Here is a 115343-nt window from a genome sequence, read left to right on the forward strand (position 1 = left end):
CGATTTGCGGGGGGTTTCGGGCGCGGTCGGCAGGCATCGGCGCGGGCCGCAGCGGCATGCGGGCGGTAACCGCCGTACCGGGGATGACGGTTGCGACGGACCTCGCGGCTGCTCGTGGATGCCGCACGACCCAGCTCACGAGCGATAACCCGGATTTCGGCCTTGTCACGTAACCGATCGGCGATGTAGATGCGCTCGTCTTCGGTCAGGTAGCGGCAAGCTGGTCAGAAGGTGCCGGTGCCTCCCGCCTGACGGGAGGCACCGGCTTTCTGTTGTTGGGTGGCGAGTGCCAGCCATTGCGCCATCGCTTGCCGGTCCGGTAGTTGATCCCGACGATCCGGCACGCTTCCCGGCTGCTGTATCCCTGCCGCACGAGCTCGAAGTATGCGGCTCGATCGCGGCTTAACTTCTTGGGCCCCTGCGGTATTCGGACCTTCTGAACCTCGAACTCCATCGCATCCCCTGGACGGGGTGTTGCGACGACTTCTAGAACCGAAGTCGAATCGACAAGGGGCGCGTCGATATTCCGGCTCAGCGCGCCCCGATGCGGGTTGGTACGGTCATCGAAGCCGCCGCAAGCAGCTGGTCCAGCGCCCGTTCGACGTCTTCCTTCCAGCCGTGATCGGAGTCCAGCTCCAACCGCAACCGGGGGAACCGATGGTGCGGCGCTACGACCTCGAAACCGACGTCCTCTAGAAAGTCGGCTTCGATCATGCAGGTCTCCGGCGAGCATTCGGTGGCCGCACCGGCCGCGCTCGCACCATTGATCGGTGTGATGATCCGTTCCATCAGCGTCATCGAGCCGAAGCGCTCCGACAGTGCCTGCGTGGACGGATCGGTGCGAATGCCGAACGCCTCCAGCGCGCGCACGCCGCGGCGCACCAGATCCGCCACCACCGCCTGGATCAATTGATGGGCAATGTCGGCGTCCTGATAGGGAAATTCGGCCCGCAGCGTGGTCAGCAGGACCGCGTCCGGGCTTACCGGAGAAGTGGGGAAGAGGCTGGCCCGCGGCACCGCACTCGGCGGGGCGTACAGGGCGCAGCCGGCGACGTTGCCGTCGACGTTCGCTACCTGTCCGCACGAACCCCACTCGAGCATGACCGTGGACAGCCACGCTTCCTTCTCGAAGACCGGATCGCTGAAATTGCGAGAGTCCTCGGCCACTGCGGGATCGATCTCCCAGAAAACGCAGCGCCGCGCATGCGCGGGAAGCTTTTCCAGTCCGCCGAGGGTAAGTGCTGTGACGCTGGTCGACACCGCTCTGCTCAGCCTCCAGCTGTCCGATTCATCCACGCTCACGCCTCCGCCTCGCTAGCGCTCGCCTCCGGCGTGCGCGTTGCGCGCTGTGACATGGCTCGCTCGCTGCACTCGCTCACGCCTGCGCCTCGCTGACGCTCGGCTCCGGCATGAGCGAGTGCTCGGCTGTATCCATTGCTCGCTCGCTGCGCTCGCTCATGCCGCATCAATATTTGCTCGCCAGCAAGAATAAGCGATCAAAGGGAACCCGCCTCATTCCATGTCGCTGTGCTGTTGGTCAGAAGAACTTGTGCTGCTCTGCCCCTGGAGCAACACACGCTCCGAGGCCGCGCGGAGCCATGCCGTCACAGTGACGTTTCGGCCCGAGACCCGCACCTATGGAAATCACAAGTTAAATTTCGTCACTTCTGTCACTGAGAAGAGATCGCCTTGTCATCAGGTGTGTTCTGCTCCATCAGGGCGACGATCCGCTCGAGGTCTTCGACCGACCCGAACTCGACGACGATCTTGCCTTTGCGCTTGCCCAAACTCACGGTGACCCGGGTGTCGAACGAGCCGGACAGCCGATCGGCCACGTCCTGCAGACCCGGCATGTGGATCGGCTTCCGCCGGGCAACAGGGGAGGGCGCCGCGGCGCCCGGATCTCGGTTCGCCAGCGTGACGGCTTCCTCGGTAGCCCGGACCGAGAGTCCCTCGGCGACGATACGGGCGGCGAGCACCTCTTGGGCGTCCGCACCCGCTTCGAGACCGAGCAGTGCTCGCGCGTGCCCGGCGGACAGTACGCCCGCCGCGACCCGGCGCTGCACCGGGATCGGCAACTTCAGTAGACGGATCATATTCGTCACGACGGGGCGGGAGCGACCGATTCGGGCGGCCAATTCCTCATGGGTGACGTCGAATTCCTCCAGCAGCTGCTGATAGGCCGCCGCCTCTTCGAGCGGATTCAGCTGTACCCGGTGGATGTTCTCCAGGAGGGCGTCACGCAGCATCGCCTCGTCCGCGGTCTCGCGGACGATTGCGGGGATCGCGGGCAGTCCGGCCTCCTGGCATGCCCGCCAGCGCCGCTCGCCCATGACGAGCTGATAGCGGTCGACGCCTGGTTCCAGCCGGCGCACCACGATCGGTTGCATCAGTCCGAACTCGCGGATCGAATGCACCAGCTCGGCCAGCGCCTCTTCTTCGAAGGCGGTGCGGGGCTGCTTCGGGTTGGGCTCGATCTGATCCGGCGGGATCTCACGGTAGATCGCGCCACCGACCTCGAGCTCGGCATTGTCGTCGGCGGGGTCGGGCACCCGGTGCAGGTAGGTCGCGGTGGGCTGCGGCCCGATCGGATCGAGACCGATGACGCTCGCAGCGGAGCCGCTATGCCCCGGCGTCGCCGCCGGTGCCGTCGGGATCAGCGCGGCAAGGCCGCGCCCGAGTCCACCCTTCTTCGCCTGACTCATCGGTCTACTGATCCCTTCCTCGTTCCGCTACCAACCGGACTTCGCCGAGCATCGACTCGGCCGGCCGAGTCACTCAGCCGACTTCGTCGCGGCAGCGCGCGGCACCATCGCGCGGGCTGCCATCTCGCGTCCGGCATCCAGGTAGCTCATCGCACCCCGGGAGCCTGGATCATAATCGAGCACCGTCATGCCATAGCCCGGTGCCTCCGACACCTTCACGCTGCGCGGAATCACCGAGCGCAGTACGACATCGCCGAAGTGTCCACGGACTTCCTCCGCGACCTGGTCGGCCAGCTTCGTGCGGCCGTCGTACATCGTGAGGATCACGGTCGAGACATGGAGTTCCGGATTCAGATGCGCCTGCACCAACCCGATATTGCGGAGCAGCTGCCCGACACCTTCCAGCGCGTAGTACTCGCACTGGATGGGGATCAGCACCTCCTTCGCAGCGACCATCGCGTTGACCGTCAGGAGCCCCAGCGAGGGCGGGCAGTCGATCATCACGTAATCGATGTCGTATCCGGCGATATTCGCCTCCTGGATGGCGGCTTTCAGTCGACCTTCCCTGGCCACCATCGAGACGAGTTCGATCTCAGCACCGGCCAGGTCTATGGTCGCCGGGATGCAGAGCAGACGCTCACTGTGCGGGCTCGTTTGGATAGCATCCTTGACCGACACCTCACCGATGAGCAACTCGTAGCTGGACGGGACGCCCGAATGATGCTCGATCCCCAGGGCGGTACTGGCATTGCCCTGCGGATCCAGATCGATCACGAGAACGGTCATCCCCTGATGCGCCAGGGCGGCCGCCAAATTCACTGCGGTAGTCGTCTTCCCGACGCCACCTTTCTGATTGGCGATCGTGATGATGCGTTGCTCATGCGGTTTCGGCACAGTCGCCTTTCCTGGATGGAGGACCTGACTTGCGCGTTGGGCTTCGGCGGCTATCGGGGTCTCGCTCGGCGAGATGTGCCCGAACGGTGTGCTTCCGAATGCCTCCGCGTCGAAATTGCTGGAGTCCAGCATCCCCGGCACGCGCGACGTCGTTTCCCGTGAAACATTCGCCGGACCGCTCGACATAGACAGCTCCTAACCCGAGAAACTTCAGAACACGTGCGCGCGACGGGGACAGGTCGACGTCGTGTTGCAACAGCCTTTTGTCGGATCGAACACGATGCACAACCGGTTCGCGGCGCCCGATCGACCGAGCGGAGCTCTTGCCGCTGTGACAACCAGATCCTCCGTGGCACCTACGCTCACGCCCGACGCACACTAGCTTGCCAGCACTCAGCGCGATAAGAAAGCTGAATCGCGGCGAGGCGCAAAGCGACACGCAAATCCGCACGGTTTCCCGCCGCCACGCCCGCTGTTTCACATGAAACATCGCCCTGCGAATCGTGTTCGGGGTAGCTAGCGAGTGCTGCGATCGTCAAGAGCCCGCGTTAGTTCAGCGCGCGTGACCAATGCCAGCCCAGATCGGCCGGTCCGGGGGTGGTGGGTTCCGCTCCGAAGTCATGTTTCACGTGAACCATGCGGAGCCTGCGCCAAACGAATACGTGGTCGCGGGAGTTGGCGCGGCAACTGTGTCCGCTCGATTCAACTGCGCCACGTTAGGCGGGCGGATTCGAGCTCATCGACGAAGCGCCGATCCGATCGAACTGAACTCACGGTCAGACGGTGACACGTGGTCGCGGTGAATGCGCCCAACCAGCACGCCAACTCCTACCCGCACCAATCGCCAAGGCAGCAGCCAAATCCCCGGACATGGGATCCAAGAAGCGGGATCGCCCTTGCGGACTGGATCAGCTCCGTCGAGCTCCCCTGCGGCCAATGGCAAATGGGCCAGCCCTCGACCGCCCCGGGCTGCGTGTCGCCGCATGGTGATGGGTGATCGGCACCCGGTCGGACCCAACTCGACTTCGCCAGCTGTCTGAACTCTGGATATCGCCCCCTGTCTCGAGATTGGTCGTCGCCATCACCGCCGCGAATCCGCTTCGATTCACGTGAAACATCGCCAGGGCACTCTTGGCACATGCCGGGACGACTCTTGAACTTCATGAACCGCCGCCACAGTGTGGAGAACGAGATCACGAAATGCGGGCTCGAGTGAGACTGATCAACTGGGCGGCGGACTCTGGTACGAGCTCCGCCCACTCACCGAGAACAGCGGCTGATCGACATCAATCAGCTCAGTTCCGTCAGAGTGACGAAACAACCCCGCCCCCAAGGATTCAAATGCTCAAACCCGCGATCGAGCGCGCTGGATCGCGGGGCTTTTGGTCCCTTACTCGGCTTTCCGCGCCGCACGCTTGGTTCGGCCGCGCTCCATCGCCCCGCTGCTAGCCTCCTTAGCACCCGCCCGTTCGGTCCGACGCCGGGACGTCCGCTCGGCACGGGGGAGTCGTTCAGCACTGATCACCATCGTCGGCGTGGACACCAATCCGACACCGCACGCCAGCACGACAGCATTACCGGCGCCGGCCCGCACCAAGGCGTCGCCGTCGCGTTCGAGTTCCTCCGCCGCGCTAGCTCCCTTCAGCGCGAGCATGTGCCCGTGGTCACGGAGGAGGGGAAGCGACCACTGGGCCAACTTGCCGAGCGGAGCCACCGCGCGGGACGTGACGACGTCCGCGCCGCCGGCTTCCTTCATCACGCCCGACTGTTCCGCACGGCCGCGGACCACGGTCACGTCCAATCCCACCGATTCGATGAACTCGCTCAGGAAGATGGTGCGCCGCAGCAGCGGTTCGACCAACGTGATCCGGAGGTCCGGCCGCGCGATCGCAAGCGGAATCCCGGGCAGTCCGGCACCGCTGCCGATATCGACCACGGACGCGCCCTCCGCGATCAACTCGCCGAGAACGGCACAGTTCAGGATGTGGCGATCCCAGAGCCGGGGCACCTCGCGCGGACCGATCAGCCCGCGTTCCACGCCCGCGGTCGCGAGCGCCGCGCAGTATCGCTGCGCGAAATCCAGTCGGTCGCCGAAGACGGTCGCCGCCGACGCAGGTGGTTCCAGCTCCTCCGCGGGCACCGCGGTGGTTCCACCGAGATCTCGTTCCACGTGAAACATCCTTCCGAACTCGAGTCGATCAACGAGCGAGCAGCCGGGCGCCGGACACAAATAAGGCCCCCGGTCCGAAGACCAGAGGCCCTATCCAACCACTACCCATCCAGCCGCGGAACACGCGGCCGTCTCGCCTTCTGCGCCTTATGCGGCTGCCGCAGCCTTGGCTCGGCACTCAGGCGGGAACGACCACCACATGGCGGTTCGGTTCGACACCTTCGCTTTCGCTGCTGACACCCTCGACCGCGGCCACGGCGTCATGCACGATCTTGCGCTCGAACGGGGTCATGGGTGCCAGCGATTCCGGCGCACCCGACTCCAGCACCCGCTGCGCGGCAGCCGTACCGAGTTCGCTCAGCTCCGACCTCCGCTTGGCCCGCCACCCTGCCACGTCCAGCATCAGCCGGCTCCGCACACCGGTTGCCTGCTGAACAGCCAGGCGAGTCAATTCCTGCAAGGCGTCGAGCACTTCACCGTTGCGTCCAACGAGCTTCGTCAGGTCGCGGCCGCCATCGATGCTCACGACGGCGCGGTCGCCTTCCACGTCGAGATCGATGTCACCGTCGAAGTCGAGGACGTCGAGCAACTGCTCGAGATAGTCGCCGGCGATCTCGCCTTCCTCGATGAGAGCTTCCTCGGCATCGTTCTCGACGTCGCCGGCATCGGACCCGGCGTTCACCATCGTCGTCGCCACTGTGGCGTCCCCTCCGTCGGTCTCAACAGTCATTTGATTTCCTTCATCTGCTCATCGCGCGCGCCGGGCAATCGCCGCCGGGCGGTATTCGCGATCAAGGGGTTGCTCAGCGATAGAGATGGGCCAATCGGCCCATCGATTGCGGGGTCAGCGCCTACGCTTCTGGTTCGCCCTGCCCCGGTTCGTCGACCGCTTCTGGCCGCCCGCCCGGCGTTGGCTCGCAGCCTGCTTCGCCGGTTTGGCGGTGCCGTTCGTCGACGGGGCCGCACCGGCCTCGTCCGTCCCGGCGTCGGCCTCAGCGGATGGCACCGGCTTCTTCTTCACGTTGACCGGTTTGGCGCCCGGCTTCGGCGCGTTCTGCGCGCGCTGTTCCAGCTTGGCCTGCTTCTTGGCTTCCTCTTCCTTCGCCATCCGGCCGAAGACGAGGTGCTGCTGCCCGTAGGTCCAAATGTTGTTGGAAACCCAGTACAGCAGGATGGCGATCGGCAGGAACGGACCACCGACGAGCACGCCGAGCGGGAACACCCACAGCGCGAGCTTGTTCATCATCGCCGCTTGGGGGTTGGCCGCGGCTTCCGGCGTCTGTCGCGCGACCGAGGCGCGCGCGTTGAAGTGAGTCGCGAGACCGGCGATGACCATCAAGGGGATCGCGACGAGCGCGATGCTCAAGCGGCTCGGCACGCCGCCGTAGTCGGCGAACGCCTGCAACTCACTGACGGGCGTGGTGATGAACGCCGAGATCGGCGCACCAAAGATGCGAGCGCTCAGGAACGACTGGACGTCGGCGGCGCTGAAGACGTAGTTCGCGGTGTTCGCGTTCTGCTCGGGCGTCAGGCCGAGCTGGCCGAAGCCGTGCCCGGTCCGGTTGAACGACCGCAGCACGTGGAACAACCCGAGGAAGACCGGCACCTGAGCGAGGACCGGCAGGCAGCCCATCAGCGGGTTGAAGCCGTTGTCCTTCTGCAGCTTCTGCATCTCGAGCGCCATCTTCTGGCGGTCGTTCTTGTACTTCTTCTGCAGCTCCTTGATCTGGGGCTGCAGCTCCTGCATCTGCTTGGTGGTGCGCACCTGCTTGACGAACGGCTTGTAGAGCACCAGGCGCAAGGTGAACACCAGGAACACCACGGCCAGTGCCCAGGTGAGACCGTTGTCCGCGCCGAACGCGAACCCAAAGACCCGATGCCAGAACCAGAGGATCCAGGACACCGGGTAATAGATGAAGTCGAGCACGGTTCTATGCACTCCCGTCGTTCGTGTCGCCGATCACCGCGTGCGGTGATCCTTTACAAGCGTTCGGCTGCGACCGCGGCTCGGCAGGCAGGCTCGGTTCCTGCGACGCCGCGTCGGCAGCTGCCTCGTCCACGGTCTCGGCGCGAAGGGTGCTCCGCTTCCGCTCCGGGACGGGGTCCCACCCACCAGGGTGCCAGGGTGCGCATTTGGCCAAGCGCACGACCGTCAGTACGAGCCCGATGAACAGGCCACGGGTGCGCAGCGCGGTAACCGCGTACTCGCTACATGTCGGGGTGAATCGGCACACCGGCATGCGGGTGGGGGAGACATAGGTCCGATACAGCTCGATCAGAAAGATCAGCGCTTTCGCGGGCAGTTTGGTGATCGTCGCGGGCATGCTCATGTCGAACCGCCCTTCCGCGCTCCTGCCGCGGCGTCGGCGCCCAGCTTGCGCAGGGCACCGCGCAGCTGGCGGAGCAGGTCTTCCGAGGACGCTGTGGCGGCACCCGGAAGTGCCCGGATCACAACGTCGGTTCCCGGTGGCACCTCGACGAGCACCCGGGCGCACATATGACGCAGGCGGCGAGCCACGCGATGTCGAATCACCGCGTTGCCCACCGCCTTGCTGACAATCAACCCGAAGCGCGGTCCACCCACGCGAACCAGCTTGTCGTCCGGGATCTGATCGTGTCGTTCATTCACGCCCACGACTCCGTCATACTCGCCTAGGAGCGCGTGCACGACCAGATCACGCCTCCCGATTCGCTGGCCGCGGCGCACCGTCCGGGAGAAGTCGGCACGATGATGCAACCGATACGGCTCAGGCAACACCCGAGCGTCCGAGAGCGAGGGTCAGGCAGTAAGGGAAGCGCGGCCCTTGCGGCGACGCGCCGAGACGATGGCGCGACCCGCACGGGTGCGCATCCGGAGACGGAAGCCGTGCACCCGCGCCCGACGACGGTTGTTCGGCTGGAACGTCCGCTTGCCCTTGGCCACGGTCAACACTCCTCGAGTAGGCGGGCGCCAGGTAGCGCCCGAAGCTTGTCGGTGATACGTGTAGTGCGCGAATGAATCGCAGGTCTGGTCATCATCGGCGCGCGTCGGTCCTGGCGCACAGTCGGTCGATCACGACCTAAACGCGGTCAGCACAAGACCGCCACCGCACCAAGGGGTGACTGTACGAGGGTACTGATCGGTCCCGGACGGGTCAAACTCGCCCCACCCCTGTGGGCCGGAGCCCGCGACCAGGCAGAACCGGTCGCGACTAGTCAGACGCCCTGGCAATGACCGTGACCTCGTCCACACCCCTAGCCACCGCGCACCTCGGCCACTAGGGTACGTAGCCAGGCGATTGCTGTAGAACCGCAGGTCGCGGCGCCGCCATTTCCGCGCGTGCGCGCGTTCCTCAGTTCCCCAGGGTTCTCCACATCTGTGGATAATTGTGTGGAAAGACCCCTGGAGTGGCATATTCGTAGGGCCGACGGTGCCACGCCGCTGCCCGGATGGGGGACCCGGACAGCGTCCGAACCGGTTACGGACGTACGCAGGATCACGGGACCGACCCCAGCACGGTCGCACCTCAGCCCTCCCCGCGTGCCCCGGCCGTCTGCTCCTATCGACCTACTTCCGGGGAGGAAACTGCATGGACGACGAGCAGAACGTGTTGGCCACGGTGTGGCCCGAGGTTGTTACCGAGCTCACCACTGGCTCACCGGACGGCGCCATCCCTCCGGTAACCCGAGCGCAGCAGGCCTGGCTGAAGCTGGTCAAGCCACTGACGGTTGCACAGGGGTTCGCCCTGCTCTCGGTGCCCTCGTCGCTGGCCCAGGAGGCCATCGAACGCGATCTGCGCGAACCGATCCTCCGCTCGCTCGCCCGTCGACTCGGTCCCCAAGTGGAAGGACTCGGCGTCCGCATCGCCGCACCGACCAGCCCGACGGTCGACCGGCAGAGCAACCAACCCCGGCATGCCAGGATGACGAGCAGGCCCGAACGAACCCGGGACGTCGGGCGTGGTCCAGCGACATATCCGGGTTCCGACTTCCCGGGCCGCGACGCATACCCGGCGCCCCGCTACGCACAACCCGCCGACTACACGCCTGCGTCGCCTTACGACGATGGCTCCGACTTCTCCCGACCCGAATACGGCCAGGACTTCGTGCCCGGGGAGGAGTACCGCCAGCCGGAGTACGTTCACCCGGACTACCCTGCGCGCGGCGAGTACTCGACCATGGCCGAACTGCCCGGGGTCTCCGCGCCGGACCCCGCGACGCGACGCGAAACCGGACTTCCACCGCGCCGCGACTCGGCCATCCCGCCGGGCCAGGAGTCGCTGTTCAACCCCGAACCGGGACCGGGCCCGCTACGCGGCCCGATCCGTGCCCCGGTGCGCGAAGCCGCCGAGACCGATACGGGACTGGCACACGATCCGGTGCGCGAGCCGGTCGGTGACAGCCCGCGCGGTGACCATGACGACGAGCCCGTGGTGAATGTCCGCAACTCCTGGCCGACCTACTTCACCAAGTCGCAGGAGTCGTCCGCGCCGTCGACCTCCTCGGCCAGCCTGAACGCGAAGTACACGTTCGAAACCTTCGTCATCGGCGCGTCCAACCGTTTCGCGCACGCTGCGGCCGTGGCCATCGCCGAAGCCCCCGCGCGCGCGTACAACCCGCTATTCGTCTGGGGCGCTTCGGGATTGGGCAAGACGCACCTGCTGCACGCGGCGGGCCACTACGCGCAGCGTCTCTTTCCCGGCATGCGGGTCAAGTACGTCTCGACCGAGGAATTCACCAACGACTTCATCAACAGCCTGCGCGACGACCGGAAGGTCGCGTTCAAGCGTCGCTACCGCGAGACCGACATCCTGCTGGTCGACGACATCCAGTTCATCGAGGGCAAGGAAGGTATCCAGGAGGAGTTCTTCCACACCTTCAACACCCTGCACAACGCGAACAAGCAGATCGTCGTCTCCTCGGATCGTCCACCGAAGCAACTGGCCACCCTGGAGGAGCGGCTGCGGACACGGTTCGAGTGGGGATTGATTACCGACGTGCAACCGCCGGAACTGGAGACGCGGATCGCGATCCTGCGCAAGAAGGCGCGGATGGACCGGCTCGATGTGCCGCACGACGTGCTGGAGCTGATCGCCAGCCGGGTCGAGCGCAACATCCGTGAGCTGGAAGGGGCGCTCATCCGGGTGACCGCGTTCGCCTCGTTGAACGGTCAGCCGCTGGATTTGCCACTGGCCGAGGTGGTGCTGCGCGATCTCATGCCGGATACCGCGGCGCTGGAGATCAACGCGGCGACCATCATGGCCGTCACCGCGGAGTACTTCAACACCACCCTGGAAGAACTCACCGGCCCTGGCAAGGCTCGGCCGCTGGCCCAGGCCAGGCAGATCGCCATGTACCTGTGCCGCGAGCTGACCGATCTGTCGCTGCCGAAGATCGGTCAGGCGTTCGGTCGCGACCACACCACGGTGATGTATGCGGAGAAGAAGGTGCGCAAGGAGATGACCGAGCGGCGCCGCGTCTACGACCAGGTCCAAGAACTCACAGCCCGGATCAAACAGCGCTCGCGCTGAGATCTATACACAGCTGAGCACCGCCCCTGACCTGGGGCGGTGCTTTTTTGTGGGTTGTGGATTCCTCGAGGAATCCTTGTGGAGTCCTCGAGGAATCCCCTGGTTTGTCCACCGATTCACACACAGGTGAGGGGGAGCGTCCCCAGTTGTCCGCTCACAGGCCGAATTCAACAGTTTCCCCAGGGGTGCTTGCACACAGCCCCTGACCAGCACGGTGTCCGGATCAAGCCTTGTGGAATCCTCGAGGAGTCCGTGTGGAGTCCTCGAGGATTCCTCGAGCTGTCCACGATTTCGTGCACAGGTGTGAACAACCGGGTAAATCCGGTGGAACAACTCGAGGAGCGCTCGAGGATGAATGGGGACAACTGGTGAACCTCCACAGACGCCTGGTGTTCATCCTCGAGACACCCCGCGGTCATCCCCACGGCACCACGCCCGCTGACCAGTGGATTCGGCCGCAGTCCACAGAATCCACAGCCCCTACTACTACTTCGGTTCTTCTCATTAGAGATCTCTCTTCAAAACAGGGTGTGTGGAAAGTCGGTCGAGCGGCGAGGTTTCGGTGCCACACCGTTTCCCGCACGGAGAACAGAGCCGGCCGAGGTCCATGCGCACGGTCGGCACCGCGTCACGATCCCGGCGAATGAACGACCGACGAACCCGGCCGCACGCGCGACGCGCGCGCCTGCTCGACCCACTCGGCAGCCCACACGGCACCCACTGCGCGTACCGCCGGAGGGTCGGGCTAGGTGCTCGTCTTCCACGCGGGTACGGTTTGATGTCGGTCGCCTGTGCCAGACTGCGAAGACGGCCGATTCGGCAGGACCCTTTCGAGCACCGACACTGACGAGCCGACAACAGATCACGGAACCGGGAGAGGACAGATCGGGCGATGGAGCTTGCAAGCATGAAGTTTCGGGTCGCCCGCGAGGATTTCGCCGACTCCGTCGCCTGGGTGGCGCGCAGTCTTCCGTCCCGGCCCCCCGTTCCGGTGCTCGGTGGTGTGCTGCTGGTCGCCGACGAGGACGGGCTGACCGTCTCCGGCTTCGACTACGAAGTGTCCGCGCAGGTGCGCGTCGCGGCGGAGGTCGCGGGTCCGGGCCAGGTGCTCGTCTCCGGCCGGCTGCTGGCCGACATCACCAAGGCGTTGTCCAACAAGCCGGTCGATGTCTCGGTGGACGGCACCCGGGTGCTGATCACCTGTGGCAGCGCGAAGTTCTCCCTGCCCACCATGCCCGTGGAGGACTATCCCCAGCTGCCCGAAGTACCGCAACAGAGCGGTGAATTGAGTGTCGAGGTCTTCGCCGAGGCCGTCGGACAGGTCGCCGTCGCCGCCGGGCGCGACGACACCCTGCCCATGCTCACCGGAATCCGGGTGGAGATCGAAGGCTCGCAGGTCGTCCTCGCGGCGACCGACCGGTTCCGCCTGGCCGTCCGGCACATCGAATGGCAGCCCGCGCGCCCCGACATCGAGACGTCGGTGCTCATCCCGGCCAGGACGCTCTCGGAGGCCGCCAAGACGCTCGGGCCGTCCGACGCCCCGGTCCAGTTGTCGCTGGGCTCCGGTGCGGGATCGGACGGCCTGCTCGGCATCGTCAACGCCGGCCGCCGCACCACCACACGCCTGCTCGACGCGGAATTCCCCAAGTTCCGCCAATTGCTCCCCAAGGAACACACCTCGATCGCCACTTTGGCGGTCGCCGCGCTGACCGATGCCATCAAGCGCGTCGCACTGGTCGCCGAGCGTGGTGCCCAGGTGCGGTTGGAGTTCACCTCTGACGGTCTGCTGCTGTCGGCGGGCGGCGACGACGCCGGACGCGCCGAGGAATGGTTGGAGGCGGACTTCCGCGGCGAGGCGCTTACCATCGCGTTCAACCCCGGCTACCTCATCGACGGCTTGTCCGCGCTGCATGCCGACCGGGTCACCTTCGGCTTCACCACGCCGAGCAGGCCCGCCGTGCTGCTGCCCGCTTCCGAGGAAGAGCCCGAGGTGCTCGACTCCGGAACGTTCGCGGCGCTGTCCAGCCCGTACATCTACTTGCTCATGCCGGTCCGGCTCCCGGGCTGATGGCCGGTGCATGATCGGGTACCGTGCGGATCCGCGCCGCGTGATCCGGTGCAGCTGAGCGGCCATATCGCTGGACAACCACCAGCGACGTCGGATAACTCGGTCGCGCCGCGGGCGTCCGCGCACTCTATCCACAGGTGTTCCACAGGGCTGTGGCCTGGGACATGGGGATCGGCGGCTGTGTCCATGCCGGACCGACCGGCAGGAATGACTGCTTCTGCCCAGGCAGGAGCGCGATAGCGGATGTTCATCCGGGCCCTGTCACTGCGTGACTTCCGCTCCTGGGAACACGTGGATCTCGAATTATCCCCAGGCCGGACGGTTTTCTTGGGATCGAACGGCAACGGCAAAACCAACCTGCTCGAGGCAATCGGCTACCTGGCAACGCTCGGATCGCACCGCGTCGCCACGGAGGCGCCATTGATCCGGACCGGCACCGAGCGTGCCCGGATCGGTGCCACCGTAGTCAACGCGGGCCGCGAATTGCGCATCGATGTCGAGCTGAACCAGGGCAGCGCCAACCGTGCGCAGATCAACCGTTCACCGGTCCGACGGACCCGGGAAATCCTCGGCATCCTGCAGACGGTGCTGTTCGCGCCGGAGGATCTCACACTGGTGCGTGGCGATCCCGGCGAGCGTCGCCGCTTCATGGACGAGTTGTGCACAGCGCGCCTGCCCAGACTGGCCGCGGTGCGCAGCGATTACGACCGGGTACTGCGCCAGCGGTCGGCGTTACTGAAAACCGCTGGGCGCCAGGCCAGGTCGAAGGCGGACTTGAGCACCCTGGACGTATGGGACGGGCACTTGGCCGCGCACGCCTCGGTACTGCTCGCCCAACGGCTGTGCCTGGTGCACGACTTGGCTCCGTACGTCGCGCAGTCCTACTCCTCGATCGCTCCAGAGTCGCGGCCTGCCTCGATCGCCTATCGCAGCGCGGCGCTGCCGCCGGAATTCCTGGATCCGGCGAGATCACCGAGCCCGGAGGACACCGAGGCGCTCGAGGCGATCGTGCTGCGTGAGCTCGCCGCGGCGCGTCCGAAGGAACTCGAGCGCGGTGTGTGCTTGGTCGGCCCGCATCGCGACGAGCTGGAGCTGATGCTCGGGGTCTCGCCCGCGAAGGGGTTCGCCAGCCATGGCGAGTCGTGGTCGTTCGCGCTGGCCTTGCGGTTGGGGGCATTCGATCTATTGCGGGCCACCGGCGCCGAACCGATGTTGCTGCTCGATGACGTCTTCGCCGAACTCGACCGCCGCCGCCGCGCCGCGCTCGCCGCCGTCGCCGCGGGGGCGGAGCAGGTGCTGATCACGGCAGCCGTACCGGAGGACGTACCCGCCGAACTCGCCGCTGTGCCGCTGCGTGTCGAGACCACGGGGAGCCCCGATGGGCGCATCTCGCGCCTCGTCGCCGAAGAGACGGCCTGCGGCGGCAGCCTGGGTTCCGGCGGCGAGCGGTGAACGACGTGGAGCCGGATGCCGTGCCGGGCGTGCAGACGCGATCCGCGCCTGCACGTCTATGGGTGCGATCCACTACAGTGACCAGTCGTCGGGCGTGCCGCGCGTTTTCGTCAACAGCTGCGGCCGACTCCCCACCACCTGTGGAAAACTCGGCCGGTCGACGTCGCCCAACCTGGCGAAACTCGATTCAGCAACAGTTTGGCAATCAAGTGACCTCGTTCGGAAATCCTCTGAAATGGGCGACGAACAGGTCAATTGACCGGCCATCTGCTTGTCGCCTCGCGAGTTTGCGCGTAGCTGGCAACATCCGGCAAAGCCTGGGGACAACGTGATCGAAACTGGGGACAACCGAATGCGCGCGATGGGAGAGGGCCGATGAGCGATCAGCCCACAGGGCCCGGATCTGCCGAATCCGCAGGCCGCGAACCCGAGCTACGCGGAATCGACCTGGCCCGGCGCGCGCTGGAGGAGGCCCGCGCCGCGGCGCGGGCGAGCGGTAAGTCTGTCGGCCAGGGGCGTTCCTCGCCGCAGCGCAGGCTGCGGACCGGCGCCCGCAGCCGCACCGGATGGTCCGGCGCCCGCCCGGACGATCGCGATCCCCAACTGCTGTTCAAGCTGGCCGGCTCGATCGCCAAGAACCGTGGTTGGTCGAGCAAAGTGGCCGAGGGCATGGTGTTCGGCCGGTGGGCAAGCGTCGTCGGCGAGGACATCGCCGCGCACGCCACCCCGGTCACGCTGAAGGACGGCGTGCTGAGTATCGCGGCAGAGTCGACCGCGTGGGCCACGCAATTGCGGATGCTGCAGAGCCAGATTCTGGCGAAGATCAACGCCGCTGTCGGCCAGGGCGTGGTGACGTCTGTGAAGATCTCCGGTCCTGCCGCACCGAGTTGGCGTAAGGGTGAACGTCATATCAGGGGTCGAGGACCCCGCGATACGTACGGATAGTTGGGCAGTATCTGATACCCGGTGTTACGGTTACATCGACAGGCGTTTCACGTGGAACGCCTCGGCCCGATGTCGTGCCCGGAACCTGTCGCGTCGGATCGAACTCGCCCGGGCGGAAGGTCTTACGATGACGATCACCACCTCCGTTGGTCCGTTTCCCGCGGCCGCAACCCGCACCGTCCGCCGCGGCGACGTCGAACTCGCGGTGTATGAATGCGGTAATCCCGCAGGGATACCGGTCCTGCTGATCCACGGCTGGCCCGACACCCACCTGCTGTGGAGCCGGGTGGCCGCGTTGCTCGCGGGCCGTCATCGGGTGATCGCCTTCGACAACCGCGGTGCGGGCACTAGCTCGGTGCCCACGGATGTAGCGTCCTACCGGATCGAAGAACTCGCGGCCGATGTCCGTGCGGTGATCGACGCGGTTGCGCCCGGGGAACGGGTCCACGTCCTCGGCCACGATTGGGGGTCGGTGGTCGGGTGGGAGTTGGTCGCCGCTCCGGACGCCGCGTCGGTGATCGCGTCGTTCACTTCGGTGTCCGGCCCGAACCTGGATTTCCTCGGCGTCTATCTGCGCGGCTCCGTTACCCCGGCACGGCTACGCGGCTCGCTCGCCCAAGCCATCGCCTCGGCCTACACCGTCGCCTTCCAGATCCCCGGACTGCCGAATCCGGTGCTACGGGTGTTGTCCAAGCATTGGCCGCGCTTCCTCGGCGTCTTCGATGGCCTGGATCCTGCGCTAGTGGAGACGGCGCCGACGCTGCGAACCGATATGATCAACAACCTGAAGCTCTACCGCGCGAACATCCGCACGCACTTGCGCCACCCGCGGCCCCGCCCGATCGAGGTGCCGGTGCAGCTGATCGTCGCAACCGGCGACCGGGCGGTGCGGCCGGTGGTCAATGCTGAGGCCGGTCGGTGGGTATCGAACCTGACCCGCGCCGAGATACCGGCTCGGCATTGGTCGCCGATCTCACATCCGGCGGAGCTGGCACGCCACACGGCCGCCTTCGTGGATCGGATCGACACCGCTCGCTGATCGTGGCGCGGCCAGAAGTCCGCAGCGGCCAACGCATCTCTCAGCCCACGCCTGCTGGATGAAAACCGGCGGAAGGCGGACCCGACTCGGCGGAATCCGTTTTCTCGCATTCACGGAGCCGTCAGGGGTGTCGGAGGTGCGTTGTAAGTTGGGTGTACCAGTAGGATGGTGACGTAACTAGCGGCGACACCTTCGGCGCGTTTCGCACAGTCCGCGCGTGGACCCTAATTTTCGAGCAGACACCACCAGGGCCCCACGTGTGCTGTCGATCGCTGTATGCCGGGATCAGCAAGTAAGGAGAGCTACCGACCAGTGGCTGCCAAAGACTCCACCGCATCGGGTTCGACCAAGGCAACCGGGAAGCAGGACTATGGTGCCTCCTCCATCACGGTTCTCGAGGGGCTCGAGGCGGTTCGCAAGCGTCCGGGCATGTACATCGGCTCCACCGGTGAACGCGGTCTGCACCACCTGATCTGGGAGGTCGTCGACAACTCCGTCGACGAGGCGATGGCCGGGTACGCGACGAAGGTCGAGGTCACCCTGCTGGCCGACGGCGGCGTCGAAGTGGTCGACGACGGCCGCGGCATCCCGGTCGCGATGCACGCCCAAGGCGTGCCCACCATCGAGGTCGTCATGACCCAGCTGCACGCGGGCGGCAAGTTCGACTCGGATTCCTACGCGGTGTCCGGTGGTCTGCACGGCGTCGGTATCTCCGTGGTCAATGCGCTGTCGACCCGTCTGGAGGCGGAGATCGACCGCGACGGCTACCACTGGAGCCAGACCTACAAGGACGCCACCCCTGGCAAGCTGGTGCAGGGCGAGCCGACCAAGAAGACCGGCACCGTCATCCGTTTCTGGGCGGACCCGGAGGTCTTCGAGACCACCACCTACAACTTCGAAACGGTGGCTCGCCGGCTGCAGGAGATGGCGTTCCTGAACAAGGGGCTGACCATCAAGCTCACCGACGAGCGCGTCAGCGACTCCGAGGTCATCGACGAGGTGGTCAGCGAGACCGCCGATGCGCCCAAGCACGCCGACGAGAACGGCGCCGCGGCCGAGCACAAGGTCAAGACCAGGACCTACCACTACCCCGGCGGGTTGGAGGATTTCGTCCGCCACATCAACCGGACCAAGCAGCCGATCCACAATTCGGTCGTCGGGTTCACCGGCAAGGGCACCGGCCATGAGCTCGAGGTCGCGATGCAGTGGAACTCGGGTTATTCGGAGTCGGTGCACACCTTCGCCAACACCATCAACACCCATGAGGGCGGCACGCATGAGGAGGGCTTCCGCGCGGCGTTGACCACAGTGGTCAACAAGTACGCGAAGGACAAGAAGCTCCTCAAGGAGAAGGACGGCAACCTCACCGGTGACGACATCCGGGAAGGCCTGGCCGCCATCGTGAGCGTCAAGGTCGGCGAGCCGCAGTTCGAGGGCCAGACCAAGACCAAGCTCGGCAACACCGAGGTGAAGTCGTTCGTGCAGCGCACCTGCAACGAGCACCTCACCCACTGGTTCGAAGCCAACCCGGCCGACGCGAAGACCATTGTGAACAAGGCGGTCTCCTCGGCGCAGGCCCGCGTCGCCGCACGCAAGGCGCGTGAGCTGGTGCGCCGCAAGTCGGCCACCGACCTGGGTGGGCTGCCCGGCAAGCTGGCCGACTGCCGGTCCAAGGACCCGCACAAGTCCGAGATCTACATCGTCGAGGGTGACTCCGCCGGCGGCTCGGCGAAGTCCGGTCGCGACTCGATGTACCAGGCGATCCTGCCGATCCGAGGCAAGATCATCAACGTCGAGAAGGCGCGCATCGACAAGGTCCTCAAGAACAACGAGGTCCAGTCGATCATTACCGCGTTCGGCACCGGCATCCACGACGAGTTCGACATCAGCAAGCTGCGGTATCACAAGATCGTGCTGATGGCCGACGCCGACGTCGACGGCCAGCACATCTCGACGCTGCTGCTCACGCTGCTGTTCCGGTTCATGCGTCCGCTGGTCGAGCACGGCCATGTGTATCTGGCGCAGCCGCCGCTGTACAAGCTCAAGTGGCAGCGCACCGAGCCGGAGTTCGCCTACTCCGACCGCGAGCGCGACGGTCTGCTGGAGGCCGGCCTCGCCGCGGGCAAGAAGATCAACAAGGACGACGGCGTGCAGCGCTACAAGGGTCTCGGCGAGATGAACCCCAAGGAGCTGTGGGAGACCACCATGGATCCGTCGGTGCGGCTGTTGCGTCAAGTGACGTTGGACGACGCGGCCGCGGCGGACGAGCTGTTCAGCGTGCTGATGGGCGAAGACGTCGAGGCGCGGCGCAGCTTCATCACGCGCAACGCCAAGGACGTCCGCTTCCTCGATCTGTGAGTCAGCACGCGCGTCGTGACGCGCGCCCCCACGATTCCGCACGAGACCATCGCGCAGCGCTCATGACGCCGACGGGGTGCGGGAGCATCCGCAAGACACAGGAGACCTCATGACCGACACCACCCTGCCCCCGACCGGCGGCGAACGCATCGAGCCGGTCGACATCCAGCAGGAGATGCAGAACAGCTACATCGATTACGCGATGAGCGTGATCGTCGGCCGCGCGCTGCCCGACGTGCGCGACGGCCTGAAGCCGGTGCACCGCCGCATCCTCTACGCGATGTACGACAACGGGTATCGGCCCGACCGCGGTTATGTGAAGTCCGCGCGTCCGGTCGCCGAGACCATGGGTAACTACCACCCGCACGGCGACGTCCCGATCTACGACACCCTGGTACGGATGGCGCAGCCGTGGTCGCTGCGCTATCCGCTGGTCGATCCGCAGGGCAACTTCGGTTCGCGCGGCAACGACGGCCCGGCTGCCATGCGGTACACCGAGTGCCGGCTCACGCCCATCGCGATGGAGATGCTGCGCGAGATCGACCACGAGACGGTCGATTTCGTGCCGAACTACGACGGCCGCTCGCAGGAGCCGGTGGTTCTGCCCTCCCGGGTGCCGAACCTGCTGATCAACGGCTCGGGCGGCATCGCGGTCGGTATGGCGACCAACATCCCGCCGCACAACCTCAGGGAAGTCGCCGAGGCGATCTACTGGGCGTTGGAGAATCACGACGCCGACGAGGAAACCACCCTCGCCGCGTGCATGGAGCGGGTCAAGGGCCCGGATTTCCCGACCGACGGCCTGATCGTTGGCAGCCAGGGCATCCACGACGCCTACTCCACCGGGCGCGGCTCGATCCGCATGCGCGGTGTGGTCGAGATCGAGGAAGACAACAAGGGCCGCACCACGATCGTCATCACAGAGCTGCCCTACCAGGTCAACCCGGACAACCTGATCTCCTCGATCGCCGAACAGGTGCGCGATGGCAAGATCGCGGGCATCTCCGACATCCACGACGAGTCCTCCGACCGCGCTGGCCTGCGCATCGTGGTCACCGTCAAGCGCGATGCCGTGGCCAAGGTGGTGCTGAACAACCTCTATAAGCACACCCAGCTGCAGACCAGCTTCGGTGCGAACATGCTGTCCATCGTCGACGGGGTGCCGCGCACCCTGCGGCTGGACCAGATGATCCGCCACTACGTTAACCACCAGCTCGACGTGATCGTGCGGCGCACCCGCTACCTGCTGCGTAAGGCCGAGGAACGCGCCCACATCCTGCGCGGTCTGGTCAAGGCGCTGGACGCGCTGGACGAAGTCATCGCGCTGATCCGGCGCTCGGCCGACACCGAGACCGCGCGCACCGGCCTCATGCGGCTGCTGGACATCGACGAGATCCAGGCGACCGCGATCCTCGACATGCAGCTGCGGCGCCTCTCGGCGTTGGAGCGGCAGAAGATTGTCGACGAGCTGGCCAAGATCGAGCTCGAGATCGCTGATCTCAAGGACATCCTGGAGAAGCCGCAGCGCCAGCGCGCGATCGTCCGCGACGAGCTGCAGGAGATCGTCGACAAGTACGGCGACGATCGGCGCACCAAGATCATCGCCGCCGACGGCGACGTGGCCGACGAGGATCTCATCGCCCGCGAGGACGTGGTCGTCACGATCACCGAGACCGGCTACGCCAAGCGCACCAAGACCGATCTCTATCGCAGCCAGAAGCGCGGCGGCAAGGGTGTGCAGGGCGCCGGCCTCAAGCAGGACGACATCGTCAAGCACTTCTTCATCACCTCGACGCACGACTGGTTGCTGTTCTTCACGAACAAGGGCCGCGTCTACCGCGCCAAGGCATACGAGCTGCCCGAGGCCAACCGCACCGCACGTGGGCAGCACGTGGCGAACCTGCTGGCTTTCCAGCCGGACGAGAAGATCGCCCAGATCATCCAGATCAAGTCCTACAACGATGCCCCGTACCTGGTGCTGGCCACCAAGAACGGCCTGGTGAAGAAGTCGAAGCTGACGGACTTCGACTCCAACCGCAGCGGCGGCATCGTCGCGGTCAATCTGCGCGACGAGGACGAACTGGTCGGCGCCGTGCTCTGCTCGGCCGACGACGACTTGCTCCTGGTATCCGCGCTCGGCCAGTCCATTCGCTTCTCGGCCACCGACGAGGCGCTGCGTCCGATGGGCCGCGCCACCTCGGGCGTGCAGGGCATGCGGTTCAACGACAGTGACGAACTGTTGTCCCTCAATGTGGTTCGCGATGGCACATATCTGCTGGTCGCGACGTCCGGCGGCTACGCCAAGCGGACCGCGATCGAGGAGTACACCCCGCAGGGCCGCGGCGGTAAAGGCGTATTGACCATCCAGTTCGACGCGAAACGTGGCACCCTGGTCGGGGCGCTCATCGTCGACGACGAGGATGAGTTGTACGCGATCACCTCCGGGGGCGGCGTCATCCGGACGGCGGCGAAGCAGGTTCGTAAGGCTGGACGGCAGACCAAGGGCGTGCGATTGATGAACCTCGCAGAGGGCGATACTTTGCTTGCGATCGCGCGCAATGCCGACGAGCCTGATCCCGATCAGGTCGCCGGTGGTGGCGACGCAGGTTCTTCTGAGAAGTAATCCAATAGCGGCGGCAACGAACGGATCTAAGGATTCCCATTGACCACTCCGAATCAGCCGAATGACGAGCGGCACCAGACGAACGGTGTGACCGAGCGGATCGCACCGTCACCGATCCCGCCGCGGCCGATCCCACGGCCGGTCGCCTCGGCCGAGAACGGTCAGCCCGGTGGCGGCCAGCAAGGAGGCGGCCAGCCGGGCGGCCATCCCGGTGGTGGACAACCGGGTGGTCACCAGAGCCAGCCGGGGCCTCAGCCCGGTGGGCAGCCGGTCGGCCAGCCCGGCGTCAACCAGCCGAAAGCGCAGCCGCAAGAGGTCCGCGACAAGCAGGGTGATTTCCCGGCACCGCAGGGGTCGCCGGACAAGGCGCCCAGCGGCGACGGCCAGGACCACTTCGATCAGAAGACGGCGCGGATCAACACCAAGGCCGAGCAGTCCGCGCCCGAGGGCGGGGAAAAGCAGGCCGGGGGTGCCCCCGGCAACGGCGGACCGCAGTCGCCGTATCAGGACGGGTGGTCGCAGCTTCCGCAGCGGGAGCCGCAGTCCAACCTGTACCGCCCTGGTCAGGCGCCGGTCACCGGCCGCCCGAACTCCGGCGGGCCGGGCGGGCTCGGCAACAGCATGTCCAACGCGCGCACCACCGCCGACCTGGCGGCCAAGGCGGCACGCAAGGAGGCGGCGATGGTGAAGTCCGTCGGCATCGACGGACCCACCCGCAGCATCGCGCGGCCGGAGCTGATCAAGGACATGCCCGACCTGTCCGAGATCCGCCACCCGCTGCCGCCGACCGAAGCCACTGGTCCGCAGTCCTCGCCGGTCTCGCCCGCGGTTCCGGTCGCGGTCGCCGCGGTCGCTTCCGGTCAGCCACTGCGGGCCACGGTGCAGATCCGTCGCATCGATCCCTGGTCGACGCTGAAGATCTCGCTGGTGATCAGCGTGGCGATGTTCTTCGTCTGGATGCTGGCGGTCGGCCTGCTGTACATCGTGCTCGAGGGCATGGGCGTGTGGGAACGACTGAACAACACGTTTACCGACATGGTGTCCCAGGACAGCGGCTCGGTGGGGTTGATCGACGCGGGCACCGTCTTCGGGTACGCGGGCGTGATCGGCTTGATCAACGTCGTCCTGTTCACCGCACTCGGCACCGTCGGCACGTTCATCTACAACCAGTGCTGCGACCTCGTGGGCGGTATCCAGGTAACCCTGGCCGACCCCGACTAGTCCGGTTCTTCCGAACGGCCGGTACCCGCCCTTGCACGGCTGGTACCGGCCGTTTGCGTTTCGGCAGCGCTCCAGGGCAGGGGTTCGCTGGCCGGGCCTGCAATCCCGGTGCTGGAAAGATAGGCGATCGGGTGCCGACCACCGGGAGTTCTCGGCAACCGCGCCCGTACCAAGCCTCGAAGTCCCCAGAAGGTTGACCGGGGAGCGCCCGTCGATCGCACGCCAGGTCAGGGCCTACTCCACCACAAGCTGTCTACCAGCCGTTTTGGTCCATAGAGGTCGTGTCGGGTAATCTTTGCTCTCGGCTCGGCGATCCGAGTCGAACAACACGGGCCTATAGCTCAGGCGGTTAGAGCGCTTCGCTGATAACGAAGAGGTCGGAGGTTCAAGTCCTCCTAGGCCCACCCACGATCCCGCGGGTCAAAATCTCGTCCACGGCTCTATCGCCGGGCACGCCAGTTCCAGTACTGCGACGAGGGTGCCCGGCAGTCCTCGAAACACCCTTGATGACTACGAATCCGCCGAGCTGGGCTGTGCTGATCGACCCGATCTCTGACGGTGGCGGCCGAGAGCCAGGTTTCGCGATGCCGCCGATGCGGGGCTACTGCCCGCGAGGGTGCGCGCACACAGAGGCCGAGCGGCCTGGTCGACCGCTCGGCCGTGTTGACTACCTCGATTCGGTGCCTCCGGAGATCTATCAGATCGGGAAGAAGAAGAAGCCGATCGTGGCACCGATGGCAGCGCCGATCGCGCAACCGATCACGGCGCCCACCAGGAAGAACCAGATTCCGATGAGAACGCCGATCGCGCAGCCGATCGCTGCGCCCACGAAGAGCCCGATAAACAGGGCGTCCTGCAGCAAGCTCTCCACCTCGGGTGGCGTTTGGACGGCAGCGGGTGACGGGGCGCCACTCGCCGGTGTCATCGTCAGCGTCCTACCCGTGCTGTCGAGCGACGGCGTGAGGGCGAAGGCTTGGCCGGTCTCCATGCGCAGTGTCGTCGGGATCGAGCCGACGAGTGCACCGTTATCCGCGATCACATTGATCGCTTCGGGAACCGGGACGAACGTCCCGGACGCCAGGTTGATCGTGGCGCTCGAGTGATCAGCCGCCAGCGTCGCTGTGTAGGCGATGGGGCCGTCCGCCAAATTGAATGTGAGATCCTGCCCCGCTACTCGAGCCTGACCTTGGGCCGTAACGGTCGCGATCCCCGTGGATGCGATGGCTATGAGTGCGGCCACCACCAACTTTCTGAGTATCATTGGACTTCCAATCATCCTGCCGATTTATGGTTGTCCGTTCCCCGACAAACGGCATCATGGATATCATCGCTCTCAGGATCTTCTAAGTCTATGGGTGTTTCGCGTTCCCATTTTCGATTCAAACGGTCGGTTTTCACTCGGGCGCTTGGATTACCGATATTCATAGATATTCCATACGAACTCACCTGGCGATCGGATTTCGAGCGCGCGTCCGTCAAGTTATTCCTGCCATGCCGCATTCGCGGCGGCGGAGTCGGCGGATGCGGGACCGTTGGTCCCTGGAAGGGGCGTTCGCCAGGGCTCGGCTGGTGGTTCCTCCGCAGGACGGGGACCGCTGAGGCGATCGGGTCCATGCACTCCATGTGAGGGCATCGATATAACAATCGTCGTGAAAGACTCTGTGGGGCAGACTGTTTTCGGGCGCCGGGTGTGTAAAGGCCGCCGTATACGCGAGAGCGTCAACCTGTCGAGGGATTACCGATAGGGCTCTCGCCGCGTGAATCGGCTATTCGATCCTCTCCACCACCGGATACGAGCGCAGCGTGATCCGCTCACCGCCGCTGACAGTCGGAGTTCCGCGGGAGACGACCATTCATGCCGGCCACATTTCATATGTTCGGAGCCAACGGGATCATTTCCTCCACTGCGTCGCCTCGCAGTCGGCGCGGAATGGCCCAGTGCGCCCCCCAAGCCGGATGGCCCGCCTACCGTGAGTGGTCGGCGACCGGCTGCTCGCCCCCGCGCAGCCGATGGCGGGTGACGCGGGTTCGAACACCATCCCTCGGGAGTTCAGCACCTGCCTGGATCCGTGCGTCGCGTTGACGGTTGCCGCGACCGCGACGAGAACCGGGCGGCTGGGCACCAACGTGTTCGTCGCCCCGTGGTATCCGCCCGTCCAGCTGGCCAGGCAGCTGACCAGCATCCACGTGATCAGCGGTGACAGGCTCATGCCCGGGTTCGGCGTCGGCTGGTCCCATCGGGAGGTCCGTTGCCGTGCCCCGGGCCTGCTGCCGGGGTTGGCGAGCCAGGAAGGGGGTCTGGGGGCGCAGCCCGCCGGGCGGGGTGTGGGGATTGCACCTCCACAAGAAACGCGGAACCAAAGAGGCGAGTGCTCTCCACGAGCACTCGCCTCCCATTGGTGGAGCCTAGGGGAATCGAACCCCTAACCCCTGCCTTGCAAAGGCAGTGCTCTGCCAATTGAGCTAAGGCCCCGGCACCGTTCGTCACGGTCGGCGCGCACAGACGCCTGGAAAACGGTACCTTCTCGCCATTGACATGGTCAAAACGGCAGGGTGCCGGGTGCGCGTAGCGCGGTTGACGCGCCTGTTCGTCGTGCGGTGCGCCGCAGGTTTCGGTGTCCGAGGTGTCGAGCAGGCTGTGGGTCCGCGACGGTGGCACGACCGCCCCGATGCCGACGAGATCTGGCAGGTGATCCGCGCCGACGGCCGATCGCATCCGCGAGCAAGGTCAGCAGGCAGTCCCCCGCGGTGGTGACGAGGTGATCATCGGCGGGTCGCGCATCCTGCTCGGGGACAGGATTCGAGCGTTGTGGCCGTACCGCCTGGCGAGGGCATTTATCGTGGTCGCAGCGGTCGTGCTTCGGGTTCGTTGATGTGTCGTTGGTTGCTCGACGAGAGGACCCGCATGTCTCGGTATCTGTTCGCTCTTGGTCGACTGGTTGCCCTTCGGCGCTGGTGGGTTCTGGCGGTGTGGCTGGTCCTGCTCGCGTGTGCGATCGGATTCGCCGCGGTGACCGGCGGCAAGACCACCGACGACTTCACCATTCCGAAAACCGAGTCGCAGGACGCCGTTTCCCTGTTGAAACAGCGGATGCCCGCGTACAGCGGCGCTCAGATGCAAGTTGTGTTCGCCACCCCCGGCTTGGCGAAGGTCACCGACCCGCAGCCGAGCGCTCAGATCGAGCAGGTCATTGCCGGTCTGCGAGGGCTGCCGCAGGTGGCCACGGTGGTCGACCCGCTCGAGGCCAAGGCGCTCGCACCCGATCAGCAGGTCGCATTGGGCAGCGTGCAGTTCTCGGTGCCGGCGGGGGAGGTCACCGAGGAGACGCTGGACGAGGTCGACCACATCGCCGCCCCGGCGCGGGATGCGGGCTTGGACGTGGAGTTCGCCGGAGCGGTGTACCCGGGCTTCACCGCTGAAGTGCCCGAAACTCCGGAGACCTTCGGCATCGTCGCGGCCTTCGTCTTACTGTTGATCACATTCGGGGCGGTTGTCGCCGCCGGACTGCCCATCGTCACGGCGTTGGTGGGCGTGGCCATCGGTCTGACCGGAATCCTCGGTGTGGCCGCCTTTGTCGACGTGCCCGCGGCGGCGACGTCGCTGGCCTTGATGCTGGGGTTGTCGTGCGGGATCGACTACGCGCTGTTCATCTTGTCCCGGCATCGGCACAACATCGTGATCGGACTGCCCGCGGAGGAGTCGATACCGCTGGCGGTCGGCACGGCGGGAAGCTCGGTCGTCTTCGCGGCGGTGACCGTGATCATCGCATTGTGCGGGCTCTCGGTCGCCGGCATTCCGTTCCTGACGGTCATGGGATTGACCGCGGCCGGCGCCGTGCTGGTGGCGATGCTGGTTGCCCTGACCCTGCTACCCGCACTGCTCGGGTTCGCCGGTGCGACTGTCGCTCGCTTCATTTCGCCTCCGCTGCATCCGGGACGACCGGAGGAGGTGGCGCGGATCGCGGCCTACGAACCGGAGCGCACGGTGGGACACGCGTGGGGCCGATTCGTCACGCGCTTCCGGGTGCCGCTGCTGGTGCTCGGAATCGCGGCGCTGGTCGTCCTGGCGGTTCCGGTCACGCGGATGGATCTGGGGCTGCCCAGTGGCGAGTCGCAACCGGAGTCGAACACTGCACACAAGGCGTACGACCTGGTCAGCCGCTCATTCGGTCCCGGCTTCAACGGTCCGTTGCTGCTGGTAACCGATCTGTCTCGCGCCACGAGCCCGGATACGGCGCAGACGCTGATGACACAGCTGCAGCGGGAACCCGACGTCGCAGCGGTCCAGCCCGTCGGCAGCGGCGACGGCCTGCTGCTCATCCAAGTCGTGCCGAAGACCGGCCCGGATGACGAGGCAACGTCGGATCTGGTCAACCGACTGCGTGACAATCGCGACCGCATCGAGGCGGACAGCGGGGCCACGTTCCTGATCGGCGGCACCACCGCCGCGAACATCGACACCTCCAACCGCCTGGCCGACGCGCTGCCGATCTTCCTCTTGGTCGTCGTCGGCTTGGCGCTGGTGCTGTTGACGATCGCATTCCGCACCGTGCTGGTGCCATTGAGCTCGATCGCCGGATTCATCCTCTCGGTCTTCGCCGCACTCGGCATACAGGTTGCGGTTTTCCAATGGGGCTGGGGCGCGAACCTTTTCGATGTAACCAAGGCGCAGACGCTGAGCTTCCTGCCGATAATCATCCTGGCGATCATCTTTGGCCTATCCAGTGATTACCAGATCTTCGTCGTATCCCGGATCAAAGAGGAGTACAGCCGTACCGGGGATGCGATCGGTTCAGTGCAGAACGGTGTCGCGCATTCGGCCCGGGTGGTGACCGCCGCCGCCCTGATCATGTTCGCCGTGTTCGTGGCCTTCACCTGGGTCGACAATCCGATCGTCAAGCCGCTGGCGTTCACGCTGGCGGTCGGCGTTGTCCTCGATGCCTTCGTCGTCCGGCTGACGCTGGTGCCCGCTGTCATGGCCTTGGTCGGAAGCCGTATGTGGTTCCACCCTCGCTGGTTCGGTCGTTATGTCCCCGATCTCGACATCGAGGGCGCCGAACTGGAGCACGAGTTCGCCAAGAGCACTGTGGGTAGCGCCACAGGTTGACGTGGCCGCCGAACCGCGGTTCAGGCGGCGCTGTCACCCTGCGGCAGTGTGTCGAGGGAGGGCAGCGGGAGCTGGCAGATCTCGCGAGCCTCGTCGGCCGGGATACCGAACATGCGGAGCAGATCCTCGGCGACCTGGTCGGCGGCGGTCGCGTCGTCGCGTTCTGGGTGATCGTGCAGCAACTGGCCGAGGCACAGCGCGGCGCCGGCCACGATCGTCATGGCCAGCTCCGCGTCGCTGATGCGAAAACGGCCCGCGCGGGCGGCGGCCTCGATGTCACGGCGAGCGCGTGGTACCAGCCCTTTCGCGGAGGCGGTCAGGGCGAGTCCGTTGTTGAGCAGAACCTTGCTGAGGGTGGGGCTTCGCCGATGCATGCGCCCGGTCATCCGGAAGCTCTGCGCGAAGATCTGGGCCGGGTCGTCCAAGCCCTCCATCAATGTGTCGAGCACGGCGCCATGCTGATCGAGCGCCTCTTCGACCGCGGCTTGGAACAGGTCCTCCCGGCTCTGGAAGTGGTTGTAGAACGACCCCATGCCGACATCGGCGGCCTGGGTGATCTCCAGGATCGGCGCGTTCGGTTTCCCGGTCGCGATGAACGACTGGGCGGCGCTCACGAGGGCGGCGCGCGTTCGTGCCTTACGGCGCTCCAGCCGGTTCTGTTCCGCACCGGTCTGCTCGGCCATGCCTGCTCACCTCTTCCTGGTCAGTCCGCTGGCCATACTAGCTCCCGTTTTCAGTTATGACGAATTCATCAGAAAAGCTTGACTGACTATTGCGTCGTATATGACGATATCGTCAGTCTCAAGGAGGGAGTGGCCGATGCTCGACCATCACGACCCGCATGCCGGTCTGCACAGTGAGCACGGCGCAATGGCGGGCGAGCATCCGGGGCGGGCGCGGGAGCCGATCGTCAAGGTGCACGATCTGGCGTGGCTGGAGTTCGAGAAGCCGGATCTGGAGCGCGCGGAGGCCTTCGCCCATGTCTTCGGTTTCGCGACGTCGCTGCGCACGCCGAACGAGCTGCACCTACGGGGCACCGACGCCGACGTGCCATGCGTGCTCATTCGGCGCGGATTGCGATCGAGGTTCGTCGGCCCCGCCTTCCAGGCGTCGGATACCGCCGATCTGCTCCGCTTGGCGGAGGCCGGGGGAAGCAAGGTGGTGCACCTGCCTGACAGCCTCGGCGGGACGAGTGTCGATTTGACTGATCCGAGCGGGTTGCGTGTGCGGGTCGTCGCCGACACGCACACGCTGACCGCCTTGCCCGGACAGACTCCGCACACACTCAACCTCGGGCACGAGGTGGCACGGGTAAACCGCACGCAGCGGCCGCCCCGCGCACCAGCGCGGGTGCAACGTCTGGGGCATGTGGTGGTGCAGACCACCAAATACCGGGAGACGCTCGACTGGTATCTGCGGCATTTGGGCCTGATCGTCAGCGACTTTCTCTACTACCCGGGCCAGCGCGAGCGCGGGCCGGTGATGAGCTTCATCCGCTGCGACCGCGGCCGGACACCCGCCGACCATCACACACTGGCGTTGGTACTCGGCCCGGCCAACCGGTACGTGCACTCGGCCTACCAAGTCGCCGACCTCGACGCGCTGGCCGCAGGTGGCGAGTATCTGCGCGACCACGGTTACTACCGGTCGTGGGGAATCGGCAGGCACATCCAGGGCAGCCAGATCTTCGATTACTGGCGTGACCCGGACGGGTTCCTTGTCGAGCACTTCAGCGAGGGCGACATGTTCGACAACACGCTGGAACCCGGCTGGGCGCCGTTCACCGGCTCCGGGCTGGCCCAGTGGGGCCCGCCCGCCAGTAAAGACTTCCTCGGCCTGAAGCCGGGGCGGGCATCGCTTCGCGAGCTGCGCGCAATGGTGGACGCGCTGCGCGAAGACAACGAATTCGATCTCCGTCGCCTACGCGGCCTGTTGAAAGTAGCCAATTCATGAGCATTTCCGTTCTCCGTACCGACGATGCATGGTGGGTGGCAACACCCGCGGGTGCCGCGAAGATCGATACCGCGGCGACCACCACCGGTCAGCTGCTCGCCGATCGCCATGCGGTCGTCGCGGCTGCCGCGAGCGGGGAGGTCGTGCCGGTCGAGGGGCTTTCGCTGGTCTCTCCCGTGACCGCGCCCTGCCGGGTGGTCGCGCAGATGACCAATTTCGCCTCGCACGTGAAAGATTCGGGCATGGACCCGGAGACCGTTCCGCTGACGTTCTTCCGCAAGGCGTCGGGGTCGATCAGCGGCCCGCACGACGACGTCATCCGGCCCGCGCACGTGCGGTTGCTGGATTACGAAGTGGAGATCGGGCTGGTCTTCGGCCGCGAGATGCCGGTGGGATCAGAGATCACCCCGGACAATCTCGCGGACTACATCGCCGGGCTCGTCGTCACCAACGACATCTCCGCGCGTGATGTGCAGCTGCCGAAAACTCAATTCTACGAGGCGAAGTCGTATCCGACGTTCACTCCGGCCGGGCCCGCTCTGGTGTTGCTGGAGGCCGGCGAGCTGAAGCGGTTCGCCGATCTGCGGCTGCGGTTGTGGGTCAACGGCCGGCCGCGCCAGGACATGACCGTCGCGGACATGATCTATCAGCCGCTGGAGACATTGCAGGCGTTGACCAGGTTCCAGCGCATGGACCTCGGAGACCTGCTGCTCACCGGAACACCGATCGGAACCGCGTTGAGCGCTCCGGCGAAGCCGGTCCAGTTCATCGCGAATCTGCTCCCTGCGACGGTGAAGTGGAAGCTCTTCTTCAAAGGCCAGGCCGAGAACCCGAAGTATCTGCAGGACGGCGACGTCATCGAGACCACGATCGCCACCGATGACGGTGCTATCGATTTGGGCCGCCAGCGCACCACGGTGAGGTACCGGTGACCGACAATCCGACCATCAGCACCCCGTCCGAGGAGCTGCTGTGGCAGCGCTACGCGCAGCCGAGCGATCTGGCCGAGATCGAATCGATGCCGCTGGCACAGCGTGGCCTGCCGGAATCGACCTATGCCCTGCTGGTGCGGGCAGCGCATTCGTGGCCGGAGCGGACCGCCGTCACGGTCTTGCCGGAGGCGGCACGGTGGCGAGAACCATTGCAGCGCAGCTTCGCTCAGCTGCTGGCGCACGTACACCGGTACGCGAACCTGCTGCACGAGCTCGGCGTCCGACGCGATGACGCGGTGGCCTTGATCGCGCCCAACTGCGCCGAGCTGATCGCGGCGACCCTCGCCGCCCAGCTGGCCGGGATCGCCGCCCCGATCAACGGTGGCCTGTCCCGGCGGCACATCGCCGAGCTGCGGCAACCCACCGGTGCGCGCATCCTCATCACCGCTGGGCCCGAATTGGCTGAGCCCGTGTGGGATTCCGCGCGTGCGCTGGCCGCCGACGGCCTGCTGAACGCGGTGCTGGTGCTGCGCCCGACCGCGGCGAACTCCCTGCTCGACGACGATGCCGTTCTCATCATCCGCGGCGGTCACAACATCGACCCCGCGATCATCGAAGACGCCCTGCTCGCCCATCCACAGGTCACCGCTGCCGGTGCGGTCGGACGCCCCGATATCCATGCCGGTGAGGTGCCGGTCGCCTACGTCACCCTCGGCCCCGGCGCCGACATCACCGAACCCGACTTGCTCGAGTGGGCAAGCCGACATGTACCCGAGTGCGCCGCGGCTCCCAAGATGGTCACGATCCTCGACGCGCTACCGGTCACCGACGTGGGCAAACCCCACAAACTAGGGCTGCGCGCGGATGCCACCCGCCGCGAGCTCCTCGACGGCCTCGCCGATGTCGCCGGAGTGCACGGCATCGTCGCGACCGTCGAGGACGGCACGATCGTCGCGACGGTCGAACTCGACGACGCCGGCGACGAGAACGCCGTCGCCGCGGTTCTCGTCCGGTACGCGATCGAATGGAAAGTCGAGGTCCCATGACTGTCGCGTCGACCGTGCTTGCCGTCGTGCTTGCGGTGTTCTTTCTCGCAACTGGTGTTTCGAAGGTCCTTGCGGTGGCGTCGATGCGGAAGCGAGCCGCGCACGCCGGGTTCTCCAGCAGCGCGTACCGCGTGATCGGTGGCCTCGAGATCGCCGCCGCGCTGGGGCAGCTGGGCGGTATCCGTTGGTGGCCGATCGGTGCGGCGGCGGGCACCGGACTGGTGCTGTTGATGATCGGTGCTCTCATCACACACGTGCGCACCGGTGACGGCATGCGCGAATGGGCGCCCGCGGCGATCACCGGACTGGTGGTGATCGGCTATCTCGCATTGCTTATCGGAGGGAGCAGATGACCAAGCCCGTCGTGATCGTCGGCGCTGGGCCCACTGGGCTCACCGCCGCGATACTGCTTGCCCGATATGGCGTCGAGACGCTGGTGCTGGAGCGGTGGGAAGGCATCTACCCGCAGCCGCGGGCGGTGCACTTGGACGGCGAAATCCATCGGATCCTGGCCCGCCTCGGGGTCGCGGACGATTTCACCGCGATTTCGCGGCCCTGCCTCGGTCTTCGCTTGGTCGACCGGAACATGGAGGTTCTGGCGGAGTTCCACCGCCGCCCGCTCGGCCGCAACGGGTACCCGGACGCGAACATGTTCGACCAACCGGAGCTGGAGGCGATCTTGCGGACCGCCCTGAACCGGCACCCGTGCGTCAGCGTCCGGGGCGACGTCGGGGTGACCGCGGTGGCCGGGGAGACCGGCGGCGTGCGCGTCGAATTCACCGACCGAACCACCGGCGCAGCCGAGTCGGTCCGGGCGCGGTACGTGCTCGGCTGCGACGGCGCCAACAGCATGGTTCGAACCGCGATCGGCGCCACGATGCGCGACCTGAACTTCGAACAGCGCTGGTTGGTCGTCGACGTGGCCACCGACGCCGAGCTCGGGGAATGGGAAGGCGTGCATCAGGTTTGCGATCCGGGCCGCGCCGCCACCTACATGCGCATCGGAAAGACCCGCTACCGTTGGGAATTCCGGCTGCGTCCAGGTGAGACCGCGGGCGACTACGACCACATCGATCGGTTGCACCGGCTCATTCGTCCGTGGATCGGCGCCATTCCGGTCGAGGAACTCAACCTGGTCCGGGTCGCCGAATACGTCTTCCGCGCTCAGATCGCCGACCGCTGGCGTGCGGGTCGCGTTTTCCTGCTCGGCGACGCGGCCCATCTCACACCGCCGTTCATCGGTCAGGGTATGGGCGCCGGATTGCGCGACGCGACCAATCTCACCTGGAAGCTCGCGGGGGTCCTCGCCGGCGAGTTCCCCGAAGAGGTGCTCGACACATACGAGACCGAACGAAAGCCGCATGCGCGGGCCATGATTCGGCTGGCGAAGGTCACCGGCATCGCCATGACCGACGGCGGCGATCTCGGCGATCTCGTTCGCCGTCTGATAACACCGCATCTGCACCGCGTGCCCGGCTTCCACGCCCTGGTTACCGGCGGAGAGACACCGCCGTTGCACCGATCCGAGCTCGTGGCGCGCCGGCGCCTGTTTCGCGGTCGGGTGGGCAGCCTTGTGCCCAACGCCGTCTTGGACGACGGCCGCCGCTACGACGATGTCGCGGCGGGCAGGTACGCGATCGTGAGCACGGTCGAGCCGACACCCGCGCAACATGCCCAGATCCGAGAATGTGGTGGGCTCGTGGTGAGCGCCGGTCCTGGAAGCGACCTGCGCCGCTGGCTACGCCTGGGACGGACCCGTGCCGCTCTCGTCCGGCCCGACGGCACCGTGCAGCGCTCCGGCCGAGACTTGTCCGCACTCTGCTCCGCCATGCCGCGATTCCGTACTGCGGATGCAACGATCCAGGGTGATGCGCCAGCAGCGCCCGCAGTCGCGAAATGTCTGGGCCCCCAGGGAAATGATCCTCGCTGCTCGCGCTGAACTGGATCCTGTTACCGCTTTACGCATCCCTTCTCATAACTGACGATATCGTCAGAATGGCGAGGTGAAGTGCCCCTTGACAGGCCGCTCAGAGATGGCGGCCGGTCCGCCTCACTCCTCGCTGTGGTCATCGTCGCCGGACCTGGCGACCTGCTGGGAGTGACCACAGCCAGGCCACCCACAACTGACCGTGTGTACATCCGCCTCGATGTCTGCTGCGGCCGGTCCGGTGTTGGAACGTCCGACACACAGTAGGCTGGGACCATGAAGATTCTCCTCACCGCCGGTGTCGTGATTCTGGTTCTTTTCGGCATCTCCAAGCTGCGCCAGCGCGGCGACGCGGACACGTGGCACGAGGTGACCACCCGCTGATTCGGGGCCTTAGCTCAATTGGCAGAGCACTGCCTTTGCAAGGCAGGGGTTAGGGGTTCGATTCCCCTAGGCTCCACCAATGGGAGGCGAGTGCTCCTGGAGAGCGCTCGCCTTCGATCAGCGGTTTCGTCCAGCCCGCTGAATTGGGCTGCCTCGAGAGGCTGAGCTAGCGATCTCACCACTTCACCGCGGCGAATAGGGCGGCTTTGTGTCCAATTGGACACAACTGCGGTGCTGCGACGGTAGCGACAACAGGCCGTAGCAATCAGCCGATATTCGGTGGCGCTGTGCCAGACTTGCCCCGCACAGTAATGCACTCCTCACCCTCGGAGGACCGTCCATGACGAATTCTGTTGCGCCACTCGAATTGCCCGAACCTCTGGTCATCACGCTGGGGAATCTCAAGGGCGGCGTCGGCAAGACGACCTCGGCGTTCTTCTTGGCGAGTTATTTCGCTTCGGTGCACCGACTGCGGGTGCTGGTGATCGATGCCGACCCGCTCAGCCAGACCGGATACTCGTGGCACCGGCGGCTGGTGAAAGGGGGAATCGAGGTGCCGTTCGAACTGGTGGCTTTCCCCTCTCGGCATGTCGACGATTGCATCAGCGACAAGGCCGCCGATTTCGACGTCATCATCGTGGATGCCGGAGGTGAGTCGGCCGAGATCTTCAAGGCCGCCATCCCGCAGAGCGACGAGCTCTTGCTGGTGACGAGTGTGAGCCCGTCCGAAGTCAAACGAGTGCCGAGTACTTTCAAGGCCGCCGAGGAGGCAGCAGCCGGTAGCAGCCGGGAAATCCGGGTGCGGATCCTGATGACCAAAGTCCCGGTGATCATGAAGAACGGCGTGAACGTCTCGACCGAATACCGGGCCCAGCGGCGGAATCTGGAGAGTGCCGGCTACGACGTATTCGAATCCTATTTGAGCGCCTGGAAATGGTACCGGGAGGCGGCCGACGGAGAAGTCGGCGAGGGCGCCGAGAACCCGATCGAAGACTTGGGTGAATATCGGCAGGTGGGTGACGAGCTGGTGCGCTCCTACCGGCTACTCATGGAGGTGCCTGCCTGATGCCTCCACAGCGGAGAAAGGGCTCGATCGGCGGCGGGAACCCGCTGGCCGACGCTGCCGAGCACACACCTCCGGTCTCGCCGCTGCGTGATGCCGAATGGCGCCGACCGAATGCGGCCGATGCGGACGTTTCCACGACATCTTCGACGCGGGGCGCGGCTTCGAATGTCTTGACTATGCCGGTGCCGGTCGGGGGCGACGGGCCACTCAGCGATCGGGAGCGGGCGCAGTTGACGGCGTGCGAGTCGTCGATCGACACGCTACGCATCGCGTTCTGGGCCGCTGGGCGAGCTCTGCAGATCGTGCGCGACGGGCGGCTGTACCGCGACAGTCACGAAACCTTCGACGAGTATGTCGAACAGCGGTGGGACATGCAGCGGTCGTACGCGCACAAGCTCATTCGTGCGTGGCCCCTTGCCGCCAGGCTGCATCCGGTCGCACCCGCCATCAATGAGGGCCAGGTTCGGGAACTGCTGCCGGTCGTCGCCGAACACGGTGAAGACGCGGCGGTCACCGTGTACACCACCGTGGCCGCCGTCGCGGATGTGAAGGTCACCGCGGGGAAGCTCCGCCAAGCGGTGGCACTGCTTCCCGAGCGCTATGACGAGCACGTGGCGGTCGAGCGGATCCGCGCGTGGTTGCGGGGTGAACTGCCGGACGACCCGAACGACCGCGCGGCAAGCGTGTTCAGCGCCATGGAATCTCGGCTCGCCGCGCTGACCCGCAGAGTCGTCAAGGGGTCGAGCCACGACCCGGCCGCGGCGCGCGAATTCGCGGCGAAACTCCGCACGATCGCCGAGCAGATCGAGGAGCAGATCACCGTCTGAGGTCCCCATTCCCACCAGGTGCCCCGCAGCCGGATGCATTCCGTTGCGGGGCACTTTGCGTCGCAGGCGTGAATGCCGCACGAGTATTAACACAGAATTCCTGGAAACGCTTGTCGCGAGAGTTATTACTTTGTTATCGAATTCGAGCGTGTTGGACTTTGCGTTGTGTGCTCTATGGCGAAAAGTGAATGCTCGGATCGGATCCGCTGGACTGACGAAACACCGTGATGGTTTTCGAATCAATTCGAGGTCTTTGGTTGGGTCCCACGCGCCACGAACTGCGGCGTCGTACGGCCCGCCACCGGCCGACGATATGAGCATCGGAGGACCGCATCATGGCATCATCGACCGACGTCCGATATACCTGCTACCTGCGACGTGCTGTTTTCTGGGCGCTTGCCGCGGGAGCTGCCGCACTCACAGGCGTGCTGCTCGAAGCCGGGCCGGCATCGGCCCAGCCGCTCACTATTCCCGGCGTGGGAACCGTCGAGGTCTCCGAGGAGATTTCGCTTCCCGGCGTACTGGAAGAACCGCTCCGGAACAACGCTATTCTCCCGGTCGCGGAAGCCCCGATCCTGGCCGAGGTATTGGACGAAACACCGATCCTGGCCGATGTTTCCGAAATCGAGTTCCGGACTTCCATTCCGGTTCCGCAAATCGAGATCGCACCCTTTACCCCGGCTCCGATAATCGAGCTTCCGATATCAGTGTCCGTGCCCGCGGTCGAGGTGCCGGTAGTCGCGGTTGTCCCGCCGATCGAGATTCCGTTCCTCAATGTTTTTCCACCGAGCGAGCTACCGTTCCAAGCTGGGCCGCCTGAAATCATGCCGCGGGCGCCGACCCCGCCCGCCGCGGCGGCGCCGCGGAAAACCACCGGTGAGATCGCGGTCGATGCCGCGCGGACCAAACTCGGCGCGGACTACAGCTACGGCGCGGTCGGGCCCGATTCTTTCGATTGCTCGGGATTTGTGCAGTGGTCCTACGGGCAAGCCGGTGTCGACCTTCCCCGCACCAGCGAGGCGCAGCTCGCCGCCGGAACACCGGTACCGCTGGACGAGCTGCAACCAGGCGATGTGGTGTCGTTCTACGGCGGAAGCCACTCCGCTCTCTATGCCGGTGAAGGCAAGGTCATCCACGCGTCGACATACGGCACCGGGGTGACCACCTCGACCCTCTCATCAATGCCCGTGACGGGCGCCCGCCGATTCTGACCTCCGCCCGTGAACATTCCTCGCCACCGGGATCTGTCCCCGGGCCGACCGGGTAGGTACGGTTCGGATTCCCTACGCAAGTCAGAGCGACACCGCGGCAGCCTTCAGCTTGGCCAGGGTCTCGGTATCGGGCCAGTCGCGGATCTCGTAGCGCCGGGGTGACAGGTTCGGGACCGGTGTGAGGCCGGTAAGGGTCGCGACGGTATCGAATGGGACCTCGAAAAGACGCTCCAGATCGCCGTTCTCGTCGTCTCGGCAAAATGCGACGTAATCTGATTCCGGCAGAAGGTATTCGACACCCTCGCCCCAGACCGTGATCGTGTAGGGACCGTCGTCGCCATGGCCGTACATGACCGAGCCGACGTAGGCGGGCTCGACGTCATAGGGAGTGAACTCGAGATCTCGCTCGACGATCTCGTTGAGAATCTGGGCCTGAGCGTCGTACTCGGTTACTGCCAAACCGCATCGGGCGCGCTGCACCGCGGGCAGGTGGCGGTGTGCGGGCGAGCGATCGAGCGGAATCACCGCGCCGGTGTCGTCCACGGTGTATCCCTGGGGCGAGATCGGGCGGACGGCGTCGCGATACTGCTCCTCGACCACCTCGAAGACCTGCTCGAGCTCGTCCCCGCCGGGCGCGATGATCAGGGTGTCGATGTCGGGGATGAACGCGACCGGCGGCTCGGCTCCGGCGCCGGAGCCGGCGAGCCAACCGGGCAGCAGGGGCCAGGAGGCGCAGTAGCCGTCGCCGTCGTCGACGAAACGCAGAATGCCGGATTCCTTGATGCCGCTGAAACCCACCATGGCGCCGAGATTTTCGCGAGCGGCGGCGAAGACCTCGTCGACCGTGACGCCCCATTCGCCTGCCGCCGCGTAGGTGACGATCGATCGAGCATTGGGCATGTCGATGGCGACGAGCTCGTCCACGAAGGGCAACGCGGGTCGCGCGATCGGCCGCAGCTCGAGTTCGGGAACATCGATGCCGAAGCTGTTGGGCCGCAATATCGGCCGTAGTGCCGATCGCACCGACGGCCAGTCCTGCTCCGGACCCTGCAGATCGCGCAAGGCTTCGAAGTGCCGGGCGATGCGGGCGTCGCGTTCCGCGTCGTCGAGGTCGCGGGTCTCCCGAAAGATATTGTGCAGGTTGAGAATCAGATCGCCGGTGCGTATCGCGAACTCATCCTGGTTGTACTCGATGTCGGTCTCGCCGCGCGCGGACAGATGTTGCATGACGAGCACGGCGAACGCGTCGGCTTCGTCGTCGAAATTCTGCACGCGGCCACCGTAGCCGCGAACACCGACAGACGCATGGCGGATGCTTACCGCGTGAGGGGACCGTGCCGGTCGAGGTGCAGGTAGGTGTAGCCGGTGACGATCAGGCACACGACGGTCGCGGTGATCAGCATGGCCCAGCCCGCGACGACCAGGCTCAGCAGCCCACCGAGTAGGGCGCCGAGCGCGAAACTGGCATAGAGCAGGAAGTATCCGAGCCAATCCGCGTAGTCGCCGCCGCTGAGGTGGCGTTCGATGCCTTGGCCGAGTTTGACCAGCGTGCCGGTGACGTAACTCAGTGGCACGGATACCTCCTCGTCCTGCACGAACGAGGTATTGAGCGCGCCGACTCCGAACGCGACGAACATGATCGGCAGCAAGCCGATCCGCTCGGCGATCGTCTGGTATTCCAGGATGTCGACAACAGAAGCCACCGCCAGGCAGACCGTGGTGAGCAGAGTGGGACCGTGGGGGTGCCCGGACCAGTAGCGCCTGCGGCACCACGAGGCGACCACGACACCGGACAGGAACGACATGAGTAGACCGGCGGCCGCCACCGCCATGTCGGGCTCGTCGTGGAAATACCCGAGGACCGCCCGTTCGGTATTGCCGGTCATGAACGTGACGAAATAGCCGGCCGTGTGCATGAACGCCGCGGCACCGATCAGGCCGGCGAGCGCGGCGAGCACCCAGGACAGTCTGGCTTCCGCGTCGAAGAGTGTTCGATGGCGACTAACGTCCGTTTTCGGCACAGGTCCTGCTCCTTCTGGGACGGGTGCGACACCTCAGTGATACAGGCTCGTCCACGGAATTCGCCCACGCAGCGCCGAGGTTTGCCAACGGATCGCCATCGGCTCAGCCCGGATCGCCTTCCCGTCGAGGAGCAGTCGGTATCCGCGCGGTAACCGGGTGACTTCGAAGTGCCGTCTTCCCAGGTCAATATCGGTGACGGAAGATGCTGTCGGTTACAAAAAGTAACCGAAAAATGTAGAGCGGAGGACCTCTGATCGTGAACGCAGGAAAGAAGGCCGTGGTAACGGGTGGGACGCACGGTATGGGGCTGGCCATCGTCGAGGCCCTGCTCGCCGAGGGCGTCGAGGTGGTGCTGACCGGCCGCAACGAGGACAACCTCGCGCAGGCGCGGGCCCGCTTGGCCGGGCGGCAGGCACATGTCGTGCGGTCGGACGCGGCGGTCACGGCCGACATCGACGTTCTGGGCACGCTCGTCGAACAGCGGCTCGGCCGGGTCGACGCACTGTTCGTCAACCACGGGACCGCGGAATTCCAAACCCTGGACGCCGCCACCGAGGAATCATTCGACCGTCAATTCGCGATCAACACCAAGGGCGCGTTCTTCACGGTCCAGCGGCTGGTGCCGTTGGTCGCCGATGGCGGCTCGATCGTGTTCACAACCGTCGCCAACGATGTCGTCTTCCCCGGGCTCAGCGCCTACTCCGGTTCCAAGGAGGCACTGCGGGCGATCGCCCAGGTGCTGGCCGCCGAGTTGCTGCCGCGGCGGATCCGGGTGAACTCGGTGGCGCCCGGGTTCATCGAGACACCGACCATGGGCGTGGCCGGGCTGACCGAGCAGGAGCGAGCGGAGTTCCTGGCAGAAGGTGAGCGCAGTACTCCCTTGCGGCGCAATGGAACCGTGGACGAGGTGGCGAAGGCGGCGTTGTTCCTCGCTTTCGATGCCACGTTCACCACGGGAGTCGAGCTTCCGGTCGACGGTGGCTGGGGGCAGGGGCTCGGTGCCCCTGCGCCGGCGGCGGAGGCGGCGGCATGACGCAGAAGGTGTCGTCGTTCGCCGAGATAGAGGACGAGTTCGGCGATTACATCGGGCGGATCGTCTACGCGACGATGGTGACGGTGGACAAGCGGAATCGGCCGCGCACCAGGATCCTGATCCCGATCTGGGAGACCGTGGACGGGCGTCCGATCGGGTGGCTGGCGACCTATCGGACGCCGGTAAAGGAGGCACACATCGCGAACAATCCGCATGTGAGCTTCTCTTACTGGGCTCAGGGCAGCAACAACTCCGTCGCCGTCGACGCCACGGCCGACGGGGTCGACACCGTCGGTATCCGGCAGCGGGTGTGGAAGCTGTACCGCCGAACCAGCCCGCGCGGCGCCGGCTACGACCTCGGCCAGTTCTGGAGCTCGCCGGAGGACCCCGAGCTGCGGATCCTGCGGTTGGATCCGTGGCGGATCCAGGTGATCCGCGGCAGGGATCTGCGCAGCCGGATCTGGCAGGCATCCGCCGCCGTGGGGTCGGCCGAGAGCTGAGTCCGCGGGGATGGTTCGCCGCTCGGTTACCGTGCTGAGGTGGATTCTCTGTTCGACTTCCTGCTGACCGAGCCCGTCGCGACGGCGCCGCTGAACGATGTCGCCGCCGCGTGGACGCGACACCGGGTGGCCGCGAACCGATTCGATCGGCCGGTCGATGTCGCGATCGCGGGCGGCTTCGGCGCCGATCGGCTCGGTTTCGCGTTCCTATCCGGCTATCAGGAGGCGCTGCGGACACTGATCCCGGATTTGTCGGACGACGAGCTGGTCGCGATGTGCGCGACGGAAGAAGGCGGCGGTCATCCCTCCGCGATCCGCACCACGCTCACCGAGCGGGATGGTGTCTGGTTGGTGAACGGCACGAAGTCGTTCGCGACGATGGGCGCTTTCGCGCATCGTCTGGTGGTGATCACCAGCGTCGGCACGGCCGTGGATGGACGAAACCGGTTGCGGGCCACCATGGTCGACGCGCACGAGCCTGGCGTGCGTCTGACCGGACACCCCGCGCTCGCGTTCGCGCCGGAGGTCCCGCACGCCTCGGTGCTGCTGACCGACGTGCCCGCGCGGGTCTTGCCCGGCGATGGGTATCTGGACTACCTCAAGCCATTTCGCACGATCGAGGACATCCACGTGCTGGCGGCCACCCTGGGCTGGCTGGTGCGCGTGGCCCGAGCGTCGGATTGGCCACAGGAGAGCCTGCAGCGGCTGTTGACCGCGGTAGCCGCTGTTCGCGGGCTGGATATCGATGCGCCGACCTCGCCGGGAGTGCACATCGCGCTCGGCGGAGTCTTCGCGTTCTTCGGTGACGTGCTGGCCGGTCTGGACTTGCTGTGGGAGTCCGCAGACCCTGCGGCGCGGCAGCGGTGGGAGCGGGACCGGCCGCTGCTGGCGACGGCGGGGCGGGTGCGCGAGCAGCGACTGGCCACGGCGTGGCGCACCGTGCAACCGAATGCCGGCCAGACCGGATAGGCGTATTGCCTGCCCCCGGAAATGGGAGCGGGCCTCGGCGAAGGGGGGGAGTTAGCCGAGGCCCGCGTAAGGTCGGCCCGGGGGGGAGGGGCCGACGTGAATGATGCTACTCGATGATCCGCGATTGTGTGTGCGTGGGGGACGGCCACTTTGCAAGTTTTTTCGGCTGGGCTTACCTTCGCGGTCGCCGACGGCCGCCGCTGGCGACCGACCGCCTCTTCGCGTCGTTCCTGTCCGATGGCCGGTCATTTGCCAAAAGGGTTGGCCAACAGCATGTTCCATGCTGTAGCAGCCCGGTGACGTGCTGCGGCGACCGCGGCGCGGAACGTGCCGACCGGTCGCCGCACGGGCTGAATCCGTCTCGATTCCATGCGTGTCGGCGCGCACGGACCGGCACGCCGCGTGTCGCACACTCGCGGCCGCCGGAGCTTGTCATACCCCGATGCGAACATGTGTTCGTGTCCATCGTCTCGACAGCCCGCGCAGAGCACACCCGCTCGGTCCGCCCTTCTGCGCTCTGCTCTCTGCGATCCGAGTATCGGTCCCTGTCCATTCGGGTAGTTCGCTACGCACGCACTGGCGCATGGGCACGCGGGATCGTCGAACCGGTCGCATTTCGATCCGGTACCCCCGAGCACCGACTGGATCGGAATGCGGCCTTCGCACGCCGCTCCTGCGCTGCGCCCGTTGCCATCCCGAAACAAATCGGATGAATTTGTCGGTGGCCGGAGCAATACTGACTCGCGTATCGGCCGGGTCACCCGATCCAGCGAATTGTCGGCGTCCGGATGGCTGGCGCCGAACGGAACGATATCGAGAAACTCAACCTCAGGAGAATCATGCCCGACGCAATAGTCGCCGAGGGGCTGGTCAAACGATACGGCCAGCTGGTGGCCCTCGACGGACTCGACTTGACGGTTCCGGAAGGCACCGTCACCGCACTGCTCGGACCCAATGGTGCGGGTAAAACCACTACTGTCCGGGTGCTCACCACCCTGCTGATGCCGGATGCCGGACACGCGACGGTCGCGGGAATCGACGTGCTGCGCGATCCTCAGATGTTGCGCTCCCGCATCGGTGCGTCGGGCCAGTACGCCGCGGTCGACGAATATCTCACCGGCTTCGAGAATTTGGAAATGGTGGGACGTCTTTATCACATGGGCGTGCAGCGAAGTAAGGAACGCGCGCGTGAACTGCTCGACCGATTCCGGCTCAGCGACGCCGCGGACCGACCCGTGAAGGGCTACTCCGGCGGTATGCGGCGCCGCCTCGACTTGGCGGGCGCACTGGTCGCGAATCCGCCCGTCTTGTTCCTCGACGAACCGACCACCGGGCTCGATCCCCGTGCGCGCCTCGATCTCTGGGATGTCATCGAGGAGTTGGTCGCGGGCGGCACCACATTGCTGCTCACCACCCAGTACATGGAGGAGGCCGACCGGCTCGCCGATTCCATCGCGGTGATCGACCATGGCAAGGTGATCGCCAAGGGGACCGCCGACGAGCTCAAGGCCCTGGTCGGCGGCGACCGCATCGAACTCACCGTCGATCGCGCGGAGAGTCTCATGACCGCCGAGGCGGCGCTGAAGACCTTGGCGGATGGCGAGATCCATCTCGAGCCCGGATTGCGCCGGATCACCGTCCCGGTGGCCGACGGATCGCAGGCGCTGGTCGAGGCGGTCGGCAGGCTGGCCGAGCACAACGTGCAGATTCATGACGTCGGCCTGCGGCGCCCGTCGCTCGACGACGTCTTCCTCACCCTCACCGGCCACGAGGCGGAAACGCCCGCCAACGGTGCCGAAGCGAAGGACGGGCCGACGGCGAGCGACAAGGTGGAAGCTACGGAAGGAAAGAACCGATGACCGCGACGACTTCGGCCTTGGTACGGCCCTCGCTGGGCCAGCGACTGTCGATAGTGGTCAGCGACAGCGTGACCATCGCCAAGCGCAACGTCATCAAGATCAAGCGGGTACCCGACGTCCTGATCTTCTCCACCCTCTCGCCGATCATGTTCGTGCTGCTGTTCGCCTACGTCTTCGGCGCGGCGATCGACGTGCCCGGCCTCTCCGGCGGCTACCGCGAATTCCTGATCGCGGGCATCTTCGCGCAGACCGTGGTGTTCGGCGCGACCTTCACCGGTGCGGGCCTGGCCGAGGACATGCAGAAGGGCATCATCGACCGGTTCCGCTCGCTGCCGATGGCGTCGTCGGCGGTGCTGGTCGGCCGCACGATCAGCGATGTGGTGATCAACGTGGTCAGCCTGACGGTGATGTCGCTGACCGGATTGGTCGTCGGCTGGCGGATCCGAGGTTCGTTCCTGGACGCGGTGCTGGCCTATCTGTTGCTGTTGCTGTTCGCCTACGCGGTGTCCTGGATCATGGCGGTGGTGGGTCTGCTGGTCCGGGCTCCGGAGGTGTTCAACAACGCCAGCTTCATGGTGATCTTCCCGCTCACCTTCATCGCCAACACGTTCGTGCCCAGCGACAAGCTGCCCACCGTGCTGCGCGTGATCGCGGAATGGAACCCGGTATCCTCACTCACCCAGGCGACCCGCGACTTGTTCGGCAACACCAGCCCGCTGGCGCCGACCCCCGATGCGTGGTCGCTGCAGCACCCGGTGCTCACGTCACTGATCTGGGTGGTGGTGATCCTGGTGGTGTACGTGCCGCTGGCCCTGCGTCAGTACAAGAAGGCGGTCAGCCGCTGACCTTGTTCGTCGCGGCTAGCGATCCTGCTCCGCGCCGGCGCCGGCCACGGGGGTCGGCGCGGAGCCATTGCGGGAGTATCCGATGCGCGGCGGCGCGGGGGCGGGTTCCGGCTGTTGGGGCCGCCGGGTGCGGACCAGATAGGCCACGCCACCCGCCAGCGCGACGGCAGCTGCGACGATCAGCCGGTTACGTGAACGCGAAGAGACATGTAGGCGCCCCGAGGTCATTGGACCACTCTGGCACAGCATGGCGATTCGCGCAGGAGCCCAGCTCACAGCGCGGCTCTGCCCAGTTCCGCGGTGTCGTCGGCAATCGTGGCACGATGGGCGGCGTGACCTCCCCGAACCAGACATCCGTGGCGACTCTGCACACGAATCACGGCGATATCAAGATTTCGCTTTTCGGTAACCACGCCCCCAAGACGGTCCGCAATTTCGTCGGCCTCGCCGACGGATCGGTGCCATACACCACAGCGAACGCCAGCGGTGGCAGCTCCGGGCCGTTCTATGACGGTGCCCTGTTCCACCGGGTGATAGCCGGTTTCATGATCCAGGGTGGCGATCCGACCGGTACCGGCCGCGGCGGTCCCGGCTACGAGTTCGGCGACGAGTTCCACCCGGAACTGCGTTTCGACCGGGGCTACCTGCTGGCGATGGCCAACGCGGGGCCCGGCACCAACGGGTCACAGTTCTTCCTCACCGTCCGCCCGCAACCGCATCTGAACCGCAAGCACACAATCTTCGGGGAAGTCGTGGATCCCGATTCGCGGAAGGTCGTCGACGCGATCGCGACCGCCAAGACCGATCGCGACGACCGCCCCCTGGAGCCCGTCGTCATCACCAAGATCACGATCGATTGAGACCATGAATCCTCAGCCGCCCGCACCGACGTGCGTCCGCCACCCGAATCGTCCGACCGGCCTGGCCTGTACGCGGTGCGGTCGACCCTCCTGCGCGGAGTGCCTGCGTCCCGCGGCGGTGGGCCAGCATTGCGTCGACTGTCTGGGTCAGGATCAGCGAAGCGTTCCGCCGGTGCGGACGGTCTCGGGCGCACCGGCGGCCCGGTCGTCGACACCCGCGGTGACCTACGCGCTGATCGCGATCAATGTGGTGATCTACGCGGTCACCGCGGCCCAGGCCAAGAGCCTGATGGACAACCAGCGCGGCTCGGCGTTGTTCCTGGACTGGGTCCTGTTCGCTCCAGCGGTCGCGGACGGCCAGTGGTGGCGAGTGCTCGGTTCCGGCTTCCTGCACTACGGCCCGATCCATTTGCTGCTCAATATGTTCGCGCTGTACGTCGTGGGCCGAGACACCGAGCTGGTGCTCGGGCGGCTGCGCTACCTGGCGGTATATCTGGTTTCGCTGTTGGGCGGTTCGGCCGGAGTGATGTTGTTCGCTCAGAATAGTCTCACGGCGGGCGCATCCGGTGCGGTGTACGGCCTGTTCGGCGCCATCACCGTCATCCTGATCCGGTTGCGGCAGAATCCGAATCAGATGCTCATCATCATCGGCATCAACGTGTTCATCAGCTTGTCGCTACCCGGCATCTCGCTTTGGGGACACCTCGGCGGTCTGGCGGCGGGCACGTTGGCGACGCTCGGCATCCTGTTCCTGCCCGGGTGGTTGCGAGTGAAGTCCCAGGAGACCGCGCGGCTGGTCGGCTGGGTATCCGTGACGATTGTCGCGGTCGCGGCGTTGGCGGCGGTGGGCGTCAGCGCGGTCGCTCTGGCAGCCTGACATGAAATTCGCTTCACGTGAAACATCGCGACCGGCGTGTCGTGTCGCTGCGGCCCGGAATCAGCGGGTCTTGTCCTCGGAGAGGCGCAATGCCTCGACGATGTCGTGGTACACGACCTCGGGATTGACGCCCAGATCCCACCGGCCGAAGATCAGCAGTCGCTCCGCGCCGTCACGCTGGACGTCGAGTTCCAGCATGGGTGTCTTGCGACCGAGGCGGCGGTAGCCGACCACGCGGGCCCGGATGATCTGGTCACGGGTGTATTCGTCCGGCCCCGTCAGTGTGCGGACGACCAGACGCGGCTGTGCTCCGGACCGCACGGAAAGGCGCGGTCGCTGCCGGAGTCCGAGCCCGGCAAGAGCGAGAAGGCCGACAGCCGCCAGCCCGACGAGCAGACGACTGGGCGCATCGGTGCTGAAAACCGCGGCCACGGCCAAGACGACGCCGCCCACGGTGACCGCCACGAGCGCGGCGGTCGGGGTGGTCCACACAATGCGCGGCTCGTCGCGCGCGCCGGAATCCTGAGGCTCCGGAGTCAAGGCAATCCCCAATCGCTCCTCGAGTTGTCCACAGGCTCATCCACAGATGTGCATGAATGACACGTCTGTAATCCGCGCCGGTGTGGTCAGCGCCAGCGCATGGTCATGATCAGGCCCACCACCATCAGGCCGAAGCCGATCAGGAAGTTCCAGGCGTTGAGGTCGTTCATCCAACTGATCTGTTCGGCCGCCAGGTAGTAGACGAGCAGCCAGATCAGCCCGGCGAGCATGAAACCGAGCATGATGGCGACGTACCAGACCGGAGATGGCCCGGCCTTCACCTTCACCGGGGTCCGGCTGGCGGGGTTGATCGTATAGTCGGTCTTCTTACGGACCTTCGACTTGGGCATGACGTCCTCGTATTCGGCGTGCAGGTCGTGCCCCTAGGCTATCCCAACTGGTAATGGGTGCGACGCGGTGCCGGGCGGGGACGTAATCTCGATGCCATGCGTGTTCTGGTCGTCGACAATTACGACAGCTTCGTGTTCAACCTGGTGCAATACCTCGGTCAGCTGGGTGCCGATGCCGTCGTCTGGCGCAACGACGATCCGAACCTGGCCGACGTGGACGCGGTCGTGCGCGACTTCGATGGCATCCTGATCAGTCCCGGCCCCGGCACCCCGGACCGTGCGGGCGCGAGCATCCCGTTGGTGCGTGCCTGCGCCGAGCACGGCGTTCCGCTGCTCGGGGTATGTCTGGGTCACCAGGCCATCGGCGAGGCGTTCGGCGCCACCGTCACCAGGGCTCCCGAGCTGCTGCACGGCAAGACGAGCGAGGTGTTCCACATCGGCGCCGGTGTGCTCGCCGGTCTGCCCGATCCGTTCACGGCCACGCGGTACCACTCGCTCACCGTGCTGGAGGACACCCTTCCGGAAGAGATCGAGGTGCTCGGGCGCACCGAGAGCGGGATCGTGATGGCGATGCGTCATCACACGCTGCCCATCCACGGCGTGCAGTTCCATCCCGAGTCGGTGCTGACCCAAGGAGGCCACCGCATGCTGGCGAACTGGCTGGGCGTGTGCGGGGAGCGTCCCGCCGAGGGCTTGGTGGAGGCGCTGGAAGCGGAGGTCGCCGCGCTGGTGGTGCAGTGACCCGTCCCTATGTGCTGCTGTCGGTCGCGGTGAGCATCGATGGGTACATCGACGACGCGAGCCCGGAACGGCTGCGCCTGTCCGGCGCGGCGGATTTCGATCGCGTCGACCAGGTCCGCGCGGACTCCGATGCCATCCTGGTCGGGGCACAGACCCTGCGCAGGGACAACCCGCGGCTACTCGTCGACAGTGCGGCCCGCAGAGCAGCCCGCGTCGCCGCGGGCAAAGCGGAGTATCCGCTCAAGGTGACGGTCTCGGCGAGCGGCGACCTGGACCCCGCCCTGCGGTTCTGGCATCACGGCGGCGGCAAGCTCGTCTACACCACCGACGCGGGCGCGGCGAAACTCGCCGGTCGGTTGGCCGATCTCGCGGAAGTGGCCGGTCTCGGCGGGGAACTCGATTTCGGAGCGTTGCTGGACGACCTGGGCCGTCGCGGTGTCACCCGCCTCATGGTGGAGGGCGGAACCCGCGTCCACACCGCTTTCCTCGCCGCCGACCTGGCCGACGAACTGCACGTCGCCGTAGCTCCCATCCTGGTCGGCGATGCCGCGGCGCCACGCTTCCTCGGCGACGCGCAGTACCCGGGCGCACCCCATCGCAGGATGCGGCTCGCCGAGGTAACCCAGGTCGGCGATGTCGCCGTGTTGCGCTATCTGCCGAAGGCGCATCCGGTCTGAGATCCGGCCCCGTTCGGCACGAAGGCCAACCACTTCAACGCGGCTGCCGTGCACCAACCGATCCGGCAGTGGGAGAACCTCGAGTTGTCATCGCCAGGCGAGATCTCGTGATCGATGTGCCGGTGCGGAAGCTACGGCAGCCGCCGTCGAAGAGTCGAACTCTAGCGGGCGGTGTCCCGAGGGCACCGCCCGGAGTTACTCGCCGAACTCAGGGGCGTCCGTAGACGGCGGTGACGAATTCGCCGAGTTGGTTGTCGTCCAGGTGCCTGGCCAGGTCCGCCTCGCTGATCATGCCGACCAGCCGCTTGTTCTCGATCACCGGCATGCGCTTGACCCGGTTGCTTTCCATCTCGTCGAGAACGACCTCGATGTCGGCGTCGGCATCGACCCACCGCGGCGTCGCTTCGCACAGTTCTTCCACCCGCGTGCCGGATGGAGATTTGCCCTGAGCGATGCACTTCACGACGATGTCGCGGTCGGTGACGATGCCGCACATCCGTTCGTTCTCGTCCGCGATGACCAGGGAACCCACGCCGAGTTCGGCCATGAGTTTGCTGGCCCTTTCGACGGTTTCTTGCTTGGAGATCCACTGTGCGCCGGGCTTCATGATGTCCCTGGCAGTGGTCATGAGCTACCTCCTTGTGGTCAGCTGCGCTGATTAGGATGAAGCAGCCTTATTCTCCCGCAATTCACACCGAATGGTCTCGTTTTCTCGATACCGACGGCGATACCTGCCCCGGACCGGCCCGTGCCGGAAAGCGGAGCCGCGCGGACGATCTCGAGACTCAGGCGATCGCTCCGGTCGTGATCACGATGGTGGAGTTCTTGCCGATGGACGAGCCCGCCGACGGTTGCTGAGCCACGATACGGCCGACATTGCCCGGATCGAACACCGTGGACTGACTGATCTGCGAGAGACTGCCGGTCCAGCCGCTCTGGCGCAGTCTGTCCACCGCCTGCGCGGGTGTCAGGCCCCGGATCTCGGGCATGCTGATCTGGTCGCCGGTGGATACCTGGAGGACCACGGTCGATCCCTTGTCGGCCGACGAACCGCCGGCGGGTTTGGTGCCGATCACCTCGCCCTTCGGCTGCGAGGAGGCGACTTCCTGGATCTGAACCTTGAAATTGGCTCCCTCGATATTCGGCTGCGCGACGTCGATCGACTGGCCGATCACGTTCGGCACCCGAACCTTCTCGGGGCCGCCGCCGATGACGACCACGATGGGCCGACCCGCGTCGACCCGGGAGCCCGCCGCGGGCTCGGTGCCGATCACCTTGTCGGTGTCCTGGGTGCTGGAGGGCTTGCGCTCCACGTTCGGGTCCATCTGCAGACCGATGGAGTTGAGCTTCTGCTCGGCCTCCTGCTGGGTCAGACCGTCCAGCCTGGGCACCTGGACCTGTGCCGGTCCGCTGGACACCTGGACCGTGACGGTGCTTCCCTCATCGATCCTGGAGCCGCCGAGCGGCTGCGTGGCGATCACATTGCCCGTGGCGACCTTACCGTCGGGCTTCTGCTGGATCGCCACTGTGAATCCGAGCTTCTGCAGCGCGTCCTGCGCCTGCTGGGCGGACTTGTTGGACATGTCGGGAACCGCGACCTGATCCGGTCGGCTGCCCGGACCGATCAATACCCAGAACAGCGCGAGCACCACGGCGATCGCCGCCGCGGCGCCGAGAGCGATATAGGCGGTGCGGCGCTGGCCGTCCGGGTCGGCCGGCTCCTGCTCGGCGGTGTCGTCGTTGCGCTCGACGGTGCGGTAAGCGCGCGGCGGGGGTTCGTCCGAGCCCATGATGGTGGTGCGATCCTCTTCGGTCATCACCATCGGGGCGCTGGGCTTCTGGCCACCGAGCACCCGGATCAGGTCGGCGCGCATCTCGGCCGCGGTCTGGTATCGATTGGCGGGGTTCTTGCTCATCGCCTTGAGCACGACCGAGTCCAGTTCGCGCGGAACGCCGGGGAACACGTGCGAGGGCAGCCGCGGATCCTCCCGCACATGCTGGTAGGCGACGGCGATCGGCGAGTCGCCGGTGAAAGGCGGTTCGCCGGTGAGGATTTCGAACAGCACACAGCCGACGGAGTAGACATCCGAACGGGCGTCCACCGTCTCGCCGCGCGCCTGCTCCGGCGACAGATACTGCGCGGTTCCGATCACGGCCGCGGTCTGCGTCATCGGGTTCGAGCTGTCGGCGATCGCGCGGGCGATACCGAAGTCCATCACCTTCACCGCGCCGGACCGGTTGATCATGATGTTCGCGGGCTTCATGTCGCGGTGCACGATTCCGGCCTTGTGGCTGAAATCCAATGCGGCACAGACATCCGCGATGATCTCCATCGCACGCCGCGGCGGCAGCGGGCCCTTGCCGCGCACGATGTCGCGCAGCGTGTCGCCGTCCACGTACTCCATCACGATGTACGGCAGCGGACCGCCGTCCACCTCGGCCTCACCGGTGTCGTAGACCGCGACGATGGCTGGGTGATTGAGCGCGGCGGCGTTCTGCGCCTCCCGCTTGAACCGGAGGTAGAACGTGGGGTCGCGCGCCAAGTCGGCCCGCAGCACTTTGATCGCCACGTCCCGGCTCAGCCGGATATCGCGCGCCTTGTGCACTTCGGACATGCCGCCGAACCCGATGATCTCGCCCAGCTCGTAGCGCGAGGAGAGATTCTTCGGGGTCGTCATGGCTGTCCTTGCGAAGAAGTAGCGGATCCGCTGCGGGGGGCCGTCGGGCCTTGGGCACCCGGGAGCCCGGGGAAGGGTATTTGGATGGTCGGAACGCGCGGCAAGGTGGAGGTGGTGGTCGGCGCGGTCGTCGTCGGCTTCGTCGTGCTCGGTGCCGTGGTGGTGGTGGTCGGCGTGGTCGTCGTCGGCTCCGGGGTCGTGGTCGTCGGCTCGGTGGTGATCGGTTCCGGAATGGTCGTGATCACCGGCGGAGGCGCTGGCTTGGGGGTGGTGGTGACCACCGGCGGGACCGGCTTCGGATTCGGCGCGACCGTCGAGGTCGGCGACGGCGTCGAGTCCGGGTTGGTATCGCCGCCGAACAGCAGGTAAGTCGTGATCGCGCCGAAAAGCAGGGCACCGAGGCCGAGCCCGGCCAGCCATTTCTGCGTCGGGGTGGGCCGTTTGCCGCTGGGTGGTTGATTGCCGTCGGCGCTGTGGCTCAGCATCGTCGCCGGAGCCGCGGCCGCACCGGCGCGAGTCGCGGGGCCGACCGCCCCGGCCGCGGGCGTCGAGTAACGCACCGTCGCGCCGTCGAAATCAGCCGGTGCGGAGGGGATCACGGCCGTCGGGCCGGGCGGCAACACCCGGGTGGCTCCAGTCAGCGGTGCGCCAGGATGGGCGCCGCTCGGCGGCGGTGGACGACGGCCGGCGCGCACCGCGGCGACCGCGTCGGCGAACTCGCCGCCGCGGGCGTAGCGACGCCCCGGGTCCTTCTCCATCGTGATCTCGATCAGCTCGCGCACGTTGCCGGGCAGATCGGCGGGCATCGGCGGCGGGGTCTCGCGGACATGCTTCATCGCCACGGTGATCGCGCCGTCGCCGGTGAACGGCCGCTGCCCGGCGAGCGCCTCGTAACCGACCACGCCGAGCGCATACACATCGCTGGCCGCGGTGGCGTCCTCGCCGACCGCCTGCTCCGGCGCGATGTACTGGGCGGTGCCCATCACCATGCCGGTCTTCGTCACCGGCGACGCATCCACCGCCTTGGCGATGCCGAAGTCGGTAATCTTCACCTGACCGGTCGGCGTGACCAGGATGTTGCCCGGTTTCACGTCGCGGTGCACCACGCCCGCGCGGTGTGCCACGTCCAGCGCGCGCCCGGTCTGCTCCAGCATGTCCAGGCCCTGGGCCACCGACAGCCTGCCGAGCCGGTTCAGCACGGTGTTCAGCGGCTCGCCTTGGACCAACTCCATGACCAGGTAGGCGGTCTCGCCGCCCTGCGGGTCGATGGTCTCGCCGTAGTCGAAGATCCCGGCGATACCGGGGTGATTCAACTGGGCGGTCGTCTTCGCCTCGGTGCGGAACCGATGCCGGAAGGTGGGGTCGGCCGAGAACTCCGACTTCAGCACCTTGACCGCGACTCTGCGGTCGAGCCTGGTGTCCAGGGCTTCCCAGACCTGGCCCATGCCGCCGGTCGCGATCAGTCGCTGCAGCCGGTACCGGTCGGCGATCATCGCACCGTTTGTCAGCATCGAGGTCCCCGTACCTTCACTCGCACATCCATATCGTTCAGCCCCCTCGAAGACCCGCGTCCAGGACCGCGCGAGCCACCGGTGCGGCCACCGAGCCGCCGGTCGCGGCCAGCGCCCGGTCCCCGCCGTTCTCCACGATCACCGCGATGGCGATCTTCGGGTTCTGCGCGGGGGCGAACGCGATGTACCAGGCGTGCGGCGGCGTCTTGCGCGGGTTGGTTCCGTGCTCCGCGGTGCCGGTCTTGGACGCGATCTGATACGGGGTCTGGCCACCTCCGGCGGTGTTGCTCTCCGACGCGACCATCAGGTTGGTCAGCGTCGACGCTACCTCCGCGCTGACCGCTTGTCCGACCGAGACCGGTTTGGTCTTGGACAGTTCGCTCAGATCGGGGCCTTGCAGCTGATCGACCAGGTAGGGCTCCATTCGGACGCCGCCGTTGGCGATGGTCGCCGCGACGACCGCGTTCTGCAGCGGGGTCAGGGCCACATCCCGCTGCCCGATGCTGCTCTGGGCCAGCGCCGCGTCGTCGGGGATCGTGCCGACGGTGCTCTCCGCCACCGGCATCGGGATGCCGCGGTGCGGTCCGACGCCGAACGCGGCGGCCTCGTCCTTGACATTCGCCGCGCCGACCTTGACGCCGAGTTCGGCGAAGGCCGTGTTGCACGACCGCCGGAACGCCTCGAAGAGCGAAGCGGTCAGGTTGGGGCCGCAGGTGGAACCGTTGTAGTTCTCCAGGGTGGTCGTGGTACCTGGCAGCGTGATGTTCGGCGCCGCGGTGAACTGGTCGTCGGGAGTCGCTGTGCCGTTGGCAAGCGCAGCGGCGGTGACGACCACTTTGAACGTGGATCCGGGCGGGTATGTCTGTGAGATAGCGCGATTCAACATCGGATGGCGCGGATCCGCACTCAGCGTTTCCCACGCCTGGGTGCCGCGTGCGCCGTCGTGCCCGGACAGCCGGTTCGGGTCGTAGCTCGGCGTGGAGACCATGGTGAGAATCTTGCCCGTGCTCGGCTCGATGGCCACCACCGAGCCGGTGTAGCCCTTGCTGGTCATCTGTTCGTAGGCGACCTGCTGCATCACCGGGTTGAGCGTGGTGAGCACGTTGCCACCGCGCGGATCCCGGCCGGAGACCAGGTCGACGAGGCGGCTGCCGAAGAGCTTGTTGTCGGAGCCGTTCAGCACCGAGTCCTCGGCACGCTCCAACCCGGTGCTGCCGTATTGCATCGAGTAGAAACCCGTGGCCGGCGCGTACGCCTCGGGCTCGGTCGGATAGGTGCGCAGGTACTTGTACCGGTCGTCGGTCGCGACCGAGCTGGCCAGCACGGTGCCGCTGGCCGAGATCTGCCCGCGCTGGCGGGAGTACTCATCCAGCAGCACCCGCGAGTTGCGTGGGTCGGAGCGGAGATCGTCGGCCTTGATCACCTGAACGTAGGTGGCGTTCGCCAGGAGCGCGACGACCATCACCATCACCGCGACCGCGACTCGGCGTAGTGGAGTGTTCATATCGCGGCCCCCGCTTCCGGTCGTCCCGCGTCGCGGCGCAGCAACTCGGTTTGCGCGTCGGCGATCGGCGCCGGTTCCTTCTTGCGCACCGGCGCGGGCGCGCGGGCGGCGTCGGAGATCTTGATCAGCAAAGCCAGCAAGGCGTAGTTGGCCAGCAGCGAAGAGCCGCCGTAGGACATGAACGGCGTGGTGAGACCGGTCAGCGGAATCAGTTTGGTCACCCCGCCGACGACGACGAACAGCTGGATCGCGATGGTGAACGACAGGCCGGCCGCGAGGAGCTTGCCGAAGCTGTCGCGCACTGCCAGCGCCGTGCGCAGTCCGCGCACCACGAACACCAGGAACAGCACCAGGACCGCGGTGAGCCCGATCAGCCCGAGTTCCTCACCGATCGTGGTGATGATGAAGTCGGTCTTGGCGAAGGGCACCTGGTTGGGCCTGCCGCTGCCGAGGCCGGTGCCCGCGAGACCGCCCGTGGCCAGCCCGAACAGCGACTGCGAGATCTGGTAGCCGGTGTTGTTGTAGTCGTCGAACGGGTGCAGCCAGGTCTCCACCCGGACCCGGACGTGGCCGAAGAGCTGGTAGGCGAAGAAGAACCCCAGCGCGAGCAGACCGCCGCCGATGACCAGCCAGCCGACCCGTTCGGTGGCGATGTAGAGCATCACCAGCACGGTGCTGAAGATCAGCAGCGAGGTACCGAGATCCTTCTCGAACACCAGCACGCCGATGCACACGATCCAGACCGCCAGAATGGGACCGAGATCGCGACCGCGCGGGAACTCCATACCGAGCACGTGGCGCCCCGCGGCGGTGAACAGCTCGCGCTTGGCGACCAGCACCGAGGCGAAGAAGATGATCAGCAGGATCTTCGCGAACTCACCCGGCTGGACACTGAACCCGGGCAGCCGGATCCAGATCTTCGCGCCATTGGTCTCGGAGAACTTGCTGGGCAGGATGGCCGGAATGGCCAGTGCGACAAGGCCGATCAGGCCGAGGGTGTAGCTGTAGCGGGCGAGCGTGCGGTAGTCCCGTAAGGCGATCAGCAGGGTGATGAACACGAGCGTGCCCAGCGCGGTCCACAGAATCTGCTGGTTGGCGTCAGGGGAGGGCAGCGCCCACGAGTTGTAAGCGGCGGTCTGCTGGTCGGCCAGGTCGAGCCGATGGATCAGCACGAGCCCGAGTCCGTTGAGCAGCGCGACGATCGGCAGCAGCAGCGGATCGGCGAACGGAGCGAACCGCCGTACCGCCAGGTGCGCGATACCGAACAACGCCAGATATGCCAGACCGTACTTGGCGATATCCACGGTGATCGACTGTTCCTGACTGGCTTCGACCAGGAAGAGGGACACGGTCGTGATCACCGCCGCCGCGGCGAGCAGCAACAGTTCGACATTTCGTCTGGTGCTCGGCGGTGGCGCGGGAGCGAAGCCGCCCGGGGGACTGGGAAAGGCTCCAGCCGACGGCGGTGACGGTGCGGACATCAGTCCGTCACCCGACAGTTCTCCCCCGTGGTCTGGGGGTTCGGCGACGTGCTCGACGGCGAGGCGGGAGCTTCCGACTTCGTCGGCGTCTTGATCTCGGTGCCGCGTGCGTCACCCTGCTCCGGCGCTGGCGCTGGCGCTGGCGCTGGCGCTGGAGCAGGGGCGGGCGACGCGGGGGCGGGAGCAGCGCCGTTGGGCGCGGGCTCGGTGGGCGGGACCACACCCGGTTGCGGCGTCGATTCCTTGACCGGGCACGGCGGCAACAGCTCGCGCTGGGCGAGATAGGTCATCGAGTCCTTGGCCTTGTCCAGCGAACCCGGCGGCAGCCCCTTGTCCACCTGATCGCGGCCGGTCTGCTTCAGATCGCTGATCTTCAGCGGCTTGCACGAAGACGGCACGTCCTCGCCCGGCTCGCTCAGGGTGAGTTCCCCGTTGCGGGTCACACAGCCGACCAGGTTCACGTCGTGGATGGAATAGCCGAGGATCGATCCGGGCAGCCCGCGCAGGATCACCACCGAACCGTCGTCGGCGCCGACGTAGTAGTTGCTGCGGATCATCTTGTAGCCGACCAGGAGCCCGACGCACACGGCGACGACCAGCGCCAGCGCGAGCACGATCCACCGCAGCCGGTGCGACTTCTTGACCGGGGGCTCCGGTGCTGCGGCGGCCCGGCGCGGCGCGGTGCGCGGCGGACGCAGCGCGGAGGCCCGGCCCGCGGCCGTGTTGGGGGGCGGCGTGTCGTCGTCGACGCCGGATGCGGCGCCCGCCACGATCGGGTGGCTCTGGCCGTAGTCCAGATCGATGACGTCGGCCACGACGACGGTCACGTTGTCCGGACCGCCGCTGCGCAACGCGAGCTCGATGAGCCGATCGGCGCATTCGTCGGTGGTGCCCTCGCGCATCGTGTTCGCGATGGTCTCGTCGCTGACCACGTCCGACAGTCCGTCGGAGCACAGCAGGTACCGGTCTCCGGCGCGCGACTCACGCATGATCAGCGTGGGCTCGATCTCGTTTCCGGTGAGCGCACGCATGATCAGCGACCGCTGCGGATGCGTGTGCGCCTGCTCGGGTGTGATCCTGCCCTCGTCCACCAGTGACTGGACGAAAGTGTCGTCCCGGGTGATCTGGGTGAGCTCGCCACCGCGCAGCAGATACGCGCGCGAGTCGCCGATGTGCACGAGGCCGAGTTTCTTGCCCGCGAACAGGATTGCGGTGAGCGTGGTGCCCATGCCGTCGAGCTCGGGCTCTTCCTCGACTTGATCGGCGATGGCGGCATTGCCCTCGCGGGTCGCCGTGTCGAGCTTGCCGAGCAGGTCGTCGCCCGGTTCGTCGTCGTCGAGGTGGGCCAGCGCGGCGATCATCAACTGGGACGCGACTTCTCCGGCGGCATGGCCGCCCATGCCGTCGGCGAGTGCGAGCAGTCGTGCACCCGCGTACACGGAATCTTCGTTGTTACCTCGGACGAGACCGCGGTCGCTGCGCGCTGCGTAGCGGAGAACAAGTGTCACGATCGCAGCTCGATCACTGTTTTGCCGACACGGACCGGAGTGCCGAGCGGGACTCGGACGGCGGTGGTGACTTTTGCGCGGTCGAGGTACGTGCCGTTCGTCGAGCCGAGGTCTTCCACGTACCAGTCGTCACCACGCGGAGACAGCCGCGCATGTCGAGTCGAGGCGTAGTCATCGGTGAGTACCAGCGTGGAATCGTCCGCACGTCCGATCAGCACCGGTTGGGTGCCGAGCGAGATGCGGGTGCCGGCGAGTGAACCCTGCGTCACCACAAGAAATTTGGCGCCCTTCTGGCCCCGGCTGAAGGACGGCAGCACCGCGGAGCCGCGTGCGGCCCTGGGCTGGATCCGAATGCCGGATGCCGCGTAGATGTCGCTGCGCAACGTGCGCAGCACAGCCCACACGAACAACCACAACAGCAGAAGGAACCCCGCACGGGTCAGTTGCAGGATCAGTCCCTGCACGGCGCTCCACCTCCTGTTCGACCGTGTACGTCGGTGCCGTAGGTGCGGTTCGACCACCCCCACCAGCCTGCTGGTCTTGCCGGCCCCGGTATCGGCGCCGCGCGTGTGTTGGCAGCATCATAGGGCCGTCGGTCGATTTCGATCACGATACGACCGACGAATCCCTCGAGAGCCATCTCGTGACCTGCACCGCGAGCTTACGGGATCAGACTATGCGGATCAGGATCTCGGAGTGCCCGGCACGGATGACATCCCCGTCGGCGAGCTGCCAATCCTGCACGGGAGAACCGTTCACCAAGGTGCCGTTGGTGGAGCCGAGATCGGACAACATCGCGGTCTGGCCGTCCCAGCGCACCTCGATGTGCCTGCGCGAGACGCCCGTGTCGGGCAGGCGGAAGTGCGCGTCCTGGCCGCGGCCGATGATGTTGCTGCCTTCCCGTAGCTGGTAAGTCCGGCCGCTGCCGTCGTCCAGCTGAAGGGTGGCCGAGTAGCCCGAGCCGGTCTGCGGCGCCGCGCCGTAGCCCTGGCCGCCTGCGTAGCCCTGCGCCGTGCCGTAGCCCGGCTGCTGCGAGTAGGCCTGGCCGTAACCGCCCTGGTCATCCTGGCCGTAGCCGCCCTGGTCGGGGTAGTTCTGGTCGCCGTAGCCAGGGTCGTTGTAGCCCGGCTGCGCGTACCCGGACTGGCCGTAGCCCTGGTTTTGCTGACCATAGCCCGATTCGGCGTAGCCCTGCTGGCCGTAACCGGATTCGGCGTAGCCCTGCTGGCCGTAACCGGCGTCGCTGTAGCCCTGCTGGCCGTAACCCGATTCGGCGTAGCCCTGCTGACCATAGCCGCGGTCCGCGTAGCCTTGCTGGCCGTAGCCGGATTCGGCGTAGCCCTGCTGGCCGTAACCGGCGTCGCTGTAGCCCTGCTGGCCGTAACCCTGGCCGCCCTGCTGGTAGTCGTAGCCGTTCTGGTAGTCGCTATAACCCTGCTGTGCGTCCGGGGCCTGGTAATCCGCCCCGTACGCGCCACTGCGGCCGTAGTCGTCGCGGTACGCGCCGTTCTGCGGACCGCCGCGACCAGCAGGCGGTGGAGCGTACCCGCGGTTGCGTGGATCGGACTCCGCGGGCTCACGGCTCGGGTCGTAGCCTGAGTTCTGCGTCATGGGGCCAGCTCCTGGTTGCGGGTTTGCAGGTCGTTGTGGCGGTGATTCGGGGCGGCGAGCCGCGCTGGCTCTGCGGCCGACATCGGGGTCGACGCGGCCACTTGCCCTGAACTGTCCGGTGTGCAGCGTAGGTGATGCCTCGAACGCCACGTGTACTTCGCCGTAGGTCTGCCAGCCTTGCTCGCGGATGTAGTCCTGTAGATGTTTGGCGAACGCGCGTGTAGTGAGGTCGTGGTCGGCGTCCAGTTGTTCGTGATCCGAGGAGTTGATCGTGATCACATAACTGTTAGGCGCCAGCAGATGCCCGCCGCCGAGATCCTGGACATGATCGGCGGCCTCGCGTTGCAGCGCCGCCTCCACCTCCTGGGGCACGACATTGCCGCCGAACACTCTGGCGAAGACGTCCCCGACGGCGCCCTGCAGGCGACGCTCGAACCGCGAAACGATGCCCATCTCGGCCTCCCTTCGGTGAGCGTCTCTTTCCTGATTCGTAACAACGACACGCGTGTATGGCGTGTCGCTTATCGACCACGTTCATTGCATGATATCCACGATCGTCCACACCTGTAACTCTTGGTGACGGCGCTGGGTTCCCCGACCCGTTCAGGCCCCCTGTCAGGCCCCTGAAATGGCGATTTCGTATCCGACGCGGGAGCGTGATACTGTCTCCCAGTCGCTCGGGCGAGTGGCGGAATGGCAGACGCGCTGGCTTCAGGTGCCAGTGTCCTTCGGGACGTGGGGGTTCAAGTCCCCCTTCGCCCACTTCACTCGTGAGAGGCCCGTGCTCGTGGAGAGCACGGGCCTTTCTCGTTTCGTCGTGTTTTGTGGGGGTGCAACCCCACGCCCCGCCCGGAGGGGCTTCCCCCCGGACCCCCTCCGTTGGGGTTGCGTTGGCGGGGACGGTTGCGTCGAGTTGGGACGGTTGTGGTGGGCGGAGACGGTTGCACTGGGCTGAACAGTGTGGCCGGAGTCTCACAGGGGGCTTCCCGAGGGGCCTTTGTGCCGAGGCGCTTCTTATCGGTCAGGCGGACATGCCGTGGCGTTCGCGGAATCGTCGTTCGAACTCGGCAATGAACTTCGCCGGAGGTATGGCGGATGAGGAGTGCTCGAACGCGCCGTCGTCGGCGACGTAGAAGATTGCCCTAGTGGTTGGGGGTGTCCCTTCGGGCGCAGGCACGTGCACCATCCAGCCGACGCTGAAGCGCTCGGCGGTCAGCTGGGAAAGCGGATAGCCCGTCGTGTCCAGCTGGCGTCCGGTGATGTAGTCCCGTACCCGGCTGATCGCCTGTTCCGCGGGCATCGGCTCCGGCTCCGTCGAGGTCAAACCGGCGACCGAGTACTGGTAGAGCGCACCGTCAATGTCGAAGCGCCCGTCATCGCCGAAGACGGCGACCAGCTTCTCTCGGGTCACCCTGCCTGCCTCGGCGGCGGACATCAGTGCCCTGATGGCGTCCGGCGCGGCTTTGCCCTGACTGTCGGCGAGCACGCCCGCCACGATCTTCATCGCGGTGTCACGTGTCCACATGCCCGGCACCGCCGGGGCGCACTCCTGGGCCGGTGGGGACTGGCCGCGGTACCACCGCCCCGCCTCCCACCAGTAGCAGAACGACAGCAGGCCCGACGCGGCGCGCGGGTTCAACACCGGGTCGGCCACCCATTCCGGCGCGCCGCCATAGAGTTCCGGCATCGGCGCGCCACCGTTGTACACCGCGTCCAACGTGACTGCGTTCCACACGCCACCCGACAAAACGGCCCGCCCGGCCGGAAGCACATGCAATGTCGACCCGCCGCGTGCGGTGCCTTCGAACATGCCGACCCAGGGCAGCATCCGCGGCCCCCAATCCGACTTCGCGGCCACGAACGCCGCGGCGATGGTGGTCCACCGGGCCCACATCTGCGGGAACGGCGGGAACTCACCCTCCGCCAGCACCGCCCACACCTGCTCATCCCGGTCGCCACGAGCCTGCGCGGCCGCCTGCTGCGGAGTGCGGCGCTGCCGGTCACCGTGACCGATATACGCGGCCAGCCACACTGGCACTTTCTCGCGCGGGTATGCCTCGATGTCGGCCCGATACGCCTCCGGAACGAAGAGCTGCCCGTCCGGGAAGGGCTCCTCGCCGTAGTCGTAGGCGACCTCGATCTCGCCCGCACTGGTCAATGCGATCATCATCCGCCACCACGGTTCCGCGCCAGAACCGGCCGCGATCGCGCGGTGCTCCCGGACGATGGCAAGCACCGGCTCCGGCGCGTCTACCGGCATCGCTTGCTCGCCAACGGTATACACGAGCTGGGCGATGTCACCCACCACCGTGACCGCGAACACCGCGTCCGCCCGCTGCCAGCCCGTCGGTGCGTGCGCCGCCAGCGCACGAGCGAGCGGGTGTTCGGCGGTCAGCCCACCGGGTTCGTCTGCCACGTCGTTCTCCTTTATCGATGTCGAGCCACCGGTTCCGCTGTGGCACCGCCGTGTAAGTAGTGCCCGCTCCTGTCGGCGGTGTCAACGCGAGGTCGAAAATAACTGGGGCGCGATATGACGTGCTCAGCGTAGAACGGTCGAAGCCCGCTACAAGAGCCTCGGAAACGACGTCGTCCGCTCTATTTCCGACACGGGCCGTCCGCCCTGACCTCGATCTTTCGCGGAGCCTGCGGCCCGGCGTGATCGGGTTCGGATTGGGTTTCGGTTGCTGGTGAGCAGCCGGTGGGCAACAGGGAGTAGCCCGGTCAGCGGGTGGCTGCCGGGTTCCACGGGCCCGGATAGTGTCCTTTCGGGGTTGTCGGGGCGGGTTAGTGCTGGTCAGCCCGGTTGCAGGCGGATGTGGGCGGTGGTGGCCAAGCTGGTGTGCGGGGCGTGCCGTGGCAGGTGGAGCAGGGTGCGGCGGGCGTGGCGGGCCATGCGGGCGGGCAGTGAGAACAGTTGCAAGCGAAAGGTTTTCGGTTCCCAGCGGCATGCGGGGTGGTCGTGCAGGGCGATCGTTTGCAGCCAGGCGGTCAGGTCCAGGGCGAGGGCGACGATCGCCAGCCAGATCTGGTTGGCGTCGAAACCACGGAGCGGCAGGTTGAGCGGGCCGGTGTCTTTCGCGGCGCGGATGCGGCCTTCGCAGCGCGGCGGCGGTGCCGTAACTCCAGGTCGGGCAGCTGGCCTTTGCGGGTGTTGGTGACGAACGCGGTTCAGCCGTAGGCCATCGACGTCGGTGAACCGGAGTTGCGGGCCGGGGGGTTCGGCGACCGGTTCGCCGGTACCGGCGGTGCCGTGGTCGGCGAAGGAGAACAGCAGGGTATCGGTAGGTCACCGGCGAGGTGCCCGCGCGCGGCGCGGGTCCTTTTCCGATGACCTCCGACCCAAACCGGGCATGCGACTTTCACCGCACCCGGCTTTCCAGTGACCTTCGTATTCCTTCAGCCGTCCGTATGGATAGTGGTGTGACAGGAACCGCAGACCACGAGGGTCTTTCTTCGTTTCCTGAGCATCACCGTGACCCATTCGGGGTGTGGCTGGCTGCGGTCGGCGAGTTCAGCGAGCGTGCGGACGTGGTGGACGACGATGTCGTCCACCGCCTTGCAGAGCTCGCAGTGTCCTGCCAGGAGCCTGGAGATCAGCTCCTTGCGCCTGGCGGTAACGCTGACGGTGGACTTATCCACGATCATGGCGTTCTTCATAAGGTTGTAGTTGTTCGGGATTGGATGTCCCGGATGCCTGGAACGGCGGGGAGTGGCTGATGGGTTCTTGCCGTTGGGTGGCTTCCAAGGAGTGGTCGCCCCGCTGTTCCGGACGCCTTGGCCGCTGATTGAAATCTGTGCGCGACGTCGCTGTTTATGGAGATGCAGGCAGGGTCGTCCGCGGGGTTTGGTTGCAAGGAGCGGAGGTCGGGCCAGGTGAAGGTCCGCGAAAAAGTGTGGGTCGGAATCGATGTCGGCAAGGCGGCCCACCACGGGTGTGTGGTGGATCAGGCGGGCAAGGTCGTGTTCTCCCAGAAGGTGGTCAACGGCCAGGCCGCGATCGAGGCGCTGATCGCCCGGGTCCGAGCCAAGGCCATCGAGGTCATCTGGGCGGTGGACATGACCTCCGGCGCGGCGGGGCTGCTGCTGGCCTTGCTGGCGGCCACTGGGGATCCGGTCGTCTATGTGCCTGGCCGGTTGGTCAACCGCATGGCCGGAGCGTTCGCCGGGGAAGGAAAAACCGATGCCAAAGACGCCCGCACCACCGCCGAAACCGCCCGCCTGCGTGGCGATCTGACGACAATCACCAGCACTGATCAGATCGTGACCGACCTGAAGGTGCTCATCGCGCGCCGCGAGAACCTCATGACCGACTGGGTGCGTGGGGTCAACCAGCTGCGTGAGATCCTGGCCTCGATCTTCCCCGCGCTGGAACGCGCCTTCGACTATTCGACCCGTTCGGCGTTGATCCTGCTCACCGGGTTCCAAACCCCGGACGGCCTGCGGGAGGCCGGTAACGACGGTATGCGAACCCACCTGCTCGAACACGGCGCCTGGGCCAGAGGTATCGCGGTCATGACCGACAAGGCTCTGGCCGCTGCCGCCGAGCAGACCATCACACTGCCCAGTGAAGCCGTCACCGCACCGCTGATCGCCCGGCTGGCGCAGCAGTTGCTCGATCTCGACCGCGAGGTCAAAGACCTCGACAAACAGCTCACCGCGCGATTCGGCGAGCACCCCCACGCCGCGGCCATCACTAGCGTCGACGGGTTCGGCCCGATCCTGGGCGCGCAGCTGCTCGCCGACGCCGGCGGCGACCTGCGCACCGTCTTCGGCAGCGTCGCCCGGCTGGCCGCCTACGCCGGGCTGGCCCCGGTGCCCCGCGACTCGGGCCGGGTCAAGGGAAACCTGCACCGCCCCAAGCGTTATCACCGCGGGATGCGCAAGGTGTTCTACATGGCCGCGCTGTCGAGCATCCGCCGCGCCGACGGCCCGTCGCGCGCCTTCTACCAGAAGAAACGAGCCGAGGGGAAAGCCCACACCCAAGCACTCATCGCGCTGGCCCGCCGCCTCATCGACGTCATCTGGGCACTCGTACGTGACAACCGCACCTTCGCCCTCGAGGCACCGGCCCCGATCAGCACCGCGGCTTGACACGATCATTGAAACTCCTTGCGCCGCAACGGAATACCACCGAACATGGCGATCAGTGGTTTCCTGCCAGGCCGCTCGGTGACCACTTGCATGCAGGTTCGCGGTCAGGCCACGCCTGCCGCGTTCACGCAGGACACCCAGCACCGTTTCGGCGCTTTCCCCTCACCGTTGCCGGATCGGGTTGTCATCAGACCCAAGAACCCCTTCCGATTCCTTCCCGGCTGCGCCGGGGATACGTCGGAGCGCCTCACGGCGCACTGAAAGCCGAACCCGCGTTTGAACGTTGGGGCGGCGTGTTCCTTCTCCGAGTGCGCCTCCACCAAGGTTGCGTCCAGGTCGATGGCCAGCGGATCGTCGGCGGTGATCGCGTGATCGGGTGCCCGGTCACCAGCCTTCTGCCATGCTGCCGCGCGAGCAGCGCCGCGCGCTGCGGCGATGGCGGACAACGCTTTGCGCGAGTCCGCGGCCAGCGCGGTGATCAGCCGAGACACCGTCGGATCCGACGCCACCGATCCGAACACGCCTGGCTCGCAACGCAACGTCCCGATATCGGCGGCGCAATCGCCGCCGATCGCGACCGTTACCGCCAGATCCAGCACGATCTTCCCCGGATCACCGGTCGAACCGCCGATTGTCTACTTGTAAGGAGGTCCGGCTCAGGATGTATGCCTGGAGAAATCCGACGAGGTACGGCTCCATCGCGAGTTTGCTTCGGCCATCCGGGGTACTCATTGTTGCCGGGGTCGTGGTGGTGGAATTCGAGGAGGTATTGGTTCAGGTTTCGGAGCTTGTTTGCTCCGACGCCGTGTGGTCGGTGTGGAAAGTGGGGGTTGGCGGGTTGGGGTCGTCGTGGTGGAAGAGTTCGACGCCGGGCGGGAGTGGTGGGTTGACTGGGCTGCCGCCGGTGCGGCGAGGGGTGCTCGTTGGTTTGGCCGTGGGTGTGGCGGTGGTCGTCGGCGCCGGTTGAGCATCGATATCGCGAACTGGCGACGCCTCGCCGGTCACCGATTCTTGCTCCGTCGGCACGAGGTTTCGTATCACGTGGGGTGCGCGGCCTTCGAAGTTCTCATGAAGTTCGATCACCCTGCCCTTGAACCGATTCAGCAGGGCGGTATAGACCATCGTCTGGAATTTGCCAAATTGTGGGTGACCGAGCTGTGGTTCCTTGTGATTGATGTACGCGCGGACCGGCCCGTCATCGATATCTCTGTACTCGATGCGGCACTGGACCGTGAGACCGCCGATCTCGATATCGATTAGCTCTGGAATGTCGAAATCATCTCGCAAATCGTGGTGCGACGGGCCCCTGGCCTCGAGTACGTGCAGCACCAGGGAGTCCGGTCCGCTGTCCGCGTGCACGCCCGCCACGATTCCGGTCACCGAGTACCTGCTGTTGCCGAGTAGGAGCCCGAGCCGCTCGACGACCATGGTGCCGGATACCGTCGGCCCGCTCGGTACAGGTTCGGAAGCGGCATCGTTGGGTGCCTCGCGGCCGGATGCTGCCGACTGTGCCTCCGTGGTGGTGTGTTCGTTCGGCAGCTCATTCGCGTCATCGCCCGCGTGGTACTGGATGTTCGTGGCCTCGGACGATGTCGGCGCATCGGCAGTGGGGGCCTCCGGTTCCGAGGTCGCATCGGTCTGCTGTTGCGCCGATACGCCACCTGGCTGGCCTGCCGACGTGGGCGAGTGGTTGGGCTTCGAAAACGTCACATCGACGATGAGGTGCTCCCCGACGGGGCCGATCAAATGGTTGACGGTCACCTCGGTGAATCCCATGCCACCGGCCATCTTGCCGGTGAACGTCCGGCGTGCCGCATCCTCGGGGGAAAGCCCCAGATCCTGTCTGTACGCGTTGAAGGTGTCGATATTGTCGGAGAAACTGTCGCCCACCGACCATGGAGCACGGATCGCGCGCACGTGGGATCCGATCTCGGTCATCAAGTCTCGGAACATCTGTTGGCCCGAGGGCGTGCCCTCCGCCGCGCCGATCTGGAATAGGAGGACACCCTCCTGATCCACCCATCCGTGGATGCCATCGTTCTCGCCGGCGCGGTAAGTGTTCGAGTACATGGCGATTGCGACATCAGCGTGGCGATCCAGGTATTCGGCGGCTGTTTCGGCCGCGGGAACGGGTTCCCGGGGGAAGTAACGGTCGCTCCACACCGCACGTGCCTCGGCGCGGGCCGATTCTGGCGCTCCCCGCGAGCCCGACACCTCGTTGGGATACAGCTTCGCCAAGGTCGACCATTCGTTTTCCTGCAACGGTCCGTCGATGGTGCGGGGCCGTTCGAAGTCCAGTGCCGTCGCCGCGCGGGTGGGCCGGTCGGGAATGCCGTCGGCAAAGTGCTCGGGGAACCTGTCGGAGTCGTGTCGACCGAGCAGTCTGCCCAAAGCCTGTTCCGCCTGGACTCGATCCGCCGCTTCCACAGGCGAGTACACCAGTGCACGCGTCTGCTCTATAGCACCCGACCCTGGTACGAATTCGTGAATCATGCCGTCGTCGGTATTCGGATCGCGCACTTCGACGACTCTGCGGCCGTCGTAGACGAGCGTTCTGGCGCGGTTCACACGATCGATGCGCTCCAGCACCACCGCGGTCTGTCCGGGGAGTCCATCCCTCATCAGCTGCTCGGCGATCTGGTCGGCCGAACCGAGGTCGCGCAACTCGGCGCCCGCTGTGTTGAGTGCCACGTGTGCTTCCTCGGACAGCGCGCTCAGATCCCGCGGCGGTTCGGCTCGACCGCCGCCGCGTTCGCCGCCGTCGGCACCGTTGACGCCCCCAGAACCATGCGCCCTGCCGCTGTCCTGCGCGCCGACTGTCGGCGTCGAGGACGAGGAGGTCCGGTGCCGCTCAGCGGGGTTTGCAGCCGAGCCGGCTTCATCGTCAGCCGCATCGCGGTTCGTGCCGACAGCAGTCGTCTCGGTATTGCGGTCCCTGTCCGGTGATTCGGGCGCTGGCGCCGGGATGCGGTCGGTCTCCGCGGAGGCGCCGTCCTCTGGGTGGTTCGGGTCGGCGGCATGCGCCACAGGCGCGGGCTCGGGTGCGGCTTCGTCGGGTGCCTGGCGGTCGGGTGGTGCCGACTGCGCCTCCGTGTCATCAGCCGGATAGGTCTCGGTGACGGTGCCCTCGGCGATCACCGCCTGCGGCCTGGGCAACTCCGATGCCGGAGCTTCCTCCTCGATTTCGGCAGGGTTCGCCGGGGTGAGGCCTTTCGCCCCGATGATTCGTCGTCGGGTGGCCACCGCCACCATCGTCGCCCGATCGCTGCTGGTACCGAGTTTGACTCGAATGCGTTCAAGGCGGTAAGACACAGCACGGACGGCTATTTCGAGGGTTTCCGCGATCTCCCTGGTCGTTCTGCCTTCTGCGACCAGTTCGAGCACGTCGAGCTCACTGGGGGACAATCCTCCACGGCCGGGAGACAGTGTCGGGGCAGGAGGCGAGCTCGCCTCATGCCGCTCGGTGCGGGACGGAGCCAGCAACGCGGCCAGCCGGGCGGCGGCATCGGTAGTGGTGGCGGTTTCGGCAGGTTCGATAGCAATCGTGGTGGCCAACTTCCGGACAGCACGCCACAGTATGGGGTCTTTGGCCTCGACGTCGTTGGGTGGCAACGGTTTCGCGGCCGGCACAGGCCCTCGCGTTGGGTGGAGTTGGCGGATCTTCTGCTGCTGGACAGGGTCGAGGGTGGTGCGGATGCCTTCTTGTATTTGGCTGCTGTTCGCCTCCGCCAGCGACCGGCTTGCTGGTCCGAATTCGTCGATGTCGATGCCGGCCACGAAGATTTCCCAGATTCGCTGTCGGAATTGGACGAACTCGAGGTGCTTCGCCATCAGGTTTCGGGCGTTGAGGACCACCCACTCCTCGACGCCGCGTTCGCCGATTTGCGCGAAGCGATCGACCGCTCCGGTGCACGCTCGGTCGGTGATGTCTCTTGCCGCTCGGTGCTCACCAACATTCGCCAGCACCCACTGAAACACCCTGGTGCCGAACTGTTCCTGGATCTCACGGACCGCCTGCTCCGTGCGGCTTTCCGCGACATGGTGTTCGAGTCGTTGACGGAACTGCTCGATCGATGTGTTGGGCGCCGCAATTGTCTCGCCCGGTTCCGGACGCATATCCGCGTCATCGGCCGGATTGTTGGCTGGCCTACGGTTCGTAGTCTCGGGCTTAGTTGCTTCGGTGGCGGGGACGGTGGTGCTTTGTTCCGGATGATTTCGTGGTATGTGGTGCTGGTTCGGGACCCAGTTCACGGGGTCTTCTGGGATTTCGTTGTTGTGGTGGAAGGCCAGGGCTTGGTCCATCAGGTGTTTCGGCCGGTTGAGGCCGACGAGGCGGTGGCGATCGGGTGCGAGTAGGTTGTGTCCGGGGTGATGGAAGGCTTCGGCGCCGGGGGATTGGCCTTCGGCTGTTGTCCTGCCTGCCGGGCGGGGAGGCGTGGATTCGGCGGAGACTTCCGCCGCGTCGTCGGGGGTCGTGTCGGGCGTGCCGGCGCTGGTGTGATCGTTGGGGCGCAGTGCGCCGGCGTTGCGTGGTTGTAGGGCTCGCCTCCGGGCTATGTCTGGATCGGTGCGAGGGTTGTGTTCCAGCTGTTGCTGTCGATACTGCAGTGTGCTGCCGTCGGCGTCCAGGCGGGTCAGTATCAGAATATGCATGTTCTTCACTGAGAACCCTGGGTACTGCAGGTGGAGCACCTCTTTCGGATATTCTGCCTTCCGGTCGTATTTCCAGATCCGTTCACCGTCGTAGTGCAGCAGAAGCAGAAGCCCGAGTCCGTCGACTATTCGGGAGTTCAGCAGTATCCCTGCACCGGGTCCCATATCGGTCAGGAGCCGCTCTATTTCATCGAGGCCGCCGTCGATCCGTTGGTGGTGTGCTCCGGCCAGCCAGGCCAATGCTGCTGGTGGGACCAGTTTGTTCACGGCTAGTGGTTGTTGCACGTCGAATCCGAGGTTTCGGGCGTCCTCGAATACTGTTGCCACGCAGGTGGCGGTCACAGCGCCGGGCCGGGGCTGAGGGACGCCCGCGACAGCCCCAGCGGACGCGGTCGCCGTTTCCTGCTGCGGTTCGGCGGGACGCTCCTTCGGCGCATGGGGTGATTCGATCGTAACGTCCTGGATACGGCCGGGATCGGCATCAGTGTGTGTGGGCGATGATCCGGAACTGGCTGTGGCCGAGACGGATTCGCTGTCGGCGAGACCGCGCCCCCGCAGGGGCGGAGCGCTCGAGGTGGTGTCACCGCCCGCTAGCATATTGTCTTCGTCGTGGTACGGGTCCGAATCCCATCGGGGGTACGGCCAATTCATCCACCCCGGAAATGGCAGTGGTTGGGAGTCGGCGCGCTGGATGGCTTCTCTTCGCCGATCGTCGGGCGCGTAGTTCTTATTCCAGAACGCGTCTCGTTCGGCGCGGAAGTGGCTCACGATGACGGGCAGAGGGTCCATGCCCATCATGTGGGAGACGCCGGGGAAGAGATACAGCTTCGATGTCGGGATCAGCCTGGCGAGTTTGCGGCTGTGCTCGACAGGTGAGAATGGGTCGGCGGTGCCGTGCACGATGCGCACCGGGACGCTGATGTCGTCGAACCGGATTCCCCAATGCCCGGTCAGCTGATTGGAATCGTCGACCCACGCTTCCGGGTAGTTGCGCACCGCGCGCTGATAACCTCGTGCGAGTTCTCGGCGGTATGTGCCCGCGAACATGTGGTCCAACTTCTTGAAGTCCGGCGCGTTCTTACGCAGCAGCACCTCTCCATCCCGAGCGATTTCCCTGGCCAGGGCGGTTTGCATCGCGGTCCTGTCGGGCGCCGAGTACACCCCCCGGTTCGCCTCGCCCATGCCGGCTATCCACTCAGCCATGTCATCGAGCCTCGGAGCAGTGCCCACGAGGCAGACGGCCTTGGCGACGAGGTCGGGATACCGCGCGGCGGTCGCTATGGCCACTGATCCACCGCCGGATCTTCCGATAACGCCCATTTTCTCGAACGCGAAGAGGTCTCCCCCGATGTAACCGATGTCGTCGGCGCAATCGGCCACGGTTCGCTCTGGCAGCGGAGTCGAGTCGCCGTAACCAGGTCGTTCCACGACGATGAGCGTGAATCCGAGCGCATTCAGCAGCCCAGGATCTGGCAGCGGCCCGTCGACTCCGACTGGTGTGCCGGGCGACATTATGAGCGGGAAGCCGTACGGGTGGCCCAGTAGCCGGAAGTGAACGATCCTGCCGTCCGGCATTTCCGCCTTGTAGAGTGTCGAGATACGGCCCAGGTCGGCGGTTTCGTCGGGTTCGGGAACCACGTGTACCCGCTCGTCTGGCAGTGCAGCGGCATGGTTTTTCGCCCCGCGGGCCCATTCGCGTCGCATCTCGATCGAATTATGTTCCTGTTGAGGATGATCCGATTGCATCGAGATTGTCGGTTCGATCTCTGTAGCCGTGCCTGCATCACTGTCAGCGGAGTCGAGCGGTTGTGCCATCGCCCTCCCGGTGACTTCGCCACTCGGCGGATTTGCCTGCTCGTCCTCGAGGGGAATCAGTCGACCGCCTGTGACGGATTGCTCGGTCCATTCGAAGATCGTTATGAGGACCCCGAGTTCCTCGAATTCTTCCGCGTGGCCGCTGACGTCGGCAAGTTCGGCGACGCGGTCGATCTCCCGTCGTATCTCGGCCAGCCGGTCTTGCGCCTCGGCCGACGGCAGGTTCACGCGGTCGAAGCCATAGCCGTGCAGACTGGCCATGGCGTCATGGTAGGCACGCTGGAAGGCGCGTTCGGGATGGAACATGGAGTCGATCGCCAGCCGGTGGTCCGGGCCAGCGGCCACCGGCACGTCGTCGATCACCGTTCCCTCGGGGCTACACAGACGGTCCAGCTCAGCCACGATCTGGCTGTGGGCCCGATTCAACCTGTCCGCGCTGATTGCCTTGCCCTCCCGATGGTATTGTGCCTCCAACCGGTTCATTTCGGCCATCCGCGCCAGCAGATTGATGATCCGCTCGGCCGCCTCCGGACTTGGTTCGACCGCTTCACCTCGTTCTGCAGCTGGTGATTTCGACTCGGGGGCGTTCGCTGTCGTGGGCACAGCCTGGTCGGCTTCGAGGGTCGCCTCCTGACTCGGTTCAACCACCGCGTCGCGATCATCGCGGGGCGATTGCACCGCCCGTGCCTCCGGATCTGGCGAAGGCCCCTTGACGCCGAGCGCGCCACCGGAGGCGGCCGGTGCTTTCGCGCTAGCGTCGGCCGTAGCCTCTGATCTCCCGGGACTGCTTGCGGCCAGACCTGTTTCGCTGGCGGCGGTGATCGGCTGCGGTGCGAATTCACGGCTGGGGTCGGCGTCCGCATGCGTCGGCGACGATTCGGTCCGAATCTCGGTAGTAGGCCTAATCACAACGAGGTTCTCGGGATGCTCACGGAAGGCCTCCTTCAGCAGCGCCTCTGGCGGGGCGAGATCCGGCCGAATCTCACCGGGTGCTGCGTAGTGCGCCGTCGGCCCGGTGGCCGGGAGCGTGCCGCCGCCAACGAAGCTTCCTGGTACCGGCACGGTAGCGCCTTCCCAGTTCTCCGGCACCGGCCCGACTTCACCGACTGTCGGCGTCGAGGACGAGGAGGTCCGGTGCCGCTCACCGGGGTTTGCGGCCGGGTCGGCTTCGTCGTCAGCCGCATCGCGGTTCGTGCCGACAGCAGGCGTCTCGGGATTGCGGTCCCTGTCTTGTGATTCGACCGCTTCACCTCGTTCTGCAGCCGTCGGCACCGCAGGCTCGTCAGAGCCGTCCAGGCGCGTTGTTTGTGGCGCGGGGGAGGGCGCATCAGGTTGCTCGGTTGTCGGCTCGAGGTTCGACGGATCTGGGGCGCTCGCAGTCGTGGGCACAGCCTGGTCGGCTTCGGCCGATTGCGGCTTCTCGGCTGCTTCCGGGCTGGATTTGCGGTCTGGCGCTGTGCGGGGTTGTGGCTGGTCCCAGTTCACCGGGTCGCGTTCGTGTTCATCATTGTGGTGGAAGGCCAGGAACTGGTTCGCCAAGTGCTGTTGCCTGTTGCCGCCGATGAGACGGTGGCGATCGGGCGCAAGCGGGTTGTGTCCGGGGTGGTGGAAGGCTTCGGCGCCAGGGGTTTGGCCTTCGGCTGCGGTTCCGTCGGTCGGGCGGGGAGGTGTGGATTCGGCGGAGGTCGCTGTCGCCGAGTCGTTTTCGTCCTGTTGCGCTGGTGTCGGGGTGTTCTCGGCGGGGGCGGCCGACTGAACTTCGGCGGCGTTGAAGTGCAGTTCTGGGCCGGGGGCTCCGTCGATCTGGGGTCCGCCTGTGGAGCCGGTGGCCGGTGGCTTGTCGTGGGAGTGGGCTGCGGTTTCGGAATCAACGGTGTCCGGCGCCGTTTCGGGGATGTCGCCGTGGTGCCGCAGCCAATCCTGAAGTTCGGCTTCGTAGCGCCGAGACCCGCGCCCCCACGGTCCAGGTCCGAACTCGACCCGAACCGAATCCATGCTTGTTGCAGACTCTTCCGCAACTCCGATCAGTCGTGCGACCTCGGTATCGACGGTCGATATCCGGACGGTTTCCACCGTCGGCCACGACCGGTATGGCCAGAATGTGAATACCGCCGGAGATCCGTCAGCTCCCAGTTGTCCGGTGGCCACGGCCACATGGCTCAATCCATTGAAAAGGACCAGGTCACCACGTTTGGGTAGCAGCGTGTTCGGATTGCCCGCGGAATACTCACGGACGCCATGCGGTGCTAGGGCCAGCAACGACAAATTGCCGTGCTGCGTGCTCTCTTCCGGTGTGATCTCCGAGCCGTCTTGCCACGTCATGTCTGTGCCGCCCGCCTGCGCCACGATCCTGTTGTTCCACCATTCGAATCGGATGTACGTCTGCAGGTAGCGGTGGTCCAATACGTGTCCGAGGACGCCGCCGTAGAGCGGCAGTTTGATGCAGTTGAATACGGTGTTCAGGTTGAACCCCGGCGGTCCGGAATTCGGCGTAGCGGTGAGCGCCCAACGGTCGAATCCGTGGAACTCCAAGGGTAGTTTTCCGCTGGCCCAGATCGCTTGTTTGCCGAGCAGCTGCGTTTCGATGACGTCTGCGACTATCGATCCGGCTTCGGAAGGGTCGAGGTCCTCGGGCCGGGGGATGATCGGTGCACCGTGCCCGGCGAGCTGAGCAGAGTCGACGCTCATCGGCAAACCGGCTGCGTGATGCTTGGCTGCTGCCTGTTCCAGAAGGGCGATCAACGATATGCGGCCCGAGGAATCCAGGTCGGATGTGGCGGCCGTGAACTCCTGCAACTTGTCCGGGTCGTCGAGATGGCGCCGATAAGCTCCCGAGAGCACGTCGTCCGGACCGAATGGCAGGCCAGCGGTCTTCTCCTGCAAGGTATTCCATGCTCGCTCACGCGCTCGGCGGGCGGCACGCTGCAGTTGCTCGGTCAGCCAGGCTCGTTTCGCGTCGCGGTCGGCGACGCCGGTGGTCGACCTGCTTTCGCTAGCGGATCCGGTCTGTTCCTGTCCGAGTGATCGGTGCTGGTCTGTTGGGTTTTCGGCTGCAGGTTCGACGATACTGGCCGCTGCGTGCTGCTCGGCATCATGGGAGTTCGGTGCTGCCGGCTCGTCGGCCTGCGAGGTTGCCGGGGGTAGCTCACCTGGCGCGGCACCTGAATCCTGTGCGTCCCTCGGGGCTGGTCGTTGCGTGCCCCGAGCAAAACCGCCACCGTCGGCATGGGGTTCCACGAGCCTGTTTATCCGTTGGTGTCTCGGTACTGGGCCGCCGCGGTCCCAGGGCTTGCCGCGGTCGTCGAAGGGATTTTCGAGGTCGGGGAAGCCGCCGATCAGGCCTGGACGCCTTGCCGGTTGCTGTGGTTCGTGGCGCCTCCAAGGTGTCGGACTCGGCTTGCGGTTCTCCGGCGACCCTGGTGCGGGTGACTGGGGCGTGTGCTCGGCAGCGGGTGTCGACTCGGTCTGCTGGGCGCGGGGCCGTTGTGTGCTCCAAGGCGTTGCCCCCGATTTCTTTTCCGAGGTGGTTTGGGTGCCAGGGGCACCCGGCACATTCGGCGCAATCGCAGGCCGGTTGCCGGGCTCGGCCGCGCGAGCCTGGAGCTCGGCGGGTGCCGACGCGTCGGGGTGGCGCACGGCGATCGCGGTGACCACGGTGTCGACGTCGGCATGGAACCGTCCCGCGAACACCGTCGGAGACGAGTCGGACACGGTCGCACCATCGGTGGACAGATGTGCCTCGAAGGATCCGGACCGCGGGTCGGCGGTGCCGGGATGGAGTACTACATCCACCTGATTATGGTGGAGTTGACGTCCGGTCAAGCGGCGGTGCACGTCGAGGGCGTTGTCTTTGACGGAGATCAGTACCTGGTCCCAGTGCACGTCGGCGTGTTCCCATGCGAGGTCCCGCATGCGGGAGCGTTCCTGCCGCTGGGTCACATTGAGCATCAGGGCAGACTGCACAGCGACATGATCCTTGGCATCAAGACCGATGATCCGGAAGGTCGCGTCGCCGGTGAGCGCTACGCCGGCGAACTTGTCGCTGCGGGCGGTGGCACCGATCAGGTTCCCGGGCCAGTGCGGGTCGCCGTCGGGGCCCGGCCGGATGGGCACATCACCCAGACCCAGATCCCGCACTGCTTGATCGGCGCAGTGCAGCACAGCCATTGTCGAGCTGCGCTCGCCACCGCGAAGTTCCACTGTGTGCACTTCGGGCGGCAGGACGTTCCGCAGCAGCCCCGTACCCGACTGCGGCGCAGCAACTTCCAGACGTGTCGACTCGCCCGCCACACCGTCGACAGAGCGGAGCCCGAGTTCGGCGGGCGCTGTCCACGTGTGTTGCTGCGTCTCTGCGGACGTAGAGGGTGTCGTAGTGGGGTGTTCGGTGGCGTGCTCATGGTGCGACCGCGGTGTTGTCGAGGACAGGTCAGGTGCCGTCGAACGCTGTTCCGGCATTGGCGTGTGGCCACGGTCGGTCGGCAGTATCACTGATGGTTCGCCGCTACCGGTTCGGGAAATGCCCGTTGGAGGATCCGGTTGGGTCCCGGACTCCCGCAGCGCGATGCCCGTGAGGACAATTCCGCCGCGGACACAGAATGCTCCGGTAACGGTCGATGGCGGAAGATCGGGCTCTGTAGACAGTTTCGCCTCGAACGTACCTGCGGTGGGTTCTGCGCTATGAGGGTGGAGCGAAACCTCTACTCGGTCGCTGGTGGACTGATGACCGCTTATTCGGCGATGCAGGTCGAGGGCATTGTCCTTGGCGGAGACCGAGACTTGATCCCAATGGATCCCGGGATGCGCCGAGGTGAGTTTCTGCAGATGGCGGCGCTCCTTCGAGCTGGTGATGTCGACCATCGCATCGGGCTGAACCGCCACGTGGTTCTTGGCGTCGAGGCCGATGGCTACTGTCGGAGCGTGGGCGACCGCCGCCGCCGAGTAACCGTCCATCTGGACGGTGGCACCGACCAGGCTTCCGCGAAACCGCGGTTCTCCGTCAGGCCCTACCTCAATCGGCTCGTTCACCAGACCAAGACCTTGTAGTGCCTGTTCGACACACAGGCGGACACTCATTGCGGCACTGTGGTCGTCGCCGATGATCTCCGCCGCGTGCACGTCACTGGGGAGTACCTGGCGGATCAATGATCGACCCGCTGCTTCAGGGGCGGTTGTGCTTTCGAATTCTCCCGTCCCGACACCGGGCTGATCGTTCTGTCGCGGTGACTCCGCGGTGCTGGGACTGTCGACACGGCCCGGAGCCGACTGCTGGAGAAATGTAGACAGTGGCGAGTCGGCGCCATCGAGCAGCCCGTGGCGCCTGGCCTCCGCAAGGGTCTGAACCCTACCGGTAGTTCCGAGTTTCACGGACGCACTGGTCTGACAATTGTGCACGGTCCCCGGACGCAATCCCAGTGTCGCCGCGATCTCGTCGTATGACCGTCCTTCGTCGAGCAGCCTGAGCACCGCGATCTCGCGCTCGGACAGCCTGCGCTGGCCGGTTCGGCCAGCTGCAACTTCCGGATCGGCAGGTTGCTGTTGCGCTGAGGGCTGGTCATCCGAGCCCATGGTGTTTTCGTTGACGCCAGCAGTTGTCGGGTTGCGCTGTGGGTCGGGTACCGCGGGTTCGACGGATTCCTCGGTGGACGGGGTTGATTCGGGTTTGTCTTCTCTGTTGGCTCCGCGTGCGTTGCCGCCGCCGTCCATGCGGACTTTCCCGAGTTCTTCTACGCGTCTGTTTCCGCGTAGGCCGCCGGGGTTGAGGACGTTACGCAGGTCGCCGAAGATGTCGGCCTCGGGGTCGGGGACGCCCATGAATCCGGGAAGGGCTGGGGGCCGGGCTGGTTTGCGTATCGGCTCCGGAGGTGTGCTCGTTGCCGCCGGATCCGTAGTCCGGGCTGCGTCGGTGCCTTCGGTGGAGTGCGAAGCGGTGTCGCCGGGCGGCTGCCGGCTCGGCGCGGCCGCGGGATGACTGCTCCTTGGTGTGGTCGGGCGGGATGTTGGTTCGGATGTGGGGGCGTTGCCGTCCGCCGAATCAGAAGCCGGTAGTGCCCTGTGGGCAGGCGGTGTCGTAGGTGAACTAGCTCTGGCGGCGCTCGGAGGGAGATCTGCGCTGTCCGATGGCCGACCGTTCGACGGCTGTCGCGGGTTGCTCGAGTAATCGGAGGCCATCGACCAGGGGATGTCGGCCTCAGCCAGTGCTGCCTGTAATTCGCTGTCCGGAGGCTCTCGATGGAATACGAGGTGGTCGATGTCGGCGACCGTCACACCGCCGTGGATCTGTGCTTCGACATAGCTGTTGCGAGTGAAATTCTCACCGGCATAATCGCGACCGACACCCTCGAGGCCGAAATAGCTGAGTTCGCCGTGGTGACTCGGGGTGGCTGCGAACGACTCGGGCTGAGGATCGGTGACTCTGCTCGGGACAGCCTTAACGCCGAGCGTGTCACCGACACTCGCTGTCGTTCGTTGCGCCACTGCTGCTTTGAAGACAACGTCCACGTCACCGTATTCGGAGAGGGCATCGTTCCGGTAAGCCCGAAGGGCCCCACTCGCCCGAACATATCCGTAGACCGGCCGCTTTTCCACTGGAAGATCGGGTGGGTAACCATACAGCGCCTGCTCGAGCGTCACCTTCCTAGCCAGGAAGCGTTTCAACAACGCTTGTCCTGCGGCAAGTTCGAAATCGGTCTTGAATCGGCCATCCCGAAGAATCTTGTGCAGAGAAATGGCCATGGTGCGAGTTACGATCTCGCCGTCGAATGCTTCCGTCAGCTCTTCGGTCATCAATCCACGGAGCTGATCTGGTGTTATCCCCAACTCCGCCGCCAAGGCTGCGGCTCTGCGCTCATTGCCGACATAGCGCTCGACGTAAACACGCTCCCCGTCATCCGGGATGCGCCGTTCGGCCTCGTCGCGGAGTTCCTGTGCTTGCGGATCATCGGCCTGCTCTGCATCGAGAATCCGCTGAAACAGCTCCACCGCATCATCGCTCGGCCTGCGGAACTCAGGCACCTGGCCGGCAGCGGGAGTAGCCGTGCTCGATATCTGACCCGGTGCCGCCGGTGTGATTGTCCGGTCCGGCGCCGGCCGTTCATGGCTCGGGCGGGAACTATCCGAGCTCGTGGTGTTTTCGTTGACGCCAGCAGTTGTCGGGTTGCGCTGTGGGTCGGGTACCGCGGGTTCGACGGATTCCTCGGCGGACGGGGTTGATTCGGGTTTGTCTTCTCTGTTGGCTCCGCGTGCGTTGCCGCCGCCGTCCATGCGGACTTTCCCGAGTTCTTCTACGCGTCTGTTTCCGCGTAGGCCGCCGGGGTTGAGGACGTTACGCAGGTCGCCGAAGATGTCGGCCTCGGGGTCGGGGACGCCCATGAATCCGGGAAGGGCTGGGGGCCGGGCTGGTTTGCGTATCGGCTCCATTGTTGTCGGCGTGTCTCGCTGAGTGGCGCTGTCAGCACCATCCGAGGGGTTGCGCTCAGCGGAATCCGATTGGACCGCACCACCGCTCAATCGCCTCGAGCGTCCCGCCGGATCCGGCCGAGTCGAGGCACTCTGTACCGGCACGGTTCCGTCGCCCGGCGTCCGCCGACTCGGCGCGTCTCGGATTTCGCCCCGGTTACGCTCGATCACCGCATTGATGTCCGCGAGTTCCCGGTGGATCGCGCTGCATTCGGCGCAGGTGGCCACGTGCTCGCGCACAGCTTTCGTCTGGCGCTTGCCGAGACCAGCGCGCACATAGGCGCCGAGATTCTCCGCCACCGGGCGACAGGCCTCCGAGATCGGACGCGACGCGTGCAGCTGTAGATATGCCTGACGCAGACCCTCACGGGCTCGGGCGGCGAGGACGCTTGTGGCGTTCGGGGACAACCCGAGGTCCGAAGCCAGCTCGGCCGGTTTCATGCCCTCGGTCTCCAGGCGCCGCAGCACCATCTGCCATCGCTCGGGCAATGACTGGAGGGCGCGCGCCGCCAGTGAGTTATCGAATTCCTCGACCACCTTGTCGTGGAAGGGCTCCGCGGGAGTGAACTGCTCCAGATTCTCGGTCGCGATTTGCCGGTCCCCGTGCCCGCGAACCGCCCCGGCCACATTACGCACCGTCCTCAGCAGGTACGCCCGGAAATGATCAATCGTGCGCCCCCGGTTCAGCATGGTAAGAACGTTGGCGAAACTCTCGGCTACCACATCATCGACGTGCTCCGGGCCCCGAACCATACGGCCGGCCACGGCGCGGGCGGCGCCGACGTGCCGCTCGTACAGCTGGCCGAACGCTTCGGTTTCACCCGGCTTGACCGCGGCGACCAAAGCCGCGTCGACATCACGCTCCGACGCCAAGCGGCCAGCGGGCTGAGCCCGGCTCTGCTGTCGGGGGACGACCTCGGGGTCGTGCCCCGCCGCCGGTCCGCGTTGCGTCGGGACATGATCATCCGGCGATGGTTCGATGTCGTCGGAATCCGGCCCTGGTTGGCGGCCCGACGTGCCGATGTGGGAATCAGGGCGGGTGATCGACTCGGGAGAGTCTTTCTCGGGGATTCCGGCGACGTCGACTTCGACTGCTTGCGCAACGCCAGCCGCGGTGGCGTGCTGGGGTCGATCTGCGGGCTTCGGTCGTGCGGCCGGGTTCTGCAGCACGTCGGCACCGGGATGACCGACACCGGGGTCGGCTTCTCGCTCGAATACCAGCCCGGTGGGCGCGTTCGGCTGGGACTCCAGAGCCGAATCGGCGGGTCGCAGTCCGAGCCGCCGGAGCGCCTCCCGCGCTCGGGCAGCCACCGCGTCGGGGACCTGATCACCCGAGAGTGCGAGCAGGTCGGTGTTCGTTCCGGCCAGCCAAGCCACATCCGCGACAGTTGCCTGCCGCACCGTGCCGTGTACCTCGACGTCGGCTCCGACCGCAGAGGCAAACCGCTGCACCACGGCATCGCCTGCGAATGCAGCAGAAAAATGGGCGCCGAGCTGAGCGAGGGCGGACGTGTGCAGCTGGTCGATATCCGCCTCGGTGCCGAGCGCCGTTGCAATATCCTCGAGTGAACCCCCCTCCAGGTACCGCATTCTGACGTAGTCGGCCACCTCCGGGGGCAGTTCCTCAATGGCGCTCTGCAGCGCCGAGCGGGTCACTACCCGCAGGGTCGGTGCACCGGGCGACTGAGGCCGGAATCCGATCTCGTCGGTCGTTTCCAGCACGCGGGCAGCGATTTCCGGATCACGGCGGCCCTCGCCTCGGAGCACGCTATAGACCTTCGATGTGGACACTCCCACCCGCTCAGCTACATCCGCCGCGCTGGCTTCGGCCACCCGACCGACAGGTGGCAAGACTCGGTGCGAGGGTGGCTGCAGAAGCCCATGACGGTAGGCCGCTTCGCGTACGGCACGAGCGGTCTCCGAGGTCAATACGGGTCCGTCCCGCAAGACCTTCTCGACGGTTGACACGCCCACGCCTGCTTCACGGGCCACTGCGGCGCGGGTGATCCTGCCGGTGTAGCCGATTTCCGCGGCCACGGTGAGCACGCGCTGTCTGGTGTTCTCGTCCACCGTGCCGCGCCCGTTGCCCAGCACACTATCGACCGTCGTCAAGCTGACGCCTGCGGCACGGGCGACGTCCGGTTTGGTGACCTGCTCCCAGTACCCGAGTCGAGTGGCCGCTTCCTTTACCCGTGTGACTGCCTCTTCGGCAACTGCGGACCGACCCTGCAGCACCATTTCGACGATTTCGTAACTGACGCCGACCTCGTCGGCTACTTCGGCGATGGCTGCTTGTCGTTCAGCGTCCAACCGCGCGGCCTCTGGGCCCAGACCCAGGTGCGGTCCAGTCGGCTGTGATGGGGCCGGCCGCTCTGTCGCAGCATTCGGCGACTGCTCTACACCGGACGGCGACTTCGGCACCTGGCCGACAGCGGGGGTAGCCGTGCTCGACGACCGACCCGGCGGTTCCGGTGTGACTGTCTGGTCCGGTGCTGGCCGTTGATTGCTCGATGGCGTAAGCGCCGCTTCTGTTTCGGAGGTGGTCGGCGCGGGATCAGGGGTGTGGTCGGGGCTACCCCATGGTTGGCCATCGTGAGGATTGACATTGAACCCCATGGCCCACAGCGGCACATCTCTGGGAATGTGGGCCATCGGGGCATGTGGATCCAGCGCCCCGAACGGGTTGTCGAAGTGTTCCACCGCGCCATGCGGCGGTCTGCCGACTTCACGGCCGCCACCCGCCCGCTTCGGTGGTTCGGGTTGGCTCGGCAGGTCGGGGGAACTGTTCGGGTTCGGCTCGCCAGGAGGTGTCAGCGCACCGTTCTCGTCGAACAGGGCAACCCAAACCTTACGGAGAAACGGGTTGTATTCCCTTTCGCCCTTGGCCCGGTCGACCGATGCCTGTTGCGCTATGGCAGGGCTGATCGAGATGACCGGGCCGCCGCGGTCCTTGGTCAGCACCAGCACCGTGTCGTAATTGGCGGTCCACAGCATTCGCACGATCGCGGTCGCAGTGGTGGGCATCTGGTCGATGAGGTCGAAAGCCTCGGTCCACGCCGTGAATTGATGCAGGTTATCGCCTACCGCCTGCGCGATGTCGTATTCGGAGTTGCCGAGGCTCCGGAACTCGCGCCGCGCACCGGGGGGGACGGTGACGACATGTCGTCCGTAGCGGTCGTTGACCACCTGCAACGCCAGTCGTGCCTCTTCCGGCTGCTCGGCAGAGTCGGTGCGTGCACGAGGCGGCGTTCCGAGCAGGGCTGCCGGATCGGTGTGGCCGGGGGCCAGTGCCCGGTTTGCCTGCTCGAGTTCGCTTCGCAACTCGTCGAGCCGACGGGTCAGTTCGGCCACGGTAGCCGGGGCGAGGTCCGGGGCGGCCAGCTGATGTTCCAGGCCGATCACACTCAACGCCAATGTGAGCTGGCGATGGGCCAGCGCATCGAGTCGAGCGACATCTGCGGCCAGCTGCTCATGTTCGGGCGTTCCGGACTGGACTTCTCCGAGCTGAATATATGTGGCCAGGCGTTCCCGCGGTATGTCGGTTTGGGGAGGACTCGCCAGGACAGCGGTGATGTTGTCGTGTCCTCCCGTCGCCAGAGCGCGTTGTTCGAGCGCCTTCGCCGCGGCTAACAGATCTCCCGGGGATTGCTCCAACTCGGACCGGACGATATCGGTAAGAGCCTCGGCCTGGAAAACTTCGTTCCACAGTCCGTCGGTGCAGATCAGAAAAACACCTTTACCCGAAATGGGAACGGTCGTCGCATGGGATTCCTCCGTATCGTCCACAGGGCGTGGACCAAGGAAGCGGTGGATTCGATGTGCGTACTCGACATTCAACGCTTCAGCTTCGGGCATACCGGAATCCACCAGGCGAGGCAGCAAGGAGTCGTCCCTGGTCAACTGTTTGGACTCGCCACCATCCAGGGCCAGCCAATACCCTCGGGTGTCGCCGGCCCAATCGAGCGTGATCTGGTCCTGCTCCACTACCGCCAAAGCGATGGTGGTTTGTGGAGGTCGGTGGGCATTCGGATATTTCTCGGCCAACCCGACAACTGCGGCCTGAGCCGCCGACATCGCGTTCTGCACCAGACGCAACGGATCAAACCGCTGACCAGGCTCGATATTCGTTGCCGCCGTGACCATGTGATCAAGCGCCGCGGCGGTGCCGACGTCCGCTGCCTCGTCGCCACGCGTTGATTTCGACGTTCCGTCACCTACTGCGACGAGATGCACCGGCTCACCCTCGACGACCACCGTCGCGATCTTGAACGCATCCTGGTTGGTGGGGTGGTCCGGGTCCAGGCCGATATCGCTCACCCCGGCAACCGGACCCAGATTCTCCTCGACATGAGGAGGTGGCAACGGCGTTTCTTCGGCATGCTCCGGTGCTGCTTCGAGCTCGGGTCGAGGCGGCTCCGGCTCGGGCGAGACTTCGGGGCCCGAACGTTGTTCGGGCTCGTGTACCGGCTCGGCTGTCGCAGCAGCCTCGGGGTGCGGGGGTAGATCGCCTTGACTCGCCGCGTCCAGTGCCGCCGCGACCCGAGCGACCCGGGCGTCGGCCGCTCGGTATCGGTTCACAGCTTCGGCTGCCAGCCGTGTTCGATCACGGAGATCCGGATAGATCTGCCCGTTGGTCGCATTGTTCGCATCCATCAACGCGGCCAACCACTCTTTCGCCGCGTTGAAGTGATGTACCAGCAACCGGACTCGATCCGGCCCGACAGTCGGATCCGGTTGCTCGAGCACGGCCACCAACTCGTCGAGGTGCCCGAGCATGCCGTGCAGCTTCCGGAAACGCGCTACATCCGCGTGTGACACCGCTACGCGCGGATCGACCACGGCATCGTCGTGTTCGGCCGCGATTCCTTCGCGCACCAACCGCACCTGGCTCACATCGACAGTGGCCAGCAGGCTCAGATCCTCCGCGCTCGCCGGCCTGTCCGATCGTGTCGCGCTCAAGTCGGCCCCAACTTGCTCGACCCGCTCGTCGGCAGCCACGTAGCGCTCCACCGTCTCCGCCGCCAGCCGCTGCTGATCAGCAGGGTCCGGGTACACCTGCCCGTTGGTGGCGTTGTTCGCGTCCATCAACGCCGCCAACCATTCCGCGGCAGCGTGGAAGTGGTGGACCAGCAACCGCAGTCGATCCGGCGCGACAGTCGGATCCGGTTGCTCCAGCACGGCCACCAACTCGTCGAGGTGCCCGAGCATGCCGCCCAGTTTTTGGACGCGGGCTACATCCGAATGCGTCACGGCCACGAGTGGATCGATGATAGCGGCATCGCGTTCGGCCGCAATGCCCTCGCGGACCAACCGCACTCGATCGATATCGGGCGCTGGGGGTGGTTCTGGAGTGGGTGTGGTGCTGGGTTGGGCGTGTGATTCCGCAGGTTTGCCCGGAACGTCGGTTCGGGGTGCAGCCGATGCCGGGCGTGGCTGATTCGGTGTGACGCCGTGGTCCCAGGGCAGGCCGTCACGGGGGTCCACGTTGAATGCCAGAACCTCGAACGGAGCGTCCGCGGGTATGTGTGTTACCCCTGGGCGGCGGCGTGGTCGGCCGACGTCGAGAACCGCGGCGGGATCGATGTCATCGGCGACACGCACCTCCGGACCCGGCGGCCCGCCGATCGCGGGTCCGCCTCCTGTCCTCGGCTGTACCTGTGGTGTTCGACCGGCGCCTGTGTCGAGAGTTGTTTGCTCGGCTGAAACGGCTTCCGCAATCTCTGCTGCCGTGGAGGCAGGTCGTCCGAGTTGCCGGTCGAAAATTTCCGTTCGAATGGGGTTGAGCCATTCTTCGCCGTAGTAGTAATGGTCCTGGACCTGGATTGTTCTGCCCGGGAAGTGATTCACCAGGGCGACATCGATCATGCGGCGGAAGCCGTGGAATCGGGGGTTGTCGACATCCGGATTGTGGAAGCAAATCCAGGCGTGCAGATCCCCGTCGTCGTGATTGCGATACCGGATATTGAACGTCACCGTGAGGCCACCGGTTTCGAAACTGGCCAGCCACGGAATTCGCATCTTACTCAGCATTTCGACGTGGGCCGGCCCTCGGGACTCGATCGTATGCAGCACCAAGGAACCAGATCCACTCGGCTCGCTGATCGCGGTCACCATCCCGCCGACGGAAGTCGTGTTCGCGCCACCCATCCGCTCGATTTCCTCGGGAGTATCCACCACGATCGTGCCGAATATCGCTTGGCCGTCGTCCGCGAGAACCGCGGCGGGATCGACGTCATCGGCGACACGCACCTCCGGACCCGGCGGCCCGCCGATCGCGTGTCCGCCTCCGGCTCGTTTGGGTGGTGTCGCGGGCAGTGGTTCGCTGTCGGTGGTGGGGGCTGGGGCAGGTTGTTCTGGCGCTTGATAGGGCGTGGTGTCGGTCGAGTCCGCTTCTGGTTGCGTGGAATCCGGTTGCCTGGCCGGGCTGACCTCGCCGGGTACGGGATCGGACTGTGGCGGATCGGACTGGGGAGTGGCCGATGTCTCGGCACTGCCTGCGCTGTCCGCAGTGTTGTCCGTGCTTTGCGGCGCGCCCAACGCTTGGCCGTTGGTGGTCGGCTGGTCGGGCGCGTCGGGTGTTGTCGCGGCGGCTGGCTTGGTGAACAACACCCTGACGTGGGAGTTCTCTCCGAGAGAACCGATCACTCCCTCGATCGAGACGTGGGTGAATCCGTATCGGGCGGCGATCTTTCCGGTAAACGTGCCCCGCGCCGCATCCTCCGGCGACAACCACAGATCCTGAATCAGCGCATTGAAGGTGTCGAGATTATCGCGTTCCCCTAAGCCGATTTCCCAGACACCACGGATACCCTGCACATGATGTCCGATGGCGTCCATCATGTGGTCGAACATTATCGTCCCGCTCGGCGTGCGTTCGGTGGCGTAGAGATTGGCTTCCAGCACTCCGTCACGGTCGACCTGCCCGGTGATTCCTTCCGGAGGATGGAATTCGTCGATGGGAGTGACCAAGCCGTACCTGTTGAGGTATCTGTCCAGCGGGGCTTCCAGCGCAGCCTGGCGCATCTGCTCAATGACCTGGTCATGGAATTCGCCTGCACCGCCGCTCAGCAGGGCGAACTGCTCCTGATACACCTCGATCTCCGGCCGCGACAGACCCTCGGCATCGAATTCGGCGCCGCCGCGGCCGTCGAGGCGCAACCTCCTCGAGATCTGATCGAGCACCTGCCGCACGTCCAAATCGGGCGCTGGGGGTGGTTCTGGAGTGGGTGTGGTGCTGGGTTGGGCGTGTGATTCCGCAGGTTTGCCCGGAACGTCGGTTCGGGGTGCAGCCGATGCCGGGACGTGCTCACTCGAATTGCCGTCATTGCGTGGCTGATTCGGGGTCAGGTTGTCCGGTCTTTGTGGCACGCCCGGACCGTATGGCCGGCCCAGCGGATCGTCCTCGTGGTGATGGAAGACTCGGGGGTCGGGTCCAGGTCTGCGTCCGAACCGCCGGTTCTGTTTCGGGTCGGGTGGGAGGTCGAGGGCCGCGCGCTGATTGACATCATGGAAGGGCTCTACGGAGCCGGGTGGTGGTCCAGTCTGCCCACCACCCCCGGACCGCTTTGGTGAATTGGGGCGTTCCGACGGGTCGGAGGCCTTGTCGGCGGTGGTATTGCGCTGCTCGGGCTCGTTCTCGTCCGGTTGGGCGTCGCTGTCGCGCGCAGGAGATGGGAGTGTGGTCTGGAGGACGGTGGTGACCTGGGCGAGGAGCTCTTCGCCTTCCTCGACGGACAGGCCGAGGCGCTCGGCAACCTCGGGCAGCGGATCTCCTTCAACGACATGGAGAACGACCAGGTTCCATGCCTTGCGCGGGTCGGGGAAACCTTCCAGGCCCGCGCGGATGACCTCAGCGAGTTCGACATCGGCGAAGGGAGATTCGGCCATCTCGTCGCCGACCACCTCCTCGAGGACACGTCCGCCGTCGTCGACCACCGATCGATCGAACGAGACGGATCCTCCGGTGAGGACCTGGCGTGCCCAGTCCACGTCGGCGACGGGGATTCCGAGAGCTTCGGCAACCACCGCATCCAGCAAACGGGTCTCGTCCATGTGCAGTCTTTGCGCTTGTATGCCCAGTTCACGATGTACTTTGAGGACGAGCTCGCGGTCCGAACGGTTCAGGCGGGGATTCGTGGCTTCGTAGCGGGCGGAGATGACCGTCCACACGGCAGCCGCCCATGCATGCTGGGCGAACGAGCCACCGGGAGCGTGATTGGCGATCGCCGACATGACCTCGATCCGGCACTGCTGGATGAGTTCATCGAGTTCATCACGGTCCTCGTCCCTCGCCATTCGGCGCACCACGGCCACGGGAATCCCGGCGTAGCGCGCGAAGATCTCCTCTCGGACCGAGCGTTCTTCCGATGATCCGACCCGGGTAGCTATATATCGCCAGAACAGCGCCTGCTCGTCGGGGTCGACTTCGGTCTCGTCCGCGTGCTGATAGAAGCGCTCGATGGCGGCGTTGATCAGGTGGGCCGGGATGCCATTGGCATCCCGCAGCTTTCGCAGCGACAACAACCGCGGTCGCGTCGTGCGGCCGTGCTCGATGTGCTTCAGTGCTCCGGCGCTGAGGGTGCCGGAGAACTTCTCTTGGCTGCGGCCCAGGTAGTGGCGCCACGCTGTGAGCCATGCGTTGACGGTGTCGAAGTCTTCGCCGGGGCTGGGCGGGTGTTGGCCGTCGGGGTCGTACCAGGCGAGTCCTTCACGGTCGTAGAACCAGACGATGGCCTCGCGAGCGATATCGGTCGGTACGTTGTTGGTGGTGCACAGATCACGCAGAGTCGCCGCGGTCGGCTGGTACTCCTGCTCCTCGATATTGCGCACCGTTCTTTGGTTCAACGTGCCCGCGAAGTCTTTTCGGCTCTTGCCGAGGTAGCGGCGCAGCTCGGTGAGCCATTTGTTCACCGCGTACAGGTCGTTGGGATCGAGAGCCGCGGGTCGAGGGACGTATTCGCCGTCGGGGTCGTACCAAGCGAGCCCTTCGCCGTCGAAGAAGAGTAGGAGCGCTTCGCGGGCGAGCGCGTCAGGGATGCCGTTCGCGGCGCAGATGTCGCGGACGGCTTTCGCGCTCAGGTTACGTCTCCTGCTTTCGAAATGCGTCACCAGCGCAGGACTGACCGGCCCAGCAAACTCCACTCGCGTGCGGCCGAAGTAGCGGCGCAGCGCGGCGAGCCATTCATTCGCTGCATATGGATCGTCCGCGTCGAAATCGGCGGGTTGGGGTACCGGCGCCCGATCGCCGGTACCGAACTTCAGACGGATATTTCGGAGATGGACTACTACGGTTTGGCCCGTTATCCCCAGCTGCGCAGCGATTTCTGCGTGCGTTTCGCCAGCGTCGACCAGGGCGAGTACTTCGAACTCGCGTTTGGACAAGGTGGGAGTTGGTGTGTCTGTGGTAGTGGGGTTCACGCCGGGGAGAAGGCCTGCGCGTAGCGCTGCAATCGCCATTGCCGTTCGATCACCGGTGCCGAACTTCTTACCCATGCGCAGGAGGTGGGAGTCAACGGTGCGCTTTGAGATTCTCAGGTCGGTACTGATTTCCTGGCTCGATTTGCCCTCCGCTACCAGGGCGAGTACTTCGATCTCGCGCTCGGACAACGTGGGGGTGGTTGTGTCCGTGGTGGGGTCCTCGCTGGGGAGAAGGCCTGCGCTTACCGCTGCCACCGCCATTGCCGTTCGATCGCCGGTGCCGAGCTTACGACGGATGTTGGTGAGGTGGTTGGTGACGGTGGATTCTGAGATTCCCAGGTCGGTGCCGATTTCCGCGTTCGACTTCCCCTCGGCGGTCAGGGTGAGTACTTCGATCTCGCGCTCGGATAACCCGTGACTCGGAGACTCATTCGGATCAGGCGGTTCGCTGACCGGTGACGGCGATGCACTGCGGGCGGTCCCCGGACCGGCGTGATCGGCCTGCTGGGTAGACGAGTTGGGGACGACCTCCGCTTCGGCCGTCGCTTCGACTGGAGTGGTCTCCGCCGAATCCTGCGTCTGTGCCGGGTCGGGCTCTGACGTATCGAGATCATCGAGGCCCAACCCCGACAGGTCGATGGCGAACGCCGCGGCGCTGGGTTCCTGGCGGACGCCACCGGCGGACTCCCAGATCTCGAACGATTGCTCGATGGTGTTCTTGCCGGGGGAGAACGTGAGGAGCCTGACGGATCTGTCGCTCTGGGTGAGCACGACCTGTGTGCCGCGTCCTCCTTCTCGGCTCGCCTCTTGTTCAGCATCAGACCATTTCGGAAGGTTCTCGGCGTGTCCAGGGGTGAGGTCGTTGACGACCGTCACACGTACGATGCGATCGCCGTCCACGCCTGTGGCGTGGACATGGACGGCGGTTTCCGGATCGAGCCCGTGCGCCTCTGCGAAGTTGTGGAGATGCGCCTTGGCGTTGGTGAGCAGTTCGGAGAACATTTCCTCCACTGCCCAGATCTGCTCATCGGAGAGCCAAGGATGCTCCTCCCGCAGCCTTTGCGATAGCGCGCGTCGCTCGACGCCGATCTCTTCCTGGTACGCGGGCCTCTCGTCGACCGAATCCGCCAACAGTGGCGCCGCGCGGTCGTCCCCAATTTTCCGCGGGGTCGCTTGTTCAGCCTGCGCTTTGGGGGTCGGCGGCTTGGCGGCGCGTTCGACGGGTCGGGGTTCACGGCCGAGGTTCCAGATGACGTGCGTGGAGATGTGCTCGCCGGTGTGGTCGGTGAGTTGGACCCGCAGTTCGTCGCCGGTGACTTCGGCCGTGACGTCGATTACGCCCTGCCCCCACTTGACCGATGCGGTGACGGCGTCGGCGATTTCCTGAACATAGGTGGGGTTCGACCAGTCGCGCAGGATGGTCGTGATCTTTTCTTCTACCAGTTCCGCTTTCGCGGAGTCACCATGCGCGATGCCGCTGATCTGGAAGTGCGAGGAGTGGCGGGCTGGAGCAGGCTCGTGGCCAGGTCTCTTCGTGCCGGGCCGGGGCGGGGTACCCGTGCCGGGCGTTGCCTGTCCCAATCCAGTGGATTCCGCATCCTGCTGCATCGGATTAGTCGCACCTTGGGACGACTGCGGTGGTTGCTGTTTGCGCCGGTTGGACTCGCCAGGATCGCCGCGCATCGGCGCTTGGTCCTCGGAAACAATGCGTTTCGGCTCCGCCGGTTCCGCTGGTGGCTTGCGCTTGCCTGGTTCGGGTTCGCTGTCGCCCATGGATGCCTGGGCCTGGGGGGTCAGGCGGTTTCGTTGGACGGGCCGCTTGGGTTGGGCGAGTTGCCGGGGTGGTGGTCCGGCCACGATGGGCACACCGGTTTGGTCGGGGTTGTATTCGAGGCTGTCGGGGTTGTTTTGAGGGTCCGTGGGTTTGTGGGGTGCGCCGGGGGTTTCGAGGTTGGGTTCGGTGGCGTACCGGTTGGGCAGAACGGGTGTGGGGTCTGGTTGCTCGGGGTTGGTGTCGAGGTGGGTTGCGGGCGCGGCGTCATGTCGGCCTGGCAGTGGTTCGGGGACCTCTGGGGGGCGTGGCTGTGCTGAGCCGGGTAGGTTCGCGCGATCGTCGTCAGGGTCCTGGGAGGTCGAAGTGAAGGCCGGGGAATCGGTGGGCAAGCGAGTCGGGGTTGCCGAGGGTACGCGCGGGATGACGGGTATGGCGTTGGCGGGCGGCTCGTCCTCCTGGGGGTAGGAGACGCCCGGGATGGTGACATAGTCCCCTGGGGGGCGCTTCCAATGCTCGGCTCGTTCCGCTGGGTTCTGCCAGACGTTGTGTTCCCGGGGGTCGGGCACGGTGGTTCGCGGTGGGTCGGGCACGATCGTGCCCGGTGGGGTGGGGAACTCCTCGGGTTCGGCGGAGGGCTCGTCGTCGGTGCCCAGGCCGATCGCGGCGAAAGATTGTACCTGTGGGGTTGTGGTCGGGTGAGGGTTTTCCGTGGGGTCCGTAGTCAGGGGTCCGGTGGACGGGGGCGGTGTCGGCGGGTTGGTGTGGGCGGCAGGGCTATCGGCGTCCGGTGTCTGGCCCGACAGTGCCGGCGTGATGTAAGGGACCGGGTTCAGTGGGTGCGTTCGGGCCGCGGAGTTGTTCGCGTCGGGCATGGACCCTGACGTCGTTTGCGTGGCGGTCGCGGGAGGTTGTCTCGGTGGGCTCGTTTGTGGTGCAGGGTCGGCCTCGGCGCGGGGCGCGGGTGGCGCGGCATCCAGAATCGACCGAGGCGGGTCCGCTGGTGCGGCGGTGTTGTTCGTGTCGGAAACGGGATGGGCCGACGCCGATCGTGTGGCCTCGAGGCCTGGTTTCGGGGAGACCGCGGGCGTGCCGGGTTGTTTCACGTCGATGGTGGGGCGCGACGAGGATGCCGGGGGTGCGACCTCTTGTTTCGGCGGATTCGCCGATGCAGGGGGATTGTTCGCATCCGTTTGTTCCCGGGGCTGCGTAAGTTCGGTTTCGAGCCGGGCGAATTCGGCATCGAAATCAAGGTCGGCGACGGGGTGTTCGTCGCTGGCCTCCACCAACCGCACCCCATCCAGGCTGATCTCGATCATGTACGGACCGCTGCCGTCGTTCGCGAAGAGGATTTCGGTGCTGGACGCACCGGCCTCCGGTTGTGCGATCGGCGCGTCGGTGAGCACGTCGGTGCCTGTCTGGCCCGGCAGCACTTGCACGGCACCGGGTTCGGCCTGATTTGTCGGGGACATCGGTCTGCCCCAAGCACCTTCGGGCGGTGCGGCGGTCGCGACTGTGCTCTTCGCCAGCTCGGACATGCCCCATGCAGGCCACCCGGTGGCGCGTCCAGGCGAGGACGGTGGTGAGTGTGGCGAACCAGGTTGCGGGCCAGGGGTTCGCGTATACGGAGTGGTTCCCCCTCCCTGATCCGGAGACTGTCCGGGCTCGTCGCCGGGGCCGTTCTCGAACGCGGTGACGTCCGCGCGCAACTCTGGTGACTCGTCGACGATGTCGCCGAAGAGCGCGTCGATCCTCGCCTCGGCCGCCGCCATCATCTCCGTGGTGACATCCGGCTTCCCTGTATGACCATCCCTCAATGCGGGCTCGGGTGTCCGCCGCGGTGGGTCCACCTGGCTGGTAGCGGACGTGCGTTCAAGAATCGGTGCGGTCGGCGCCCACGGGGTCAGCCCATCGGCCGCGCTACCGGAAACACCTCCCACCCCGCTTGCCGCCACCGTGCCGAGCGCGCGTCCGCCCACCTGGGTCACGACGGGTGCGATGACAGACTGATATCTGGCGTCGGTCGGGCCGGGAGTCGGCCGACGAACCACCTTGTGGTCTCTGCTCGCTTCCGTCCGCTCGCGTGGTGCGCTGTCATCGGAGTTCCGCGTGTTTGCCCGCCCGGGCGCGGAAGACGTCTTCGCAAGGGTGTTCGAGACATCTTGGGGCTGCTGCTGCGGCGGTTGCTGTTTGCGCCGTTTGCGGCGGCCGGACTCGTCGCCCATCGAAGCCTGCCCCTGGGGGGCAATAGGTTTCGGTTTCGCTGGCTCCGCTGGTGGCTTGCGCTTGCGTTTGGGTTCGCCGTCGCCCATGGACGCTTGGGCTTGGGGGATGAGGCGGTTTCGCTGGACCGGCCGCTTGGGTGGGGCGAGTTGGCGGGGTGGTGGTCCGGCCACGATGGGCACGCCGGTTTGGTCGGGGTTGTATTCCAGGCTGTCGGGGTGCTGTTGGGGGGCGGTGGGTTTGTGGGGTGCGCCGGGGGTTTCGGGGTTGGGTTCGGTGGCGTACTTGCCGGGCAGAACGGGGGTGGGGTCTGGTCGTTCGGGGTTGGTGTCGAGGTGGGTTGCGGGTGCGGTGTCGTGTCGGCCTGGCAGTGGTTCGGGGACTTCTGGGGGGCGTGGCTGCGCGGAGCCGGGTAGGTTCGCGCGATCGTGGTCGGGGTCCTGGGAGGTGGGGGTGAAGGCGGGGGGATCGGCAGGTAAGTGGGTTGGGGTCGCCGAGGGCACGCGGGGTATGACGGGTATGGCGTTGGCGGGTGGTTCGTCCTCCAGTGGGTAGGAGACGCCGGGGATGGTGACGTAGTCGCCGGGTGGGCGCTTCCAATGTTCGGCTCGGTCGGCGGGGTTCTGCCAGACGTTGTGTTCCCGGGGGTCGGGCACGATGGTTCGCGGTGGGTCTGGGACGATCGTGCCTGGTGGGGTGGGGAACTCTTCGGGTTCGGCGGAGGGTTCCTCGTTGTCGGAGCCCAGGCCTATCGCGGCGACGGGTTGTGCCTGTGGCGTTGTGGTGGTCGGCGGGGTTTGTGTGGGGTCCGTAGTCAGGGGTCCGGTGGCCGGGGGCGGTGTCGGCGGGTGCGTATGGGCGGGAGGGGGATTTGTGCCCTGGGGGAGGACCGGTTGGGGGTTGTCAGGTTGCCAATACGTGGCGTGGGTGGCGTCCGGTGTCGGATGTGGTGCTGACATTGCGGGGTCTGCTGCTGCTGCCGCCGCTGCCGCTGGGAACGCTTGTGCGGCAGAGGGTATGGAGCCCGGCGTAGCGGTGCCGAGAGATTGATCCCGTGGCCCGGTATGTACAGCAGGGCCGTTCGTTTCGGTCCCGGCGTGCGGCGCAGGCGGCGGTGTACCCGGGGGCGACGGTGGAATGGATTGGGCCGGATTGTTCGCGTTCGGGTCGGGATGGGGGGACACCGGCGGCGTGGCGTCTGGACTCGGCGGGTCCGTGTGCGCCGCGGGAGTGTTGGTGGGCTCGGGACGTGTCGTCGTATTTCCGGTGTCGGCTACCGGTCGTGGTGGGTTTGCTTGCTGGACAGGGTTGTTCGACTCTGCGGTGGGCCGAGGTGCCGCTGGCGGTGTGCTGGCCGGACTTTGTGTCGGTGGGGCCGAGGGTGCGTTCGTGTCGGTGGGGGGCGATACCGGCGGCGTGGTGTCCGTTGCTTGTGGTGCGGCGTGGTTGCCGGCACCGGCTTGTTCCGGGTTTTGGGCGAATTGCGCTTCGAAATGGGCGAAGTCGGATTCGGCAGCGGCCGGTTCATTGCTGGTCGGTGGCGCGCCGGTATCGTCGATGGGCCGTGGTGTCATCGGTTGTTGTGGTGCGTCGGTACCTATCTGCACCAACTGCATGTCCCCATCAGGGCCGATCTGCAGCACGTATTCGCCGCTGCCGTCGTGGATTCCAGCGGTGTGCCCGGGGGTATCGGATGGTGTGCCGGAGTCCACGACCGTGTCGGTGCCCAGTTGTGGTCGCATCTGGGCTCCGCCGACGTCGATCTGCGGCTGGCCGAAGCTGGCGTCGGGGCGGTCCATGGTCCCGAGCGCCCCTGGCTCCTGCACGAGCATATGCTGCGTCTGACTGATAGCAGGCGACGGGTCGCTGCCCCCAGGACTTGCCCCAGGGGACGACGGCAGGTGCGGCGAACCAGGCGAACCCGGGTGCGGGCCTGTGGTCCGAGGGGTTGCTCCTGCTCCTCCTCCTAGATCCTGTCCAGGCGCGTTGCCAGGGTCGTTCCTCGCTATGAGGGCATCGAGATCCGGTCCGGCGTTGCGGAAGACATCCTCGATCTGCAGCATCAGGTCGATCTCTGCCATCTTCTGGGGCGTGAGGCGATCCGGCTTGCCCACTTGCCCGTCCCCGGACAAGCGCTCGTGAGTCCTCGCCCGCGGCGGGTCCGCCTGACTCGTACTGGAAACGAGCTCAGGACTCGCTGTCTGCGTCCGAGGTGGCTGACCACCCCCTGGCTCGGTAATTGCCGGCTGTGGCGAGGCACTGTCGGGAGGTTGGCCGGCATCCGGCGACGAGACTCGTCCGGGGACCTGTCCGGTGTAGGCGGCGGCCCGTGCGGCACGCACCGCGGCACCCATCGAGCCGACGAGGCCGGAAGTGAACCCGAGCCACGTCATGGTGGCCAGGTCCTTTGCTCGCATTTCACCACCGGTCAAAGCCCACACGGTCGCGGCACCCGCCGCACCGCCGGCTACGCCACCTACGCCGCCTGCTGCCACCGTGCCCAGCACGCGCCCGCCCGCCCTCATCAACGCGGGTCCTACGACGCGAGCGACCTGAACGCCCACGAACCCGCCGACGGCACCGGCCGCTGCCCCCAAGCGCACCTGTTCCCAATCCACCGATTCTCGGTGGCCCTGCGCCATCTGAACGCGCATGGCGCCATAGGGGACTCCGCCGCCGATTGCCATCCCGAAGAACACACCCTTGGTGGCCAGCATCGCCCGTGGGTGCTCGAGACTGAATCGCGCCATCCGCGCCAGCATCGCCAGCAGGAAGTCGCGCTGCGCGAGTTCCATCGTCGCCTTCCCCTCGGCTCGATGGACAATCGCGGTCGCGATACTCCCGGGAGGTGGCAGCAGCATGTCGGCGATCACCTGCGTGAGGATCACGCCCGCAATGCCGATGATCACGTACTGCTGGTACTCGACGGCATTTGCGTTGTCGTACAACTGCCGGGCCCTGCCGTTGTTGTACTCGATCTGCGCCTGCGTATCGGCAATCAGCTGCCGAAACTGCTTCTGTATCGCGTCACCGGTTGCGCCCTCGACCGCCTGCGCCAGTCTCGCCCGCACCGCTTCGAGCCGATCAACCTCTGCCACAAGCCGATTCGCCGAATCAGACCAGGCGTCGGCGGCCCGGCGCATCGCTTCCGGGTCCCCGTCCGGGAAGTGCCCGAGCACCAACTCCACCAGCCACTCGGGGAAGTAGTCCGGAATCTGTACCACTAGGCGCTCGACTGTCCGCGTACGTGCTCGATGGCCAGTCGGTGCAGTACCTTCGCCGGTCCGCAAGCACTGTCGCCATGCAACTCGACTTCGGTGAACGCCTCGACCACCGCCGCCCGGGGATCGAAACGGCCACCGGAGAAGCAGGCGCTGCTCAATTGGCCGCGCCACTCCCGGTAGCCGCGGACAACGGCCGTGAGCGTGTCGCCGCGGTCCCATGGCCCACTGATGCGGCGGTACTCCATGATCAAGGAGCGCTGCGCCAGCTGCCGGACGAGGGAACCCGCCGCTGCCTCCAGGATCCGGCCGAGGTCGCGCACGATGCTCGCGTACATCGACCGTCCCTCGGATCCCGCTACGCGATCTCCTGCTCGTGCCGCGGCAGCGAGCTTTTCGCTCAGCACGGCTGCGTTCGCCATCAGGAACCGGTCGAGCAGGATCCATCCACCCGGCACCGGCTCTTGCCCCTCGTCCACGGCCCGATCCCACGCCACGCGGGACACGTTTCCGTCGCGGAGGTCGGTGATCTCGATCCCGGCGAGATCGAGGAACGGGTACTTCCCGAGGATGGCGTCGACGGCCGCCGCGAGCTCGTCCACTGTGCGTTTCTCCACGCCGGAGGTCTCGAACCCGATGATCCGCAGGCCGTGCCGGGCGGCAAGCGCCTGGGCGGCCGCCACGGCGGCCGGATCGGTCCGCACGCGGGAACGCTCCGGTTTGGCCGAGACGCGTTTCGGCTGGCGCGACTCGGCGCCTTTGCCGGGTTTCGCGGACTTCGCCGCATTCGGTTCCTGACCCGTGCGACGAGGCGGAAAAACCTGTCCCAGCGAGGGACTGCCAGGGAGGTTCCGTGACCACGGCGTGCCGGGCGCGCTTCGCAGCCATGGTGTATCGCTCGGGGGTCGCGTCCAGCGGCTATCCGGGGGACGCGACCGGGAGGCCGCAGGGTCGGGCGGACCAGCCTTGGGGGTCGCGGTAGCGGACGGTGGGGTGGCCGCGGGTGGTGTCGGCACCTGCGAAGCAGGCGACGCGGGGGCTAGAGCGCTCGGAGCTGCGGGATCTCGGGAAGGCGGGGCCGCGGCCGTGCTGGGTACCGGATCCTGGTCGGGCAGGTCGGGTGTGGCACTCGGACCGTAGTCGCCGGAATTCGGTTGAAAGGGCGAGACCGGGTTGCCGCCAGGTTGGTATCCCGGAACGTTCGATTGAAACGGAACCTCGGGGCTGTCCGGGTGGACAGGAGCAGAGGCGCCGGGAGCCTGGCTCGGTTGGGTGAGGTTCGGCGTGGCGACGGGTTGAGGTTCCGGACTCCATCCCGGTTGACCGAGCGACGGGGTGATGGGTGCGAAGGTGCTGGGTTCGAAGTCGTCCTGCTGATCGCGGAGGTGGGAGCTGAGTTCTTGGTCTTTGTGGTGGAACGTGTCGTCGACGCCTGCGACGCTGGTGCTCATCCCGCGCAGATTGTGGACCAGGTTCTCGAAACCGGTGATCCCGTCCTTCGCGGCCGGTTCGTAGCTGTCGCCGAATACCCGACCCGGTTCGTCGTTGCCCCAGCACTCGCCTTCGGTGGCGAGGCGGTCCTTCAGGCGTGTGAGTTCCTGCTGTGCCGCATCGGCGATGGCCGCGAGTTCCGGGGTCAGAGACCGCAGCAGGTCGGTATCCACCCGCAACGATTGACCCATAGTCCGGTAAACCCTTCACCCTGCGTCAGCGACACCGAGAGAAAACATTGTGTTCGACTGGCTCGCCGATGGCACGGCACAGGGCCTCCCGCCACTGGGAATAGGGCGAGAATGGGCTGTTTCGCCTCGATCCGCGCGATGCTGACCCGCCGCGCGCCGACCGAGGTCGCTCGGCGCCCGCGGGCCTACCGCGGCGCCGAGCTCCCGGATCGGTCGTGCCGAGTAGCGGAGACTGTGCTACCTCTGCGCCGACACCAACTTCGGTTCGTGCAGATCCAAGTAGGTCACATCACCCATGAGGTTGCGTTCCTCTTCGAACAGAGACCTCAAATCGTCGGGAATCTGCATCTTCTCGTGTTCGCGTGCTTCGGCTTCGGAAGTGAAATACACCGCCTCGACGAACCCGTCGGTGCCGCATGTCCCGAGGGTGCCGCCGATGATTTCCGGGCGTAATTCGTGCACACGGTCGCCGGTCTGCTCCAGTAGTTCGCGCAGTCGGCCCGCGTCGCGGGTGTGGCCCTCCATGACCTGCACGAATCCGGCTCGATCGGAGCCGCCACCCATCCACTGGGTCACGTCGGAGCAGTCCAGGAAGGTGACCGGTCCGTCGAAACATTTCTTGGTCTCGGCCCACCAGGCGCCTTGTTCGGGCCGCTCGCTGTTGCGGCGCGCCGCCTCCTCGGATTCGAATCGAACCAGCGCGACGAACGTTCCGTCGTCGCACAGTCCGCTGGTCATGCCGAGGTAGCCGGTGGCTCCGGGTTGCAGTTCCTCGGTCCACCGATCCATGCGCTGACGCAATCGAGCGGGGTCTGCGGCTTTGCCTTGAATGACTTGGATGAACATCTGATCCTCCTTGTGCGGAGTGATCTCCGCGGTGTCGCGGGGCCGGCGCGTCGTGGTCCACCGAGGGCAGGACGCCGCACGGCCCGCGACCGCGGCCGACGCACAATTAATCGTTCGCCCCCCGCATGCCGTACGCAAGTAGCAGGTCGTGCGTGTGTACAGCCGGCACCGGTCATCGTGATCCCGGGTACGAGACGTTCTCGGTGCGGTGATCGAGGCCGATGCCGCGATCAGGGTGCGCGGCCGGGTTCCGGCCGTCAGGTCGCCGGCAGGGGTGTGTGCGGGTGGCGGGCGCTGTCCTCATCGCGTTGCGCGATGCGGAGGTACAGCCGGAGCAGCACGTCGCGCAGGCTGATGCCGAGCTCGGCAGCGCGGATGGTGGCCACTTCGAGCGCGAGGTCGTTGGTGGCGGTGCCGGGGTCGCTGAGCAGCTCGTCGAGCACCATCCCGCTCACGGCTTGTTCGCGGGTCAGTGCGACGGTGGGCAACCAGCTGAGTTCCCATGCTTCGCGGGGGGACATGGGCAGCAGCCGTGCGTTTTCCGGGGTGATGTCGCTGGTGATGATCGAATCGGTGATATCGAGTGCCATGCTCCGCTCTCATTCACTGAGTTCTGGATGACGCGGAACCGCGATTGGGCTGAGGATGCGGTGACCGTGCTCGGTCACGGCCCGAACGCGGTGGATCCGTCCGTGCCTATTGCTGTGTGTCCGAGGGGTGCAGAAGATCGGCGAGTTGCCGAGAAGGTGAGCTGGCCGGGCGATGCCACAGTTGATGCTTGTGCTGCCTGGACGGCGCTCTGTCGAGGTATCCGTGTCGGGCACCTCCTCGAGTTACCGGGCCACCTCGGCAGGCGATAACCGTTGTGCCGACGTCGATTTGCGGTGGCTTAGAGGACAAGGCTAAGGAACGCCACGTGAGGATGTCAACTAAGCTTTAACGCATTGTGACGATATGTATTAAGCTCGAAAGCTTGAAATAGCAGCCGATGTGATCTTCTTGTGGCAGAAGCGGACTGCTGCATCGGTTATCACGAATGAGCAGAGCGCTTCGAGCGTATTTCTATGCCGATGCGGCAATAGTGCGTCACTCGGCTAAGGGGGAAGTTGCAGCGCGACTGAGCATCTCGTTGGCAACGATACGACGCCGAAGGCGATTCGCCCGATGTCCCTTGACACATCGTGATTAGAATGTCGCATCGTGACACTCTGTGAGCATGGGTATGCAACACTCGGGATGGGAGGCACGGGATGGCTGACTCGGGCTCGGACGAGCAAGTCGGCAACCTGGTCCGCAGGCTCCGACTAGAACGCGGATACACCCAGGCGGCGCTCGCGACGCGAGCGGGTTGCTCGCGCAGTCTCATCCAGCAGATCGAGAACGGCACCCGGATACCGCCGCTCGCGCTGCGCGAACGTTTGAGCCTTGCCCTCGGGGCGGAATTGCCGACGGACGGCAGCGCCGCTCCCGCGACCGATCCCACCAGTAGCGCGTACTACGACCTGCGCATGCGGTTCAATGTTCTGCTCGGCAAGGACCCCGGATTGGTCGAGCGCGCACTGGGTATCGCACAGAGTCTGATCGACGCCTCCGGCGCGCGGGAGGAGATCGAGCCGCTGCGCCTGATCGCCGACCGGCAGCTGGAACGCGCTGAGGAAATCCTTGCGCAGATCCCTTCCCGCAGCGCCACGGTCTGGGAGTGGAACACCGTCAGCGACTGGCTGACGATCCTGGAGCAGGCCACCGCGTCGGTGCGCGCCATCCACACCGCGGATCTGGGCACGATCGGCGGCGACGTCGGCGACGACTACCACGCGGCGATCCTGCGCCTGGCCGACACGACCCATCCGCCGAAGATCGATGTGCGCCGGATGTACGTGCTGGACACCATTTCCGACGTCTGGCCCTACGAAGACAAGCTGTGGAAACAGTCCCGCTCCGGGGTGGAGAGCGTGCTGGTCAAACGTGAGTACGCGCGCAACGCGCAAAGCATGCTCGTGGTCGACGACCGCTATGTGGCGGTGGGTGAATACGACTATTCGCGCCAGGCGCGGGTCGCCACGCGCTTTTCCGTGCTCAAACACGACGTCGCGTTCGCCGTGCGGCGCTTCGAGAAACTCTACGATCTCCGGCGCGCCGGGTCGGCCATCGTGGTCGACCAGATCGTCGCGGAGCCGCCACTGGCGGACTTCGACCGTCTGACCGAGGGCAATTGCCGCAGCCTGTTCCGCGCCGCGCTTCAGGAGAAGTGGAACGTGATGCCCGCACCAGGGGAATCTTCGGTAGAAGGCGAGGTGCCGTGACGCGGAGTCCGGTGCTCACCGATCCGCTCGCCGACCTGGCTACCCTGACCAACCGCTCCGAGTCCAGGAAACGGGAAGTGCGCGGGCAGTTGTCGCCGGACGCGTGGTTCGCCGGGGCCGGTGGCCGCCGGTACTCGGGCGTCATCGACGCCTACCACGGCGAAACCGGCCGTGCGCCGGATGCACAGGCCATTGCCGCGCTGGATCGCGCGTGGCGGGAGCTTCTGCATGTCGCGCCACCCGCGGACTATCTCGACGGACGGTTGTATGACAAGCGGCAGCCACTGAGCCTGCGCGATTCGGCGGCGCGCAGGCTCTTCGCACGCCTGTCGCATCCGGTGGCGGGCGTCCCCGGTGTGCGGGTGCGCGCGGAGGAGGTGATCGTCTGTCCGTACTCGAGCACGATGCTGCTCGAGGAAGCGATCGCCACGCTGGCCGAGCCCGGCGGGGTCATCGTCTGTCCCGAGGGCTTCTACAAGAGCTCCAGCATCCACGTGGAGAAATTCGGGCTGCGGATCGTATCCTGCCCGGTCTCCCCGGACGACGAATTCAAGATCGACCCGCGGCGGCTCGCCCGCTGCCTCGACGAACTGCGCGCGACGGGCGAGCTGTGTGGCGTCCTGCTCACCCTGCCCGGTAATCCCGTGGTCGCCGACTACACGACCGCCGAACTGGCGGAGATCGGGCGGGTTCTGCTCGACTGCGGTGTTCCGGTGATCTGCGATATGGCCTTCGACCGGTTGGTGGCCTCGCACATCCCGATCGCGGCGCTACACGTCGAGACCGACAAGGGCATTCGGCGCCTGTACGACGTCGTCTTGACCATCACGGGAAACTCCAAGGGCTACAACGCCTTCGGTCCGTGCAAGCTGGGTGCGGCGTGCACCGGCGACATCGCGTGGCTGCAGCGGATCAGGGAACGGCTCACCATCTCCTTCCAGCGCGAGACCACCCACTTGGTCCGCGCGATCCTCGAGCACACTTCGGAGGACTACTTCGAACGCAACCACGCGCTCATGCGCACGCAAATGGATGAGGCCGCCAGGCACGTCACCGCGATAAACACTCGGCTCGGCACCGACGTGCTGCGACCACTGGGCAGCCAGGAAGGCATGTTCCTTTCGCTTGTGTTCGATCGGGCGCTGCTCGACGCGGCCGGTATGCAAACCAGTGCGCAGGTGGAGGACATACTGCTCGCGGTCGCGGGCGTCGACAGCGTGGCGCTGGACCGGACCGGCTCACTGCGTCCTGGTGTGCGCCTGAATGTCCTTGCGCCGCGTAAAGCGCCACGGCATGAGTCACCCGCATTGATCGACGAACTTTTCGACCGCATCGAGCAGTTGCTCCGCGACATCGTCGATGGACAAACCTATCCCGATGCGCTCGCCGCTCGTGGCCTTACTGCCCTTGTGGCGGAAGCGAGGACCCCACGGTGATCGTGGGCGTACTTCGTGAGACGGCTCCCCGGGAATCGCGGGTCGCGCTCACTCCGGACGATGTGCGCGGACTTTCGACGGCGGGACTCCAGGTTGTCGTGGAGGAAGGCGCGGGACGCGGCGCCGGTTTCGCCGACTCCGCCTATCGTGCGTCCGGGGCGCTCGTCGTCGCGGATCGCGCGACCGTATTCGAGAGCTCCGGCATCGTGGCATGGGTGAAACCGCCGGCCTTCGAGCTGGCATCGATGCCGTTGCGGGCCGGGATGGCCCTGGTCGGATTCCAGGATCCGCACTACCGTCGCGACGAGATCGACCGGTTGCGTGGGCGCGGCGTCGAATCGGTCGGTTTCGACTTGGTGCCGCGCGACGAGACGACGACCGAGATCGATGCGCTGTCCACCATGAGCCGGATCGCGGGCGCGGTGGGCTACGCCGAAGGCAGAAAGCTGCTTTCCCCGCAAGTGCGGGCACGTCCGATCCGCTCCCTCGTCCTGGGTTGCGGGACGGCCGGGCTCGCCGCGGTCGCCGCCGCGCACACGTTCGCCGACGAGAAGCCGAGCGCGGTCGGCAACCGACTCGAACAGGAGTCCGCCGCTCTCGCCGCGGGGGCCGGGCGCTTCGTGCCGAACCAGGACGACAACGCCGCGCTGCTCGACCTCCTCGCCACGACACCGCCCGACCTCATCGTCTGTACCGCCGTGCACCGCGGATCGCGCGCGCCCCGCCTGCTCGGACAAGCGTCCTTGGACCTGCTCACTCCGGGCACGGTGATCGTGGATCTGGTAGCCAAGGCGGGCGGCAACTGCGTCGCCACGGTGCCGGACACCACCGTCACCCTGCCGAATGGCGTCCTCGTCACGCATCGCTCGAACTACCCCACCGCCCACCCGAGGGCGGCCAGTCATGCTTACAGCGCCGCGATGGCGGCCATGATCCTGCGGATCGCCAAAGGGCAGCGCTGAAGCCGATGCTCGCGCGAAGGCGGCGGAAGTGCCTTGACGATCAATGAGAACGTGTTCTAATTTTTGGCATGCGCAGATTTGACGGTCGCCGCGTGATGGTGACGGGAGCGGGATCCGGCATCGGTCAGGGCATCGCCCTGCGGCTGCTCGACGAGGGTGCCCAGCTGGTAGCCGCCGATATCGACGCGACCGGCCTGACGGCCACCGCGGAGAAGGCAGGTGACGGCGCCACGCGGCTGCGAACGGTCGAGGTGAACATCGCCGATCCCGAGTCCGTGCGCGGCGCCACCGAACAGGCGCTCGACTTCCTCGGCGGCCTGGACGTACTGGTGAACGCCGCGGGCATCCTGCGGCCGGCCCGCACCCATGAGATGCCGCTGGAGGTGTGGAACCAGGTCATCACGGTGAATCTCACCGGCACCTTCCTGATGACCCAGGCCGCGTTGCCCGCGCTGCTGGACACCGGACACGGCGTGGTGGTCAACATGTCCTCGACCGCGGCCTTCAGCGCGGCACCCTATCTGGCGTCCTACGCGGCGTCCAAGGGCGGCGTGAACTCCTTCACCCACGCCATCGCGCTGGAGTACGCCAAGCAGGGGCTGCGGGCGGTGAACATCGTTCCAGCCGGTATCACCAGCGGTATCACGACGAAGTCCATCCTCGATCAGCCCGAGGGGTTCGATCCGCAGCTCTTCTCCCGGATGACCGGATGGCTGAATGGGGGAGCGCTCGGCAGTCCGGAAGATATCGCCGGGGTGGTCGCCATGGTGGCCTCGGACGACGGGCGCTACATGACGGGGACCGAGATCCGGGTCGACGGCGGCGCGCTGATGTAGTTATCCGGGCGTCGCGACCAGAAGGTGGTGCGGAATCGGCCGGGTCGAAAGCCGCTGATGTTCGACAGTGCAGCCCGCCTGCTCCAGCGCGGCGATCACGTCCGGCACCGGGCGCAAGCTGAAGCCATAGGACGTGAACGGCAGCTTCGCCATCGCGTCCGGGTCGCCGATGCCGATCACCAGGCGACCGCCCGGGTGGACCACCCGGGCGAGCTCGGCGCAGGCCGCGGCCAGATCCGGGACGAAGTAGACGGTATTGACCGTGATCGCGGCGTCGAGGCTGTCGTCGGCGAGCGGCAGTGCGGTGAGCGAGCCCTCGGCGAGGCGCAGTCGGCCGGAGCCGATGTCGCGGGCATGGCCGGAGCAGGCGCGCGCCAGCATGTCGGCGGAGATCTCGATACCGTGCACGACACCGCTGGCGCCGACCCGCTCGAGCAGCAGCGAAAGCCCTGCTCCGCCACCGAATCCGACGTCGGCGGCGATCCCGCCGGGCGCGGCGGTGGCGGCCTCGACCGCGCCTGCGATGGCAGTCTTGTTGCCGCGGTTGAGCAGAAAAGCGACGCCCTTGCCGAGCACGCCATGCGGGTTGCCCAGCTGACTCGCGACGGTGGACAGCAGGCGAGCTCGGACACTGTTCATGGCGTCATCGTATCGACCCGGCCGTACCGATCAGAGCAGCCGAAGCCCGAATATTGTTCCCCGGGGCGTCCGTTCGGACGCCGCGTTGCCTAGTGAAGGACGACCCATGCGCCGCTCGCTGGCCATCCTCGCCGCCTGCGCGCTTGCGCTGCTGCCGAGCGAGCCCGCCTCGGCGGCCGGGTACTGGGGACCGCTCGCGCCGCGCCATCCCTTCCTCGGACCGGCCGGTACCGCGACAATGCACGGCGACGCGGGTTCCTCGGATGTCACCCCGCTTGCCGGGCCGGGCGGCAGCGCCGCGGCGGTCGCAGCCTTTCCGCTGGCGGCCGCGTGCCCGACGTTGCTGGAAGGATCGGACCACCTCGTGGTCGCGTTGTGTACCGCGATCGCGGGACAGACACCGACGGTGTATCTGCTCGACCCTTCGGCGCCTGGGCCTTTGCCGACCCCGCTCGCTGCGCTGCCGTTGACAAAAGGAAGTCTGCTCGGTGGGGTTTACGCCTACTTGGACAACGACGACCGGCTGGTCGTCGTCGATGGCGCGAACCGGTTGCTCCGGGTGCGGCACGAGCGCGACGTGTCGGGGACATGGCGGCTGGTCAGTGCGGAATCAGCCGACTTGGGGCCGGTGATCCCCTTCGGGGACAACGTGACCGGCCTCGTCCCGGACTGGTCGGGCAACGTCTGGTTCGCGACCGGGCATGGCGTGGTCGGGTTCATCGCCGATACCGGGCGGGTCGCGGCATCGAGGCTGCCTGTCGGTGAGCAAGTGGCGAATAGCATTTCGGCCGCACCGAGCGGTTCGGTCGCCGTGGCAACGACGCACGCGCTGTACGAACTGCGCGCCGACGAGTTCGGCGTTCCCGAGATCGTATGGGCAGCGGCCTACGACCGCGGATCGGCGCGTAAGCCGGGGCAGCTCAGCTGGGGCACCGGATCGACACCCACCTACTTCGGGCCGGACACCGGCGCCGACTATCTGACCATCGTCGACAACGCCGACGGACAGGTACATGCGCTCGTGTACCGCTCGGATACCGGCCAATTGGTATGCGCGGTACCGATACTCGCCGACGGCGGTGCTGGTAGCGAGAATTCGCCGGTCGGGATCGGTCGCTCCGTGTTCGTCGCGAGTACCTACGGCTACCCGTATCCGGCGCTGCCCGAGGGCGCGGGCCCGGCGGTGCCGCCGAGCGCGCCGTTCACCGGCGGTATGACGCGGATCGACGTGGCCGACAACGGATGCCACACGGTGTGGGAGAATAGGGTCCGCAGTGCGGCGGTACCGCGTCTGTCCACCGCCGACGGCGCGCTGTACACCATCGCTCGCGTCGGCCTCGACCTCTCCACCCCCCTCGACGGGTATGCGTTCACCGTCGTCGATCCGGATACCGGTGCGGTCACCGCCTCGCACTCGCTTCCCGGCACCACCGTCCACGATCCGCTCCAGACCGCTCCGCTGATCACCCACGATGGACGGCTCCTCCAAGGGACGGTGACCGGAATCCTCCGCATCGACTGAGCCAGGCCATGGACCACAGTGTGATCTGGATCTCTCGAACTCCGCTGTCACGGTGTCCATTTCGGGGGATGCGGCCACTCGGAGGGGTGGTGAGGCGAAGATCACATAGCTCTTTATGGTTGCGCCCGCGGTGCTGGATGGCGGCGATCGGGACGGCGGAGAGGTCCGATGCCCGAAACCGGTTAATACCGAGCCTGTCGGGGAACTGACCGGTCTTCACTGGTCTGGGCTGTGTACTCGTCGGTTTATTCACAGATAAACCAACTTTTGGTCGCTTTCTATTCGTCAGCGGCCAGCAATCGTCATTTCCGGCGAATGAACGTGCAGGTGAGAGCGCATGTCAGTTAACCATGGAGCGGTCTATCCCTGGCATAGCTAACGCGCCCGGGATATCCGCGACCCCTTGGAGAGCGATTCCGAGGGCGAACGAAGAGATATTACGAGGATGCGGTAAGCGTGCTGAAAACAGTCGATGTGGCCGCCGCGCTCGGTTTGCTGGCAAGGGGTGTAAGGATGGTGTCACAAGGGTTTGCTGGCGTGCTGCTTTATACGCTTGACCTCGGCGGGGACGGTTGCGTAGGGATAACGATTGTGTAGAGTTGTCGGTAACGCTGGCCGCAGCTCGAGCGAGACTCGCTGCGGCCAGCGGAACTCAAATGGGGACTCGAAACCACTCCGTAATCCGGCTTAGCTGTCGGTTGCCCGGGCTGCTGTCGCTCGGTGTGTGCTCAATGTTGTCTGGCTCACAGTCACGAGGTGATTCATTGACGACTCGGAGGCCTCCCCCGCCTGCTCCGATACCGCGCGACGCCCGACCCCAAAGACGTAGAGCAGGAAGAACGCCTCGGCGGTGAACCCGATCGCGATTCGTACCGGCGCGGGCAGCGGGCTCGGCGTCACGAAGCCCTCGATGAAGCCACACACCAGCAACACCGCGACCAGTCCGAGCGCCACCGTCGCGGTCGCCCGGCCTTGCCTGGCCACCGCCTCTACCCGGCTGAGGCGACCCGGATCGATCAGCGTCCAACCGAGTTTCAGCCCCACGCCGCCGGCGACGAACACGGCCGTCAGCTCCAGGGTGCCGTGCGGGAGGATGAAACCGAAGAACGAATCCAGCCGCCCCGCATCGGCCATCAGGCCCGCGGTGACGCCCAGATTGAGCGCGTTCATGAACAGCAGGTACACGGCGGGCAGGATCAACACGCCGGTGAACAAGGCGATGGCGGCCACCCACGCGTTGTTGGTCCACACCTGCGCGGCGAACGCACCCTGCGGATGTTCCGAGTAGTACGTCTCGAACGCGCCGCCGGGCGCGGTGAGATCCCCGCTGTCACCCGGGATTCCGAGAACCTTTCGCGCCGAATCGAACCGGTCCACCCAGATGGCCAATCCCGCCGAGACGAGCAGGAACACCGCGGCCACGCCGATCCACCACGGCCAAGTCCGGTAGAGCGCCGCGGGGAAACGGTGACTGAAGAACCGGCCGACCTCCTGCCAGGTGTCGGTGCGCGTCCCCAGCACCCGGCCACGGGCCCGGGCCAGCAGCGCGCTCAGTCCGGCGATCAACTCCGGGTCGGAACTGTGCGACTGCAATCGCGCCAACTGCTGGGACGTCCGGCGGTAGAGCATGACCAGTTCGTCCGCTTCGGCGCCGGTCAGCCTGCTCCGGGTGGACAGGTAGTCGAGCCGTTCCCACGCCCTGCGGTGCGCCAGGCTGTATGCGTCCACGTCCATTCGGTTGCCTCCCACTCCCGCCGGTCGGAAGAATGTTATCGAGATGGCTGAATTCACAACCGGCGAAGCGGTGGCCCTGGAGCTGCCGATCGCCCGGGTCCCTACCAGGGCCACCGCGTTCCTGATCGACGTGCTGGTCCAGTGCATGCTCGGATTCGTCCTGTTCGCGATCGTCTGGATATTGCTGCCCTCGGGTGTGGATTCGGCGTGGCTGGACGCGATAGTGCTGGTCACCGTCGTGGCTGTCCTGGTCGGCTACCCGGTGACCTGTGAGACTCTCTGGCGCGGGCGCACATTGGGCAAGCTGATGCTCGGGCTACGGGTCGTGCGTCAGGACGGCGGACCGATCGACTTCCGGCATGCGCTCACCCGCGGCCTCGCGGGCGCGATCGTCGACTTCTGGATGCTCGGTGGATTAGGCGCCATCGCGGTCCTCACCTCGATGTGCTCGCCGCACGCGCGGCGCATCGGTGACGTGCTCGCGGGCACGGTGGTCGTGCACGCGCAACGGCCGCTGCCGCTGCCCGCGTTGGTGATCGCCCCACCGTGGCTGACCGGCTGGAGCGCGCAGCTGGACCTGTCCGGTCTGCCGGAGGATCTCGCGCTGGCGGTACGGCAGTATCTGACCCGATTCCGCACGCTGACCCCCGCCGCCCAGCATCATTTGGGCACCGTGCTCGTAGCCGAAGTGTGCGGTCGGCTCCGCGTCGCACTGCCCGTCGGGTATCCCCCGTTGCAGATCCTCGGCGCGGTCATCGCCGAACGGCAGCGCCGGGTGCTCCCACGGCCCACGTTTCCGGTGTTTCCGCCGCCGGTGCCGGTGCGCGCCGGTTAGCGGCGTCCAGGCACCCGTTAGACGTTGGCCGCGACGTAAGCGTCTATCTCGCGCAGAAACTGGTCCTGGCGTGCGGGTGTGATCCAGGACGCGCGGAACGAGTTCCTGGCCAATTCCGCCAGCTGATCGAACTCGAGGTCTGCCTGTTCGGCGAGCGCGAGGTAGTTGTCGGCGGCGTACGCGCCGAAGTACGCGGGGTCGTCACTGTTGACGGTCACCGTCAGGCCGCGGTCGAGCAGGCCGACGATCTCGTCGGATTTCATCTGCGCGGTGACGAAGGAGTTCGACACCGGGCAGCATGTGAGCGCGATGCCCTTGGTTTTGGCCAGCTCGATCAGATGGTCGTCCTCGACGATGTTCGTGCCGTGATCGAGGCGGTCGACTTCGATGTCCTCCAGTGCTTGGCGGATGTGCTCGATGGAGCTCTGCTGGTCGATGTCGCAGTGCATGGTCAGCAGGAATCCTTCCGCACGGGCGCGCTGGAACACGGCGGCGAACTTGCTCGGCGGATTACCCCGCTCGTCGGAGTCCAACCCGACCCCAATGATCCAGTTCTTGTACGGCAGCGCTTCCAGCAGCGTCGCCATCGCATACTCCGCGGAATGGTCGCGCAGGAAGCACAGGATCAGCTCGGCCGAGATCCCGAGTACCCGCCGTGCGCGTGCGATCGCCGAGCGGTACCCACTGATCACGGCGGGGAACGGAACACCGCGCCCGGTGTGCGCCTGCGGATCGAAGAACATCTCGACATGGCGGACGCCTTGCGCATGCGCCCTGGTCAGATAGTCGAAGGCGAGGTCGTGGAAGTCCTGCGGCCGCTGCAGCACCTGCATGGCCGGGTAGTAGACCCGCAGGAACGAGGTCAGGTCATGGAACCGGTAGGTCTGCTTTACTTCGTCGACGGACTTTTCCGGCAGCTCGATGCCATTGCGCTGGGCGAGACGGAATTTCAGTTCCGGCTCCAGCGTCCCTTCCAGATGCAGGTGCAGCTCCGCTTTGGGCAGTCCGCGGACGAAGGCGGCGAGATCTGAGGACATGGGCCCATGATCCTCCTTCGCCCTCGCACCGGGATGCCGTTTGCCCGCACCGTCACCCGCGCGAAACGGCTAGAGGGCGCCGGACTGCTTGAGTTCCAGGTATTCGTCCGCCAGGGCCTCGGGCAGTCGTTCCGGGGGCGCGGCGACGACCGCGATCCCGGTGCGGCGCAGGGATTCCTGGACCAGAGCGCGTTCGGCCAGCACCGATTCGGCGGCGGCCGCGGCGTAGAGATCGGCCACGTTGTCGCGGCGGGCCGCGGCCGCGGCGACGTCGGGGTCGGTCACCGAGACGATGAGCACCCGGTGGCGCTGCGCGAGGACGGGCAGTACGGGCAGCAGGTTCTCCTCGACGGCCGCCCCGTCGAGGCTGGTGAACCAGACGACCAGGCTACGTCGGCGGGCGCGCTGCACGGCCGCCCGCACCAGGCCGGAGCTGTCGGTGTCGACCAGGGCAGGGGTGATTCCCGCCATCGCGTGCATCAGCTTCAGCTGCAACCCTTTTCCGCCGGCACCGCGGACTTCGGCGCGGGGTTTCCGGTCGAAGGCGAGCAGGTCCACCGAGTCACCCGCGGCGACCGCCAGCCCGCCGAGCAGCAGGGCCGCCTCGATGCTCGCGTCCAGGCGGGTGCCATCGCCGACCCGGCCCGCGCTGATCCGGCCGGTGTCCAGCAGCATCAGCATGTGCCTGTTGCGTTCCGGGCGCCAGGTGCGGACCAGGACGTCGGTGGCGCGGGCGGTGGCGCGCCAGTCGATGGCGCGCACGTCGTCGCCCGCGACGTACTCGCGGAAGGAATCGAATTCGGTGCCCTGCCCGCGCAGATTGGCCACATTGCGGCCTTCGAGATGTTGCAGCCGTTTGACCTTCGACCGCAGCAGCCGTTCGGCGCGGAACGCGGGCAGCGCGCGTATCCGGGCGGGCACGCTGTGTCTGGTCTGCTTGCCCGCCAGCCCGAGCGGGCCGAGCAGCCGCACGGTGACCGGTCCCGCGACGCGATCACCGCGGTGGGTCGGGGTAAGAGTGGTGCGGAACCGGACCTTGGTGGCGGGCGCGAGATCCAGCGGGTGCGCCCGGTCTACCGCGCGTGCGCTGTCGGGCCAGTCGTCCCACACCATGCCGCGCAGTGCCCGCGGCCCGGTGTTCACCGCGACGAGCTCCACCTCGGTGGAGCGCCCGAGTCGCACGGTGGTCAGTGCTTGCCGGGACAGCGTCAGATCCCGCGCCCGGCCCACCGCGGCGAGATCGAAGAGCAGGGCCGCGGCCAGTGCGCAGGTCAGCACGACGACCCCCAGGAGGGACGGCACCACCAGGGTGACGAACAAGGCCGACACTCCTGCCGCGGCGGCCAGCCGACCGGTGACGACCATGCGCTACACCGGGACCGGAACCGACAGCAGCAGCGACGACATCACGCTCTCGGTCGTCACCCCGTCCAACTCGGCCTCCGGGCGCAGGTGCAGGCGGTGCCGCAGTACGGCGACCGCGACGGCCTTCACGTCGTCCGGTGTGACGAAGCCGCGGCCGTTGAGCCAGGCGAACGCGCGGGAAGCCGCCATCAGCGCGGTCGCGCCTCGGGTGGAGGCACCGTGCTGTACGGCGGGGGAGGTGCGGGTCGCCCGGCACACGTCGACGGTGTATGCGAGCACCTCGGGGCTGACCGTCATCTTCGTGATCGCGGCGCGGGCGGCGGCGATGTGCGCGGGCCCTGCCACGGGGCGCAATCCCGCGGCGGTCAGATCGCGCGGATCGAATCCGGCCGCGTGGCGTTGCAGGATGCGGAATTCGTCATCGCGCCCGGGCAGGTGAATGTCCACCTTGAACAGGAACCGGTCCAGCTGCGCTTCCGGCAGCGGGTAGGTGCCCTCCTGCTCGATCGGATTCTGCGTGGCGACCACAACGAACGGATCGGGCAGCGGCTGCGGCTTCCCGTCCACCGAGACCTGCCGCTCCTCCATCGATTCCAGCAGCGAGGATTGGGTTTTCGGCGGCGTGCGGTTGATTTCGTCGGCGAGCAGCAGGTTGGTGAACACCGGGCCGTGCCGGAAGGTGAACTCCGCCGAGTGTGGATCGTAGATCTGCGAACCGGTCACGTCGCCCGGCATCAGGTCCGGGGTGAACTGCACTCGTGTGTGGTCCAGATCCAGAGCTGTGGCCAATGCCCGCACCAGCAGCGTCTTCGCCACGCCGGGTACGCCCTCTAGCAGCACGTGGCCGCGGCACAGCAGCGCGAGCACCAGGTACATGACCGCGTTGTCGTTGCCGACCACCGCCTTGCCGATCTCGGCGCGCAGCGCGTGGAACGCGGCGAGCGCTTCCTCGGCCGTAGGGGTGGTATCGATGCTGGTCATTCGACCTCCTGTGGTTCGCGGGCGTTTCCGCACGCCGTCGGCTGGACAAGGGTTGGACGACGCTGCCTCATCCGATCTCCGATTCGATCCATTCGAGCTGAGCGGCCACCACCTGCAGGGTGCCGGGGTCGGGTACCGGGCCGAACAGTGCGGCCGCGATGTGCGCCGGGTCGGCTCGGATGCGTGCGGCGATAGCGCTGACGATCCGGTCCGGCGGGGTGTCGGCGGTGACGCCCAGCGGTGTGCGAATGCGGCGCAAGGTCGCCGCCCGCAGCTTCCCGGCGACGTGGTCGTGATCCTTCGAGCGCCGATACAGCGCGGCCTGGCCTGCGAGCAATTCGTTCGCCGCGACTTCGACCGGGCGCGGCTCGCGCACCAGAGCGCCCCGGCGCCGCGCGCGCCACCACACCACCAGCGCGGCGGCGATCAGAAATTGCACTCCGCCGTAGAAGACCGGTGCGGGCAGTCGATCCCAGATCGGGTCGTCGCCCGCTCCGATGCCCGGCGGGTCGTAGGATCCGTCCTGCGGCGGGACGTCGGGCAGATCCGGTGGTGTTTGCGGCGGCGGCGCGGTCGGCGCACCGCAGGATTGCAGTGCGCCGTAGACCAGCAGCAGCAATACGGCTGTCGCGGCCAGTGCGGCCCAGAATCTCGGGCTGCGCAATAGCTTCGGCAATGAAGGAAGTTGGCGACTGCGCGGTGCCCGCTCCTTTGCCTCGATCTCGGTAGGTTCCGGTGCGGGCGGCGGCGCGGCGGCGGAGAACCGGTCGGCGTATTCGAGTCTGCGGTATTCGTCTTCGCTGGCGCGGCGTCCGCCGTAAACGACCTCGTCGAAACTATGTGCGGCGGGCTGTAGCTCGGTGGCGGCCTCCAGCGGCAGGGCGATCGTCACGTCGTCGGCGGTTTCCCGCGCGGTGCGCGAGCGCCGGACTTCCAGCAGGCCAAGTTGTTCCAGGCCGCGCAGCACGGCACGGAAGCGTTCCCGCAGGGCGTTGTCGAAATCCCGGCGCTGTGCGGCCGATTCGGCGGCGGCTCGATGGTCGGCGGCGGAGCCGAGGCGCAGGGTGCCGGGCGCGGGTTCGTTCGTCGCAGGGACGCGCTTGGTCGGAGTGGCTTCCGCGGGATCGCGCATCTCCGGTGCGCTCTGCGGCGGCTGAGGATCGTTCATCGCGTCTCCCGAACGGGGATGCGGATGTCCAATCCCTCCCTGCGGCAACGGCGGTCGACGTAGCACACCACCCGCGACGATGCCTCGACCACCTCGCCGAACACCGTCACCAGCAGCACGGCGGCGGTGCTCAGGATGATCACCGGCCATCGATGGGTGCCGGAGAAATCCGTGATGAACCATGGGATCGCCAGGAGCGGCACCGCGAGCAACCCGAACAGAGCGCGCTGGGCGATCCACAGTCCGGTCGTCTGCCACTCGGCGCCCTCGCCAAGCAGTTTCGCGCGCGCGACGCCGTCGCGGTGTGAGGTCCCCTCGACGAACAGCACCGCAACCGTGATCCAGCGGCGCGCGCGAAGCCGGCCGAGCCAGAGCAATGCCAGCGGAAGCGTCACGATCAACGGGCTGCTGAGAGCGATCACACCCACACCCACCGAGGTGAACAACAGCTGGAACACCAGCAGCGGCCCGAATATCGCAGCGCACCGGCCCAGCGCGGTGCGCCAGCCGATCGGTGCGCCGCCCACCGTCGCGAGTCCGAGCGCCACGGTCGTCCCGCGTAACGCGAACCGCAGCACCCATGCGCAGGCCGCGGTCGACAGAATTGCCGCCCAAGCGGTGCCCGCGTCGGAGCCGTCGGTCAGCCACGAGACGCCCGCGGTTACCGCGACGACCACCGCCTCGGCGGCGAACAAGCCCGCCAAGCCCAACCCGGCCAGGGCGCGAATGTTCGCCTGGATCAGGGCGAACGGCAGATCGAGCAGTTCGCGGAAACTCAGCGGTCGGATCGGCACCGTCGTTCCAGGAGACCCCGGTACCGGATCTGTTCCCGCCCCGACGGCGCCGGCCGGTTCAGCGGCTGGCAGCACGGGCCGAGTCTAACCGTCAGCGCTGGAGGAGGCCCGCGGGTGACGGGCGGACTCACACCGGCTCGCCGTGGTGTGCACCTACTTGCGGGACTACTCGGGTAGATCGGCCAGCAGGCTGCGGCGGGCCGAGTCGACATGTTCCTGAGCGGTTCGGGCCAGCGTCTCGGGATCGCCGGTGCGCAGCAGCGTCGCCAGTTCGCGGTGCTCGTCCACCACCTGTGCGCTGTAGTGCTGATAGCCGAGGGCGATGCGGTGCAGCAGCCGCGCTGCCGCTGCGCTGTCGACCGAGCAGCGACGACGACCGCGCCGCAGCCTCAGCCGGTGCACCGGTATCCGGTTCCCGGCGCCACTTGCCGCGTATCGCCGAGGCGAGGGCGTCAGGTCGAGCAGGTCTGCGGGGACGATTGCCTCTCGGTGTTGCTGCGGATCACCGGCCGGGCGGGAGTTCGCGGCGGTTCGACTCGGGAAGTTCGGCGCGATGGTGGCCGGGGAGTTCCTCCCGGCTTGCACCGGTGGGCAGGCCGTAGCCGGCGGCGCCGGTCGGAGGAAGGGAGTAGCGCGGTGCGGAATAGTCGGCGTCGACGACGGTGGAGGCGATGTGCTGGGCGTGTGCGACCTCGGGGGAACCGGGCTGGAGCTGGTAGCCGACCGGAGTGGTCAAGGCCTGCGGGTGCGAGGTCTGGCCGTCGATGGTCACCTTGCGGGTGCGGCGCAGGGTGAAGGTGATCTCCTCGACCTCCTCGAACGCCTGCCGCGCGGTGCGCAGGGGATGCGTCGCGGTGTCGATCGCGTTGGCGACGAACGACGGAACCAGCGGCCGGATGAAGCGCGCCGCGGTGTCGGTGAACGGCACCGTGCCGATCAGCGGCAGCTCGAGACCGCCGCTCTGGGGCGCGGCGGGTGCGGGTGCGACGGCGGGCGCGGGCGGGCTCGCGGTCACGGGGGTGGGTAGGTTCGGCGTCACCTCATGCGGCATGGCGCTGTCCTTTCGATCGTCCGCTGCGGCGGCGGGAAGTTCGGGGCGGCGCGGCGGCTCGGTGATACCGATCTCGATGCCGCCGATGGCCGCGATGATGCGGGTGCGCTGCCGCTCCCGGTCGATTGCCGTATCCGCCTCGACGGCGAGGCGGGCGGCGGTGAGCTGCTGTTCGGCGCGGAGGGTTTCGGCCTCGGCGCGTACTTCGGCCTGCTTGACCGCGATGGCGGTGTCGGCTTCGCGCTCCGCGCGGTCGTGCACGGCACGTGCCGCGTTGTGCCGGTCGAACGATGTCTCTCCGCGCCACCAGCGCAGCACCAGCGGCAGCAAGGCGAGCGCGACGAACCCCACGATGGTGAGAATGCGCAGCGGCAACGCCTCGCGCACCGTGTAGTCGTTCATCGCTTGCCAGCGCGCGCCGAGCCCGCGGTCGGCGTCGTCGAAGGCAGCGGTCCGTGCGGCGGAGAGAGCGTTCTGGTCGTCGGCGATCCGGCGGTCGGCCGCGTCGACCCGTGCCTGCGCCGCGGCCAGCTGCTTGCGGGCGTCGTCGAGCATGTCGTTGGCCGTCTGTGCCTCCGGCCCGCGGCCGGGTACGCCGGTGATCCTGGTCCGCGGGCACTCGGGGGTCGGGTTGTACTCGCAGCGAGCGATCACCAGCGCACGGTCGATATCCGTCTGCGCTGTGGCGATCGCCTGGTCGAGCGCGGCTCGGTCGGCCTTCGCCCGGTCCAGTTCGCTCTGCGCCGCGACCACCTGCGCAGCCGAATCGACCGACCGCTGCGCCCGGTCGTCCAGCACCCGGTCCACGGACGCGCCGAACAGCACGACCGCGGCCAGTTCGGCGATCAATCCGCCCGCCAGCACGGCGACCGCGATGCGCACGATCAGCCCGAGCCGATCCGGCCCTCCGCTCGGCCGCGCCGTCGCCACCGCTCGCGCGAACGCACCGGTCAGTGCCGCGACCACGAGCGCCGCAGCCAGCGTGGCCCACAGCGGCCACGTGTTCGTGGATGCTGCGGCCAGGCCGGTGACCGTGCCCGAGATCGTCGCGAACAACAGCACGACGGCGCCGGTGACGGCGTAACCGGCGCGCTCATGGCGATCGGTGATTTCGCTGGTCCGGCCCCCGCCGAGCCAGGTGAACAAGCCGGTGACGGTCATGGGGAAGGCACATCCTCTACGTCCCAGGCGCTTTCGCGGGCGCGACGAAACTGTCACGGATTCGTTGTGACAGCGTGACAGGCCCTCGGCCGACTCAGCGAGCAGGGGCGGCTGGATGTGTGCAGGCTCACACCTCATCGAGCGTTGTCCGGCATGTGGTGCGTAAATACGCCTACCCTGGCGCGGTGATTCGTTTCCTTGTGAGCGAGCGTCAGCGAGTCAACGGGGGGCACGGCGCGCATTCGCGCACGATGGAGTCGAGCGCCAGCGGGGCGCAGTCGTGGGCGAGCGTCAGCGAGTGAGCCGAGGGCACAGCGCGCACTCGCGCACGACGGAGCCGA

74 protein-coding genes, 4 tRNA genes and 3 pseudogenes are annotated in these 115343 nt (G+C 66.4%); 37 read left to right on the plus strand and 44 right to left on the minus strand.

Features of this window, described 5'->3' with window-relative positions:
* Positions 1 to 149: 149 nt before the first annotated feature.
* The 11 genes and pseudogenes from AB0M45_RS04325 to rpmH form a co-directional block, all read right to left on the minus strand.
* Positions 150 to 209: pseudogene (locus AB0M45_RS04325) on the minus strand (hypothetical protein); the annotation flags it as partial.
* A complete protein-coding gene (locus AB0M45_RS04330) occupies positions 206 to 454 on the minus strand; it encodes a helix-turn-helix domain-containing protein (protein WP_364322751.1) in 249 nt (82 codons plus the stop codon). The pseudogene AB0M45_RS04325 and the gene AB0M45_RS04330, both read right to left, overlap by 4 nt.
* 77 nt (positions 455 to 531) lie before the next feature.
* The gene (locus tag AB0M45_RS04335) at positions 532 to 1260 is read right to left on the minus strand and encodes a GNAT family N-acetyltransferase (RefSeq protein ID WP_364323073.1); all 729 of its coding nucleotides are present in this window, start codon (positions 1258 to 1260) and stop codon (positions 532 to 534) included.
* Positions 1261 to 1670: 410 nt separating this feature from the next.
* Positions 1671 to 2705 carry a ParB/RepB/Spo0J family partition protein gene (locus AB0M45_RS04340; protein WP_364322753.1) on the minus strand — a complete coding sequence of 345 codons (1035 nt, stop codon included), beginning with the start codon at positions 2703 to 2705 and terminating at the stop codon, positions 1671 to 1673.
* Between the two features lie 69 nt (positions 2706 to 2774).
* Positions 2775 to 3785 carry a ParA family protein gene (locus AB0M45_RS04345; protein WP_364322754.1) on the minus strand — a complete coding sequence of 337 codons (1011 nt, stop codon included), beginning with the start codon at positions 3783 to 3785 and terminating at the stop codon, positions 2775 to 2777.
* Positions 3786 to 4989: 1204 nt separating this feature from the next.
* Entirely contained in the window at positions 4990 to 5778 is a 789-nt protein-coding gene (gene rsmG, locus AB0M45_RS04350) for a 16S rRNA (guanine(527)-N(7))-methyltransferase RsmG (RefSeq protein WP_364322756.1), read from the minus strand.
* Positions 5779 to 5947: 169 nt separating this feature from the next.
* Positions 5948 to 6454: a protein jag gene (locus tag AB0M45_RS04355; protein WP_364323075.1), complete on the minus strand. Its 507-nt coding sequence runs from the start codon at positions 6452 to 6454 to the stop codon at positions 5948 to 5950.
* A 159-nt stretch (positions 6455 to 6613) separates the two neighbouring features.
* Positions 6614 to 7696, minus strand: a complete 1083-nt coding sequence (gene yidC / locus AB0M45_RS04360) for a membrane protein insertase YidC (RefSeq protein WP_364322757.1) — start codon at positions 7694 to 7696, stop codon at positions 6614 to 6616.
* A 4-nt stretch (positions 7697 to 7700) separates the two neighbouring features.
* On the minus strand, positions 7701 to 8099 hold the full coding sequence (yidD, locus tag AB0M45_RS04365) for a membrane protein insertion efficiency factor YidD (RefSeq protein WP_364322758.1): 399 nt from the start codon (positions 8097 to 8099) through the stop codon (positions 7701 to 7703).
* Positions 8096 to 8527, minus strand: a complete 432-nt coding sequence (rnpA, locus tag AB0M45_RS04370) for a ribonuclease P protein component (protein WP_364322760.1) — start codon at positions 8525 to 8527, stop codon at positions 8096 to 8098. The genes yidD and rnpA overlap by 4 nt, the downstream gene beginning before the upstream one ends.
* A 21-nt stretch (positions 8528 to 8548) precedes the next feature.
* Positions 8549 to 8692 (minus strand): 50S ribosomal protein L34, encoded by a 144-nt coding sequence (gene rpmH, locus AB0M45_RS04375; protein WP_006550910.1) that lies wholly within the window; start codon positions 8690 to 8692, stop codon positions 8549 to 8551.
* Between the two features lie 646 nt (positions 8693 to 9338).
* Between rpmH and dnaA the strand changes: the two genes are divergently transcribed.
* The 9 genes from dnaA (at position 9339) to AB0M45_RS04420 (ending at position 23389) form a co-directional block, all read left to right on the plus strand.
* Positions 9339 to 11279, plus strand: coding sequence for a chromosomal replication initiator protein DnaA (gene dnaA / locus AB0M45_RS04380; RefSeq protein ID WP_364322761.1), 1941 nt, complete (start codon positions 9339 to 9341; stop codon positions 11277 to 11279).
* 892 nt (positions 11280 to 12171) lie between these two features.
* Positions 12172 to 13347 carry a DNA polymerase III subunit beta gene (gene dnaN, locus AB0M45_RS04385; protein ID WP_364322762.1) on the plus strand — a complete coding sequence of 392 codons (1176 nt, stop codon included), beginning with the start codon at positions 12172 to 12174 and terminating at the stop codon, positions 13345 to 13347.
* A gap of 243 nt (positions 13348 to 13590) precedes the next feature.
* Positions 13591 to 14799, plus strand: a complete 1209-nt coding sequence (gene recF, locus AB0M45_RS04390) for a DNA replication/repair protein RecF (RefSeq protein ID WP_364322764.1) — start codon at positions 13591 to 13593, stop codon at positions 14797 to 14799.
* A 375-nt stretch (positions 14800 to 15174) separates the two neighbouring features.
* Complete coding sequence (locus tag AB0M45_RS04395; RefSeq protein ID WP_364322765.1) at positions 15175 to 15744, plus strand: DUF721 family protein; 570 nt, start codon at positions 15175 to 15177, stop codon at positions 15742 to 15744.
* A 127-nt stretch (positions 15745 to 15871) separates the two neighbouring features.
* Positions 15872 to 16783, plus strand: a complete 912-nt coding sequence (locus AB0M45_RS04400; protein ID WP_364322767.1) for an alpha/beta fold hydrolase — start codon at positions 15872 to 15874, stop codon at positions 16781 to 16783.
* A 312-nt stretch (positions 16784 to 17095) separates the two neighbouring features.
* On the plus strand, positions 17096 to 19141 hold the full coding sequence (gene gyrB / locus AB0M45_RS04405; protein WP_364322768.1) for a DNA topoisomerase (ATP-hydrolyzing) subunit B: 2046 nt from the start codon (positions 17096 to 17098) through the stop codon (positions 19139 to 19141).
* Between the two features lie 109 nt (positions 19142 to 19250).
* Positions 19251 to 21764, plus strand: coding sequence for a DNA gyrase subunit A (gene gyrA, locus AB0M45_RS04410; RefSeq protein WP_364322770.1), 2514 nt, complete (start codon positions 19251 to 19253; stop codon positions 21762 to 21764).
* Between the two features lie 39 nt (positions 21765 to 21803).
* Positions 21804 to 22985: a DUF3566 domain-containing protein gene (locus AB0M45_RS04415; protein ID WP_364322772.1), complete on the plus strand. Its 1182-nt coding sequence runs from the start codon at positions 21804 to 21806 to the stop codon at positions 22983 to 22985.
* Positions 22986 to 23315: 330 nt separating this feature from the next.
* Positions 23316 to 23389 (plus strand) — tRNA-Ile (locus tag AB0M45_RS04420).
* Between the two features lie 293 nt (positions 23390 to 23682).
* Here the strand turns inward: AB0M45_RS04420 and AB0M45_RS04425 are convergent.
* Positions 23683 to 24228 carry a hypothetical protein gene (locus tag AB0M45_RS04425; protein WP_364323077.1) on the minus strand — a complete coding sequence of 182 codons (546 nt, stop codon included), beginning with the start codon at positions 24226 to 24228 and terminating at the stop codon, positions 23683 to 23685.
* A gap of 767 nt (positions 24229 to 24995) precedes the next feature.
* On the opposite strand from AB0M45_RS04425, the gene AB0M45_RS04430 reads away from it, so the two are divergent.
* The gene (locus AB0M45_RS04430) at positions 24996 to 25412 is read left to right on the plus strand and encodes an LLM class flavin-dependent oxidoreductase (RefSeq protein ID WP_364323079.1); all 417 of its coding nucleotides are present in this window, start codon (positions 24996 to 24998) and stop codon (positions 25410 to 25412) included.
* Here the strand turns inward: AB0M45_RS04430 and AB0M45_RS04435 are convergent.
* Positions 25383 to 25458: transfer RNA gene (locus AB0M45_RS04435), tRNA-Ala, on the minus strand. The two genes, AB0M45_RS04430 and AB0M45_RS04435, sit on opposite strands and share 30 nt — an antisense overlap.
* Positions 25459 to 25890: 432 nt before the next feature.
* On the opposite strand from AB0M45_RS04435, the gene AB0M45_RS04440 reads away from it, so the two are divergent.
* A complete protein-coding gene (locus AB0M45_RS04440) occupies positions 25891 to 28092 on the plus strand; it encodes an MMPL family transporter (protein WP_364322774.1) in 2202 nt (733 codons plus the stop codon).
* A 20-nt stretch (positions 28093 to 28112) separates the two neighbouring features.
* Here AB0M45_RS04440 and AB0M45_RS04445 read toward each other — a convergent pair whose 3' ends face one another.
* Positions 28113 to 28775, minus strand: a complete 663-nt coding sequence (locus AB0M45_RS04445) for a TetR/AcrR family transcriptional regulator (protein ID WP_364322775.1) — start codon at positions 28773 to 28775, stop codon at positions 28113 to 28115.
* Positions 28776 to 28911: 136 nt separating this feature from the next.
* Here AB0M45_RS04445 and AB0M45_RS04450 point away from each other — a divergent pair, with 136 nt between their 5' ends.
* From AB0M45_RS04450 to AB0M45_RS04490, 9 genes are all read left to right on the plus strand, one after another.
* Complete coding sequence (locus AB0M45_RS04450; protein WP_364322776.1) at positions 28912 to 30045, plus strand: VOC family protein; 1134 nt, start codon at positions 28912 to 28914, stop codon at positions 30043 to 30045.
* Positions 30042 to 30977 (plus strand): fumarylacetoacetate hydrolase family protein, encoded by a 936-nt coding sequence (locus tag AB0M45_RS04455; protein ID WP_364322778.1) that lies wholly within the window; start codon positions 30042 to 30044, stop codon positions 30975 to 30977. The genes AB0M45_RS04450 and AB0M45_RS04455 overlap by 4 nt, the downstream gene beginning before the upstream one ends.
* A gap of 86 nt (positions 30978 to 31063) precedes the next feature.
* Complete coding sequence (locus tag AB0M45_RS04460) at positions 31064 to 32023, plus strand: AMP-binding protein (RefSeq protein WP_364323082.1); 960 nt, start codon at positions 31064 to 31066, stop codon at positions 32021 to 32023.
* A complete protein-coding gene (locus tag AB0M45_RS04465) occupies positions 32020 to 32376 on the plus strand; it encodes a DoxX family protein (RefSeq protein ID WP_364322779.1) in 357 nt (118 codons plus the stop codon). The genes AB0M45_RS04460 and AB0M45_RS04465 overlap by 4 nt, the downstream gene beginning before the upstream one ends.
* Entirely contained in the window at positions 32373 to 33962 is a 1590-nt protein-coding gene (locus AB0M45_RS04470) for a bifunctional 3-(3-hydroxy-phenyl)propionate/3-hydroxycinnamic acid hydroxylase (protein ID WP_364322780.1), read from the plus strand. The genes AB0M45_RS04465 and AB0M45_RS04470 overlap by 4 nt, the downstream gene beginning before the upstream one ends.
* 375 nt (positions 33963 to 34337) lie before the next feature.
* Positions 34338 to 34413 (plus strand) — tRNA-Ala (locus AB0M45_RS04475).
* A 261-nt stretch (positions 34414 to 34674) separates the two neighbouring features.
* Positions 34675 to 35400: a ParA family protein gene (locus AB0M45_RS04480; RefSeq protein ID WP_364322782.1), complete on the plus strand. Its 726-nt coding sequence runs from the start codon at positions 34675 to 34677 to the stop codon at positions 35398 to 35400.
* 176 nt (positions 35401 to 35576) lie between these two features.
* Positions 35577 to 36227 (plus strand): hypothetical protein, encoded by a 651-nt coding sequence (locus tag AB0M45_RS04485; protein ID WP_364322783.1) that lies wholly within the window; start codon positions 35577 to 35579, stop codon positions 36225 to 36227.
* A gap of 728 nt (positions 36228 to 36955) precedes the next feature.
* Positions 36956 to 37438 carry a C40 family peptidase gene (locus AB0M45_RS04490; protein ID WP_364323085.1) on the plus strand — a complete coding sequence of 161 codons (483 nt, stop codon included), beginning with the start codon at positions 36956 to 36958 and terminating at the stop codon, positions 37436 to 37438.
* A gap of 81 nt (positions 37439 to 37519) precedes the next feature.
* On the opposite strand, the gene AB0M45_RS04495 is transcribed toward AB0M45_RS04490, so the two are convergent.
* Both AB0M45_RS04495 and AB0M45_RS04500 read right to left on the minus strand, forming a co-directional pair.
* Positions 37520 to 38710 carry a hypothetical protein gene (locus tag AB0M45_RS04495; protein ID WP_364322784.1) on the minus strand — a complete coding sequence of 397 codons (1191 nt, stop codon included), beginning with the start codon at positions 38708 to 38710 and terminating at the stop codon, positions 37520 to 37522.
* Positions 38711 to 38754: 44 nt separating this feature from the next.
* Complete coding sequence (locus tag AB0M45_RS04500; protein ID WP_364322785.1) at positions 38755 to 39459, minus strand: YoaK family protein; 705 nt, start codon at positions 39457 to 39459, stop codon at positions 38755 to 38757.
* Between the two features lie 257 nt (positions 39460 to 39716).
* Here AB0M45_RS04500 and AB0M45_RS04505 point away from each other — a divergent pair, with 257 nt between their 5' ends.
* The 5 genes from AB0M45_RS04505 to AB0M45_RS04525 all read left to right on the plus strand — a co-directional run bounded on the left by AB0M45_RS04505 (position 39717) and on the right by AB0M45_RS04525 (position 44666).
* Positions 39717 to 40493, plus strand: a complete 777-nt coding sequence (locus AB0M45_RS04505; RefSeq protein ID WP_364322787.1) for an SDR family oxidoreductase — start codon at positions 39717 to 39719, stop codon at positions 40491 to 40493.
* Positions 40490 to 40993 (plus strand): pyridoxamine 5'-phosphate oxidase family protein, encoded by a 504-nt coding sequence (locus tag AB0M45_RS04510; RefSeq protein WP_364322788.1) that lies wholly within the window; start codon positions 40490 to 40492, stop codon positions 40991 to 40993. Before AB0M45_RS04505 ends, AB0M45_RS04510 begins: the two co-directional genes overlap by 4 nt.
* Before the next feature lie 39 nt (positions 40994 to 41032).
* A complete protein-coding gene (locus AB0M45_RS04515; protein WP_364322789.1) occupies positions 41033 to 41962 on the plus strand; it encodes an acyl-CoA dehydrogenase family protein in 930 nt (309 codons plus the stop codon).
* A gap of 839 nt (positions 41963 to 42801) precedes the next feature.
* Positions 42802 to 43821: an ATP-binding cassette domain-containing protein gene (locus tag AB0M45_RS04520; RefSeq protein WP_364322790.1), complete on the plus strand. Its 1020-nt coding sequence runs from the start codon at positions 42802 to 42804 to the stop codon at positions 43819 to 43821.
* Positions 43818 to 44666, plus strand: coding sequence for an ABC transporter permease (locus tag AB0M45_RS04525; protein ID WP_364322792.1), 849 nt, complete (start codon positions 43818 to 43820; stop codon positions 44664 to 44666). Before AB0M45_RS04520 ends, AB0M45_RS04525 begins: the two co-directional genes overlap by 4 nt.
* A 15-nt stretch (positions 44667 to 44681) precedes the next feature.
* Here the strand turns inward: AB0M45_RS04525 and AB0M45_RS04530 are convergent, their stop codons facing one another.
* Positions 44682 to 44894, minus strand: coding sequence for a hypothetical protein (locus AB0M45_RS04530; RefSeq protein ID WP_357732268.1), 213 nt, complete (start codon positions 44892 to 44894; stop codon positions 44682 to 44684).
* 104 nt (positions 44895 to 44998) lie between these two features.
* Between AB0M45_RS04530 and AB0M45_RS04535 the strand changes: the two genes are divergently transcribed.
* Both AB0M45_RS04535 and AB0M45_RS04540 read left to right on the plus strand, forming a co-directional pair.
* Positions 44999 to 45526 (plus strand): peptidylprolyl isomerase, encoded by a 528-nt coding sequence (locus AB0M45_RS04535; protein ID WP_364322793.1) that lies wholly within the window; start codon positions 44999 to 45001, stop codon positions 45524 to 45526.
* A 4-nt stretch (positions 45527 to 45530) separates the two neighbouring features.
* Positions 45531 to 46403, plus strand: a complete 873-nt coding sequence (locus tag AB0M45_RS04540) for a rhomboid family intramembrane serine protease (protein ID WP_364322795.1) — start codon at positions 45531 to 45533, stop codon at positions 46401 to 46403.
* A 60-nt stretch (positions 46404 to 46463) separates the two neighbouring features.
* On the opposite strand, the gene AB0M45_RS04545 is transcribed toward AB0M45_RS04540, so the two are convergent.
* Positions 46464 to 46943: a PH domain-containing protein gene (locus AB0M45_RS04545; protein ID WP_364322796.1), complete on the minus strand. Its 480-nt coding sequence runs from the start codon at positions 46941 to 46943 to the stop codon at positions 46464 to 46466.
* An 86-nt stretch (positions 46944 to 47029) separates the two neighbouring features.
* Positions 47030 to 47293 carry a cell division protein CrgA gene (gene crgA, locus AB0M45_RS04550; protein WP_067469491.1) on the minus strand — a complete coding sequence of 88 codons (264 nt, stop codon included), beginning with the start codon at positions 47291 to 47293 and terminating at the stop codon, positions 47030 to 47032.
* Between the two features lie 96 nt (positions 47294 to 47389).
* Here crgA and AB0M45_RS04555 point away from each other — a divergent pair, with 96 nt between their 5' ends.
* Complete coding sequence (locus AB0M45_RS04555; protein ID WP_364322798.1) at positions 47390 to 48034, plus strand: aminodeoxychorismate/anthranilate synthase component II; 645 nt, start codon at positions 47390 to 47392, stop codon at positions 48032 to 48034.
* Entirely contained in the window at positions 48031 to 48711 is a 681-nt protein-coding gene (locus tag AB0M45_RS04560; RefSeq protein WP_364322799.1) for a dihydrofolate reductase family protein, read from the plus strand. Before AB0M45_RS04555 ends, AB0M45_RS04560 begins: the two co-directional genes overlap by 4 nt.
* 208 nt (positions 48712 to 48919) lie before the next feature.
* On the opposite strand, the gene AB0M45_RS04565 is transcribed toward AB0M45_RS04560, so the two are convergent.
* The 8 genes from AB0M45_RS04565 to AB0M45_RS04600 all read right to left on the minus strand — a co-directional run bounded on the left by AB0M45_RS04565 (position 48920) and on the right by AB0M45_RS04600 (position 59457).
* Positions 48920 to 49339, minus strand: a complete 420-nt coding sequence (locus AB0M45_RS04565; protein ID WP_364322801.1) for a CBS domain-containing protein — start codon at positions 49337 to 49339, stop codon at positions 48920 to 48922.
* 157 nt (positions 49340 to 49496) lie between these two features.
* Positions 49497 to 51389 (minus strand): Stk1 family PASTA domain-containing Ser/Thr kinase, encoded by a 1893-nt coding sequence (gene pknB / locus AB0M45_RS04570; protein WP_364322802.1) that lies wholly within the window; start codon positions 51387 to 51389, stop codon positions 49497 to 49499.
* Entirely contained in the window at positions 51386 to 52900 is a 1515-nt protein-coding gene (locus AB0M45_RS04575; protein ID WP_364322804.1) for a protein kinase, read from the minus strand. The genes pknB and AB0M45_RS04575 overlap by 4 nt, the downstream gene beginning before the upstream one ends.
* Before the next feature lie 37 nt (positions 52901 to 52937).
* On the minus strand, positions 52938 to 54404 hold the full coding sequence (locus tag AB0M45_RS04580) for a penicillin-binding protein 2 (RefSeq protein WP_364322806.1): 1467 nt from the start codon (positions 54402 to 54404) through the stop codon (positions 52938 to 52940).
* The gene (locus AB0M45_RS04585) at positions 54401 to 55885 is read right to left on the minus strand and encodes an FtsW/RodA/SpoVE family cell cycle protein (RefSeq protein ID WP_364322807.1); all 1485 of its coding nucleotides are present in this window, start codon (positions 55883 to 55885) and stop codon (positions 54401 to 54403) included. The genes AB0M45_RS04580 and AB0M45_RS04585 overlap by 4 nt, the downstream gene beginning before the upstream one ends.
* Complete coding sequence (locus AB0M45_RS04590; RefSeq protein WP_364322809.1) at positions 55885 to 57393, minus strand: PP2C family serine/threonine-protein phosphatase; 1509 nt, start codon at positions 57391 to 57393, stop codon at positions 55885 to 55887. The genes AB0M45_RS04585 and AB0M45_RS04590 overlap by 1 nt, the downstream gene beginning before the upstream one ends.
* Complete coding sequence (locus tag AB0M45_RS04595; protein ID WP_014980860.1) at positions 57390 to 57857, minus strand: FHA domain-containing protein; 468 nt, start codon at positions 57855 to 57857, stop codon at positions 57390 to 57392. Before AB0M45_RS04595 ends, AB0M45_RS04590 begins: the two co-directional genes overlap by 4 nt.
* A gap of 205 nt (positions 57858 to 58062) precedes the next feature.
* Positions 58063 to 59457: an FhaA domain-containing protein gene (locus AB0M45_RS04600; RefSeq protein WP_364322812.1), complete on the minus strand. Its 1395-nt coding sequence runs from the start codon at positions 59455 to 59457 to the stop codon at positions 58063 to 58065.
* 226 nt (positions 59458 to 59683) lie between these two features.
* Between AB0M45_RS04600 and AB0M45_RS04605 the strand changes: the two genes are divergently transcribed.
* Positions 59684 to 59766 (plus strand) — tRNA-Leu (locus tag AB0M45_RS04605).
* Positions 59767 to 60025: 259 nt separating this feature from the next.
* Here the strand turns inward: AB0M45_RS04605 and AB0M45_RS04610 are convergent.
* The 3 genes and pseudogenes from AB0M45_RS04610 to AB0M45_RS04620 all read right to left on the minus strand — a co-directional run bounded on the left by AB0M45_RS04610 (position 60026) and on the right by AB0M45_RS04620 (position 62661).
* Positions 60026 to 61420 (minus strand): hypothetical protein, encoded by a 1395-nt coding sequence (locus AB0M45_RS04610; protein ID WP_364322814.1) that lies wholly within the window; start codon positions 61418 to 61420, stop codon positions 60026 to 60028.
* Positions 61421 to 61798: 378 nt separating this feature from the next.
* A pseudogene (locus AB0M45_RS04615) lies at positions 61799 to 62218 on the minus strand (transposase); the annotation flags it as partial.
* 182 nt (positions 62219 to 62400) lie between these two features.
* The gene (locus AB0M45_RS04620) at positions 62401 to 62661 is read right to left on the minus strand and encodes a hypothetical protein (RefSeq protein ID WP_364322816.1); all 261 of its coding nucleotides are present in this window, start codon (positions 62659 to 62661) and stop codon (positions 62401 to 62403) included.
* Positions 62662 to 62877: 216 nt separating this feature from the next.
* Between AB0M45_RS04620 and AB0M45_RS04625 the strand changes: the two genes are divergently transcribed.
* Positions 62878 to 64095, plus strand: a complete 1218-nt coding sequence (locus AB0M45_RS04625) for an IS110 family transposase (RefSeq protein WP_364322818.1) — start codon at positions 62878 to 62880, stop codon at positions 64093 to 64095.
* Between the two features lie 260 nt (positions 64096 to 64355).
* Here the strand turns inward: AB0M45_RS04625 and AB0M45_RS04630 are convergent.
* The 5 genes and pseudogenes from AB0M45_RS04630 to AB0M45_RS04650 all read right to left on the minus strand — a co-directional run.
* Positions 64356 to 64709, minus strand: a pseudogene (locus AB0M45_RS04630) (transposase); the annotation flags it as partial.
* 160 nt (positions 64710 to 64869) lie between these two features.
* Positions 64870 to 94653, minus strand: coding sequence for an alpha/beta fold hydrolase (locus AB0M45_RS04635; RefSeq protein ID WP_364322819.1), 29784 nt, complete (start codon positions 94651 to 94653; stop codon positions 64870 to 64872).
* Positions 94653 to 96332: a hypothetical protein gene (locus AB0M45_RS04640; RefSeq protein ID WP_364322821.1), complete on the minus strand. Its 1680-nt coding sequence runs from the start codon at positions 96330 to 96332 to the stop codon at positions 94653 to 94655. Before AB0M45_RS04640 ends, AB0M45_RS04635 begins: the two co-directional genes overlap by 1 nt.
* Positions 96333 to 96569: 237 nt before the next feature.
* Positions 96570 to 97178, minus strand: coding sequence for a hypothetical protein (locus AB0M45_RS04645; RefSeq protein ID WP_364322823.1), 609 nt, complete (start codon positions 97176 to 97178; stop codon positions 96570 to 96572).
* A 257-nt stretch (positions 97179 to 97435) separates the two neighbouring features.
* Positions 97436 to 97768, minus strand: coding sequence for a hypothetical protein (locus AB0M45_RS04650; protein ID WP_364322825.1), 333 nt, complete (start codon positions 97766 to 97768; stop codon positions 97436 to 97438).
* A 660-nt stretch (positions 97769 to 98428) separates the two neighbouring features.
* Here AB0M45_RS04650 and AB0M45_RS04655 point away from each other — a divergent pair.
* The 4 genes from AB0M45_RS04655 (at position 98429) to AB0M45_RS04670 (ending at position 102715) form a co-directional block, all read left to right on the plus strand.
* A complete protein-coding gene (locus AB0M45_RS04655) occupies positions 98429 to 99481 on the plus strand; it encodes a helix-turn-helix transcriptional regulator (protein WP_364322827.1) in 1053 nt (350 codons plus the stop codon).
* Positions 99478 to 100917, plus strand: a complete 1440-nt coding sequence (locus tag AB0M45_RS04660) for a pyridoxal phosphate-dependent aminotransferase (protein WP_364322828.1) — start codon at positions 99478 to 99480, stop codon at positions 100915 to 100917. The genes AB0M45_RS04655 and AB0M45_RS04660 overlap by 4 nt, the downstream gene beginning before the upstream one ends.
* A complete protein-coding gene (locus AB0M45_RS04665; protein WP_364322830.1) occupies positions 100914 to 101879 on the plus strand; it encodes a hypothetical protein in 966 nt (321 codons plus the stop codon). Before AB0M45_RS04660 ends, AB0M45_RS04665 begins: the two co-directional genes overlap by 4 nt.
* A gap of 68 nt (positions 101880 to 101947) precedes the next feature.
* Complete coding sequence (locus AB0M45_RS04670) at positions 101948 to 102715, plus strand: SDR family oxidoreductase (RefSeq protein ID WP_364322832.1); 768 nt, start codon at positions 101948 to 101950, stop codon at positions 102713 to 102715.
* Here the strand turns inward: AB0M45_RS04670 and AB0M45_RS04675 are convergent, their stop codons facing one another.
* Positions 102716 to 103354, minus strand: coding sequence for a methyltransferase domain-containing protein (locus AB0M45_RS04675; protein WP_364322834.1), 639 nt, complete (start codon positions 103352 to 103354; stop codon positions 102716 to 102718). It abuts the gene before it with no gap.
* A 106-nt stretch (positions 103355 to 103460) separates the two neighbouring features.
* On the opposite strand from AB0M45_RS04675, the gene AB0M45_RS04680 reads away from it, so the two are divergent.
* On the plus strand, positions 103461 to 104876 hold the full coding sequence (locus tag AB0M45_RS04680; protein ID WP_364322836.1) for a hypothetical protein: 1416 nt from the start codon (positions 103461 to 103463) through the stop codon (positions 104874 to 104876).
* 687 nt (positions 104877 to 105563) lie between these two features.
* On the opposite strand, the gene AB0M45_RS04685 is transcribed toward AB0M45_RS04680, so the two are convergent.
* The gene (locus tag AB0M45_RS04685) at positions 105564 to 106610 is read right to left on the minus strand and encodes a stage II sporulation protein M (protein ID WP_364322838.1); all 1047 of its coding nucleotides are present in this window, start codon (positions 106608 to 106610) and stop codon (positions 105564 to 105566) included.
* A gap of 43 nt (positions 106611 to 106653) precedes the next feature.
* Here AB0M45_RS04685 and AB0M45_RS04690 point away from each other — a divergent pair, with 43 nt between their 5' ends.
* On the plus strand, positions 106654 to 107445 hold the full coding sequence (locus tag AB0M45_RS04690) for an RDD family protein (RefSeq protein ID WP_364322840.1): 792 nt from the start codon (positions 106654 to 106656) through the stop codon (positions 107443 to 107445).
* A gap of 17 nt (positions 107446 to 107462) precedes the next feature.
* Here AB0M45_RS04690 and add read toward each other — a convergent pair whose 3' ends face one another.
* The 7 genes from add to AB0M45_RS04725 all read right to left on the minus strand — a co-directional run bounded on the left by add (position 107463) and on the right by AB0M45_RS04725 (position 115002).
* Positions 107463 to 108482: an adenosine deaminase gene (gene add / locus AB0M45_RS04695; protein ID WP_364322842.1), complete on the minus strand. Its 1020-nt coding sequence runs from the start codon at positions 108480 to 108482 to the stop codon at positions 107463 to 107465.
* Between the two features lie 69 nt (positions 108483 to 108551).
* A complete protein-coding gene (locus AB0M45_RS04700; RefSeq protein ID WP_364322844.1) occupies positions 108552 to 109847 on the minus strand; it encodes a DUF58 domain-containing protein in 1296 nt (431 codons plus the stop codon).
* A 3-nt stretch (positions 109848 to 109850) separates the two neighbouring features.
* Positions 109851 to 110828 carry a MoxR family ATPase gene (locus AB0M45_RS04705; protein WP_364322846.1) on the minus strand — a complete coding sequence of 326 codons (978 nt, stop codon included), beginning with the start codon at positions 110826 to 110828 and terminating at the stop codon, positions 109851 to 109853.
* Positions 110829 to 110895: 67 nt separating this feature from the next.
* Entirely contained in the window at positions 110896 to 111996 is a 1101-nt protein-coding gene (locus AB0M45_RS04710) for a DUF4129 domain-containing protein (protein WP_364322848.1), read from the minus strand.
* Positions 111993 to 112865: a hypothetical protein gene (locus AB0M45_RS04715; RefSeq protein ID WP_364322850.1), complete on the minus strand. Its 873-nt coding sequence runs from the start codon at positions 112863 to 112865 to the stop codon at positions 111993 to 111995. Before AB0M45_RS04715 ends, AB0M45_RS04710 begins: the two co-directional genes overlap by 4 nt.
* Positions 112866 to 112955: 90 nt before the next feature.
* A complete protein-coding gene (locus AB0M45_RS04720) occupies positions 112956 to 113192 on the minus strand; it encodes an FCD domain-containing protein (RefSeq protein ID WP_364322852.1) in 237 nt (78 codons plus the stop codon).
* 100 nt (positions 113193 to 113292) lie between these two features.
* Positions 113293 to 115002: a DUF4407 domain-containing protein gene (locus tag AB0M45_RS04725; protein ID WP_364322854.1), complete on the minus strand. Its 1710-nt coding sequence runs from the start codon at positions 115000 to 115002 to the stop codon at positions 113293 to 113295.
* Positions 115003 to 115343 lie beyond the last annotated feature (341 nt).

Origin of the sequence: Nocardia sp. NPDC051787, from assembly GCF_040681325.1 — a bacterium.
Taxonomy (GTDB): domain Bacteria; phylum Actinomycetota; class Actinomycetes; order Mycobacteriales; family Mycobacteriaceae; genus Nocardia.

What these genes read in the sequence shown, in the direction of transcription:
- AB0M45_RS04620 (WP_364322816.1), bottom strand. Translation starts at nt 62,661, where the DNA reads ATGAAGAACGCCATGATCGTGGATAAGTCCACCGTCAGCGTTACCGCC.
- AB0M45_RS04530 (WP_357732268.1), bottom strand. Translation starts at nt 44,894, where the DNA reads ATGACCTCGGGGCGCCTACATGTCTCTTCGCGTTCACGTAACCGGCTG.
- AB0M45_RS04565 (WP_364322801.1), bottom strand. Translation starts at nt 49,339, where the DNA reads ATGACCACTGCCAGGGACATCATGAAGCCCGGCGCACAGTGGATCTCC.
- AB0M45_RS04670 (WP_364322832.1), top strand. Translation starts at nt 101,948, where the DNA reads ATGCGCAGATTTGACGGTCGCCGCGTGATGGTGACGGGAGCGGGATCC.
- AB0M45_RS04705 (WP_364322846.1), bottom strand. Translation starts at nt 110,828, where the DNA reads ATGACCAGCATCGATACCACCCCTACGGCCGAGGAAGCGCTCGCCGCG.
- AB0M45_RS04725 (WP_364322854.1), bottom strand. Translation starts at nt 115,002, where the DNA reads ATGACCGTCACCGGCTTGTTCACCTGGCTCGGCGGGGGCCGGACCAGC.
- AB0M45_RS04440 (WP_364322774.1), top strand. Translation starts at nt 25,891, where the DNA reads ATGTCTCGGTATCTGTTCGCTCTTGGTCGACTGGTTGCCCTTCGGCGC.
- dnaN (WP_364322762.1), top strand. Translation starts at nt 12,172, where the DNA reads ATGGAGCTTGCAAGCATGAAGTTTCGGGTCGCCCGCGAGGATTTCGCC.
- dnaA (WP_364322761.1), top strand. Translation starts at nt 9,339, where the DNA reads ATGGACGACGAGCAGAACGTGTTGGCCACGGTGTGGCCCGAGGTTGTT.
- AB0M45_RS04330 (WP_364322751.1), bottom strand. Translation starts at nt 454, where the DNA reads ATGGAGTTCGAGGTTCAGAAGGTCCGAATACCGCAGGGGCCCAAGAAG.
- AB0M45_RS04700 (WP_364322844.1), bottom strand. Translation starts at nt 109,847, where the DNA reads ATGGTCGTCACCGGTCGGCTGGCCGCCGCGGCAGGAGTGTCGGCCTTG.
- AB0M45_RS04645 (WP_364322823.1), bottom strand. Translation starts at nt 97,178, where the DNA reads ATGTTCATCCAAGTCATTCAAGGCAAAGCCGCAGACCCCGCTCGATTG.
- AB0M45_RS04675 (WP_364322834.1), bottom strand. Translation starts at nt 103,354, where the DNA reads ATGAACAGTGTCCGAGCTCGCCTGCTGTCCACCGTCGCGAGTCAGCTG.
- AB0M45_RS04710 (WP_364322848.1), bottom strand. Translation starts at nt 111,996, where the DNA reads ATGAACGATCCTCAGCCGCCGCAGAGCGCACCGGAGATGCGCGATCCC.
- AB0M45_RS04400 (WP_364322767.1), top strand. Translation starts at nt 15,872, where the DNA reads ATGACGATCACCACCTCCGTTGGTCCGTTTCCCGCGGCCGCAACCCGC.
- add (WP_364322842.1), bottom strand. Translation starts at nt 108,482, where the DNA reads ATGTCCTCAGATCTCGCCGCCTTCGTCCGCGGACTGCCCAAAGCGGAG.
- AB0M45_RS04650 (WP_364322825.1), bottom strand. Translation starts at nt 97,768, where the DNA reads ATGGCACTCGATATCACCGATTCGATCATCACCAGCGACATCACCCCG.
- AB0M45_RS04640 (WP_364322821.1), bottom strand. Translation starts at nt 96,332, where the DNA reads ATGGGTCAATCGTTGCGGGTGGATACCGACCTGCTGCGGTCTCTGACC.
- AB0M45_RS04680 (WP_364322836.1), top strand. Translation starts at nt 103,461, where the DNA reads ATGCGCCGCTCGCTGGCCATCCTCGCCGCCTGCGCGCTTGCGCTGCTG.
- AB0M45_RS04445 (WP_364322775.1), bottom strand. Translation starts at nt 28,775, where the DNA reads ATGGCCGAGCAGACCGGTGCGGAACAGAACCGGCTGGAGCGCCGTAAG.
- AB0M45_RS04600 (WP_364322812.1), bottom strand. Translation starts at nt 59,457, where the DNA reads ATGGGCATCGTTTCGCGGTTCGAGCGTCGCCTGCAGGGCGCCGTCGGG.
- AB0M45_RS04485 (WP_364322783.1), top strand. Translation starts at nt 35,577, where the DNA reads ATGCCGGTGCCGGTCGGGGGCGACGGGCCACTCAGCGATCGGGAGCGG.
- AB0M45_RS04395 (WP_364322765.1), top strand. Translation starts at nt 15,175, where the DNA reads ATGAGCGATCAGCCCACAGGGCCCGGATCTGCCGAATCCGCAGGCCGC.
- pknB (WP_364322802.1), bottom strand. Translation starts at nt 51,389, where the DNA reads ATGACGACCCCGAAGAATCTCTCCTCGCGCTACGAGCTGGGCGAGATC.
- AB0M45_RS04470 (WP_364322780.1), top strand. Translation starts at nt 32,373, where the DNA reads ATGACCAAGCCCGTCGTGATCGTCGGCGCTGGGCCCACTGGGCTCACC.
- AB0M45_RS04460 (WP_364323082.1), top strand. Translation starts at nt 31,064, where the DNA reads ATGCCGCTGGCACAGCGTGGCCTGCCGGAATCGACCTATGCCCTGCTG.
- AB0M45_RS04340 (WP_364322753.1), bottom strand. Translation starts at nt 2,705, where the DNA reads ATGAGTCAGGCGAAGAAGGGTGGACTCGGGCGCGGCCTTGCCGCGCTG.
- AB0M45_RS04690 (WP_364322840.1), top strand. Translation starts at nt 106,654, where the DNA reads ATGGCTGAATTCACAACCGGCGAAGCGGTGGCCCTGGAGCTGCCGATC.
- AB0M45_RS04520 (WP_364322790.1), top strand. Translation starts at nt 42,802, where the DNA reads ATGCCCGACGCAATAGTCGCCGAGGGGCTGGTCAAACGATACGGCCAG.
- AB0M45_RS04555 (WP_364322798.1), top strand. Translation starts at nt 47,390, where the DNA reads ATGCGTGTTCTGGTCGTCGACAATTACGACAGCTTCGTGTTCAACCTG.
- AB0M45_RS04450 (WP_364322776.1), top strand. Translation starts at nt 28,912, where the DNA reads ATGCTCGACCATCACGACCCGCATGCCGGTCTGCACAGTGAGCACGGC.
- AB0M45_RS04510 (WP_364322788.1), top strand. Translation starts at nt 40,490, where the DNA reads ATGACGCAGAAGGTGTCGTCGTTCGCCGAGATAGAGGACGAGTTCGGC.
- rsmG (WP_364322756.1), bottom strand. Translation starts at nt 5,778, where the DNA reads ATGTTTCACGTGGAACGAGATCTCGGTGGAACCACCGCGGTGCCCGCG.
- AB0M45_RS04585 (WP_364322807.1), bottom strand. Translation starts at nt 55,885, where the DNA reads ATGTCCGCACCGTCACCGCCGTCGGCTGGAGCCTTTCCCAGTCCCCCG.
- AB0M45_RS04465 (WP_364322779.1), top strand. Translation starts at nt 32,020, where the DNA reads ATGACTGTCGCGTCGACCGTGCTTGCCGTCGTGCTTGCGGTGTTCTTT.
- yidD (WP_364322758.1), bottom strand. Translation starts at nt 8,099, where the DNA reads ATGAGCATGCCCGCGACGATCACCAAACTGCCCGCGAAAGCGCTGATC.
- AB0M45_RS04575 (WP_364322804.1), bottom strand. Translation starts at nt 52,900, where the DNA reads ATGCTGACAAACGGTGCGATGATCGCCGACCGGTACCGGCTGCAGCGA.
- crgA (WP_067469491.1), bottom strand. Translation starts at nt 47,293, where the DNA reads ATGCCCAAGTCGAAGGTCCGTAAGAAGACCGACTATACGATCAACCCC.
- AB0M45_RS04540 (WP_364322795.1), top strand. Translation starts at nt 45,531, where the DNA reads ATGAATCCTCAGCCGCCCGCACCGACGTGCGTCCGCCACCCGAATCGT.
- AB0M45_RS04655 (WP_364322827.1), top strand. Translation starts at nt 98,429, where the DNA reads ATGGCTGACTCGGGCTCGGACGAGCAAGTCGGCAACCTGGTCCGCAGG.
- AB0M45_RS04430 (WP_364323079.1), top strand. Translation starts at nt 24,996, where the DNA reads ATGGCGGGTGACGCGGGTTCGAACACCATCCCTCGGGAGTTCAGCACC.
- AB0M45_RS04455 (WP_364322778.1), top strand. Translation starts at nt 30,042, where the DNA reads ATGAGCATTTCCGTTCTCCGTACCGACGATGCATGGTGGGTGGCAACA.
- recF (WP_364322764.1), top strand. Translation starts at nt 13,591, where the DNA reads ATGTTCATCCGGGCCCTGTCACTGCGTGACTTCCGCTCCTGGGAACAC.
- AB0M45_RS04525 (WP_364322792.1), top strand. Translation starts at nt 43,818, where the DNA reads ATGACCGCGACGACTTCGGCCTTGGTACGGCCCTCGCTGGGCCAGCGA.
- AB0M45_RS04580 (WP_364322806.1), bottom strand. Translation starts at nt 54,404, where the DNA reads ATGAACACTCCACTACGCCGAGTCGCGGTCGCGGTGATGGTGATGGTC.
- AB0M45_RS04480 (WP_364322782.1), top strand. Translation starts at nt 34,675, where the DNA reads ATGACGAATTCTGTTGCGCCACTCGAATTGCCCGAACCTCTGGTCATC.
- gyrA (WP_364322770.1), top strand. Translation starts at nt 19,251, where the DNA reads ATGACCGACACCACCCTGCCCCCGACCGGCGGCGAACGCATCGAGCCG.
- AB0M45_RS04345 (WP_364322754.1), bottom strand. Translation starts at nt 3,785, where the DNA reads ATGTCGAGCGGTCCGGCGAATGTTTCACGGGAAACGACGTCGCGCGTG.
- AB0M45_RS04355 (WP_364323075.1), bottom strand. Translation starts at nt 6,454, where the DNA reads ATGGTGAACGCCGGGTCCGATGCCGGCGACGTCGAGAACGATGCCGAG.
- AB0M45_RS04685 (WP_364322838.1), bottom strand. Translation starts at nt 106,610, where the DNA reads ATGGACGTGGACGCATACAGCCTGGCGCACCGCAGGGCGTGGGAACGG.